Below are 88,252 nucleotides of genomic sequence, written 5' to 3'. Positions count from 1 at the left end.
ATTTTAAAACAATTAGTAAAGCATGATTTGTACTAGTTATCTAGGACAGCCCCATAATTTAAATTACTTTTTAAAATAAAATGCCTGTCTGAAAATAATTAAATGGGCATTTATCTACCATTTCTTCATTCAAGAATCAGTAATAAATAGCTATGAACATCAAAAATAATCCTCTTTCCAATACCCAACCTTTTACTCTTTTCGGTGGTATCAATGTGCTGGAAGATTTGGGCTCGACATTGAAAGCTTGTGAAAAATATGTAGAGGTAGCCCGCAAACTGGGCATTCCTTATGTTTTTAAAGCTTCTTTCGATAAAGCCAACCGCTCTTCCATTCATTCTTTTCGAGGAGTGGGATTGGATGAGGGATTGAAAATTTTTGCGGCGATCAAGCGGGAGTTTGATGTACCCGTCATTACGGATGTGCATGAGCCGTGGCAATGCAAACCTGTGGCAGAAGTAGTCGATATTTTGCAATTGCCGGCTTTTTTAGCACGACAAACTGATTTAGTTGTGGCGATGGCCGAAACAGGAAAAGTGATTAATATTAAAAAGCCGCAATTTTTAAGCCCCTCTCAAATGAAAAATATTGTGGAAAAATTCAAAGAAGCCGGAAACGATCAATTAATTTTGTGTGAGCGCGGTTCGAATTTTGGCTATGACAATCTGGTAGTCGACATGCTGGGCTTTGGAGTCATGAAGAAGACGTGCCCAGATGTGCCCATTATTTTTGACGTAACCCATGCGTTGCAAACGCGCGAAGCAGGAGCTTCGGCTTCAGGCGGACGGCGCACTCAAGTACTCGATTTGGCACTAGCAGGGATGGCTACCGGCTTGGCAGGGTTGTTTTTAGAAAGCCATGCCAATCCTGATGCTGCGAAATGCGACGGCCCCAGCGCACTGCCTTTGGATAAGTTAGAAGATTTCCTATTACGGGTTAAAGCAGTGGATGATTTGATTAAATCTTTCCCATCTTTGGAAATTCAATAAATGATTGATGCCTGTCTGAAAACAGTGAAGTATGGCGTGTTTTCAGACAGGCATTTAATTTATCGCGGTATAATTTATATTTTTGTTATTCTTCTAATTTTCAAAAAACGTGAAAAAAGCTGCTATTTTTTCTCGGGGCATTCTCAAAATCCCCGATTTAAAAAACTTTTTCCCCGGCACTCAATTAAGCAAACCGAATTCTTCAGCAGATTGCGTATTCGGTTGGGGCCTACGGCCTACGGCCGACAAGGCACGTGCTTACGCTAAAAAGCGAAACATACCTTATATCGCATTAGAAGACGGCTTCTTACGGTCTGTCGGTTTGGGAGTTGATGGCTATCCACCATTCGCCATTGTGTGGGACGATAAAGGAATTTACTACGACACCACCCGCCCTTCTCGCTTGGAGCAACTCGTTTTATCCTCGAACCAACTTGAAGCCGCCTTTTTAAAGCAGTCAGAAGAAGCTATCGCTTCGATTACAGCTAACGAATTATCAAAATACAACCATGCTCCTTCGTTTTCAGACAGGCATTCGCAACCAGCACTGCTTGAAAAAGAAATCATCTTAGTTATCGACCAAACTTTTGGCGACATGGCCGTGCAATACGGCGGAGCAGATGAGCAAATATTTCAACAAATGTTTAAAGCCGCGTTACACGAGCATCCAAAAGCCGAAATATGGGTTAAAACACATCCCGACGTTTTAACCGGCAAGAAAAAAGGTTATCTAACCGATCTGGCTCGGCAAACACGCGTAAATCTCATTGCGGAAGACATCAATCCAATTTCACTGATCCAACGATCTGATAAAGTTTATTGCGTTACCTCACACATGGGCTTTGAGGCGCTTTTGTGCGGCAAACCGGTAAGTGTTTTTGGTAAACCGTGGTATGCCGGTTGGGGGCTGACCGACGATCGGCATGCCGACATGGCAACGCTGCACCAAGCGGGCCGCCGCGCGCCGCGCAGTTTGGCTCAACTATTCTCGTCTGCTTATCTGCAATACACGAGCTATATCAATCCGAATACCGGAGAATCAGGTAATATTTTCGACGTCATTGCCTATCTGAAACAGGCACGCCTGTTAAACCAAAGGCTTCATGGTCATCTTTATTGTGTCGGAATGTCTCTATGGAAGCGTTCGGTTATCAAACCTTTCTTCAACCTACCTTCCTGCACCTTACATTTTGTTTCTTCAACCAACAAAATCCCGCAGAACTTACCTGACAAATCACGTCTCTTAATTTGGGGAAATGGCAAAGATGATTTATTAAGCCTAGCTCACGCCCGAAAAATCCCGCTGTTGCGTATGGAAGATGGCTTTATCCGATCAGTTGGCCTAGGCTCAAATTTAGTACCGCCCTTATCATTGGTGGCCGACGATCTGGGCATTTACTTCAATGCCCAAACCCCTTCGCGACTGGAACACATCCTACAAAACCACGCTTTTTCTGAGCAAGATAAAATCACGGCCCTCGCCTTACAACAAAAACTGATTACCTCGAATATCAGTAAATATAATGTCGGCATACGTGCTTTCGAGCGACCGGATACGCCGAAAAAAATCATTCTGGTTCCCGGTCAGGTAGAAGACGATGCGTCCATTCGCTACGGCTCGCCTGAAATTCATCGAAATGCCGCCTTGTTAAGCAAAGTACGAGAACTCAATCCTAATTCATTCATCATCTACAAACCGCATCCCGATGTTGTAAGCGGCAACCGCATCGGACATGTCAATCAAGAGGATACTGACCGGCTTGCTGATATGGTTGCAATAGAAGCCGACATACTTTCCTGTCTGAAGATAGCCGACGAAGTTCACACCATGACCTCCCTTACCGGCTTTGAAGCCTTGTTGCGCGGAAAAACCGTTCATTGCTACGGATTACCTTTTTATGCCGGTTGGGGTCTAACCCATGACTACATCCCACTACCAAGGCGCACAAAAAAATTAAATTTAGCCGAACTCATCAGTGGAACTTTAGTCTATTACCCGCTCTATGCCGACTATCGAAGGCATACTATTATTGATGCCGACACCGCTATCCGCATCCTTTCCGCCCAGAAAGCAACACAAGCAGGACAAACCGGCTTACGCCGCAGTTGGTTTGCAAAACAAAGAGGTAAGCTGGCACAGCTTTATCTCTCCCTAAAGAAATAAGAAGCCATAAACACAATGCAAAACCCTACTCTTCAATCGAATTTAGAAAAACTCAGCCAAAACAAACGCATCCTCTTGCTCCAAAGCCCCATTGGCCCATTTTTCCGCAACTTGGCACAATGGCTGGAGAATAAAGAAGTTGAAGTATATAAATTCAACTTCAACTATGGAGATCAGGTATTCTATTCTGCTCATATTAAAAACACGTATTGCTATAAAGATCATTACGAGCATTTTGAATCCTATCTCACAACATTTTTACAAGATAAAAAAATTGAAGCCGTAGTCTGTTTCGGAGACACCCGCCCTTACCATGTCGCCGCTAAACGTATATGCGATCGTTTGCACCTCAGTTTTTGGGCTTTTGAAGAAGGCTACTTCCGCCCGCATTTCATTACATTAGAAGAACACGGCGTCAACGCTTATTCTCGCCTACCACGCCGGGGAAACTTCTACCTGAATGCCTATGCTTGTCTGAAACAGCAAAAATACACCGCTCCCGCAGCAGTACCCGATGGCTTCTGGCCCAGAGCCAAGCTTGCTATACGTTATTACTTATCTTCCAGCCTAAAGCACAGTCAATATCCGAATTATCAACACCACCGCATTAATCAGCTGAGCCACTATATCCAGCTTTGGGTACTCTCAGGCATTAAGCGTGCCAACTACATTCTCAACGATCATAGTTTCGCCAAACAAATCGAAAGCGGTAAGTTTGGTCGCTTTTTCGTCTTGCCACTGCAAGTATTCAACGACAGTCAGATTCACGTTCACAGCGATTTTGCCAGCGTACGCGACTTCCTCTTGCATGTGCTCGATTCATTTGCACACCATGCCCCACACGATACCACCCTACTCATCAAACACCATCCAATGGATCGAGGTTTTATCGACTACAGAAAAGACATTGATGCTTTTCTTGAAAAACATCCCCAGTTTCATCGTCGTATTTATTACGTCCATGACGTACCATTGCCCGTATTCTTACGCCACGGTATCGGTATGGTTACCCTAAACAGCACCAGCGGCCTATCGGCACTTATCCACCACATGCCGGTCAAAGTACTCGGTCGTGCTCATTACGACATCCCCGGCATGACCTCCCAACAACCACTGGCCCAATTCTGGCAAAACCCCGACCAACCAGATCAAGCCCTTTTTCATGCCTATCGCATGTATCATTTAAACATCACCCAAATCAACGGCAGCTTCTATAGTCGCGTCAATTTGCCTGAAATAAACTAAAATAGCAGCATCAAAAACAAAAATAGATACTCACTTACCGATATGCAAGCAACCGACGATTTGGTTTTCAGGCAGGCATTGGCCTGTCTGCATAAAACCCCGCCTGCTTACGAGCAGGCTTTACCGCTACTCGAACAATCCGCACTTTCCGGCAACGGTGAAGCCGCCGACCGTCTTGGAAATTGCTACCTCTACGGCTTCGGCACCTCGGCCAACCGCATACAAGCAACCTATTGGTTTAAACAAGCGGCCGATTTAGGGCACCACAACGGCAGCTTTCACCTATCCATGCTCCGCGAGCAAAACGGCATCCCTTTCTGCGAAATTCTGCCCGTATACACTCAGCTGGCTCAAGAAGGCTTCCTCCCCGCCCAAACACGCCTGATGGATTACTATGCGGAGCACAACCCTGCTCAAGCACTCTATTGGGCCAAACAATCCGCCGAGCAGCACAGTAGCCCCAAGGCACTGTTTTTTCTTGCACAACATCATCAAAACAGCAGCCATCCCGACAAAGCTGCTGCTTATCAATATTACCGCCAGGCAGCAGCACAAGGCTACGCTCCCGCCCACTGGCAAATCGGCCTGCAATATCTACGCGGCGAAGGCGTTCAGCCAAACTCCGAACAAGCTCTGCACCATCTGAAAATTGCTGCTCATTCCGGCATTCCGGCGGCTCAAACCGAATACGCCCGCCAACTTTTGGCAAACAGCCATAACTCGGCACATACTCAAGAAGCCTTGCAATGGTATCGCACCGCCGCTGCCAAAGATGACAGCGAAGCGCACATGGCTTTGGCCCAGCTCTATCTAATCGGCCAATATCTGCCGCACGATTTACAGGCAGTACGCCGCCACGCAGACGCTGCGGCTGGAGCCAACCATCCCCGTGCCCTACGTCTTTTGGGAGATATTTACCAATACGGATTAGGCATCAATGCTTCCGAAAAAACAGCGGCAGACTATTATCTTCGCGCCGCCCAAGCAGGCGACATTGCAGCCTATCTGAAGCTGGCCGACACACCGTTTGCCGCAACAGATTTAACATTGCAAACCCGATTCCAACAAACCGAACACACTTACCAAACCGCCTTCGCCCGACAATACGGCCTAGAATGCCGCCAAAATTATTCCGAAGCGCTAACGCTTTACCTACGTGCGGCAGAGCAAGGCCATCCCAAAGCACAAGCCTGTCTCGGCATGATGTACCAAAACGGCCACGGCACCCCCATCGATTCCAAGCAAGCCGCACATTGGCTGACCCAAGCTGCCCTCCAAGGCGATCCTGATGCCGCCTACAATCTTGCCAACCTTCTTTATCACGGCCATGGCGTGCCACAAGATACCAAAACCGCCTGCTTATGGCTTTCCATTGCAATTACCACCGGTCATACGGCAGCAAAAGCATTACGCTGCCTATTATACGAATGGAGAAATAATCCGCAGGCGAACCAATAAACCCGAACCGTCTTTGCCTGTCATCCCTATAAAATAGATGCTAAAACACAATGCCTGTCTGAAAAATCACAACAGCAGCGGAGGGGCTCTTTTTGCAATAAAATGGCATCAGCCTCTTTAAATCTGCCAAAACGCCCATATTTTTCGTCCGACTTCAAATAAACCACCTTACTGACAAACCATTATGAGCCAAGATTTTTATGAAACATTAGGCGTAGCCAAAAGCGCCAGCGACGAAGAAATTAAAAAGGCCTACCGCAAGCTGGCCATGAAATACCACCCCGACCGCAATCCGGGCAACAAAGAAGCCGAAGAAAAATTCAAAGAAATCCAAAAAGCCTACGACGTACTCTCCGACGCACAAAAACGCAGCGCCTACGACCAATTCGGCCATGCCGGCGTCGATCCCAACATGGGCGGCGGATTCGGAGGTTTCGGCGGATTTGGCGGCGGCGCACAAGGCTTTGATTTCAGCGATATCTTCAGTCAGATGTTTGGCGGCGGCGCGGGCGGCGCACGCCAGCAGAATTATCAAGGAGCCGACTTGCAATATGCTGTTGAAATCTCCTTGGAAGAAGCAGCGTCAGGCATTAAAAAACGCATCAGCATCCCTACGTTTGAAGACTGCGATGTCTGCCACGGCAGCGGTGCCAAGCCCGGCACTTCCGCCACCACATGTTCAACCTGCCACGGCAGCGGCACCGTACACGTACGCCAAGCCATTTTCCAATTGCAACAAACCTGCCCCACTTGCCACGGCAGCGGAAAAGAAATCAAAGAACCCTGTGCAAAATGCCGCGGCGAAGGCCGCATCAAAACCACCAAAACGGTGGAAGTCAACATTCCGGCCGGCATTGATGACGGCCAGCGCATACGCTTAAGCGGCGAAGGCGAGCCTGGTCGCAACGGCGCGCCGAGCGGAGATTTGTATGTTATCGTGCATGTCAAAGCACACAAAACCTTCGAGCGGAACGGTTTGGATTTGCATTGCGAACTGCCGATCAGCTTTACTATCGCTGCCCTCGGAGGTGAAGTAGAAGTGCCCACACTTGATGGAAAAGTGAAGCTCAACATCCCGAAAGAAACGCAAACCGGCCGTCGTATGCGTATTAAAGGCAAAGGTATCAAATCGCTGCGTTCCAATGCGCAAGGCGACTTATATTGCCATATTCTGGTGGAAACACCGGTTAACCTGACTGACCGCCAGAAAGAATTGCTGGAAGAATTTGAAAAAATTTCCACAGGCCTGACCCGATCGCAAACACCACGTCAAAAATCGTTCAAAGACAAACTGCGCGACTTGTTTGAGTAAACAGGAAACTAAAAAGCGAAATGCTTGTCATTGTAAAAAATGGCAAGCATTTTTTATGATAGTCAAACTTAAGATAAAGCCAGGTCATTATTTTCATTCCCAATCTTTTCTTAGGATATAATCGCCAGCCGTTTTAAGAATTATAGCCATTTGATTCTTTCAACATAGTCCCAAAAAACAACTATACCTATGATTATTAAATCAAATCAAAAAAACAATTTAGAGAACGCAATATGTCCCTTCCCGTATTGTTTATTGGGCACGGCAGCCCGATAAACGCTATCGAAGACACCCCGTACAGCACTTCCTGGCAAGGGCTAGGGGAAGAGTTGCGTGACATTTATGACGAAGAAATTAAAAGCATCTTGTGCATCTCGTCTAACTGGGTGACCGATGGCACTTCCGTAACCGCCATGGACAATCCACGTACCATTCATGATTTCAGCGACTTCCCACCCGAATTAAGTAAAATTACTTATCCTGCTCCCGGCAATCCGGAACTGGCGGCCGAAATTCAACAGCTGTTGGCTCCCGACCCGGTAACAGCAGACCATTCATGGGGGCTGGATCATGCAACTTGGATGGTATTGCACCGAATGTTCCCTACTGCCGATATTCCGGTCGTGCAACTGAGCCTTAATCGGCATTTCAATGCTCAAGAACACTACAAAACGGCGCAGAAACTTGCCGGCCTGCGTAAAAAAGGCGTTTTGATTATCGGCAGCGGCAATATCATCCACAATCTCAGCTTACTTGATCTGCGCCATTTCAACCAACCCGGCCCCGGATACACATGGGCGGAGCTGGCGCATGAAGTAATCCTGAAATGGTTGAAAAACCATAACCTTACCTCTCTGCTTGACGACAGTCATTATCCGCAGCCCATCCGTACCGGCCAGCCTTCGCCAGAACATTTCTGGCCGCTTCTTTATGTATTGGCGGTCAGCAAACGCAAAGAATATATGGAAATTTTCAATGATGAAATCGTCGGCAAATCGGTTAGTATGACTTCTTTAATCATAGGAATGGACTAAACCGGAAACGCCCAATCTAAAAAAAAGCCTGTCTGAAATATTTCAGACAGGCTTTTGTTGTTAAAACACGGTTTTATCTTGCTGCTAATAAAACTCGAACACTACGATCCGTTATCAAGCATCCGGCAAGCGGCTCATCCAAATGCCGGTTGCTAAGCAGATAACGCTGGCAATAGCCCCCATCCACCATCGCTGCGGAAACCGCCAGAACAACATCAAGCAAGAAACCGCCATCATGCTCCAAGCAAGGTATTTCGCACGGCGAGGAATGGCTCGTTTGGCTTCCCAATTCTGAATCATCGAGCCGAAATAACGGTGCCCGTGCAAATAACCATGCAAACGCGGCGAAGCGCGCGCCCAGCATACTGCTGCCAACAACACAAAAGGCGTGGTAGGCAGCACGGGCAAAAAAATGCCGATGACGCCGAGCGCCAATGAAATGGCGCCGGCCAGCCAGAAAATCGAGCGAACAATCATAATTCTTACCGTATATGTGTTTCTACACTGCCAACCGGCAGCTTATTTATGTTTAACAGGGCATTCAGCGGCAATGCCCAGCTTTTCCCAGCCTTCATGCCCCATTTTTTCCAATAATGCGATATTGCGCCCGAAAATCGCTTCTGCATCAGGAAAGCTTTCGGTTGCTTTAGCGATACTTTGCTCGCGAATCAGATGCAGCGTCGGATAAGGCGAACGGTTGGTATAGTTGCTGATGTCGTCTTGCTCCGTATTCTCAAACATAAAACCCGGATGAAAGGGAGCAATCTGCAGCACGCCTTCCAAACCGTTATCCAGCACCGCCTGATCGGCAAAATCAAGCATGTCGTTAAAGGTTTCAAAATCAGGAAATAGCGCAGGATGAACCAGCAGACTCGTTTCGGTTTCTTCCGGCGGCGTTTGCGCCAGCAGCAGCAATTCGCGATCAAGGTCTTCTAAAAAGCCGTCTAAATGCTTGGCATGGCTTACGGCAATTCGCACTCGCTGCTTCACATAAGGCGCTTTGGCAAACGGGCACAAATTCAATCCGATAACGGCTTTTTCCAGCCAGCTTCGGGTATGCTCAATCACGGTTTGGTCGGATAAGGTCATCATGTTTACCGCAAAATAGTTCGCATAATCATAATGCCTGTCTAAAAAAACATAAAGCGCTTTTGTTTTTCAGACAGGCATTATAACGGGAGCCGCATTACAATCTGACGCGCTCAATGCCGCCGTTTTTGGCTTTTTCGACAAACTCGTTCTGCCAATTCTCACCGAGGATGTGTTTGGCCATTTCCACAACGATATAATCGGCAGGCATATTATTATCTTCGCTGTAACGGCTCAGGCCTTGTAGACAGGCTGGGCAAGACGTCAGCATTTTAACTTGCCCGCCCTCTTCCTGCGGCAATTGTTTGAGGTTTTTCTCGATTTCTTCCTGTTTGCGGAATTTGACTTGCGTGGCAATATCGGGCCGTTTAACCGCAAACATACCGCTCTCACCGCAGCAACGATCACTCAGCACCACCTCTTTACCCATCAGCTCACCGGCCATTTTGGTGGCATTCATGGTTTTTATCGGGCTGTGGCAAGGATCGTGGTAGAGATATTGCGTGCCTTTCACGCCGTCCAACTTCACTCCTTTTTCCAGCAAAAATTCATGAATGTCTATGATACGGCAATCCGGGAAAATTTCTTCGAAGCGGTATTTATCGAGCTGGTCGTAACACGTTCCGCAGCTGACCACCACAGTTTTGATATCCAGATAATTCAGCGTATTGGCCATACGGTGGAACAACACGCGGTTTTCAGTGGCCATCTGCTCGGCTTTGTCTTTGTCGCCGCCCGCGTCTTGCGGATAACCGCAGCAAAGATAGCCCGGCGGCAATACCGTCTGCACACCGGCATGCCACAACATGGCTTGAGTCGCCAAACCAACTTGGCTGAACAAACGCTCGGAACCGCAGCCAGGGAAATAAAACACGGCCTCGCTGTCTTCAGACGTTTGCGGGTTGCGGATAACCGGCACTGTTTTGCTGTCTTCGATGTTCAGCAAGGCACGGGCGGTGCGGATAGGCACATTGCGCGGCAGCGGGCGGTTGATAAAGTGAATGACCTGCTCTTTAACCGGTGCTTTACGGGTGGTGGCTTTCGGAGCGGCTTTCTGCTTTTTCGCACCCAAATGCAGCTTTTTACCCAAGTCGTAACCCAGATTCTGCAATTTGAAACCGGCCTGTACCACGCCTTTACGCAAGAAATTGATGGTGCGCGGATCGGTGGCATTCAGCATCGCCATGCCCGCCGCGGCCGCAGGATTAAACTTCCGTTTACCCGTTTTGCGCAGATAATTGCGGATGGCAACCGTAACGTCGCCGAAATCGATGTTGACCGGGCAAGGACGAACGCAGCGATGGCACACCGTACAATGGTCGCCCACATTATTCAATTCGTCGAAATGCTTCAGCGAAACGCCGCGGCGGGTCTGCTCTTCGTATAAAAACGCTTCGGTCAAAAGGCCGACGCCGAGTATTTTGTTGCGCGGGCTATAAAGCAGATTCGCCCGCGGCACATGGGTGCTGCACACGGGTTTGCATTTGCCGCAACGCAGGCAGTCTTTAACCGAATCGGCGATGGTACCCAAATCCGATTGCTCCATAATCAACGATTCGGCACCCAGCAATTCAAACGAAGGGGTATAGGCACGGCGAAGGTCGGAACCTTTCATCAGCTTGTGCCGGTTGAAACGCCCCTGTGAGTCGACCCGGGCTTTGTAATCCCAGAAAGGCTGCATTTCTTCGTCGGACAAAAATTCCAGCTTGGTAATGCCGATGCCATGTTCGCCGGAAATAACTCCATTCAGACTGCGGGCAATGTGCATAATCCGATCAACGGCTTTGTGGGCCGTTTGAAGCATCTCGTAATCATCGGAATTAACGGGAATATTGGTATGCACGTTGCCATCGCCCGCGTGCATATGCAAAGCAACAAAGACCCGTCCGCGCACGGTTTTGGCGTGAACGGCGGCCAAACCCTGCATGATTTTGGTATCCGCCTTACCGCTGAAAATTTCAGACAGGGGTTTCATCACGTCGGCTTTTACCGACACGCGCAAGCGGAAATCGCGGAACGCAGTAAAACAGCTTTCTTCATCTTCCGCTTCAGGCTCGGTATATACGGCTTTGCCGTAACGCTGCCGATATCCGGCCAACGGTGAATCCAGATTGGCCAGCAGCCACTGCCACCGCTCCTGCACCGCTTGAACATGGGCCAGCGCATGGTCGGCACGGGCGCCTAACAGCTCGCTTTTGGGCAAATCGGTACCCAATTGCTCCACCGGCAGATTGCCTTGCAAATACCGAATCAACGCATCGCACAGAGCCAGTTTGTTTTTAATCGATAATTCGATATTGATGCGCTCGATGCCATCGGAGTATTCACCCAGCCGCTCCAGCGGAATAACCACATCTTCGTTGATTTTAAAGGCGTTAGTATGCTTGGCAATCGCCGCCGTACGGCTTCGGTCAAGCCAAAATGTTTTACGCGCCTCGGGCGTTACCGCGATAAAGCCCTCGCCGTCGCGCGCCTGCGCCAGTTTTACAATATGCTCGGCCGTTTCGATAACGTCTTGTTCATCATCGCCAACAATATCCGCCAGCAATACCATTTTCGGGCGGCCTTTTCCCGCCGCTTTGGTGGCATAGCCGACGGCTCGAACATAGCGCCAGTCCAAATGCTCCAAACCCGCCAGCTTCACGCTATTGTGGCCGAGCAAATAATCGCGTATTTCCACAATAGATGGCGTGGCATTGGCAACTGTACCGAAAAACTCAAGGCAAATGGTGCGGATGTATTTCGGCATTCTGTGTAAAACGAAGGCCACGCTGGTGATGATGCCGTCGGTACCCTCTTTTTGCACGCCGGGCAAACCGCTTAAGAATTTATCGGTAACGTCTTTTCCCAACCCAACCTTACGAAAATTACGGCCGGGAATTTCCAGACGTTCGGTTTTTACAATGTTGACACCTTCCGCATCCAAAGTGTGCACATCGAAAACCGCTGTTTCTTCGTCATGAATTTTGCCGAAGTTGTGCCGAATACGCTCGATTTTCAACCATTCGCCCTGCGGATTAACCATTTTCCAATAGGCCAGATTATCCAGTGCCGTACCCCACAAAACGGCTTTCTTGCCGCCGGCGTTCATCGCCACATTGCCGCCAACGCAAGAGGCGTCGGCAGAAGTCGGGTCAACCGCAAAGACCACCTTGGCGGCGGAAGCGGTTTCTTCCACCCGCCGCGTAACCACGCCGGCGCCGCAATGGATAACAGGATGCGTGCCTTCCAATCCGGGCAAAGCCACATATTGCACGCCTTGATGCTTATCGAGTTTTTCGGTGTTGATAACCGCACTCATGGCATCAAGCGGCACCGCACCGCCGGTATAGCCGGTGCCACCGCCGCGCGGGATAATGGTTAAATCCAGCTCGATTAATGCACGCACTAAAGGCGCGATTTCGTCTTCCGTATCGGGGTTCAGCACCACAAACGGATATTCCACCCGCCAGTCAGTCGCATCGGTAACGTGAGTTACCCGTGCCAAACCGTCAAACATAATATTGTGTTTGTGGGTGATTTTGCTTAAACGCTTGAGAATTTCAGCGCGCTTGCGGCGGGTTGTTTCAAAACTGTCATCAAACCGCTTAACGGCGGCTTCCGCTTCTTGTAACAACAATGCCACTTGCTCGTTATCGTCGCGACGCTTCTGGATTTCATGCAGACGGTGGCGCATTTCTTTCACCAGCGCAGCTTGGCGGTTGGGATGCTCTAATAAGTCGTCCACCAGATAAGGATTACGCACCACCACCCAAATATCACCCAATACTTCGAACAACATGCGCGCCGAACGACCGGTTTTGCGCTGACTGCGCAAATCTTGCAATACGTTCCATGAATCTTCGCCCAACAGGCGGACAACGATTTCTCGATCGGAATAAGAGGTGTAGTTGTAAGGGATTTCGCGGATGCGCTGGGGAGCGGTCGTGGTCATTGTGATGTGTCCGTTGGCAAAAATGCCGTTTTATTTATGGTTAGTCATATGAAAGCCCTCTGCGAGCTATCAGGCGACAAACTGCTAATTTAATGTAATTTAAGCTCTTTTTCAATGGAAATTTATGAAATTCATCCATCTATATTTTTCATACAGGCCAAAAGTTGTCAACAATCTGCACTCAAATGGCCAACGGCTGCCCGTTATTCGGTAAAGCCTGTCTGAAAACCCTGCCTAGGGATAGCTTCGTTTGTTGCAACAATAAAAAATAAAGAAGATTTACTAAAGGCGACAAGCTGGTTTGCCTTATACCATTGAGAAGATTGAAAATCCGACTTCGCATTCACAATCTTCCGCCATAATCGCCTATAAAAAATTAGCGGGATTTCTGTTAAATTATCCGATGGCTAACTGCCGTTAACAGCCAACCGATTACCATGTCAACCGTCGCAACACACGTTGCCGTCGTTTAATTCAAAGAGAGATATTCATGAACCTGAAAAAATTAACCGCACTTGCTTCTTTAACTTTGCTGTCCGGCAGCCTGTTGGCCGCGCCGATGCCCGGCCCTGATGAAGTCCGTCATGAGCCGGTTGCTCCGGCGCCTGCTCCGGCACCGCAACACGATCATGCCGCCCCCGGCGATGCCGACCGAATCCACCGTGCCGATCCTCATCGCGCCCAACCTCAAGCACCGATGCACAAAAAACGTAAATTCCAACGTGCCGCAAAAAAACACAACGCACCGCACAAAATCCATCGCAATGATTCACCCGAACCGCACGAACCAAGAGATTAAGAGAACTTGAATTACAAATGCCTGTCTGAAACAATTTTCAGACAGGCATTTGCATTTTTAGGCTTAAAGCAGACCCTAAATAAAGTGCCGTCACAGGACAATGCGCGATAACAAAGTCTTTTGATAGCATCATTCTGCCACATCATTCAAGTGCCATGCGAAGTGAGAAACTAAGATATGGCATTATTCTGAATTGACTCGCGATCAAGCGTCATGCCATCTTTCCTCCTCTTTTTGAAGCTGCTTGCATCACGATTTTCAGTTAAAATCAACGCATCCAATGACGGCTGTTTGCTTTGATTCAGTCGCCAAATCTCTCCTCTGAAAGAAAGAATCCCCATGGCCCAATACGTTTATTCCATGCTGCGCGTGAGCAAAGTCGTGCCGCCCCAAAAAACCATTATTAAAGACATTTCCCTTTCCTTTTTTCCCGGTGCGAAAATCGGCTTGCTGGGTTTGAACGGTGCGGGAAAATCCACCGTGTTGCGCATCATGGCGGGGGAAGACAAAGAATTTGAAGGTGAAGCCGTGCCGATGGGCGGCATCAAAATCGGCTATCTGCCGCAAGAACCGCAGCTTGATCCGGAAAAAACGGTACGCGAAGAAGTAGAAGCGGGATTAGGCGAAGTGGCCGCGGCACAAAAACGTTTGGAAGAAGTGTATGCAGCCTATGCTGACCCCGACGCCGATTTTGATGCACTGGCCGAAGAGCAAGGGCGGTTGGAAGCCATTATCGCGGCTGGTTCGGGCACCGGCGGCGGCATGGAACACGAGCTGGAAATCGCCGCCGATGCCTTGCGTTTACCCGATTGGGATACCAAAATCGGTGTATTGTCCGGTGGCGAAAAACGCCGCGTGGCATTGTGCAAACTGCTGTTGAGCAAACCAGATATGTTGTTGCTTGATGAACCGACCAACCACTTGGATGCAGAGTCAGTAGAATGGTTGGAGCAATTTTTGGTGCGTTTTCCCGGCACCGTTGTCGCCGTAACCCACGATCGTTACTTCTTAGACAATGCCGCCGAGTGGATTTTAGAGCTGGATCGCGGTCACGGCATTCCTTGGAAAGGCAATTATTCTTCTTGGTTGGAGCAAAAAGAGCAACGGTTGGAAAGCGAAGCCAAGTCAGAAGCCGCCCGAATTAAAGCCATGAAGCAGGAATTGGAGTGGGTGCGCCAGAATGCCAAAGGCCGCCAAGCCAAGTCCAAGGCACGTTTGGCTCGTTTCGAAGAAATGAGCAATTACGAATATCAGAAGCGTAACGAAACGCAGGAAATTTTTATTCCGGTGGCCGAACGCTTGGGCAATGAAGTGATTGAGTTTGTAAACGTCTCCAAATCATTTGGCGACAAGCTGTTGATTGATGATTTGAGCTTTAAAGTGCCAGCCGGTGCGATTGTCGGCATCATCGGCCCGAACGGCGCCGGTAAATCCACTTTGTTCAAAATGATTGCCGGCAAAGAGCAACCCGACAGCGGCGAAGTAAAAATCGGCCAGACCGTGAGAATGTCGCTAATCGATCAAAGCCGCGACGGCCTGCAAAACGACAAAACCGTATTCGACAATATTGCGGAAGGCCGCGATATTCTTCAGGTAGGCCAATTTGAAATTCCCGCCCGCGCTTATTTGGGCCGCTTCAATTTCAAAGGCAGCGACCAAAGCAAAATTGCCGGCAATCTTTCCGGCGGCGAACGCGGTCGCTTGCATTTGGCCAAAACGCTCCTTTCCGGAGGCAACGTTTTGTTATTGGACGAACCTTCTAACGACCTCGACGTAGAAACCCTACGCGCGCTTGAAGATGCGCTGCTTGAGTTTGCCGGCAGCGTGATGGTTATTTCACACGACCGTTGGTTCCTCGACCGCATCGCTACCCACATTCTGGCTTGCGAAGGCGATTCGAAATGGGTGTTTTTCGACGGTAACTATCAAGAATACGAAGCCGATAAAAAACGCCGCTTGGGTGAGGAAGGTGCGAAACCGAAACGCATTCGCTATAAACCGGTAACGCGCTGATTAGGGCAACAAAGGCCATCTAAAATATAGATGGCCTTTTTATCGCACTTCCCGAACGCCCTCGATCCTAACAAACAAAAGATTGGCGACACGCATATCTGATTATTTCAAAGTTATGCCTGTCTGAAAATATTCAGACAGGCATTGCCTATATCTTTCCGAATCATCGTCTATAAAATCCGGCCTATTCCTCTTTTAGCTTAGTAATCCTCACCCGCTCAATTCGCTGGCCTTCTTTTTCAATCACCTCAAAATGCCAGCCGTGGAAATCGATAAAATCGCCTATATCGGGAATGCTTTGTAATTCTTCCATAATCAAACCGGCCACGGTGTGGTAATCGGAATCTTCTTCTTTGGGCGGAAGCCCAAGCTGCGGTGCGAGCTCTACATATTCGAGCGAACCTTCAACAGTCATGCTTTCACCGGCATCTTCTTGCAAAGCGGATTTTTCTTCTTGTTCAAACTCTTCCGGAAATTCGCCGGCAATGGTTTCAAGCAAATCTTTCATGGTAACCATGCCGAGCACCGCACCGAATTCGTCTACTACCAAGGCATAATCCGCACTGTTTTTGCGGAAAAGCTCAATTGCATCGAGCGCAGTGGCACTATCCGGCAACACTAGCGGCTGGCGCATGGCGGCTTGAATATTGATTTCTCCGTTTTCTAAAAATTGCCCGAGCAGGTCTTTTTTATTGATGTAACCCAAAGGTTCGTCTACCCCTGCTTTGCCGACAACCAGCAAGCGCGAGTATGGCGTGTCTTGCAGTTTAAGGCGCTGCTCTTCCTTGCTTTGCGAGATATCCAGCCGTTCGATGTCTCGGCGCGGAATCATAACGCCCATGATGGGGCGTTCCGCCAAGGTCAACACGCTCCGAATCATGGATTTTTCGTTTTCCTCAAAATGAGCACCGTCATCCGAATCTTCACCGGACTTGGCCAATACGCTTTCGCGTATACCCATCATGCCCAAAACATTTTCAGCGGTACGTTTGCGCCACGAGCTGCTGATGTAATCGTTTTTACGCATGTTTTTTAATGAAATCTGGTTAAATGCTTCAATCAGAATAGAGAAGCCGATGGCCGCGTAGAGATAGCCCTTCGGAATATGGAAATGGAAGCCTTCGGCAATCAGGCTAAAGCCAATCATCAACAGAAAACCCAGACAAAGCATTACCACTGTGGGATGTTTTTCAACAAACTCAGTCAGCGGTTTACTTGCCAGAATCATCAAAGTCATGGCGACAACAACCGCGGCCATTGCCACAACGATGTGTTCAACCATCGCAACGGCTGTAATGACCGAATCAATCGAAAATACGGCGTCTAAAATCAGAATTTGCACCACCACGCCCCAAAAAGAAGCATGGGTTTTGTGATTCTCGGCAACAGCAAAATGGTTCTGGCCTTCAAGGCGCTCATGCAATTCGGTCGTTGCCTTGTAAAGCAGAAATAGGCCGCCGGCAAACATAATAATGTCTTTACCCGATACGGCAAGGCCGGCAACGCTGAACATCGGCCGGGTCAGCGTGATGATATGCGCCATAAAACCCAGCATGATGATGCGGATAACAATCGCCAGTGTCAGGCCGGTTATGCGGGCTTTGTCACGCAGCACAGGCTTGACCTTATTCGACAAAATGGCAACGAAAACCAGATTATCGATACCAAGCACCACTTCGAGAATTAACAACGTTGCAAAGCCTATCCACGTTTGCGGTTCGGCTAGCCAACCAAGATCCATGATTTTAGAAATCCTTTTTAAAACAATGAAAGGCAGCCTGAACGAATCAGGCTGCCTGAAGCGGGCACACACCAAGGCGGGAATTCAAGCGTTTCTGCTCTCCGTCTTTCATAATGTGGTGAATGCCTTAGTGTAGATTGGGAAACGTGAGTTTAACAGTTTGCCTCAGATAAGGCAAAAAAGAAAATGCCTGTCTGAAAAGCTTTTCAGACAGGCATTTAATCTTCAGCTTCAAAGCGTTCCGTAAGAATGCAAGCCGCTCAAAAACATATTGACGCCCAAAAAAGCAAAAACAGTAATAAACAAACCGATAACCGACCACCAAGCCAACACTTTTCCACGCCAACCGGCCACCAGCCTCAAATGCAGCCATACGGCATAATTCAGCCATACGATAAACGCCCAAGTTTCTTTCGGATCCCAGCTCCAATAACGGCCCCAAGCATCTGCCGCCCATAAAGCACCAAGAATAGTTGCGATGGTAAAAAATAAAAAGCCCACGGCAACCGCTTTATACATCGCCTCTTCCAGCGTCTGCGCATCAGGCAGCCAACGCACACCGTTGCGACGCAGCACCAGCAACTCCGCCACGCCGAGCATAGCCGCCATACAAAAAGCCCCGTAGCCGATAAAATTGGCCGGCACATGGATTTTCATCCACCAAGATTGCAAAGCCGGAATCAACGGCTGAATCTGATACGCTTTGCTCGCAAAGCTGTACCAAAGGATAAAACACACAACCCCTGCCATAAACGTTAACACAAAACCGCCCACTCGCTGCAAAGAAAATTTCGCCTCATAGTAAAGATACATCAGCACGGTAACCACGAGAAACAGAATAAACACTTCATACAGATTGGAAACCGGTATATGGCCCGCATCCGGGCGCAACAAATAGCTCTCATGCCAACGCACCAACAGGCCGGTAAACCCCGCCACAGCAGAAACCCACGCAAATGCCGTGCCCATACCAAGCAATGTATTGGTATCGCGTTGCTGTTTTGCAGCCACCAACAAACCGGCCAGATAACAAAACCAAGCCAGAAAAACCATGGCGCATTGCCACATCACAGCCGACTGGCTGCTCAAAAAGTAACGCAGCAAGAAGCGGTCATGATTGGCAAAACTCCCTGCATAAAGCAACACCGATCCGTAAGCAAGCGCTACCGTAAGCGGCACAAACCAACGTATCGGCTTAAAAAACCACCCCAACAAAACGGTTGCGCCGGCGCTGCCCCACAGAATACATGTTTCATATACATCCATATGATGCGGCATCTTCAACTGCGTCAAAACAGCCACAACGGCAATAAAAAAAGCAAACAGCCAATCGGTAATATTCAAGCCGCGCCAGAGCGAACGCTCTTGCAGTAAAGGATGATGCGGCAGCTTAGCCGCTTTGGTAGCGTTATTCATGGTTCAAATCCTTAGCCAATTCTTCCAAATGGCGGATGTGTTCAGGAAATTCTTTTTCTAAATCACGCTCGTTGCGGCTGGAAGACATGGCAAAACGTATCTTGCCTTGGTCGAACAACAGCCATGCGCGTTTTTCTCTTATATAAAACATAAAAATCGTGCCCAGCACCAACAGCACCGAACCCAAATACACCAGCGATGCGCCGGGCGAACGCGTCATCTGCAAGCCGGAAGAGCGAATTTCTTTAAAGCCGTCGAGCTGCAACAACACCGGTGCCGGAAATTCTTTCAATCCCGAGTAAGCTTCCAAACTGTTCGCTATAAAAAGGGTTCGCGCATCATCAGGAGCCCAATCAGCAAGCTTGCCATCGGCGATACCCTGCTCAAGCCCAGCATTGACCGCGCCGTATACAATCTGATAAAAATATTCCTTCATTCTGGCTTGCTGATCCGCCGGAAATGTTTTCACAATAAATTCATCTATGGCAGGAAAACCGCCGCGAGCAAACAATTCCAACGTATTTTCAATTGCACGACCGAATTGCTCGCGCACATCTTGCGGCGCTGACAATGCCGCTCTCGCCACAATTTTACCACGTTCACCGCCATCGTTAATCAACTCGCGCAGCGTCATGAAAGTGTCCATTTTGCCTTGTGCGTCAGCTGGAATACGCAGCCACCGGTATTGCTGATCCAATTCTTGACGCGCACCGGTAATAAAGAAATACGAGCCGCCTTGGTCGATCGGCAACATATAATTTTTATATTCCAAGGCCTGCCCTGCACTGTCGCGCAAGCGATAAACAACGGAAGGGCCGATATTCGTAAACCGTTTTTCCTGTTGCACAGCACGCACATCATTCAATTTGCTGCGAAAATCTTTCTTTTCTGCGGGCTGGCTCATGTCTTCCACATTCATTGCGGTAAACTGGCCAAACTCAATCTGATATTTCTGCTCCGCCAGATTCAAAGGAAACGCCGCCATCGATTTGGCGCCCAACCGGACAAATTGCTTGGACGGGCTGGCCAAATCCCAAGCCTTGAATTTCAGCTCGGATCCGCCGTCGGCAAAGCTGGCCTGATAAACCGTTACGCCGTCTACCGTCAGAGGATGATTCACACGAATGGTATGCTCCGACCGCGCACCGGTTTTTTTATCCACCACCACCAGATCACTGGCAAAATCTTTAGGCATGCCCGTATTGTAAAAATCAATATGGAATTTTTTTAAGGTTACGCTAAACGGCAAATCCTGCACCAGCATGCCTTTGTCGGCATTCAGAAACACAACGTCTGCCGTTTGCCCTTCGGTAATATTGACATTACCGCGGAAAGAAAGGTTGCCCTGCCCCATCACGCTTTCCGGTTTGAAATCTTTGGCAAAGACGGATGTTTCGTCCGGCACCACCCGGCCGGTAAGCACGCCCAATTTCAAAAGCAGATTACTATCGATCAGGCCGCCCAAACAGATAACGATTAAAGCCGCATGCGCGCAAATATAACCCCATTTGTTCGCCGAACCTTTTTTAGCCGCAACAATAATCGAACCGTCATCGCGCGTCGCCATTTTATAGGCAAACCCTTGTACTTCAAGATAACGCGCCGCCACTTCAGGCGTTAGGCCGTGCGCCAATTCGACACTATGCCGCATAGCCGCCAGCGACTGCGCTTTAGCCTTCAAACGAAAGGATTTCATCTCCCGCATAAACGGCGGAATATTGCGCCACAAGCAAAGCCCCGTACTCAACACCAAAAACAGCATGATCAGCACAAACCAGCTTGAGGCATAAACGTCATACAAACCTAGAAAGCGGAAAATTTCCGACCAGAACGGCCCGAATTTCACCACATAATCGGTTGCCTGCTGATTTTGCTGCAACACCGTGCCGATAATGGAAGCAATCCCCAAAACGCTCAACAGCGCCACAGCAAAGCGCATCGAACTGAGAAAAGCAAACCACGGCCAGCGTATCAGTGGTGTTTTTTTAGAAACATTCATATCTGTTATCAAATTTCCGGCAAAACGGTTTTCAGACAGGCTTATATCCGCTATTTCATCATTTAAATTATTTTATTGTCATTGCTATCAAAACCGATAATCCGAAATGCCTGTCTGAAAGCCTGCACATACACAGATTACACCTTATAGGATTTTATGCAAAACAAGCTGCCTGCACGGAAACCGCGCAGGCAGCCAGCCTGTATTCATTTTGCCAATCAGTGCAAGCCCTGCACAAAGTTACCGACAGCATTCATTTCTTCCGCCGACAAACGTTTGGCAATTTCTTCCATCATCGCGTGCTTACGCTGCCCGCTCTGATAAGCTTTCAACTGAGTAACCACATAGTCCTTATGTTGTCCGCCAATGCGCGGGAAAGCCAAAATAGCCGTACCGCCAGCAGGCATACCCGCTCCGTTGGGCCCGTGGCACGACATACACGCCGGCACGCCTTTCTCTGCGATACCGCCGCGGAAAATTTTGGCGCCAAGCTCGGGGTTCTCATTCGGATTCACTTCACCCGCTTTCGGATACTGCGTACTGTAGAAAGCGGCCACATCGCGAATTTGCTGGTCGGTCAAAGTGGCAATGCCCGGCGCTACTTTCATCTGTTCTGCATTACCCCAAGCACGTTTGCCGTCTTTAATCTCGTGTACGTTTTTTTCAATGTATTTGGGAAACTGCGCTGCCAAGCGCGGGTAAGTGGCGATGCCGCTGTTACCGTCGGCCGCATGACAGGCCACGCATAACGTGGCGGCCACTTCTTTACCTTTGGCTATATCGGCTTGAGGCGCAGCAAAAGCCGCGCATGCCAATATTGACAAAGCCAATACAGTAATACGTTTCATGGAGTGCTCCTGATTACAGCATTGCAAATGCGCAATACCCTTTTATTCTAATATAATACCCGCCAAGCTTTAATTATGCGCCCAGCTAAACCGATAAATCTGTAAATATGGTATTCTATACCAAATTTACAGTATTTTTCCATAACTATGAATTTATTTCAAAACGCGAAATTCTTTACCACCGTAAACCACTTAAAAGATTTGCCCGATACACCCGCCGAAATCGCCTTCGTCGGGAGAAGCAACGCAGGCAAGTCGAGCGCCATCAATACTCTGTGCAATCATGTACGCCTGGCCTATGTTTCCAAAACCCCGGGCCGCACGCAACACATCAATTTTTTCGAGCTTGCCGACGGCAATTTTATGGTTGATTTGCCCGGCTACGGCTATGCCGAAGTGCCGGAAGCGGTGCGCAAACATTGGGTGCAACTTTTAGGCAACTATCTGCAAACGCGCCAAGAGTTAATCGGTTTGGTGCTGATTATGGATTGCCGCCATCCACTCAAGCCGATAGACATTCAGATGCTTGATTTTTTTGAGAAAACAAAAAAACCGGTACACATTTTATTATCGAAGGCGGATAAATTATCTAAGAATGACCAGATTAAAACCTTGTCTTCTGTCAAAAAATCGTTAAAGCCGTTTATGGCGCGTCAAGAGGTCAGCGTGCAGCTTTTCTCCAGCTTGAAAAAATACGGGATGGAAGAAGTAAACGCCACCGTCGAACACTGGTTCCGCCGACTGAGCGACGAAACCCACACCACAAAATTGTCGGATGCCGACCAACCCAATCCTTAAAGTTTTAACAAATCAATAATGCCTGTCTGAAACATTCAGACAGGCATTATTGATTTAAAAAATACATTCACATCAATCCGACTGACCGCAAACCGACCATACCGATAACTGCCGAAAATATGGCACCGAAAATCGTGATGCCCATAATATTGGCGGCCGCCACATCGTTGCCTCCCATCGATTTGGCCATAACATAGCTTGCGGCAGCAACCGGCGTGGCGGTCATCAGAAACAGCACGCCCATTGGTATGCCTTTGAATCCGAAAGCCAGGCCAATCAAAACTGCGGCAGCAGGCGCAACCACCAAGCGCCCGATGCTGGCCTGCATCGAAATGCCCGAAGCATCGAACAACGATCGGATGTCAAACGTGGCACCGGCACAAATCAGCGCCAACGGCAACGCGATGTCGGCCAAATAACCACCGGTATGCAGCAACACTTTCGGCACCGGCAAATGCAGCCATTGCAATAGCATCGCCGCGACAATCGCCCCAATCAAAGGATTGGTTATGATTTTCCAGCCGGTATCTTTCAAACGCTGCCCCGGCGTGCTGCCGGCCGAGCGGCTGAGCGTAATCACGGCCAGTATGTTATACAAAATCGTAACCACGCCGGTAAACACAGCACCGGCGGCCACGCCTTCTCTGCCGTAAGCATTCGATACAAAGGCCATACCCACAATGCCGAGATTGCTGCGAAACACACCTTGCACAAAAACGCCTTTATCTCGTTTGTCGGGCACAAATTGCCACACATACAGCTCTGCCGCCAGATAAAGCAGCAGCGTCAATATCAGCCCCGCGGCCACCAGCATTAATTGCGATTCATAATGGATTTGATTTTCCGTCAGGCTCACAAACAACACCAGCGGCAGCCCGTAGCGATACACCAAATTCGACGCCTGCGTGCAGAAATAAACGTCAATCTGCCCGCTGCGGCGCAAATACCAACCGAACACGAGCAGCAAAAAATTCGGCAGCGTTACGCCAAGCGCAAACCACAAAGCATTCAGAATATCAATCATGACATCAGATATCAGGAAACATGAAGTTATTTGATTTTCAGACAGGCATTGCTTTGACAAAGCCTGTCTGAAAACTAACTCGAACAGCTCACGCAAATGCCTGCCGCCCACTCGGGCGCAGGTTCGGCGAAGTCGGCAAACGCCTGCTGCTCCTCAAAGGGATTGGCCAAGCAGCGGCGCAAACGTTCAATCTCGCGAAAATCACCCTGCTTGGCCAATTCGATGGCCTGCTCCGCCAGATAATTACGCAGGATATACAGCGGGTTAACCGCATCCATCCGAGCCGCGCGCTCTAAAGGATGGCTGTTTTCCGAACGCAAACGGGTACGGTAACGTCCAATCCACAACATAAACGGCTGAATATCATTCGAACCGAACAAATCGACTAGTTTCGGCGGTAACGGTTCGCCGTGAACATTGCTAACGCCGCTTAAGCAACGGAAAAACAAAGTAAAATCCACTTTCCGGCTTTGCAACACGTCAAACATATCGGCCACCAGCTCCGCATCTTCCGGCCTATCCTCCAAGAAGCCCAGTTTGGCACGCATTCTTTTCAGATAGGCATTCTGATAACGTTCTGGGAATGCCTCCAACACCGCTATCAAATCCGCTTCATCGCACAAAATCTGCAAACAGGAAGCCAGCCGCGACAAGTTCCAATGAACCACATAAGGCTGCTCGTTATACGCATAACGGCCACCCGTATCCGAATGGTTGCACACATGTCGGCGGTCGTACGCATCAAGAAAACCGAACGGGCCGTAATCGATGGTCAAACCCAGTGCCGACATATTATCGGTATTGAGCACGCCATGACAAAACCCGACCGACTGCCAAGCCGCCACCAAATCCGCCGTACGCGCGGCGATTGCATCCAACAGGGCAACGTAAGGTTTATCAGCTTGTGCGCACTCCGGATAATAACGCTCAATCAGAAAATCGGCCAACGGCTTCACATATTCATGCAAGCCCTTATGGTAAAAATATTCGAAATGGCCGAACCGGATAAAGCTCTCTGCTGCGCGAGTCAGAACGGCTGCCGTTTCTTTCTCCTCGCGATATACCGCATCACTGCTGCCCGCTATGGCTAATGCGCGCGTAGTCGGAATGCCCAAACCGTGCATGGCTTCCGAGCACAAATATTCCCGAATCGTAGAGCGCAGCACCGCACGACCGTCGGCGAAGCGGGAAAACGGCGTTTTACCCGCTCCCTTCAGCTGCCACTCCCAAGCACGGCCCGCCGCATCGCGGCTTTCACCCAGCAATACCGCACGGCCATCACCCAGCTGCGGCACATAAACGCCAAACTGATGCCCGCTATACACCCCGGCCAAAGGCTCGGGGCGATAATGCCGCGCACTGCCCGACAACATGGCCAGCGTTTCCGGCGCATCAAAAAAGTCGTCTGGCAAGGCCATTTCCTTTGCCAGCGCCTGATTCTGCGCCACCCAATAAGGTTCGCTCAAAGGCTCGGTTGCCACCCGCGCATAAAACGCTTCCGGCAACGCGGCAAACGCCGCTTCGCTTAATTCAAATGTGTGCATAATGATATTGCTCTTGGTTTATTTTTCAGACAGCCTAATTGTATCGGGAAACGGTCTATTTGTCTGAAAACAGTTTTCAGACAGGCATTTAAGTCTCACGAATACGCCTTCGCCGACAAACAAACGAGGAACTTTCAAACCAACGTTTAAGTCTGATGTCATATTACAACGATAATGAGAGAGGAACCCATGAAACGTATTCTGATTTTATTCATTAGCCTGTTCGCGCTTACTGCCGCCTTTGCCAGCGAACTGCCTGAAGACAACACCACCATTTCCTTTACCGGCCCTTCCGGCCAAACCAGCAGCTACCGAATTTACGGCGACCATCTTGAAGAAGACTCTGCACCCTACGGGTTGCTGGTTTATCTGCATGGCGACGGTGCCGATGAATTTGACGACGCCCAAAGCAAAACGCTGCAAGCCTACGCCGACATCGCCCGAAAACACAATCTGCTGATGATCGCACCCAAAACGCCTGATCGAGGAAGCCTTACTTGGTGGAAAAAAGAAAGCAGCCCAACCTATCTGAGCGAGCTCTTGCAAGAAGTTTACCGCCGCTATCCCATTGACAAAAGCCGCATCTGGCTGGTCGGCTATTCCGGCGGTGCCGAAACCATCAGCTACAATCTGTTAACCGACCATAGCAATCTGTTTCAAGGCGGCGGCGCTTTGCTCATCGGCGGCGGCGGTTTCAGCAACGACACCTCTTTCGGCCTGAAGCCTTCTAGTCAACTGAAACAAAATTTCGTCCTCAAATGGCTGATCGGTGAGAAAGACACCGACGGGCAAGAAGAAGCCGATCCGGGTTTCGACGCACTTGATGCAGCGAAACAAGCCTACCGGCGCTACCGCAATGAAGGCTTTTCCGCCAGTCTGGAAATCGTCCCCAATGTCGGGCATTACAACATCAATCGGGAATACGGCCCCGCCACGCTGGATAAACTGATAACCAACCGTGGTCAGTAAAATCAATCTTCATAGCGGTGCGTGATTTCTTTGCATGGCACCCTCACTGAAAACCGAGCAAAAGCAATAGACTACTTGGCACGGCGCCAATACGCCAGCCAAGTAGTCGAAGCATACATCGCTCAGCCTAAGAAAATTGACGGCGGAAAATCAGGGATAAAACAATGACTTTCAACAAAATCTTGGGCATGAGCATACTCGTTACCAGATATAGTGTTTACATAAAACGAGGGCCCCCACATATCCTCTGTTTTAACCAACGTATTATCAAGCTACCGCACTTTCCGAAAGAGCTTGCTATCTTATGCTGCGTTTAAATGCCTATAAACAGCCAACCGATTGCCACCCAAACGGAAAATGCCTGTCTGAAAAAGTTTTCAAACAGGCATTCATCAATGAACGCTTATATAGCGTATAGCGGGCCCGAACCTTAAACGCCGCGCAGCAATTCATTCACGCTGGTTTTCGCACGGGTTTTCGCATCCACTTTCTTCACAATAACCGCGCAATAGAGGCTGTATTTACCATCGGCAGAAGGCAGATTGCCGGAAACCACCACCGAGCCGGCAGGCACGCGGCCGTAATGGATTTCTCCGGTTTCACGATCATAGATTTTAGTGGATTGGCCGATATACACGCCCATCGAAATCACGCTGCCTTCCTCTACAATCACCCCTTCCACAATTTCAGAACGCGCGCCGATGAAGCAATTGTCTTCAATGATGGTCGGGCTGGCCTGCAAAGGCTCCAACACGCCGCCGATGCCCACGCCGCCGCTCAGGTGCACGTTTTTACCGATTTGCGCACACGAACCGACCGTCGCCCAAGTATCCACCATCGCACCTTCGTCTACATACGCGCCGATGTTCACATAAGAAGGCATCAGCACCACGTTTTTAGCCACAAAACTGCCGCGGCGGGCAACCGCACCGGGCACCACACGAAAACCGGCGGTTCGGAATTCTTCTTCACTCCAATCGGAAAACTTAGTCGGCACTTTATCAAAATATTTGTTTACACCGTCGTTCAGCACGTCATTGTCCTGTATGCGGAACGACAACAATACGGCTTTTTTCGCCCATTCGTTTACTTTCCATTGGCCGACGCCCAAACGCTCCGCCACACGCAGCGCACCGGAGTCCAGCGAACGCAAGGTTTCCTCAACCGCCTCTTTGACTTCCGGCGTAACGGAAGCGGGCGTAATCTCGGCGCGGTTTTCAAATGCGGTTTCAATAATATTTTGCAATGACATGATCTATCCTGTTTGAAATCAAGAGAAAAACGAAGCGTATTGTACCTTACAACGCCGCGCGCGGGTTGCTCGGTCATCAGAAAATCGGCGATACTGCTGCCCTTTCCGAATTGTATGTTTAAAAAGGTTACGAATGAAAAAAATCCTGTTTGTCTGCCTCGGCAACATCTGCCGCTCTCCGATGGCCGAATACCTGTTCCGGCAAATCGCCGCCGAACGCGGGCTGAGCGCTAAAAGCGCGAGTGCGGGCACGTCCGGCTGGCACGACGGAGAAGGCATGCACCAAGGCACCGCAAAAGTTTTGAAGGGATTGGGCATCACAAGCAACGATTTTACCAGCCGCCGCGTACGCGATACCGATTTTGCAGAGTTCGATTATCTGATTGCCATGGATGACGATAATTTGCGGGAGTTGGAAAAACGTTTCGGCCGCCACCCGAAAAAGATTTTTCAAATTACCGAATTGTCGCCCCAAAGCGGTTACAACCATGTGCCCGATCCATGGTATACGCATAATTTTGAAGAAACCCGCCAGCTGCTGACCACGTGCTGCACGATTCTGGCCGACAAGCTGCAACGCGGCGAAATGTAAACGGCAATAACCACATCCAAAGGCGGCTTCAATCAAGCGACTCATCAATAATATTGCACGCAATCACACCCCGCTCAACCGGAGTATCCAAAGATTGCGCCGTCAGCTCAGCCAAAGCCTGTCTGAAATCGTCAAATGCCATATTCTCCGAGCCGAACCGCGCCAAATGGTGTGTATCTTGTTGGCAGTCGATTAATTGCACGCCGCATGCCGCCAAATAAGGCACGGCGCAGGCAAAGGCAATTTTAGAAGCGTCCGGCCGAGTGGCAAACATGGATTCACCGAAAAAAACGCGGCCGATTTGCACACCGTACAGCCCGCCGGCCAAACTCAGCTCGCCCGCATCATCAGGATACCAGCATTCAAACGAATGGGCGTAACCTGCTTGGTGCAATGCCGCATAGGCCTGTCTGAAAGCAGGCGCAATCCACGAACCGCTCTGCCCTCCCCGCACAACTTGCGAGCAAGCCGCGATAACCTCAGAGAAACACCGGTTTACCGTTACCACATACGGCTTGTTGCGCAAGGTTTTGGCCAACGAACGGCCGATATGGATTTTCTCAGGATAAAGAATGGTGCGCGGCGCAATGGTATACCAGAAAAAGAGGCCGTTTTCCTCAAACCACGGAAAAATCCCCAACGGATATGCCGCCAGCAGCCGCGGAACCGCCAAATCCATGCTTACGCCAATCAACCCTTCATGCTCAACCAAAGCCACGTCAGGATGCGGGAAACGATAATCTTCGGGCGGGAAAAACGGAATATCCATACACTCTATAACATTAAGCGCCATGCCGGAAAACGTTTTCAGACAGGCATTCCTTCATAAATGCCTGTCTGAAACAATAACAATTGATACCGAGCGAACGACAACCGCCGTATCAGCGGTGCTCTCTCTTTTGGCATTCGCTGCAGATGCCATACATATACAACGCATGATCTACAATACGGAAGCCGTTTTCACGGGCGATTTTATCTTGCAGATGTTCGATGTCTTCGTTATGGAATTCGGTTACTTTACCGCATTTTACGCAAACGATATGGTCATGGTGGCCGCCCACGTTCAACTCATAAACCGCTTTGCCGGTTTCAAAATGGTGGCGCAACAAAATACCCGCCTGCTCGAATTGGGTCAGCACGCGATAAATCGTCGCCACCCCGATTTCAACATCTTCCTCAAGCAAAATCCGGTAAACATCTTCAGCGCTCAAATGCTCGTCTGCATGGGTTTCAAACAAATCCAGAATCTTCAGGCGCGGCCCCGTTACTTTCAAACCACTGTCTTTTAATTGTGCGATATTGCTTTCCATAGTATCTTTCTATCCGTACCGAAATAATGTGAATGTCGTTATAATACGCATTTTTAAGCCATTTGCCCACTATCGGATGATAAAGGTTTTTAATTGGTAAACCTTTATACAACAAGGCCTATTAAACACACTTGACCCCCATCGGAAAGGTAACAACGTGAACAAACCCCTCCTTCTTGCCCTCCTCCTCGCCACCGGCCTGGTCGGTTGCAATGCCGAGCGCATCTCCAATATTCCCTCCTACAAACTGAAAGTCGTGCAAGGCAACGAGCTAGATCCGCGCACAGTCGCCTCTCTGCAACCGGGCATGAGCCGCGAGCAAGTTCAAGCCTTGCTGGGTACGCCGCTGTTGCGCCCCGCCTTCCGCTCCAACCAATGGGACTACACTTTTGAAATCAGCCGAAACGGCATCATTCAAGAGCTGCGCAACCTTACCCTCACCTTCCAAAACGACCAACTGGTCAAAGCCGAAGGCGATGCCATCGAATATGCCATCAACCAGCTCAAAGCACGCTACGGCGAGCAAGCCGTGCAACAGCAATCCGCTGCGCAAACCCAAAGCGCACCCGAGCCGATATGGGCACCCGACCGTTAACCCGCCAACAGGATTCCTGACATGACACCCTTGAAAATCGCCATTGCCGGTGCCAACGGCCGCATGGGCAAAGTCTTGGTAGAAGCCGTGTGCAACAATCCCGCCGCAACCCTGAGCGGCGCCTTGGAGCATGCCGGTTCCGACGCATTGGGTCTCGACGCAGGGCACGCTATCGGCATCAAAACCGGCATTGCCATTACCGACGATATTGATGCCGTATTGAATGCCAGTGACGTGCTGATCGACTTTACCCGCCCCGAACCCACCTTGGCGCACATCGCCAAATGCGTAGAGAAGAATGTTAACATCATCATCGGCACCACCGGCTTCGATGACGCCGGCAAGGCTGCCATTACAGCGGCAGCCCAACAGACCGGCATCGTCTTTGCCGCCAACTTCAGCGTCGGCGTCAACCTGACCTTCCATATTCTCGACACCGTAGCCCGCGTTTTAAACGAAGGCTACGATATCGAAATCATCGAAGCGCATCATCGCCATAAAGTAGACGCACCCAGCGGTACCGCCCTGCGCATGGGCGAAGTGATTGCCAGCGCCTTAGATCGCGACTTGAAGCAATGCGCCGTCTACGGCCGTGAAGGGCACACCGGCGAGCGCAACCCGCAAACCATCGGGTTTTCCACTGTTCGCGCCGGCGACATCGTCGGAGACCATACTGCTTTGTTTGCCACCGACGGTGAACGCGTTGAAATCACCCATAAAGCCTCCAGCCGTATGACTTTCGCCGCCGGCGCCGTCAGAGCCGCCGTGTGGCTGCAAGGCAAAAAAGGCTTATTCGACATGCAGGATGTGTTGGGCCTGAAAAGCTAAACTTAGGTTATTTCAAACGGACGGCAGTGCCGTCCGTTGTTTATTTTAAAACCCCAATGCTCGGCTAAAAAAATAACTCGCCCCCAATCTCTTTTTCTCTTATTTCGTCTTAAAGTTTCAATCAAGCATCGGCTGATAAAGACAGCCTGCTGCAAATTCGGATTGCCTCTACGTTCCACCGCTCTCCAGTCATCAGACTCATCCTCCTTTCTACTCATTCAGCTCTGTTTCTGTTAATCAACATACCGTTTAAACAAAATACAAGCCGCTTGGTTGTTATATTGCAACAGTAATTATTATCATAAAAAATGATCACTTCTACCTTGATTAAAGAAACTATATTTAAAACAATTAATTATCTCAACAATAAAACCAAACAAAACCATTTACACCATACCTAACCGATTTTTCAGACAGGCATCTTATGTATGAATGGGTAAAAAAAAGTTTTAGCAGCTCCCCCAGATTGATTTAGCAGATAAAATGTATCCGTCAATCTTAGTAAGAGAAACCCCACATGCCTCAAAACAACCTTCGCAACATCGCTTTATTTTTAACCGCTTCCGGCATTTTGTTGGCACCGGTGCTCTTGATGATTGCAGGTACCGCTTATTTAAACCAAATGCTGGCTGTTAATTGCATTCTGGCGGCTTTCTTATCTTCTTTGCTGATTCAATCGGCTCATATGCGCGCTATCAGCGGTTTGGTTTTATTCGGCATTGCCATGACCTTATTAATGCCCGCCATGCCGTTTATGTATATTTTCGCCGGCGCTGCCGTGGGCGGTCTGCTTACTTGGTGCGTACCGCTTTTGCCCAAAATGGCTTAATCATCAAAATTTACAGCCTTTTGATCTGCCTTTCGGCAGATTGAGCAGTGCCCAAAAATAAAACCTCGGAATCGATATACTTGAATTCCGAGGTTTTATTTTCGTCATACATAGTTCGATAGGAAGCGTATTTTTACGCGCCACCCCGCTCATGGCTTTTTAACTTGAACGCGCACAGTGCCACCAACGCGGCCATAATCAATCCTGCGCCGAATGCCCAATGCACACCGTGCATCAAAGCGGTTTGCGGCGCGCCTTTCTGCATCAGCATAATCTGCTCGCCAACCTGCGTCGTACCCACAAAAAAGGCGGCGCCCAATGCCCCCGCAATCGGGTTGACCGTGCTGATAATGGCCGTTCCGTGCGGATACATCGGTTTCGGCAAGGCGTTCAAACCATGCGTTTCCGTTACCATAATCATGGCGGCCGAGGCCGGCACCAGTGTGAATACCACAGCCAGCAACCATGTCGGGCTGTCGGCTCGAAACAGCAACAGCATCAATACAAACGCGATCAATAGCAAACAAACGCCGGGTATCACAATCCGGCGCGCACCCTTTTTATCCAACAGACGGCCCATCAGAGGCGACAAAACCGCTTCAGCCACGCTACCCGGCAGCAACACCAAGCCGGTGGCCGTGGCCGACAGCATGATTACCTGCTGCATATACATCGGCATGACCAATTCCATACCGATGAAAACAAACATCACTCCGGCCAGAATCAGAATTGCCAAGCGGTATTGCGTGTAGCCCAATACTTTCAAATCAATCAAGGGCACGGCCAACATCCGTTGGCGACGAACAAAAGCAAACAAAACCACCAACGACCCTGCAAAAATCATGCCGGCCTTAAGCATCCCTAGGGTAGCGAAATTACTGCTCGAATAAACCAAGCCGCCAAAACCGATAATGGATAATATCGCCGAAACAAGATCGATTTTCGGTTTGTTCAAAGGTTGCAGATTGACGGTCAGATATTTCAGAGCCAACAGAATGGACAAAACGGTAAACGGCACCGTAAACAGAAACAAATAACGCCAGCCGAGGTGGTCGACGATGATGCCGGACAGCGTCGGGCCGATGGCAGGTGCAATGATGAACATCATGGTGACGATGCCCATCACGGTTCCGCGACGGTTGGGCGGATAAATCAGCAAAACAGTATTGAAAAGCAGAGGAACGGTAAACGCGGCCGAAACGGCTTGCAATATTCTGCCGGCCAATAAAACATCGAAACTTTGCGCAAAAGCGGCAATCAGCGATCCGATGAGGAATGTGCCCATCGTAATCATCAGCATGTTGCGCGTGGTAAACCATTGAATCACATTGGCGGTAATCGGCGTGCATGCCCCCATTACCAGCAGAAAACCGGTGCTGATCCACTGCACCGTGGTTCTTTCAACATGGAATTCTTGCATCAGCGTCGTCAAGGCCACATTGAGCAACGTTTCGTTCAGATAGCCGAAAAACGCCCCGATAAAAACAGTAAACATAATCAGCTTGCGCGGAAAGTTCGGATTATCGGCAAAAAATTCGTAAGAAGATGATGTTGGCTCAGACATAATGACACCTGGTTTCCATTTAAAAAACACCCACTGTTTTACCAAGCACAAAACAGCGGGCGTTTTTTAAAGTTTTTCCGTTGCGTGCCGTTTCAGACAGGCATTGGCCGTCACGGCTCTTGTTGTGCCGCCTGTGCTTTTTTCAATTTCTCCAAACGGTAGTAAAGCTGACGGGTCGACAAACCCAGCATTTGTGCCGCTTGGGTTTTATTACCGCGGCAGTAAGTCAGCGTTTCCTCGATTTTTTCCAACGAATGGGAATCGGCCTGCAGATAAGGGCGGGCCTGGTTTCCCTGCAAAGCAAAGCCTTTCGGTTTGGCGCCGCCCGCTTCTTTAGCAGGATCAGGCTTTGGAAAAGCCGCTTTGATCGGCATATCGGTCAGACCCGACAATAACTGCCACACTTGCGGCCCGTCGGCCGTATTGCCAGCCGAAGTGCGCACCAGTTGCTCGATGAAATGTTCAAGCTGGCTGACGTTACCCGGCCAATTATAATGCTGCAGCTGCTGCATGGCTTCGCCTGTGAGGTTGACATTCCGATGATGCACGCTATTGAAGCGGTGCAGAAAGAATGCGGCCAGCTCGGGAATATCGCTGCGGCGCTCCCGCAGGCTGGGAATTTTGATGGATACGACAAACAAACGGTAGTACAAATCGGCATTGAAACGCCCTGCTTCCACCTCTGCCGACAAATTAAAACGTGTTGCCGTCAGAATGCGCGCGTTAACCGGTATGGCTTCGGCATGGTCTTCCCGCCGCACCGCATTCTCCTGCAAAACGTGCAACAAACGCTGCTGTTGCTGTTCGTTCAAATCGGTGATTTCATCGAAAAACACGGTGCCGCCGTCGGCCTGTTCCAACAATCCGGGCTGCGCCCCTTGGCCGAAGATTTCCCGGTCGAAATCCGCCCCGTCAATATCCTGACGGCTGATTTTAATAAAGGGAAAACCGGCTCGGCGGCCTGCGGTGTGCAACGTACGGGCAAACATTTCCTTACCGCTGCCGTTTTCACCCAATAACAATACGTTGGCATTACTATGGGTAACGCGCTCCAGTTCGCCCACGGCTTTGAGCAAAGCGGCCGACGAGCCGACGATGCCGTAACGCTGGCTGTGCGACTGCAAGGTTTGCTTGAGCTTCTGATTCTGGTTTTGCAGAACTTGAGTGCGCGCCTGATGGTTTTCGTGGATATACAGCAGCTGGCCGACCAGCGTGGCGAGTATGCGCAGCAGGGAAACGTCATCGTGCAGCGCCCGCGTGCTGAAGCGTGCCCGATGGCAGGCCAGCACGCCGAACGTTCGATTATGCGCGGCAATCGGCAAGGCGATAAACATGGTTTTTTCTTGCGGCAACTCTTCACGTTTGACCGTACGGCCGAGAAACAACGGGTCTTGATTGATGTCGTCAACCACAATCATATACGAATGCGCCAGCACGGTGCCGGTAATGCCTTCATTCGGCGCGTAAACCCCGCGCGCAACCTGCTCGGGCGACATACCGTAAGAATAGGCGATGGCGGCGTTTTCATCTTCGGTATGCTGCAACACAATCCGCCCTTGGTTCAGGCCGAATAATTCCGACATCAGCTGAAGCATGGTTTTGAGCGCGGTGGCATGGGCGCCGTTGTCTTTGCCGAGGTTCTGGATGACCTGCTGCAACAGCAGCATTTCTTTGGCGCGCCAGTCGCTCCGTTCGGCTTGGGTATTCTTGGGCATAAGCGTATTGTTGGTTGATTGTGGCATGACAGCAGCCATGCCTGTCTGAAAACTTTTCAGACAGGCATAGTTTATGCTTGAACCACAGCGTTAACGTAATTCAGACCCAGAATCTGTTTTTCCGGATCCACTTCGGTAACAGCCAGTTTGACTGTGGTTTTCGGCGGAATTTCCAACGGAATGCCGGTGGCGCGCGTGGTTAGCGGCAGGCCGACAAGGCGCACGACCTCTTCTTTCAACAACAGGCCGTTGATTTCACGAATACCTTGCTGTTGCAAGTAAACCATCGACCAATAGGCTTCCATCTCGCGCTGAAAATCATTGTAAGCGGCATAAGTGGTTTCAAAATCGCGCAATGCGGCAAACAGCATGCTATCGCCGGTTTGGAAACGCGGCTCGGCATGCTCGGCAATCAGGCTGATCAGTTGCTTTTGGTTGATATAGTCGGCGGCACGGCGCAACGGCGACGTAAACCAGCCGTAATGCGGCACGCCCATGCCGATGTGCGGCTCTGAGCGCGTACTCATGCGTACTTTGCCCGTAGGCTGCACGCGAAACAAACCGGCCGTTTCTTGTTCATGCAGCATCTGCGCCCAAGTGCTGTTGGCCAGAATCATCATTTCCGACACCAGCGTATCAATGGGCGAGCCGCGCTCGCGCACCGTGATTTCGACTTGGCCGCCTTCCGCAAATCCGATGCCGTAATCATATTGCGGTGCGGCATCGGGATCGTATTTACCTCGTTTTTGTTGCAAAGCCAAGGCCAAGCGGTATAACCATATTAGCGATTTATGATGCGCAAACATGGCTTCGCCTTCCGCATCCAGCCCGGTTTGCCGGTTGAAATGCGGCTCGATGGCGCCGATGCGCAGATTCTCGCTGATGCGCACGCGCTCCAGCCGGGTTTGCGGATTGCTCACGTTCAACGCTTCATCCACATCGAAATAAATGCTGACCGCAGGGCGAGCCTCGCCCGTATCCAAGCTAAACGCGGCAATCCAATTATCCGGCAGCATGGTAATTTTGCCGCCGGGGAAATATGCCGTGCTCTGGCGCTGGAAAATGACTTTCTCAATCGCGCTACCCGCTCCTACCGCCAGCGCAGGCGCGGCGATATGGATGCCGATGCGTTTGCCGCCGCCATCAAGCTCCTGAACCGATAGCGCATCGTCCACTTCCGTGGTGCTTTCATCGTCAATCGAAAAAGCCTCCACGCCTTGCGCTTCCGGCAAATCGGCCAACGCGGGCACTTCAATGTGCGCAAAACCCGTGCCTTGAGGATAGTTTTTCAACTCAAACCCTTCAAGCATAAACTGCGCCAGCGAGCTGACGCCGCCGGTTTGCTTGGCCAATTCGTAAGGCGAGAGCTTCATTGCCGCGGCGGCTTTGGTGAAGGCTTTGTAGGTTAGCGCCTGCTTATCGGGCGCATGCAATATGGTTTTCAAATCGGCGGCCACTTCCGCCGGCAAGCAGCCTTGCTGCAATGCCTGCGACCAGTTTTCCATCTGTTCGTCTTGTTGCTTTTTCCGCTCGATTGCCGCCAGCGCCTGGCGCAATGTTTCTTCAGGTGCCGCTTTGAAAATGCCTTTGGCTTTTTTATAGAAATAAGCCGGCGCGGCATATAACGCGATTAGCGTGGCCGCCAGCTCAGTCGGTGCAGGTGCGTGGCCGTAATATTCTTGCGCCAGCGTTGCGGCATCGAATTCTTCCTCGCCACACGCTTCCCATAATAAATCGGTATCCATCTGCGCCGCTTCGTTTTGCGCGTTTTCCAGAAAGCGCTCGGGCTCGTCGTTGAATTCTACAGATACGTTTCCCGCCTTGATTTTGGCGCGTTTGCCATGCGGTGTTTCGGCTTGGTAATGGTTGTCGTTTTTCTGAATAACCGAAGCGACCTTAAATTGGCCGCTTTCTTCATAAAAAATATTCATGTCTATGTCATTTAATCTTTAAGAACGTGATTTTAACATAATGCCTGTCTGAACAGGACTTTCAGACAGGCATTGGTTTCAGCGTATCACATTCGCCCAATCTTTCTCAAAATAATTAACCAGCGCCTGCGTGTTCAGAAAATTCGGCTCGACTGGGCGCCGCGCCATATCAGGCGGAAACCGGAACATTTCGGCGGCGGTCTGCGCGTTTAGAAAACGGGTCGGAACGTCGAATTTCTGCAATGCGGGAAAATGGTTTTCCTTGGCCGCCAACACGAAGCCCCATTCGCCGAAAGAGGGAACGTAAACATGATAAGGCGCGGTATGCAAGCCGGCCGCTTCCAGCGTAACAACAACCGACCAATAGGCATTGGGGGCGAAATAAGGCGAAGTGGATTGCACGGTTATCAACCCGCCCGGGGCGAGGTGCCGTGCAAGCAAGCGATACATCGGCACGGAATAAAGTTTGCCGAGCGAGAAATTAGAGGGATCGGGAAAATCCACGATGATGACATCGAATTGCCCGCCCGTTTCTTCCAGCCACTTGCCCGCATCCGCGTTAATAATGTTCATCTTGGGGTTGCTGAGAGCGCGGTTATTGAGTTTGCTTAATTCGGCGGAATGTTTGAACGTGTCGGTCATCGTCGGGTCTAAATCGACCAGCGTTACCTTTTCCACCTGCGGGTATTTGAGCACCTCCCGCGCGGCCAAACCATCGCCGCCGCCGAGAATCAGAATATGGCGCGCTGCAGCCGCCATTTGCATGGCCGGCAACACTAGCGCTTCATGATAACGCGCTTCGTCGCGCGATGAAAATTGCAGATTGCCGTTGATATACAGCCGCGTATCGTCTTTCCAACGCGTTACCACCAGCCGCTGATAGGGCGAGTGGCTTTCATACACGATAGGGTCGTCGAAATAGCGTTGTTCGGCGCTGAAGGTAATTCGGTTCGCATAAACAAAGGCCACACTCAAAACCAGCAACACAATCATGCCGCGCAAACGTATGGCGCGGTAACGCGGTAGTTGCGCTCGGAAAGATTTGGCAGTCAGCATCGCAACAGCAGCATTCAAGAGGCCAAACAGCAATGCCGAACGCGCCATGCCCAATTTCGGCGCCAATACCAGCGGAAACAACAGCGACACCGCCAGCGCACCGAGATAATCAAACGTCAGCACGCGCGCAACCAACTCTTTAAAATCGGCCTGTTGCTGGTTCAGCACCCGCATCACCAGTGGAATCTCCATGCCGACCACGGTGCCGACAACCAATACCAGCGCATAAAGCAAACTGCGGAAAGGCGCAACGGAAAAACCGAAAACCACAAACAAAACCAGCGCGCAAAGGCCGCCCACCACGCCGACCAATAATTCGATTTCGATAAACCGCGACAGCGCGTCTTCGTCTTTAATGTATTTGGTCAGATGCGCGCCGATGCCCATTGCAAAAAGATAAAGGCCGATGATGGAAGAAAACTGCAAAATGCTGTCGCCCAGCAAATAGCTGGCCAACGCCGCCATAATCAGCTCGTAAGCCAGCCCGCAACTGGCCACGATAAAAACAGAAATAATCAGAGTGCGGTTGAGTTTCATGATTTTCAGACAGGCACCAGGGCTTGAAAAGCCCGATTATAACAGCTCGGCACCGAATGCCTGCCTGAAAAACGGCCTTCAGACAGGTATTTATCGTTTTTGCGGCAGGTGCCTGTTTTTGTGGCATAATCATAGCAACATACCTGAATAAAACATGGGAGCAACCGTGAGTATTTCTCTCGAGCAATATTTGATTTATCTGCAATACATGCTGGTCGGCATCGCCATGACCGCAGCATTCGCCGCCGTTTACCTGCACATCACGCCCGCCGAAGAAATCCGCCTAATCCGCAACGGCAATCTGGCCTGCGCCTTATCGTTCGGCGGCGCCATCGTCGGTTTTTGCTTGGCGTTGGCTTCCAGCATTTCACATAGCGTCAGCCTGCCCGATTTCGTGTTATGGGGCATAGGCGCCGCTCTGATTCAAATTCTGGTTTATTTCGCCGCCACCAAAATCGTGCGCGGTGCCAATGAAGAGCTGATTAACAACAATGTCGCGGTAGGCACCTTGTTCGGCGCGTTTTCCATCAGCATCGGCCTGTTAAACGCCGCATGTTTAAGCTGATAAAAATTGATACAGCTTTGCAAATGGCTCATTTGAAAGTTGCGACCACCGCCACAAACTAACTACTGGCAGCAAAATCCAAGGGCAGAAAACGGCTGTATGAATAAAGATTTACGGCAGAGAAAAATGCAACGCAAACCGCCGTTTGACGATCAGTAAAATGCCGCTCGCCAGAGTACCTGCCGGTTTATTTTGAGTTATTCAATCACAAGGAAAATCATATGCTTGGGAACTTTATCAAGAAGCAATTCATCGATGTCATCCAATGGCCCGATCCCGACGAATCCGTGCTGGTATGGCGTTTTCCGGTTGCCGATCAGGAAATCCAAAACGGCGCCAGCCTGACCGTGCGCGAAGCGCAAATGGCCATGTTTGTCGACGAAGGCAAAACCGCCGACGTTTTCTCGCCCGGCCGCTACACGCTCAACACCAACACGCTGCCCTTGCTAACCAACTTGAAAAACTGGGACAAGCTGTTTCAATCCCCTTTCAAGTCAGACGTTTATTTCTTCAACACCAAACAGCAGCTCGCCCGCAAATGGGGCACCGCCCAGCCGGTAACCGTGCGTGACGCCGAATTCGGCGTGGTGCAGCTGCGCTCGTTCGGCATGTATTCCTACCGCATCAGCGAACCAGCCGCGTTTTTCAAAGAAGTTTCCGGCGTAGGTGCCAGCTACACCGGCGAGCAGCTGGAGCAACAACTGCGCAACATCGCGATGACCCAGCTGGCCGCGGCTTTCGGCACTTCCGGCATCCCTTTTCTGGATATGGCAGCCAATCAAGTATTGCTGTCGCAAAAAATGAGCGAGCTGCTGGCGCCCGAGTTTACCAAACTCGGCCTGACACTGGAAAACTTCACGGTTGAAAGCATCACCTTGCCGGAAGCCGTACAAAAAGCACTCGACAGCAAAATGTCGATGGACATCATCGGCGATATGGGCAAATACACTCAATATCAAACCGCTCAATCGATTCCTCTGGCCGCACAAAACGAAGGCGGCCTGGCCGGAATAGGCGCCGGCATCGGCGTGGGTGCCCGCATCGGGCAGGCGATGGCAGGCGCGATGGCGGGCATGGCACAGCCGCAAGCCGCCGAATCGGCTACGCCGGCTGCCGCCGCAGAAGATGCTCAAGCCAAACTGGCGAAACTGAAATCCTTGTTGGATAATGGTCTGATTTCAGCCGAAGATTATGCAAAAGCCAAAGAAGAAGTATTGAAGCAACTGATTGGCTAAAGGATACAATGCCTGTCTGAAAATCGTTTTCAGACAGGCATTGCAGGAACAAGCGATTTTCTATGAGCGAACCCTTATTTAAAACCGATTGCCCCAGCTGCGGCGCACCCGTACACGCCCATTCGGCCACCGCGGTAACGCTGGTGTGCGGCTATTGCCACAGCATGCTGGTGCGGCACGACGGCGGTATTACCGACACCGGTCGCGATTCCGCCCTGCTGGAAGACTTCAGCCCCTTGCAGATAGGCACCACGGGCAAATTAAACACGTCCGGCTTCACGCTAATCGGCCGCCTGCAAGTGCGTTACGACGAGGGCATGTGGAACGAATGGTATGCCCTGTTTGACGACGGAAGCACCGGCTGGCTCTCCGAAGCGGGAGACCTTTACGTATTCACCCGCTCGGTCGGCGACTTGCCCGCCGACACCCCTGCCTTTGAAGATACGCGTGCCGGCTTCAGCACCATTACCTACCAAAGCAAAAGATTCATCGCTTCCGATGTGCGCAAAATCACCCTGCAACGCGCAGCAGCGGAAGGCGAGCTGCCGTTTCCCTTGCAACCGCAAAGCATCAACCGCGTATCCGACTGGCGCTGGGAAAACGTTTTTCTAACGCTCGATTATGCCAACAACCAACCGGAAGGCTTTCTCGGTCGCGGCGTAAACTTGGCCGAACTGCAACTCACCCACACGCGCAGCGACGAACAAATTACCGAAAGCGCCGGCAAGCTCAAAGGCAGCCGACAATCGGAAAACTGCCCCAATTGCGGCTCTCCCGTACACTGGATTAACGGCATAACCGGCACGGTGGTCTGCCCTGCCTGCGGCAGCGAATTGGACACTTCCGCCGGGAAAGCGGAGCTGATTCAGGCCAATCACATGCGGCAGGCGCAGGAAGAAGCGCTACGGCTGCCACTCGGTTCGCAAGGCCGCATCAACAATACGGTTTACACCGTAATCGGTGCAGTGCGCAAAGACGAGCTGCCCGCGCAGGATACATTCGACGCGCTTTATGGAAAACCCCCAAGCGGCATGGTGCCGGAAGGCTCATGGATTGAATATCTGCTGTATAACCCGCAAGCCGGTTTCCTATGGGTTGTCGAAACCTCCGAAGGAGAATGGAGCCTGTCTGAAACGCTTAACGACTGGCCGCGCCTCGATATCAACGGCCAGCCGCAAGGTTGCCCCAAACTTTACGATTACGGCGGTCGGGTCAGTTATGCTGCCGGCGCCTTTTACTGGCATGTTAGGCAAGGCGATCTGAACTATTATTCCGACTATAAAACCGGCCAAAACAAGCTGTCGGCCGAATATTCAGCCGAAGAATTGGCTTGGAGCAAAAGCACGCCGGTCGCCTATGCGCAGATTGCCGAATGGTTCCAGCTCAAGCAGACAGACATCCCCAAATATACGGCTCAAATGTCTGCCGCCACAGTATCGTGGACACTGGTTGCTCTGATGTCGGGCATCTTCGTCATCCTTAATCTGCCAACCTTAGTCTCGTCAACAGACATCATCTGGTCGCTCATTATTTTGGCCATCGGCCTATTTTTCCTGTTTAAAAAATCCCGCGGCGACAACGGCGAGCAACCAACCGTATCCGCCTATCTCATCTCATCGCTTATCATCATTGCCTTCTTTACCTTTTTCAACTATTTGTCTACGGCTGAAGACAATACCAACAGCAATAGCTATTTCGGTACCGGAACAGGTTTCGGCGGGCATAGCGGCGGTTTTTCCGGAGGGCACAAATGAGCTATCATCCAAGCAGCCACGGCCTATTGGATTTGTATGGCTGCGAAGCCGCGCTGCTGCGCGATGATGCCTGTCTGAAAAACCTATTGCAACAAGCCGCAGCCGCAGGCGGCGCAACCATTCTGGGCGGCCATTTCCACCGTTTCGGCGGGGAAGGCGGCGTTACCGGCGTTTTGCTGCTGGCCGAATCGCATATCAGCATCCACACCTGGCCGGAACACCGCTTCGCCGCCATCGATATTTTCCTATGTGGCCAGATGCAGCTGGAGCAAGTCCGTCGTTTCTTGTGCGACGCTTTCAAACCAGAGCAAACCGAATGGTCGGTTCGGCTTCGCGGGCAAAATTTAAGCTGACGCATGATCACCTTCATGCCTGTCTGAAAACATTTTCAGACAGGCATCGTTTATGCGATAATCACGCCAAACAATTTGCAACGGAATCATCATGCAACCCATAACCCATACCGCATCACTCAGCCGAGCAGCCGCAACAACGCTGCCGTAAACAGCCCGTTTTATTTGGTAAAACGGGTTTTTTTACGGCCACGCCGCCCTGCCCGTGCCAATCCGTTTCCCGCTTTATGAAAAGGAATGCCAATGGCCAATCTTTTATACCGGAAAAACCTGATTTCCATTTCCGATCTCTCCACCGAACAGCTCGAATTGCTGCTGCACACTTCGCTCAAGCTGAAAGCCGAGCCGTGCGACCATTTATTGGAAGGCAAGCTTATCGGCTCCTGCTTTTTCGAGCCGTCCACCCGCACCCGCCTTTCCTTTGAAACGGCCGTACAGCGCCTCGGCGGTAAAGTCATCGGCTTTGCCGACGGCGCCAACACCAGCGCCAAAAAAGGCGAAACGCTGGCCGATACCGCCCGCATCATTTCCAGCTACACCGATGCCATTATCCAGCGCCACCCTAAAGACGGCGCTGCCCGCGTGTTGGCCGAATTTTCCCAGGTTCCGGTCATCAATGCCGGCGACGGAACCAACCAACACCCAAGCCAAACCCTCTTGGATTTGGTTACGATTTACGAAACACAAGGCACTTTAAGCAACTTAAAAATCGCCATGGCAGGCGATCTGAAATACGGCCGCACCGTACACTCCCTTGCACAAGCGCTCAAACGCTGGAAATGTAGCTTCGCATTCGTCTCCCCGCCAAGCCTCGCCATGCCGGCTTACATCACCGAAGAATTAGACGAAGCAGGCTGCACCTATGAAATTCTGCCCGATTTGGAAAGCGCCATCGAATGGGCAGACATCCTCTACATGACCCGCGTACAGCGCGAACGCTTCGACGAGCAAGAATTTGCCAAAATCCAAGGTAAATTCAACTTAAGCGCCGATATGCTTGCGCATGCCAAGCCCAACCTGCGCATCCTGCATCCACTGCCGCGCGTAGACGAAATCCACCCCGATGTTGACCCGACGCCTTACGCCTATTATTTCCAACAGGCAACCAACGGGGTCTATGCCCGCCAGGCCATTTTGTCATTGATTCTGAACGAAGAAATATAAGGAGCGCCAATATGGGTCAAAAACAACTCAGCGTCGAAGCCATCGAAAACGGCACCGTTATCGACCACATTCCCGCCGGACTGGGTTTAACCATCCTGCGTCAATTCAAATTACTTGATTACGGTAGCGCCGTAACCGTAGGCTTCAACCTGCCGAGCAAAAGCTACAGCCATAAAGACATTATCAAAATCAAAGATGTATGGTTTGATGAAAAGGCCGCCAACCGCTTGGCCTTATTCGCCCCGGAAGCAACGGTCAACGTTATCGAACGCTTCAAAGTGGTTAGAAAATTGCAACTTCAACTGCCGGAAACCATCAGCGAAGTGTTCCAATGCCCCAATGCCAATTGCGCCAGCCACGGCGAGCCGGTAACCAGCCGTTTTTACGTGCGGCAACACCAAGGCAGCACGCGATTGAAATGCCATTACTGCGAAAAAACCTTCGCACGAGAATCCGTTACCGAAGCTTAAAAAACCGGTTCGCAAAGTAAAAGCCTGTCTGAAAGCCACTCCATAGCAGCTTTCAGACAGGCTTTTTTAAAAAACAGGCGATAACTACGTAATATTTCTCAAAGTCGCAACCGTCATCATCCCCAGTATCGTCCAGCATAAAGAGCCGAACAAATGCAATCCGGCCGTCAGCAAGGCAGCACCCCATCGCTGCGCCTGCAGCATATTGACCACTTCCAAAGAAAAGCCTGAAAAAGTCGTTAAACTGCCGAGAAAACCGGTAATCAGAAAAAGCTGCACGTTCGGGCTCATTTCTGGCCAACGGGCAAACAAAGCAGCAAACACACCAATTAAGTACGCACCGATCCAATTCGCCGCCAAAGTGCCAAACGACAGCCAACTAACCGTCTGGGCAAGCCAAATGCCCAAACACCAGCGCAATAAAGAACCTATCGCCGCGCCGGCAACAATAAAAGCAATACTGAACAACATAAATTATGAAAAATGCCCGAATAATTCGGGCAGAAAAATCAGGTTACGCATTGTGCAAAAAATGAACACCAGCCAACTTAGATTGAAAAATCGCCTGGCGAATGGTGGCAAGCGCTTTAGGGCGTACAAAATTACGGCGGTAAGCCAGAATAATGCGCCGGCTGGGCGCCTCTCCCTCAAACGGAATAATACTGAACAACATATGGTCGTTTTCAGTTAAGGCCGTAGCAGGCAAAACGCTGATACCCAAACCACTGGCCACCATATGGCGGATGGTATTGATAGAACTGCCTTGCAGCGTATTGGTCAAGCCGAGAATTTTCTGTCGGGAAGCCAAATCAGAACAACTATCCAACACCTGATCACGCATACAGTTGCCTTCGGTTAGCAAAAGCACTCGCTCCTCCGACAACTGGTGAGTACTCACTGCATCCAGTTCTTCAAAAGGATGTCCTTTAGGCACAATCACAAAAAACGGCTCGTCATACAACGGCAGATTGACCACGCCCGGCTCATGGAAAGGCTCCGCCACAATAATGGCATCCAAATCACCGCGTTTGAGCGACTCGGTAAGCGGGTTGGTATAGTTTTCATCCAGCATTAACGGCATTTTAGGCGCGGTGCTGCGCAAGGCCACAATCAATTTTGGCAAAAGATAAGGCGCCACGGTAAAAATCAGCCCGAGCTTGAGTGGACCTTCCAACTCATTTTGTTCTTCGGTAGCAAGATGTTTGATAACATCCGCCGCCTCCAACACTTTTCTGGCCTGCGCGATAATCCGTTCGCCCGCGTCAGTAGTGATAATCTCGCTGCTGCTGCGGTCGAACAAAGATACAGCCAGCTCTTCTTCCAGCTTTTTAATCGCGATAGAAAGTGTCGGCTGACTAACAAAACAACGCTGGGCAGCGCGACCGAAGTGTCGCTCTTGCGCCACGGCAACAATGTAACGTAATTCGGTCAAGGTCATGTGTATTAACTTTCTTTTTTCGGGTCTTTTTGATCGGGCAGCGTGATGTTTAATTCGAGCACATCAAGGCCGTTCTGCTTTTCTTGAGAAATGCGAATATCGTCTAATGATACATTAACGTATTTCGACAAAACCTCCATCAATTCTTTCTGCAAAGTCGGCAGGTAATCCGGCGCCTGATCTTTCACACGCTCCTGCGCGATAATGATTTGCAGACGATCCCGTGCGATTTGGGCGGTTTTGGGTTTCCGGCCGAACAAAATATCAATTAGAGCCATGAATTAACCTCCAAACAGGCGTTTGAAGAAGCCTTTTCTTTCGGCATCCAGAAAGCGCATCTCACGGTTTTCGCCCAATAAGCGGGAAATCACGTCTTTGTAAGCTTCGGCGGCAATAGCGTCTTGTTGGTGGATAACAGGCGCACCGGCATTAGAAGCCTGCAACACATTTTGCGATTCGGGAATCACACCGATTAAAGGAATGCGCAGAATATCCTGAATATCCTGAACGGAAAGCATTTCGCCTTTTTCTACACGCTCGGGCGAATAACGGGTAATCAACAGATGCTCTTTAACGCTTTCCCCCTGCTCCGCCTTACGGCTTTTGCTACCCAAAATGCCGAGAATCCGGTCGGAGTCGCGCACGCTGGAAACTTCCGGGTTGGTGGTAATAATGGCTTCATCGGCAAAATAAAGCGCCATCAGCGCTCCGGTCTCAATACCGGCCGGTGAATCGCAAATTACATATTCAAAACCCATCTTCTCAGTTAATTCGGTCAAAACTTTTTCTACACCTTCTCTGGTCAGAGCGTCTTTGTCGCGTGTTTGAGAAGCAGGCAAAATAAACAGGTTGTCGCAGTGTTTATCTTTAATCAATGCTTGAGTCAGATTGGCTTCGCCTTGAATCACATTAATCAAATCATATACTACACGGCGCTCACAGCCCATGATAAGGTCAAGGTTACGCAAACCGACGTCGAAATCAATTACGGCGGTTTTATGACCGCGCAGAGCCAAACCGGTTGCGATGCTGGCGCTGGTAGTGGTTTTTCCTACGCCGCCTTTACCTGAAGTTACTACAATAATTTTTGCCACGGGAATTCCTTCTGTTTCGATTTATTTAAAATGTTGATTGCATAATCATAGCACCGCTCAATCCGCTTCAATGGCGCTAATGATTAAACGGTCGTCTTGTAAGTATACTTGTACGGGCTTATGGTTGAGATGCTCAGGCAGATCCTGCTCGAAAGTCCGATATATACCGGCAACCGAAACCAGCTCGGCTTGCATCGAATGGATAAATATACGGGCATCCCGGTTGCCACCCGCCCCTGCCAACGCACGCCCTCGCATCGGGCCGTAAATATGGATATTGCCATCGGCAATCAGTTCCGCACCTTTACTGACTAAGCCGGTAACAATCAAATCGCCGTTTTCAGCATAAACCTGCTGCCCCGAGCGAATGGGCGAGGAAACAAATACAGTCGGATTGCTGATGACGGTAGCCTGAGGTGGAGCCGATGCCGGCGACTCCGTCGGTTCTATGGTAGGTTCTGAAGGTGCCCGCATAACAACGGAAGTACCCGCATGAGCATTACCTTCGGCCTGACAAAACGGCAAGCCGTGTTTCTTCGCAACCTGACTCCAATGATCATTTTCATGGCGCAATCCCGCCAAAACCAAACCATGACTGCGAATTAACGAAGCGATTCCGTCAATATTCAGATCATTCGGCGTATCAAAGTCTTGCATATCCAACAATAACGGCATATTCAATTCTTTATACTGGACGGCACGCTGCTTGAGCGCCTGATCCAGCTCACCGAGATCACCCGTATGGATTTGCAAGGCAAGCGCATCAAGCCGCGCAGATTTGGCATCGAAAGCGACATTCATTTTGAATGATTACCATAAAAAAATTTAATAGTGGAAGTTTACCGTGTAAAACAAATCTATTCAATCAGCGTAAGGAAAATGACAAGAACTTTTCAAGGAAGGCCCAGCAAATTACCCGGAAATCTGACAGCTTTTATTTCAGAAAATCTTTTGATATATTCAACAATAAGCTCATAATCAAATTAGCCCTGAATTAAGATACTCCATCATCCTTGTGCAAAATATTTACCAACAGATCAATCCTATGTTCTCGTATTTTTCCGCACTATGACAACTTCTCGTTACGAGTAAACAGTTTCAAGTTCAATCCTCTTTTACATACGGATAAAACGGTTTTCCCCAAATCTGATGGTCTGGATATTGCAACATCACTTCTACAATCAACATGACACATTCTCCCAAAAATGCGCAAGCATCCTGTAATTGCCGACGATTCGAAGAGCTCGCATAAGTAGCCCCACCATGCACAATCTGATTGCGCAGAGTATAGAGCCGGTCAAACACCACAGACAACACAGATTCTGTATCCTGTTCCACCAAAGCACGATGTGCTTTTTTCTTGGCTTTAGAAAACTGATCTAACCAAACAGTTTCGCTAATTTTACCGTTGTGAAAATCCCAAAACGGCTGGAACACATAACGGTTATCCAACAATAGGCGGATACTGCTTGAAAACTTGCCCCATACTAAACTGTAAAGCCGCTTCTCATTATCCAAACGGCAAATTGTATTAAGGAAATCACGAAAACTGCCACGATCACCAATCGACAATAATTCAGTATCTTTAGCATACACGGCATTGAATGCTATCCATAATATGATAAAGCCTGTATCCAAATCTTTTTCAGACAGCCCCATATCCTCCGAAAGTTCAACCTGCGCTTTTCCTAGCCAACTCAGAGCACGATGAATACGCAAGCGGAATGGTTCGGGATAAGTATGTCGATGCGCACGATAATTGCGCTGTAAATTATTCAAGCTTTGCATTTTCCCCTTCTTAAACTTAATTCAGATCTTTCAAACAATTAGTGTGCAACTAATCAAAGAATTTGTAATTCCTTTTAAAAAATCATCCCATCATTATGCGATAGAAATAACGCCCATTTCATTGATTTTTACAGATTAATAAAACAGCGATTAATGTATATGTTTTAAGCTCTCTATTCTGAAAAATGTCGTGTGTCTATGCTAAAATTCAGGCATTTATGTCGTATTCTTTAATAGCATATTTAAAATTTTACTAAAATTGCAAAACAAGGTAAATGTTTTAATATTCATAAGCTATGCCTGTCTGAATATTCTTCAGACAGGCATAGCTTAATCATTCCTACTTACTGAAACATCATATTCAATAAAAATTTATGTTATTACCCGCAATCAGTTAGAGCATTCTTACTTTAGCACCTTGTTCTATTTTTACCTCTAACCCGTGTCATTTTACCGCCATCATATAATTAATCCTCACTCCGGCAATTCGGCGGATCCCATTCGGCGCAAGACAATATTGGCTTTTCCGCGCAAGCGCTTGCTTTTCGGGTTATCAGCATAAAAAAGCGGGGCAGGCACGCGTGCTGTTAACAAGGCGGCTTGCTGCTTGGTTAGGTTGGCGGCGCTTTTTTTAAAGAAATACTGCGATGCCGCTTCCGCACCAAAAATGCCGTGCCCCCATTCAATTATGTTCAAATAAAGTTCAAAAATGCGGTCTTTATCCGTCGTCGCCTCCATCATGGCGGTAATGGCTGCCTCTTCGCCTTTGCGAACATAACTCTGCCAATCGCTGAGAAACAGGTTTTTCGATAATTGTTGGCTGATAGTGGAACCGCCGGCTTTTACTGCCCCACTTTGCTGATTGCGTTTCATAGCATAGCGGATGCCATTCCAATCAAAACCTTCATGCGCAGCAAAATTGGCATCCTCCGAAGCAATCAGTGCCTTTTTCAAATTAACTGAAATCCGATCATAAGGAACCCAACGGTAATCCAACGAGACGGCTCTGCCTGCCGCATGGTATTCATCCATTCGCATACTCATAAAAGCAGTTTGCGACGGCGCGACAGCACGGTAAGTCAGAATATTGCCGTACACATATGCGTTGAACAAAATAAACGCGGCAACCGGCAGAGCCAGCAGCCATTTAACGATACCCATTCTGCATCCATTCGATAACGGGGCGGATATCGGGAGTAAACCCGCGCCAGAGTTGATAAGAAAAAGCAGCCTGCGCCACCAACATGCCAAGACCGTCGGCGGTTTGCCGCGCTCCGTTTTGCCGGGCAAACTGCATGAAAGCAGTAGGCTCACTACCGTAAACCATATCGTATGCCAATGCACAGGCACCAAAAACAGCAGCTTTAATATCGGGCACCTGCCCATTCAAACTACCGGAGGTGCCGTTTATAATGATGTCGTAGTGATTTTCAGGCAACCGGTTTAATTCTACCGCTTCAATATCGGTTTCGGCAGCAAGCATTGCTGCTTTGGCAAAAGTGCGGTTGGCAATGCTAAGACTAAGCGGCCTTTGCTCAAGCAAAGGCTGAATCACGCCGCGTACGGCGCCGCCCGCACCCAATAAGAGAACCCGTTTTCCAGTCAATTCAACGCCGTGATTTTGCACGATATCGTTAACCAAACCTACACCGTCGGTATTGTCTCCTCGGATACGGCCGTCAGACAGGAGAATCAAAGTATTGACCGCACCGGCAACGGCTGCTCGAGGGGAGCGCTCGTCAACCCAATGGTACGCATCGGTTTTAAAAGGCACGGTTACATTGGCCCCTGCCCCGCCTTGTTTAAAAAACTCAGCGACCGCTTGCCCGAAGCTCCCGGGCTCAGCAAAAATCCGCCGATATTCGATATCAGCCCCTTCCTGCTCTGCAAATTTTCGATGGATTTCAGGAGATTTGCTATGGGCAATCGGGTTGCCGAACACGGCATAATGTGCGGTTGTCATGATATTTCTGCGTTGAGCCAAATTTTATTATTATGGAGCAAACATCTTATAAGATGAAGCCTGTCTGAAAGGGTTTACTCGTTCTTTCAGACAGGCTTCTGCAAATCAGCTTGGATTAAGATTGCTAATCCCTTTGAATTCCGATTACTTAAATTGCACCAATCCAAAGTCGGCAAACGTATCCTCAGCAAATAAGTATTTATTTTTCAGCTTATTAATTAACTCAGATAGTCTAAATATTCTAATTGTTGACAATTTTACAAAATCTATTTATATTGACACCGAAAACCCGCTCTGGAACAATCTGCGGAGCACCCCACTCCCGCCGCGCAGGCCGGATTAATTTCATTCAGATTATAAATGTATATGGAGAGCAGCATGTCTGTTAAAGATGTTGTACAACTAATTGAAGCCAATGAAGTGCGCTTCGTGGATTTGCGTTTTACCGATACCAAAGGTAAACAACAGCACGTTTCCGTGCCGGCCCGCATTGTATTGGAAGATCCGGAAGACTGGTTTGAAAACGGTCAAGCGTTTGACGGTTCATCCATCGGCGGCTGGAAAGGCATTCAGGCATCAGATATGCAGCTTCGCCCCGACCCCAGCACTGCCTACCTCGACCCTTTTTATGACGACGCTACCGTCGTTATCACATGCGATGTAATCGACCCGGCCAACGGCCAGGGCTATGACCGCGACCCGCGCTCCATCGCCAAACGCGCCGAAGCCTATCTGAAATCATCAGGCATCGGCGATACCGCTTTCTTCGGCCCCGAACCTGAATTTTTCGTATTCGACGGTGTTGAATTTGAAACCGACATGAGCGGCACTCGCTACAAAATCCACAGTGAAGAAGCCGCATGGAGCAGCGGCAAACATTACGACGGTCAAAATACCGGCCACCGTCCTTTCGTAAAAGGCGGCTATTTCCCGGTTGCACCGGTGGATTCCGGCCAAGATTTGCGTTCGGCCATGGTTAATCTGTTGGAAGAAATCGGCATTCCGGTTGAAGTACACCACCATGAAGTTGCTACGGCAGGCCAAATGGAAATCGGTACCAAATTCAGCACTTTGGTACGCCGCGCCGACTGGACTCAGGATATGAAATACATCATCCATAACGTTGCCCACAACTTCGGCAAAACCGCCACCTTCATGCCCAAACCGATTATGGGCGACAACGGCAGCGGCATGCACGTACACCAATCCATCTGGAAAGACGGCCAAAACCTGTTTGCCGGCGACGGTTATGCCGGTTTGTCTGAATTGGCGCTTTATTACATCGGCGGCATCATCAAACACGCCAAAGCGCTGAACGCACTGACCAATCCGTCAACCAACTCTTACAAACGTTTGGTACCGCACTTCGAAGCACCAACCAAATTGGCTTATTCTGCTAAAAACCGCTCAGCATCCATCCGTATTCCGGCCGTAAACAGCAGTAAAGCTCGCCGCATCGAAGCCCGCTTCCCCGATCCGATGGCAAACCCCTATTTGGCATTCTCCGCGCTATTGATGGCCGGTCTTGACGGCATCCAAAACAAAATCCACCCGGGCGATCCGGCAGACAAAAACCTGTACGACCTGCCGCCGGAAGAAGATGCTTTGGTGCCGACCGTATGCGCCTCTTTAGAAGAAGCACTCGAAGCACTGAAAGCCGATCACGAATTCCTGACCCGCGGCGGCGTATTCAGCAAAGACTGGATCGACAGCTACATCGCCTTCAAAGAAGAAGACGTCAAACGCATCCGCATGGCGCCTCATCCTTTGGAATTCGAAATGTACTATTCTCTATAAGGTTGAAAATCAAGCCTTTATCCAATCAGGCCCGGAACACATCCGGGCTTTTTTCAAACAACGGTTGCATACAAAACGCGCTTATTATGTATAATGCCTGTCTGAAAATGTTTTCAGACAGGCATTCATTAGTAGAAAATATCTCAAAAATCAAAATGCAATTTTAAATTAAAATATCATCAATTTGCATGCCGCTTCTCAGAGAGCCGTTTTTTAATAACATTATTCAGTTAAGAAAGAAGAAACTTATGGAATGGGTATTCAACAGTTATTACACTCTGATTGCCGCGACCATCGTTTTGCTGTTTGGCAAATTGTTGGTTAGTAAAGTTAAATTTCTACAAGATTTCAACATCCCCGAACCGGTTGCTGGAGGCTTGGTCGCGGCGGTTATCTTGTATGCCTTGCATTCGTTTTACGGTGTCAGTTTCAAGTTTGAAAAACCGCTACAAGATGCATTCATGCTGATTTTCTTCACATCTATCGGTCTGACTGCCGATTTCTCCCGCTTAAAAGCAGGCGGAGGCCCACTGATTATATTTACAGCCATTGTCGGTTTTTTCATTCTGATTCAAAACTTAGTCGGTGTAAGCTTGGCCAGTATGCTGGGGCTTGATCCCCTAATCGGTCTGATTACCGGCTCCATCACCCTCACCGGCGGCCACGGCACGGCAGGCGGCTGGGGCCCTGATTTCGAAAAACACTACGGCATCGTCGGTGCCACCGCGCTCGGTATGGCATCCGCAACTTACGGCTTGGTCAGCGGCGGCCTAATCGGCGGCCCCGTAGCGCGCCGCCTGATTAACAAGCTCGGACGCAAACCCTTGGATAAGGAGGCCTTAGAGGCAACCAATCTCAACTTGAGCGACGATGATCCGGATAAAACTACAGACAACATTTTCGAGCATGCCGACCAAACCCGCCTGATTACCGCCAATTCAGCCATAGAAACACTCGCAATGTTCGCACTATGCCTGTCCGTAGCGGAAATCATGGATGGCCTAGATAAAGAATATCTAAAAGCCTATTATCTTGACCTTCCCAAATTCGTCTGGGCTTTATTTTCCGGTGTCGTATTGCGCAACATCCTTACCTCGGTATTCAAATTCAATATGTTTGACCGGGCAATCGACGTATTTGGCAACGCCTCCCTTTCCCTCTTCCTCGCTATGGCATTATTAAACCTCAAGCTATGGGAATTGGCCGGCTTAGCAGGCCCCGTAACCATTATTCTATTGGTTCAAACTTTGGTTATGATTATATATGCAACCTTCGTTACCTATGTATTCATGGGCCGCAACTACGACGCCGCCGTATTAGCAGCAGGACATTGCGGCTTCGGCTTAGGCGCCACGCCAACCGCAGTAGCCAATATGCAATCGATTACCGAACGTTTCGGCCCATCACACAAAGCATTTTTGATTGTACCGATGGTAGGTGCCTTCTTCGTTGACATCATCAACACGTTTATCCTGACGGGTTTTGTAAACTTCCTCAAATAATCCGCAAGCAAACCGAAAAGCACCGGCAAACGACTTAACCGTTACCGGTGCTTTTGCTATGATATACCCCGCTTTCCTTCGCATTCCTCATTAACGAAAGACACTCATGTACAAAAAACTGCTGACCTTTTCCCTGATTGCCGCCTCGCTGGCTGCCTGCGGCGATGACAAACCCAAGCAGAACACCCAACTTACATGTAACGACCCTGCCGTAACGCAAAATGTACGTAATCTGATTCAAGAATCCATCAAACAAAAAGCGCGTAATTTCGCCCAAAACGACAACCGCCAATACACCGATGCCGACAAAATCATTGCAGCGGGTAGCGAGCTGAATATCACGCTCGACAACGCCGCTCTCACGGATGATGCCAACCCCGTTTGTTCCGGCCAACTCAGCGTAACCGTACCTTATGAAGTCTTACAAGCCGCACACGCCAACGCTCCGCTGATTTACGGCAAGCAAGACATCAACAGCCTCTTGCAGAGCCATACCGGTGAAGGCAAACTCGCCTACAACGGCAATGGCGTATTCAGCCAAACCCTGCGTTACAAAGCAGAACCCGGAGAAAAAGGCATCAACGTCAACCTGATTGACGACATCAACAATACCGCAGACGCACTGGCTGTATTGCTCTTGCCCTACGGCGTGAAAAACTACGTATTGATTGACGGCAAACCGGTTGCCCGAGAAGACGCACTACGCCAGCTAAACGGCGAAGCCCAAACTGAAGAACCCGCCTCTCCTCCGCTTGACGATCCTCAAAGCATTTTAGAAAACAACAGTGCTTCATCCGTCTTCACACCGCCGCAATCTGCCGAGCCGGCAACCGAAATCATTACTCCGGAAGGAAGCCAGTCTCAACAAGGCCCTTCTTCCATCGATTTGGATCAAGCACGCAGCAACAACAACGCAGCCGATCGAGACATCAACCAATTATGGAACGGCATGGATCAGACCATACGCAAAGAGCTGCAAAACGAACAACGCGACTGGATTAACCAGAAAAACAACAGCTGCCGCCAAGCCGCTGCCCGCGCCAACGACATGCAGCAGGCAGAATACCTGCAACTGCAATGCAGCACCCGCATGACCCGTGAACGCATCCAATATCTGAAAGGCTATAGTATTCAATAAGCCGAACGGAAGAAAAACCGCAAAACTAAAAAGCCTGTCTGAAAACATTTTCAGACAGGCTTTTTTAATATTAAGGCGATAAGTTAACCAATTTCTTCTGCGTATTGCTCCGCAGTCAGCAAGCTGTCGAGGTCGGCGGCGTTGGCCGGTTTGATTCGGAAAAACCAACCCTCACCGTAAGGCTCGCTGTTGGCCATTTCCGGAGCGTCGGCCAATGCTTGGTTCACTGCCACCACCTCGCCGGCAATCGGCGCGTATACATCGGAAGCCGCTTTCACCGATTCCACCACGCCGGCCTGCTCCTCGGCCACCAAGCTGGCACCCACTTCGGGCAGCTCGACAAAAACGATGTCTCCCAACAATTCTTGCGCGTGTTCAGTAATGCCGACGGTTACGGTACCGTCATCTTCAAGGCGAAGCCATTCGTGGCTGGATACATATTTTAATTCGGCTGGAATATTGCTCATGGTTTGGTCTCCATTGGGTTGGGGAATGGGGCGGCGGCCCTCAATATTGAAACAGGTTAATCATCCCGAAACAGATGCCGAATCGGAATGCCTGTCTGAACCAATCGGGCCTCTTTCGGGTAAACTCAGTTTGAGAAATACGAAGCAAGTGCTTATACCGTAAACATTTTGATATTCTCACATTGCTTTGGTTTCTGCAAAATTTTATCAAATCGGAATCAGTTTCAGGCAGGCATCGATGCCTGGGAGAATGCCTGTCTGAAAAATAAAAACCGCGTTAATCAATCGAATTGCTTTTTACCGTTCCGCACAAACGGCAGCTTCAACACGCGCACATCAACTTCTTTGCCACGTATCACCACTTTTGCCGCAGCGCCTTCAAAAGCTTTAGGCACGCGGGCAATGGCGATGGATTGTTTCAAACTTGGCGAAAATACGCCGCTGGTCGTCACGCCTTTGCCAGCGTCCGTAATCACTTCCATATGGTCGCGCAAAACCCCGCCTTTCTCAAGCAGCAAACCGACTTGTTTGACGGCCACACCCTTCGCTTTCAACGCCAATAAAGCGGCTTTGCCGACAAAATCACGGGCTTCGTCTTTCAAATCCACCGTCCAAGCCATACCGGCTTCAAGCGGGCTGACGTTATCGTCCATATCATTACCATAAAGGTTCATGCCGGCTTCCATACGCAAGGTATCTCGCGCACCAAGGCCGCAAGGCTGCACGCCGGCTTCGCGTAAAGCAGTAAAAAACGCATTGGCCTCCGCGCCCGGCAGAATCACTTCCACGCCTTCTTCGCCGGTATAACCGGTGCGTGCGACAAACCAGTCGTTCCCCAAGTCTGCGCCTTGAAATACCGCCAAATTATTAACCGTTTCCGCCCATTCAGGCTTCACTTTCAACAGCTTCTCAACAGCCTTGGGGCCTTGAACGGCCAACATGGCCAAATCGTAACGCGGAGTCAGTTTGATGCCGAATTCAGCGCCGATTTTGGCAAATTGGGCAGAATCTTTCTCTCGGGTCGCGCCGTTGGAAACAATACGGTAATTGGTTTCAGCTTCGTTCGTGCGGTAAACGATCAAATCGTCAATCACGCCGCCGTTATCGTTGAGCATGGCAGAATACAAGGCTTTACCGGTAAAACCGAGTTTGTTGACATCATTGGCGATCAGTTTGCGGAAAAATGCTTTGGCTTGCGCTCCGGTAACATCGGTTACCAGCATATGAGATACGTCGAACATGCCGGCATCGGTGCGTACGGCTTCATGTTCCTGAATTTGCGAACCGTAGTGGATGGGAAGCTCCCAGCCGGCAAAATCAATCAGTTTGCCGTTGGCTGCTTTATGGGCTTGGTTGAACGGGGTGGTCTTCAAGGCAGTCATTCTCGATTCTCCATAGATTAAGGATGGCGTTGCACGTGCATACGCGACCCTATCTGTCCTTGAACCTGAGATTTTCGACGAAACCGTCTTTTCCCCTTCGGTGGGCGCAGCCGCGCCGCTCTCCAGATATTTTAAACGTGTACAGTCCTTTTGCCTGAGCGATTTAAGGGTTTCTGCGCCTTCGGCGGTTACATGTAATCAGCGGTAACACTCTCCTGCACACCTTTAGATTATGGCGGGAATCCCACCAGCAGGCAAGGTTTTCCTGCAAAAAGCGCTTGAATACGCCATACCGTTTTCTCCTTAACACCCGACAAGCAGTTTGTATCCGATTCATCAAAGGGAAACCATATAATTTTAAAAAAAAATTTTTTTTAAACTATTGTGCGTTAAAAAAAATTATCATATAGTCAACCTTACACTCTCTACCAAAAGAAAAAAGGATGAAACTATGGCACAAACCATCACGCTTGATAAAACCGATCTTAAAATATTACAAGTTTTGCAGGAAAACGGGCGCTTGACCAACGTAGAGCTTTCAGAGCGCGTTGCCCTTTCTCCCTCACCTTGTCTACGCCGCCTCAAACAACTTGAAGATGCCGGCATCATCCGTCAATACGCAGCGCTGTTGTCGCCCGTAGCGGTGCAGCTCGGGTTGCAAGCTTTCATCCGTGTCTCGATTAACAAAGCCAGCGAAGCACGCGATAACTTCGCCGCTTCAGTGCAAAGCTGGCCGGAAGTGTTGAGTTGCTTTGCGCTAACCGGCGAAACCGATTACTTGCTGCATACCTTTTTCACCGATATGAACGCATTCTCGCATTTTGTGCTCGACACCTTGCTTTCTCATCCCGGAGTGCAAGACGCACAATCGAGTTTCGTTTTGAAAGAAATTAAAAAAACCACAGCGCTGCCATTAAGCCACTTGCAAAAAGACTAAAGCGTTTTACTTTTGATACACTGTTTTGATCGAAACAACTGCCGCAGTGATTGCTACTAGCACAGTGTAAACCCTGAATCAGCGCTAAATGCCTGTCTGAAAAAATTTTTTCAGACAGGCATTTTCATTAACGAAGTAATAATTATTCTCAAAAAAATACCATTTCAAATAAAAATAGACTATTGACCCTCAAATGAATTAAACTATTCCATTCTGTAATCACATGTAATAAGTTCTGAACAACCAGAGCCGAAAAGGCCGGAGCGGTAACAAACCATACCGCACAAAACCAATAATAAAAATACCGCTGAATAAGCTTAAGGAACACAACCATGAAAGTCACAAGACGGCAGTTTTTCAAAGTAACTGCGGCTGGCGCAGGTGCGTCCGGCCTCGCCGTAATGGGCATGCTGCCCGCCAGCGCCTTTGCCGAAGTACGCCAATACAAGCTGCTCCGCGCTACCGAAACACGCAACAATTGCACCTACTGCTCGGTCGGCTGCGGCACGCTGCTTTATAGCTTAGGCGACGGTGCCAAAAACGCGAAAAAGAAAATTTTCCATATCGAAGGTGACCCCGACCATCCAGTCAGCCGCGGTTCCCTATGCCCCAAAGGCGCTTCATTGGTCGACTTCGTCAATAGCCCCAACCGCCTCCAGTATCCCGAAGTACGCGAACCCGGTACCAACGAATGGAAGCGCATCTCGTGGCACGAAGCCTTAACCCGTATCGCCAGACACATCAAAACCGACCGTGATGCAAACTTGATCGTACACAACGAACAAGGCGTTCCCGTGCACCGCCTGCCCTCTCTGGGCATGCTGACCGCCTCAGCCTCTTCCAATGAAACCGGCATTCTGACTCAAAAATGGATGCGCTCGCTGGGCATCGTCGCCACCGACGCCCAAGCCCGCGTCTGTCACGGCCCAACCGTATCCGCGCTCGCCTCTACTTTCGGCCGAGGCGCCATGACCAATACTTTCGTCGACATCCAACACGCCGATTTCATCATGGTTATGGGCGGAAACGCCGCCGAAGCCCATCCGGTCGGTTTCAAATGGGTTATCGAAGCCAAAAAGAAAAAAGGCACCAAATTATTCGTCGTCGACCCGCGTTTCAACCGCACGGCTTCCGTCGCTGACTTTTATGCGCCCATCCGCTCGGGTAGCGACATCGCCTTCCTCGGCGCATTGATCAACTGGCTCATCGAAAACGATAAAATCCAATGGGAATACGTTAAAGCCTATACCAACGCAAGCTTTATCGTGTCGGAGGGCTTCGACTTCGACGAAGGCATGTTCTCCGGTTATAACGAAGACAAGAAAAAATACGATAACGAAACTTGGTTTTACGAACTGGATGCCAACGGCTACGCCAAAACCGATCCGACGCTGCAACACCCGCGCAGCGTGTGGCAAATGCTGAAAAAACATTATTCGCGCTACACGCTCGACATGATGAACACCCTTTGCGGCACGCCGAAAGAAGATTTTCTGAAAGTAGCCCGCGCATGAGGAGAAATGGCCGCACCCAATAAAGCCGGCACCATTCTGTATGCTCTGGGCTGGACGCAACACACCACTGGCAGCCAAGTGATCCGTACCATGGCGATGGTACAACTCTTACTGGGCAATATTGGCATGTCCGGCGGCGGCGTTAATGCATTGCGGGGCCATTCCAACATCCAAGGCCTGTCTGATTTGGGCCTGCTTTCAACCATGTTGCCGGGTTATTTGGTCTTACCAAACGAAGAGCGCCATCCTACATTTTCCGACTATCTGGCCAAACAAACGCCCAAAGCCCTGCAGCCCGGCCAGCTTAACTATTGGAGCAACACGCCGGCATTCTTAGTGAGTTTCCTCAAATGGATGTACGGAGACAATGCCACTAAGGAAAACAATTGGGGCTACGACTGGCTGCCCAAATGGGACAAAATGTACGACATTTTGCAATTGGTCGAATTAATGTACCAAGGCAAAGTCAACGGCCTGTTGGTACAAGGCTTCAATGCACAAGGCTCTTTTCCCGACGCCCACCGCGTAACCGAAGCCTTCTCCAAATTGAAATTCATGGTGGTGATGGATCCGTTGAGCACCGAAACGGCCACCTTCTGGCAAAACCACGGCGATGCTCATGATGTCGATCCATCCAAAATCCAAACCGAAGTATTCCGCTTGCCGACACCCTGCTTTGCAGAAGAATCCGGCTCGATTGTGAATTCTTCCCGTTGGTTGCAATGGCACCATCCCGGCGCCGAGCCACCCGGCGAGGCCATGCCCGATTTGGATATCTTGGGCGAACTGCATCTGCTGCTTAAAGAAATGTACGAGAAAGAAGGCGGCACCGCACCCGAGCCGATTACAAAATTGTCATGGAAGTATGCCAAACCCAATGCGCCTACACCGGAAGAGATGGCGAAAGAATCGAACGGCTACGCACTTGCAGACATCAAAGACCAAGACGGCAACGTTATCCGTAAAAAAGGAGAATTGCTCGATGGTTTCGCCCAATTGCGCGATGACGGCTCCACCGCATGCGCCACGTGGATTTTCTCAGGTTCGTGGACGCAACAAGGCAATCAGATGGATCGCCGCGATAACACCGATTCAGGCCTCGGTAACACCCCGAAATGGGCATGGGCATGGCCGGCCAACCGCCGCATCCTCTACAACCGTGCATCATGCGATCCCACCGGCAAACCTTGGGATCCGCATCGGGAATTAATCAAATGGGACGGCGCAAAATGGGTTGGCGCAGACGTACCCGACTTCAAAGCCGATGCCGCACCCGATTCCGGCATGAATCCTTTTATCATGAACGAAGAAGGCGTAGGCCGCTTATTCTGTCAGAGAAAATTGGTCGACGGCCCGTTCCCCGAACACTACGAGCCCTTGGAATCACCAATCGGCACCAATCCGCTGCATCCTAAAGTGATACAAGCTCCTGCCATGCGTTTGTTCGACAGTGTCAAAGACCGCATCGGTACACACGAGGATTTCCCTTATGTCGGCACCACTTACCGCCTGACAGAACATTTCCAATTCTGGACCAAATCGGTAAAACTTTTGATGATTGCCCAACCCGAGCAATTCGTCGAAATCAGCGAAGAGTTGGCTAAAGAGAAAGGCATCCAAAAAGGCGACTGGGTTAAAGTCACCTCGAAACGCGCATGGATTAAGGCAAAAGCAGTGGTTACCAAACGCGTCGTTCCCTTAACCATCAACAATCGTACCGTGCATCAGGTAGGCATTCCGCTGCATGGCGGATGGGTCAACGTGGCCGAACGGCAACAGTTTCTGGTGAACTCGCTCACTCCGTTTGTCGGCGACTGCAATACGCAAACGCCCGAATATAAAACCTTCTTGGTCAACATCGAAAAAGCATAAGGAACGGAAACCATGGCACTGCAATCTCTAGACATCAAACGCCGTTCTGCCACCTCCGAAGTAACGCCGCCTCCCGGAGTGCGCCGGCCGACGGAAATAGCCAAATTAATCGACGTGACCACCTGCATAGGCTGTAAAGCCTGCCAAGTCGCCTGCTCTGAATGGAACGACATACGCGATGAAATCGGCACCAATCACGGCGTATATGACAACCCTATCGACCTGTCTGCCAAAAGTTGGACGGTTATGCGCTTTAGCGAAGTGGAGGAAAACGGCAAGCTAGAGTGGCTGATTCGCAAAGACGGCTGCATGCACTGCTCCGACCCCGGCTGCTTGAAAGCCTGTCCTTCCCCCGGCGCAATCATTCAATATCACAACGGCATTGTTGATTTTCACGAAGAAAACTGCATCGGTTGCGGCTATTGCATTTCCGGTTGCCCATTCAACATTCCGCGTCTAAACAAAGAAGACAACCGCGCCTATAAATGCACGCTCTGCTCCGATCGGGTTTCCGTAGGACAAGAGCCTGCCTGCGTTAAAACCTGCCCTACCGGCGCCATCCAATTCGGGGCAAAAGCCGAGATGAAACAAGTGGCACAGGAACGCATCAAAGACCTGAACAATCGCGGTTTCAAAAACGCCGGCCTATACGACCCGGAAGGCGTTGGCGGCACTCATGTGATGTATGTGCTTCACCATGCAGACAAGCCGGAGCTATATCACGGCTTGCCAAGCAATCCTTCCATCAGCACCGCAGTGAAACTATGGAAAGGCTTTTTGAAACCGCTGGCTACCATCGGCATCGCCGCCGCTACCTTAACCGGTTTCTTCCACTACATCACCGTCGGCCCGAGCAAAGCGGAAGAAGATGCGCCGGAAGTCATCGGTAAAGACGGCAAAACCCTGCACGGCGAGGAGGATGCATAATGAAAGAAAAACTGATTCAGCGCTACACGCGCAGCGAACGCATAAACCACTGGATTGTTGCTGTCTGCTTCACTCTGTTGGCCATTTCAGGATTGGCATTTTTCTACCCCGCTTTTTTCTGGTTAACCGGCGTATTCGGCACGCCTCAATTAGCAAGGATTATTCATCCTTTTGTGGGCGTTGTTATGTTTCTCGGCTTTTTTGTACAGTTTTTCCGCTATTGGAAATACAACTTTGTCGATAAAGAAGATATCAAATGGATGAAATCAGTGGGTTCGGTGCTGAAAGGTCACGAAGTCGGCGATATCGGAAAATATAACGGCGGCCAGAAAGGTATGTTTTGGCTCATGACAGGTTGTATGATGGTTTTATTGTGCACAGGCTTCATCGCTTGGCGCCCTTATATCGCCGCGCTGTTTCCCATCCCGATCATCCGCTTGGCCTTATTGTTCCACGCTTGGGCTGCGCTGATTTTGATTGCCGGCATTATCGTGCATGTTTATGCGGCTTTCTGGGTAAAAGGCACCATTCGTGCCATGGTGGAAGGCGTTGTCACTCAAACATGGGCCAAAAAACACCATCCTCGCTGGTATCGGGAAATCATAGAAAAAAATCGTTCGATGGAAAAAGAAAACAGCAAATAATCAGCCTCCTTTCTTCGGAAGCATCATAATAAATGCCTGTCTGAAAAATTCAGACAGGCATTTATTATGATGTAATTTGAATAAGCGGTTTACTTTTTAACAATCCGCGTATAAATAATGAGAATAACAACCGCAGCAATCGTCGAAGCAATCCAACCTGCCGGTTGTCCCATTTGATACAAGCCTGCGGCCTGCCCAATCCAACCGGCCAAGATAGAACCTGCAATGCCAAGTAGCGTCGTCATAATCAAACCCAGATTGTCTTTTCCCGGGTGGAATAACTTAGCCAATACACCAACAATGAAACCAACTAAAATGGTAGAAAGCATATCTTTCCTTTCTTGATAAAAACGTGTGTTGCAAAGATGATTTCTCAAAATAGAAACCGAAAATGATACGATTTAATATTATTATCTGAAAAATTATAAAGATTAAATCATGCACAATGTTTCAGACAGGTATATTCGGTTGCAAAATCGGCCTAAGCGTACTATTTGATTTAGTCTGATTCATATATTCCGTCAATAAGAAAACCCGCTGATAACAGCGGGTTTCTGAATCAATGCTTTGTAAAACCAAACAATTAACGTTTGGAGAATTGTTTGGCGCGGCGGGCTTTGCGCAAACCGGCTTTTTTACGTTCCACTTCACGGGCATCGCGAGTTACGAAGCCAGCTTGAGATAAAGCGGGTTTCAAAGCAGCATCATAATCAATCAAAGCACGGGTAATACCGTGACGGATCGCACCAGATTGGCCGGTTTCGCCACCACCGATAACGTTCACTTTGATATCGAAAGCTTCTGCATTTTCGGTTAGAACCAATGGCTGACGAACCACCATGCGGCTGGTTTCGCGAGCAAAGAATTCATCAACCGGACGGCCGTTTACGATAATCTGGCCGGTACCTTTTTGCAGGAATACACGAGCCACTGAACTTTTCCGGCGGCCTGTGCCATAGTAATATTTACCGTTCATGTCGTGTCCTTAAATTTCCAAAACTTTAGGTTGTTGTGCTGCGTGCTGATGTTCTGCACCGGCATACACTTTCAATTTTTTGATCATGGCGTAACCCAAAGGGCCTTTCGGCAACATGCCTTTAACGGCTTTTTCCAAAGCGCGACCCGGAAACTGCTCTTGCATTTCGCGGAAAGTACGCTCGTAAATACCACCGGGGAAGCCAGAATGGCGATAGTATTTTTTGTCTTCAAATTTCGCACCGGTAACCCGCAGTTTGTCGGCATTGATAACGATAATGTAATCGCCTGTATCAACATGAGGGGTATATTCCGGCTTATGTTTGCCACGCAAACGGCTAGCGACTTCGGCTGCAACACGACCCAGAACTTTGTCTTCTGCATCGATAACAAACCATTCGCGCTTAACCTCATGCGGTTTCGCTGAAAAGGTTTTCATGAGGAGTAATCCAAATAAATATATTGAAAGTTACCGATTTTAAAGAGAAATCGGATTCCTGTCAATTTTATTGATGCGCACGGAAAGATTTGCCGCAAAGAGGGAAAAAGCTGTTGCTTTTACATGGCGAAGATAAGGAAAACACCGCAAAAGCGGCGTTAATTATGGGTTCCCCGCCGGTGCCGTTTCGGCTCAATCCGCTTGAACCTTGTCAGACAAGGCGGTCGCCTCGGACAGCTTCGGGTGCATTCAGTAAAGAAGCTCACGCCCACTGCAAACTCCCGGCAACCTTAAGCGAACTTATTGGTTCAAAGGAATGTATGCCTTCGCGAACACCGCAGGGAAAAAAGGGAACAGGCTTACGATTGCGCTGAAGGCAGCTTTGCCAATGCGCGCTCGGAAACTTGTAACATGTCATTTATTTTACGCTCAAACTCACCGATTGCCAAACCATTCTGCATAGACATTTTAAGAAGGTCATGCACAACGTTTAATGCGGCCATAATCAGGATTTTGTCGCTTTCTACGATTTTGCCGGTGCTTTTAACGGTTGCAATCTTTTGATTAAGTAAATCAATAGCTTGAATCAAAGTATCTTTTTCTTCGGCTGGTGCGCCGATTTTAAACTGGCGTGACATGATGTCGACGTCAACTTGTACGATTTGGCTCATTTACGCACTTTCTTTCAGGATTCTACGGGCAAGCGCGCTAAGATGGCGCGGATTTGGTCGGCATTTTTAGCCAACATATCACGGTATTGCTGGTTTTCTAAAATCAACTGGTCAATTTTGGTTTGCAAATCTTCTTTTAGTTTGTTGACTTGCACCAACAAGGCTTCGCTTAGTTCGTCTATCGCTGCTTCATGCTGCTGCTCGGCTCTGGTGTTTTCTTCTTTTAAACGTTGAATTTCTTCTTCCAAGCGTTTTTTGTCAGAAACCAGCGTTTCGAATTTCTGAGCAAGTTGGTAAATACTGATTTCCAGTTTGTCTAAAGGTTGTTCCATGGTTACTAGCTACCGTTTCAAATTTTGTGGCTAAGGATAGTGTGCTGCTTTATCCGTGTCAATAATGCCTGTCTGAAAAATGGTTTTTCAGACAGGCATTAATTTCTGTTTATAGCGTTTTATACACTGAAGAACTTATTCGGATTTTGTTTCACGCAACATCAGGCGAGCAACCACCTCTTCTACCGGCAATTCTTTGCGCACCAGTTGATAGAGCGTTTGGGTAATCGGCATATCAATTTGATATTTGCAAGCCGCTTCGAACACTTCGTCAATGGTTGGCACGCCCTCTGCGACATGACCGATTTCCGTTAGCACTTCGTGCAATTCTTTTCCTTCGGCCAAGCCCAATCCAACTTTGCGGTTGCGCGAAAGCGCGCCGGTACAGGTTAAAATCAGGTCGCCCATGCCGGCCAAGCCCATCATGGTTTTTTGTCGGGCGCCCATGGCAATCGCCAGGCGGGTAATTTCAGCCAACCCCCTGGTAACCAAAGCGGCTCTGGCATTAAGGCCGTAGTCCAAACCATCTGAAAGGCCCGTCGCAATGGCCATGACATTCTTCACGGCACCGCCGACGGCAACGCCGATAACATCAGTATTGGCGTAAAGACGCATTACATTGGTATTGAGCTGGGCAACCAATTCGTTAATCCACGCTTCATTTTCGGAGGCCAGCACAATGGCACAAGGCAACTGCTTGGCCAATTCTTGAGCAAAGCTGGGGCCGGACAATACGCCGATTTGTTTATTGTCAGGCAACACTTGCTGTACGACTTGGAAAGTCAGCAGACCGGTATCCAGCTCGAAGCCTTTACATGCCGTCAGAATAGGAAGATGCCCTGCATTGTGTTGTTTCAGCAATTCGGCGCTATCGCGCAGCCCTGCTACAGAAGTAACAATCAATACCAATTCGCTGTCTTGCAACGCTTCGCCCAACTCCGTATGAACGGTCAAATTGTCGGGGAGCGCAAAACCGGGGAGATAGCGTTTGTTTTCACGGTCTTGTTGCATGGCTTCCTGATGGGCACGGTTACGCGACCATACGGCAACCGCGTTGCCATGCGATGCAAAGTGGATGGCTAATGCAGTGCCCCATGCACCGGCGCCGATTATGGTAATTTTCATCTTTTTTCTCTTTGGTAGAAATTGTTCAAACTTTAAAACATGCTTGCTGATGGTGCAAGAAGATTAGCCCTTAAAGTGCAGTAAAACTTTCAGACAGGCATCCGGAGGCTCTTATTTCTTAAGGCCGGTGCCGTATAAAGAAAAAACCGCACATGCTCTACTGAATAGCGGGTGCGGCTCTTGACATCATTTATCATCATCCAGAATCAAGCTTCGAATTTCTTGAATACCAGTGTTCCGTTAGTACCGCCGAAACCGAACGAATTGGAAATGGCGGCACGAATAGTGATTTCGCGGGCTTGATTGGCGCAATAATCCAAATCGCAACCGGCTTCGAAATCTTGTTCAAACAGGTTGATGGTTGGCGGAGACACTTGGTTCTTCACTGCCAATACGCTGTAAACCGCTTCAACCCCGCCGGCGGCACCCAACAAATGGCCGGTCATGGACTTGGTGGAGTTGACGACCAAATTTTTGGCATGCTCGCCAAACGCCAGTTTTAGCGCTGTGGTTTCGTTGGCATCGCCCAACGGCGTAGACGTACCGTGGGCATTGACATAGTCGATATCGGCAGCATTCAAACCGGCATCCGCCAAAGCACGCTTAACCGAAAGCGCAGGGCCTTCTGCATTAGGCGCGGTAATATGGTGGGCGTCGGAACTCATACCGAAACCGGCCAATTCCGCATAAATGCGCGCGCCGCGTTTTTTGGCATGTTCCAATTCTTCCAGCACCAAAACACCAGCACCTTCGCCCATAACAAAGCCGTCACGGCCTTTATCCCACGGACGAGAAGCGGTTGCGGGATCATCATTGCGGGTCGACAAGGCTTTCATGGCGGCGAAACCACCCATGCCAAGCATACATATCGCACCTTCGGCACCGCCTGCAATCATCACATCCGCATCGCCGTATTGGATGATGCGGGCAGAATCGCCAATCGCATGCGCGCCGGTCGTGCAGGCCGATACCATGCCGTAGCTCGGGCCTTGATAGCCGGTCAGAATGGTTACATGGCCGGAAATCATGTTGATGAGTGAACCGGGGATGAAAAACGGGTTGATTTTACGAGGACCGTCTGCCGCTACGACTCTGCCGGTCGCCTCGATACTGGGCAGCCCGCCGATGCCTGCGCCTACGTTAACGCCGACGCGTTCTTTGTTCAGATCAGGCGTGTCGTTCAGGCCCGCATCCGCAATGGCTTGAAGCGATGCGGCAATGCCGTAATGGATAAAGACATCCATGCGGCGCGCTTCCTTGGCGCTAATATATTGGCCGATGTCGAAATTCCGTACTTCGCCGGCAATCTGGCTGCTGAGTTCGGATGTATCGAAGCGGCTGATGGAACCGATGCCGCTCTTGCCGGCCAACAGGTTTTCCCACGCGGTTGCGACATCGTTGCCGACCGGAGACACTTGGCCCAAGCCTGTAATGACCACTCTTCTCTGACTCATAAAATCTTCTCGTTTCTCTAGTAAGGTTTTCCCGAGCTTTGGGGCGCATATTATGAAAGGTTAAAAGCCCCTTTGTGCAGACTTTCCGCGCAACAGGGGCTCTCAGGGCTTCAGGCGGCAAACGTTAACGCTTTGCCTGAACATTCCCGGTATTTTCATCCACGCGCTTAGGCGTTGTGGGCGTTAATGTAGTCAATTGCCAGTTGCACGGTAGTGATTTTTTCTGCTTCTTCGTCGGGAATTTCGCAACCAAACGCTTCTTCCAGCGCCATAACCAGCTCTACAGTGTCCAGTGAGTCTGCACCCAAGTCGTCTTGAAAGGAAGATTCGTTTTTAACTTCGCTTTCGCTTACACCAAGTTGTTCAGCAACAATTTTTTTAACTTGTTGTTCAATGTTTGACATTTTTGTTAGTCCTTAATATGCCTTACGGCGGGGTTTATAAAAAATTTGAACGGTATTTTACCGAATTGGGCCAAAGTTTTCCATCACTAATGCAGGTTTGAAGCGGCCCTCTGAGGGAATTAGGCGGCATACTAGCATAGGGCTATTTTAACTGACAAGGGGATTTTTGAATCCTTACATTCGCTATTTTCGTTTCCATATCGAGGCTATTTGCCGAAGATAACGGCGTTTACCCGCCATGGCACCATGCCGACGAGCCATTGACAATGCCTGTCTGAAAATTCAGACAGGCATTGTTTCAATATCAAGACAAATAAAGGACTGTATCTTGCAGATTTTGCTTAGAAAGGGCCACCGTGATGATGATGGTGATGAGGGCGTCCCCAGCCGCGAGGGCCATCGTCATCGAAATCTCTGTCGAAACGGCGTTCGGGATAAGGTCTTCTGCGGCGGCGGTCGTCGTCATAATAACGATCCCGCACGTGGTAACGGTTGTTGTTTTCAGCGGCAGTCAGTTTTTTGTTGTGGTAAGCGTAGGCATTACCCAACAAGCCGCCGACAGCAGCGCCCGCCAAGGCGCTTTGGGTGTTCTTTCCGGCAACGGCGCCGACTGCGGCACCGGCGGCGGCACCGGCAATGGTGGCTTTGGTTTGGTTGGTGGTGCCGCGCGCTTGGGCGGCACTCACTGAGAAAATCAGTGCGACGGATGTAATGACGGTAAAAAATGTTTGCTTGAGATTCATAAACAAGCTCCTTCTGTTTTATTGAGGAACAAACATACACATCTGCATATTTGTTGTGCTGTAGACTGTGCCGGTGCGAGGAAGTTCAAAATCAGAATTTATATCTTTGTTCTCAATTGGAATATGATTTTTATATAATCAAACAGCATTAATGCCCGTCTGAACGTTTCAGACAGGCATTTTGTATCCAAAACAAGGGCTATTTAAGGACGATATTGCGGCTGCATGCCGTTGGGCAGCAGCTCCCACACATAGCCGGTGTTTTTCATTTTTCCGGCAACTTTGCCGGCCTCATCGCCGTAACCCCAGAAATAATCGACACGCACGGCTCCTCGGATGGCGGAACCGGTATCTTGCGCCATAATCAAGCGGTTAAGTGCGCTGCGGGATTCCGGATGGGTTGTCGCCACAAACAACGGAGCACCCAGCGTGATATAGCGGCGGTCGACCGCTCCGGCAAATTCGCTGTGCAACGGCGTACCGAGTGCGCCGACAGGGCCCTCTTCGGCCGTACCTTCCAGTTTGCGGAAAAACACATAGCTGGGGTTTTGCCCCAACACTTCAGCCAGATGCGTTGGATTCTGACGCATCCATTCTTTAATGCCCTGCATAGTCGTTTGATTCAATGGCAAATAGCCCTTGGAAGCCATGTATTTTCCTATGGAAACATAGGGATACTCGTTTTTATCGGCATAGCCCAAACGGATAAAGCCGCCGCTAGGCGTCTGCAGGCGCCCCGATCCTTGGATTTGCAGGAAGAAAAGTTCGACCGGATCATCGGCATAACCCAGAATCGGCGCCTTACCGTCAAGCGCGCCGCCGTTAATCTGGGCACGGGTGTAATAGGGAACGAAACGGTTGTCGGTGGTAAAGCGGCCTTTAATGGCTTTGCTGCGCTCGGTTATCGGAAATTCACTGAGATTGGCCGTGTATTGACCGTCCGGCGCGATAGTGCCGCGGTTAGTGCCGGCCGGCTTGATGCGTACGGTGCCTTTGGCCGCACGCTGGCCGGCAGATAATTCGACCGAAACGAAATCGCTCGGAATGCCGTAAATCGGGAAACGGGCCTTGCGGGTCGCTTTATTGTCGCCTTGCAGCACCGGTTCGTAATAGCCGGTTACCGTGCCGGCAAGCTGGCCGTTTTCGCTCACTTCCCACACGGTAAAGTATTGTTCAAAGAAATGCTTGGCGGAAAAGTAGTTGCGCGAAGTGCGCTCGGCCTGCGCGCAAACGTTCTGCCACTCGGCGCGGGCTTTCAGCTTGGTACAACCGGTTTTAAACGATTCCAGGCTGCGCACGAAATGTTGAAACGCCCAATGCGGCAGGGCGTGATGCGACACGGCACGATAGCTGACACCGCTGCCGGCCGGGCTGACGACCGTACCCGGAGCGGCGGGCACTCCCGCAGGCAGCGCTGGGCCCGTACCGGCAATGGGCACATAACCGCCGCCGCTTTTTTTCGTACCGGTACAGGCGGCCAGCAAGGCGGCTAAGCCGATAAGGGAAAGACGGAGAAAAGTTTTGCTGTTCATATCGTTTTGCGGTTACTTGAATGAAAAGTGTATGGGCATTCGATTTACATGATGAATCGGACGCGAAATTAGTAAAAAACCGGCAAAGTTTGGCTAATGCGTATTGCCGGAAGCATGGCAGACAAGGTTTTCAGGCAGGCTTATTCGATGACTGCAAAGGGCAAACTATAACAGCTTCGAGGCCTGTCTGAAAACCAGCCATTCAGAAAGGCAGCCAGTCGGTTTCGCCGCAGCGAACCGTTTTATCGTTGTGATGGCTCATGATGCCGCTTTCGGTAAAGTAAACCGGCTCTCCCTCGGGGCGCACGGTTTTGGTAAAGCGGATTTGGTTTTTACCTAGGTTTTCATAACGCGCCTCAAAACGCACCGAAGGGCAGGCGGCTCGGAAAGAAGCCGTTTGCCCGTTGCTCCGGTAATCTTCGATTGAGCAACCGTCTTGCTCCAGTGTTTTTGTCATAGCTTTTGGATAGTCGGCGCTATCGGTAGGGCGTATGCAGAGGTTTCGGGTATGTTTTTGAGGCGCATCGGCCAGCTCCGGCCCGCTTTGGCGGAAAACGGTTTCATAAGCAAAAAGCCATTGCCCTGTTTGTGCGGGAAACGCGATGGTTTCAGCAGAAACGGGCAATGCGGCGACCAATAAGCTGGCCAAACCGGCCGGTAAGGCAAATTTTCGGATGTTCATTGATAGGGGTTTCCTTCATGAGGCAATCGGCTGGTTAAAACCGAAGCACGCCGTTTTCATCATTGCAGCCCGCCCTACCGCCATGCGCATATACATGAAAGCCTACGGCAAGCCGGGCAATGTTAAGATGAAATGCGGGCATGATTGTTTTTCAGACAGGCATTATTCGACGCAGGCGGCCGTATTGCTGTTCTTATGGTGCATGACGCCGCTGGCTGTGTAGCTTTTGCCTTTGCGGCTGTGAATGGTTTGGGTGAACTTGATTTCGTTGTCGCTTAATTTTTCATATTGCGCATCAAAACTCATGGTTTCGCAGCTGGCTTTAAACGATGCTTTATTCTCGTTACTTTGAAAATCGCTGATGTTGCAGTTTTCCGCTTTCAAACTATCGGCCTGCGATTGCGGATAATCGGCGCTGCTTTTTTGGCTGATACAGATGTTTTCTTTACCTTTGACACTGTCGGTGCTGTTGCTGGTTTTGTCATGCCATGAAATGGTGTGCGGCCATTCCCATTCGCCGGCCGGCGCGGGAAACGCTTGCACGGCAACAGACGCAATAGAAAATAAAATAAAAATAAGCGGTTTGTGCATAAATCTTCTTTCAAAAAGATGCTGTGTGGGCAGCCTGTTCCGATAAGGATAAGAGGTGATTTTTTGATGTCGTAACAAAGTAAGAGAATGCCTGTCTGAAAAAGTTTCAGACAGGCATTTAAAAATTAACCGCGGATGCGTTTCAACACTTCTTCTTTACCGATTAAAGCCAGCACGGCATCAACGCTCGGCGTTTTCGCCGTACCGCACACAGCCAGCCGCAACGGCATGCCGAGCTTGCCCATTTTAATGCCCTCTTCGTCGCAAAAAGGCTTGAACAATTCATGAATGGCCTCGGCATGCCATTCAGACAGGCTCTCCAGCTTGGCGGCAAACCGCAACATGCGGCCGGCAGCATCTTCATCCCAATGTTTCTGTACATCAGCTTCGGCGGGCACTGCTTTGCGGTAAAAATAGGTGCACTCTTCGGCCAACGCGTTCAAATCCTGCGCACGATCTTTAACCAACGCCAATACACCTTCCAAGGCCGGTTGGTCGGTTTCGGCGATGCCGAGAGCTGCCAGACGCGGCTTAACCAGCGCCGCCAATTCGGCATTAGGCGTGATTTTGATGTGCTCGCCGTTAATCCAGTACAGTTTTTTCAAATCCATGCGACTGGGCGACGGTGAAACATCGCTTAAGTCGAACCATTCCACAAATTGCGACATCGTGAAAAATTCATCGTTGCCATGCGCCCAACCCAACCGCGCCAGATAATTGAGCATGGCTTCGGGCAGAATACCCATCTGGCCGAAATCGGTAATCGCCACCGTATCGCCGCTGCGTTTGGAAATTTTCTTGCCCTGCTCGTTGAGAATCATCGGCAAATGGGCATACTCGGGTAAGGTAGCGCCGATGGCTTTCAAAATGTTGATTTGCTTGGGCGTGTTGTTGACATGATCGTCGCCGCGAATAACATGAGTAATGCCCATATCCCAATCGTCGACTACCACACAAAAATTGTAGGTCGGCGTACCGTCGGCTCGGGCGATAATCAAGTCGTCCAATGCTTCGTTGGGAATGCTGATTTCGCCTTTTACCAAATCATGCCATCGGGTCACACCGCTCAACGGCGTTTTAAAGCGCACCACGGGCTCTCTGTCTGCCGGCACCGGCGGCAAGGTTTTGCCCTCTTCCGGGCGCCAGCGGCGATCGTAAGTGGCAGTGCCTTCGCGCTCGGCCTGTTCGCGCATGGCTTCCAGCTCTTCTTTGCTGCAATAGCAATAATAAGCATGACCTTGCGCCAGAAGCTGGGCAATCACTTCTTTATAACGCTCAAAACGGCGCGTTTGATAAACCACGTCTCCCGCGTTGTCGTAATCCAAACCAACCCACTTCATGCCCTCCAGAATAATGTCGACCGATTCGGCAGTGGAGCGTTCCAAGTCGGTGTCTTCGATGCGCAGCAGAAACTCACCTTGCTGTTTTCTGGCGAAAGCCCATGAAAATAAAGCGGTGCGTACGCCGCCGATATGCAGGTAGCCGGTGGGGCTGGGAGCGAAACGGGTTTTAACGGTCATGATTTCTGCTTTCGATAATATTTGAAGGTGCTATTTTATAATTTTTGCGGAATTTGCAAAAGTTCGGCAAATGCTATAAATATGGTTTCAAGCTGCCCGCAGCACTTACCAACATATGCTTTATGCCTAAAACATACCGAATTTCGCAACATGTTCCCTTCCGCACCCATATACCTGTATGATTTATTAATAGATTAAAAAGCAGACAAATTTGTTTTAAATGCTGTAATCAAGCATAAAGCGCAGTGTCTACCTAGGCTGGGCAGCTGGCATCGAATCTTTCAGACAGGCATTGGCACGCCACAGCCCTCTTGCCAAAACCAACGCCGCTCATCTTCCACAATGCCTGTCTAAAAAAGATACAGCCCAACCCCAGCGTATTCATCCGTGGAATATGAATACTCATCAATAATTTGTTTCACCCGCACCGCATTTATGAATCCGATTCTCCAAACGCTGCTAGAGCGCAAAACCGATTTATTAAACGCAACCGCAGAGCACCTTATCATTTCGCTCTCGGCGCTGCTTTGCGCCGTTGCCATTGCCATACCGCTCGCCATTTGGTTTGCCGAACGTAAAAAGCAAGCCGAAATCATCTTGCAAATCACCAACATTCTGCAAACCATCCCCTCCCTTGCCATGCTCGGGCTGCTCATTCCCTTTGTCGGCATAGGCACACCGCCGGTTTTGATTGCACTCACGCTTTACGCCTTATTACCCATCTTTCAGAATACCTTGCTCGGCCTTTCCGAAATCGACCCGGCCATAAAAGAAGCTGCCGATGCGTTCGGATTATCACGCTGGCAACGGTTAATACGCATCGAATTGCCGATGGCATTACCGGCCATGATTTCAGGCATCCGCACAGCCGCCGTACTCATCATCGGCACGGCCACCTTGGCCGCGTTGGTCGGCGCAGGTGGATTGGGCAACCTTATTCTACTGGGCATCGACCGCCACAACGCAGCGCTTACCCTCATCGGCGCAACCGCATCGGCCCTGCTGGCCGTTGGCGTCAGCGGCTTCCTCTACGGCCTGCAACACCGCAAAGCCTATCGAATATTGATGCTGGTCATAGCATTAGCCGCCATCTGGTCCGGCGCGCATTGGTGGCAAACGCAAAGCAACAACCGCCCCATCGTGATTGCCGGCAAACTGGGCAGCGAGCCCGACATTCTCATCAATATGTATAAATTGCTAATTGAAGAAGAAAACCCGGCAAACCATGTGGAATTAAAACCCAACTTCGGTAAAACCAGTTTCCTGTTCAATGCTTTAGACAGCGGCGAAGTAGATATCTATCCCGAATTTACCGGCACGGTTTTAGAAAGTCTGGTCGAGCTGCCCGAAGCGCAAAAGAGTCAGATATTCAGCCCTGCCGAAACATACCGTCTGGCCGCACAACTATTGGCGCGGCAACATAAAATGCGGCTGCTTCAACCGATGCAATATCAAAACACCTATGTACTCGCCCTACCCGAAGCATACGCAAAAACACACCAACTCTCCGCCCTTTCCGATTTAAAAGCGGTAAGCAACCAAATACGCGCAGGCTTTACATTGGAATTCATCGATCGGGAAGACGGCTACAAAGGCCTGTCTGAAATCCACCATATCCCGCTGAAACACGTTGCCAGCATCGAACCCGCCTTGCGCTACACAGCCCTGAAAGACGGGCGGATTGATATGGTCGACGCCTATTCTACCGACGCTGAAATCCGTCAATACCGCTTAACCATGCTGAAAGACGACTTACGGCTGTTCCGCCCCTATCAAGGCGCCCCGCTCATGAAAGCAGACTTTGCCGACCGACATCCCGAAATCGTCAGCGCACTGGGCAAACTGGCCGGGAAAATCACCGAAGCAGAAATGTCGGAAATGAACTACCGCGTCAAAAACAGCGGAGAGACGCCCGCCCGCGTAGCGGCCGATTATCTGCACGCCCACCACTTACTCAAGAAAAACGCGCCATGAAACCGATTATCGAATTTTGCAACGTTACCAAAAGCTATAACGGCAAAAACGTTATTTGCGACTTAAACCTCAGCATCGAAGCAGGCGAATTTTTCGTTATCGTCGGCCCGTCCGGTTGCGGCAAAACCACTACGCTCAAAATGATTAATGCCCTAACCGAACCCACCGAAGGCTACGTTTACTTCGACGGCAAACCCATCAAAAATTACGACATCCGCAGCCTGCGCCACCGAATCGGTTATGTATTGCAGCAAATCGCCCTCTTCCCCACCATGACGGTCAAACAAAATATCGAATTGATTCCCGATATTCTCGGTTGGAAAAAAGCCGAACGCCATCAGCGCAGCACCGAGCTGCTCGAAATGGTCGGCCTCCCGCCCGAAAAATATGCCGCCCGCTATCCGCACGAGCTCTCAGGCGGCGAGCAGCAGCGCATAGGCATCCTACGCGCCATCGCAGCCAAACCCGACGTATTGCTGATGGATGAACCCTTCAGCGCACTCGACCCGATTTCCCGCAACGCTTTGCAGGAAATGGTGGCGACCATACACGCCAAGCTCGGCACCACCATCGTTTTCGTAACCCACAATATGAACGAAGCCTTGCGTTTAGCCAGCCGCATCGCCGTCATGCGCCACGGCTTGCTGCAACAAACAGGCCGCCCTGAAACCCTGCAAAACGAGCCGGCCAACGAATTCGTACGCTCGTTTTTCCAAAGCGAAACCATAGGCTACGGCAAAATCAACCAGCTACTCGCCTACAACCTGCTGCCCTTAAGCGGCGCCGACATGCCCGAATGTTCGCCGGACGACAACATTACCGATTTATTTACCTTGCTCAGCAATTACAACCGCGTGCGTATTGCACAATCAGGCGAAATCGATGCCCGCATAATATTTGAATATTTAAACAACCGGCGGAAATAGCCATAGTTAAGCCAAACAAACTGACCGCCCCCTCTCCAAACCGACATAAGCAACAAGCCATCAATGCCTCGGGCGCATAACCTGAATCCGCTCCTGCCTCAAAGATAAGCGCCTATTCATCTCCACCAAAATGAAATGCTACAATCACACCTTCAGCCAATCCAACGATGAACAACATGAAAAAACACGTCGCCCCTAAATCTTTCGAAGACGCCCTCAAACGATTAGAAACCCTTACCCAAGCGATGCAAAGCAGCGAAATGCCGCTGGAAGAGGCACTTGCCGCCTACCAAGAAGGCAACGAACTGGTGAAATACTGCCAAGAAAAACTGGCCGAAGTAGAACAAAAACTACAAGTATTGGACGCAGACGGCCTGAAGGAGCTGAATCTTGACACAAACGAATAATTGGAACGCTTTGAAATCCTGGCAGCAGAAAGCGCAAGCACAAACCGAACTGGCACTAGAGCGCGTGTTACCGCTCGCTTCCGCACTGCCTCATACCCTGCACGATGCCATGCGCTACGCAGCGCTCGACGGCGGAAAACGGCTACGCCCCCTACTCGTGTTGGCCGCATCCGAATTAGGCGAAGCGGAGCATGCTGCCGTTGAGAAAGCAATGGCCGCCATCGAAATGATGCACGTCTATTCCCTAGTGCACGATGACATGCCCGCCATGGACAACGACAGCCTGCGCCGCGGCAAACCGACCTGCCATATCCAATATAACGAAGCCACCGCACTCTTAACCGGCGATGCCCTGCAAACACAGGCGTTCGACGTTTTAAGCCGCCCCACCGCCTTGCCGCCGGAGCGCCAGCTCAAAATGATTGCCGTATTGGCACGCGCTTCCGGCAGCCTCGGCATGGCGGGCGGGCAAGCAATCGACTTGGCCAATGTCGGCCAGAATCTGACCCAAGCCGAACTGGAGCACATGCACAGCCTCAAAACCGGCGCCCTCATCCGAGCCGCCGTAGCACTCGGCGCCCTGTGCTGCCCCGATTTAAGCGAAACCGATTTGCAGCATCTCGACCAATATGCCGCCAAACTGGGGCTGGCCTTTCAAGTGATCGACGACGTGCTCGACTGCGAAGCCGACACCGCTACACTAGGCAAAACCGCCGGTAAAGATGCCGATAACGACAAACCCACGTATGTGAAACTCATGGGCCTAGCTACCGCCCGCAATTATGCCGAAACGCTGATTGCCGAAGCACTTGAACAATTATCCTCATTCGATAATAAAGCCGACCATTTACGCATGCTGGCCGAGTTTGTCATTCAGCGGAAAAATTAATGCCTGTCTGCAAAAGATTTTCAGATAGGCATGATATCCGACAGCAATCACGTGACAATTTTCAATACGATAAAAAAATCAATGACAAGCTTTTAGAGATTTAAATAGCTTGGCAAGATACCGAGCTATTTAAACGCCATTATTGATTTCAAATTTCAACCAAACAATGGTTTAGAAAACCCTACCTTAAACATAAACGATAACAAAGCTGCTGCTTTATTTTTCTGTTGCCAATCTTTCCAAATCTCACTGATGCCACCCTTCTCAATATTTACCAATCGTCGGAATCCAAACGTATCATCAATTGATTTTTTCAATCAAATTTAAAACTAGGATATTGACTATCAAATTTTTTGCGAGTAGGCTATTTGAGAGTTATTCTTATCAACTGTTAAATAGAGGGAAGAAAATGACAAAAGTAGCGATTGTAACAGGCGCAGCACAAGGTATTGGTTTTGCCATTGCACAACGCTTGCACCAAGACGGTTTCAAAATCGGCATGTTGGATTATCAAGAAGAGGCTGTGAAAGCAGCGGCTGAGAAAATCTCCGCTGCCGATACTTTAGCCGTTGCCGTAGACGTATCGAAACAAGCAGACGTATTTGACGCATTCGAACAAGTGGTTGCCAAGTTTGGCGATTTAAATGTTGTGGTCAACAACGCCGGTGTCGGCCCGACAACGCCGATCGATACCATTACCGAAGAACAATTCAACCGTGTTTACGGCATCAATGTAGCTGGTGTTATTTGGGGCATCCAAGCCGCTCGTAAGCATTTCAACGAATTAGGGCACGGCGGAAAAATCATCAATGCCGCCTCACAAGCGGGCGTAGTGGGCAATCCTAATTTGGCGTTATATTGCGGTACGAAATTCGCTGTGCGCGGCATTACCCAGACAACCGCCCAAGATTTGGCCGGCGAAGGCATTACCGTTAACGCTTATGCACCCGGTATTGTCAAAACGCCGATGATGTTTGATATTGCACACAAAGTAGGACAAAATGCAGGCAAAGACGATGAATGGGGCATGCAACAATTCGCGCAAAACATCACCCTCAAACGCCTGTCTGAACCTGAAGAAGTTGCCGCTGTTGTGTCATTCTTATCAAGCAACGACTCGAACTACATCACAGGCCAAACCATTATTGTTGATGGTGGTATGCAATTCCACTAAATCGTTATCCATCAAAAAAAACAGCCTAAGAAATATTTAGGCTGTTTTTTTACGCGGATGATAAAGATTTATTTAACCAATATAACGACGCCGCATATATTCCCTTTTTGATAAGCTTTTCATCTGAGAAAATGTATATTTTTAATAGCTGAATCGCCAGGATAAGATTTTATTTTGATTATGCAGAGTTTGGTCATAATAGATTGCAGAAATTTCCTAAAATAATAAAGGCCGCATTAAAAAATGCGGCCTTACAGAAACCTTGTCTACTACCAAAGTAGTATCGCTTAGGGAATTTATTTCAACTTAGTTTCTTTGTAAATAACGTGTTTGCGGGCAACCGGATCAAATTTTTTGATTTCCAATTTACCGGGCATAGTACGTTTGTTTTTAGTGGTCGTGTAGAAATGACCTGTACCGGCTGAAGATTCCAGTTTGATTTTATCGCGCATGGCTTTATTCCTTGATTAAGATTGAAATTAAGCTTCGCCGCGAGCGCGCATTTCGGCCAATACCACATCAATGCCTAATTTGTCGATGGTGCGCAAAGCAGCATTGGATACGCGCAGACGAACCCAGCGGTTTTCACTTTCAACCCAAAAACGGCGTGTTTGCAAGTTAGGCAAAAAACGACGTTTGGTTTTATTATTGGCGTGTGACACGTTGTTGCCACTCATCGGGCGTTTACCGGTCACTTCACAAACTCGTGCCATGATTGGACTCCAAACTTCTTGAATTAAAAATAGTAAACGCGGTTTATACCATAAAATCCCGTTTCAATTCAAGCATGTTTTTAAAAATCAGGATTTTTATGGCGGCAAACCGCCGAACATTGTTGTTTTCCGGGCTTTCAATTTCAACTCGCCCAGATGAAAGATGCGAATTATAACAAATTTCTCCGCTTGCCGCACTCCAAAAATTACCATGCCTGCCTGAAAATGATTCAGACAGGCCTTGACCCACCTCTAGTCGCCTTCAAGGCTAAGATAGCTGCTCTGCTTCAGAGCGCGGAAAAATTCGGCGGTATAAAGGTTGCGCTCTCCGGAAGAAAGCTTGGCCCAACGCGTTTTTTCTTCAAATTTGTTGATGGCCTCTTGCGGTTGCAGATGCACGTAACGCAACATGTCTTCGATGGTGTCGTGCTCTTCCATGCCGGCCAATTCTACTTCTCCGTTGTCGCGCACGTAAACGTTTACCGAATCGGTATCGCCGAAAAGATTGTGCATGTCGCCCAAAATTTCCTGATAAGCGCCCACCATAAATACGCCCAGAAGATAAGGCTCTCCCGCTTTCCATTCGTGAACGGGCATGCTGGTTTCAATACTCTGCCGGTCGACATACTGGCTGACCTTGCCGTCGGAATCGCAGGTCAAATCTTGCAAAACGGCACGGCGCACCGGTTTTTCGTTTAAGCGGTGTACGGGCATGATCGGCAGTATCTGCCCGATGGCCCAAGTATCTGGCAAACTTTGAAACACGCTGAAATTACAGAAATATTTATCGGCCAGCTTATCGGTCAAATCATCGTACACTTGCCGCTGACTACGCCCGCCGCCCGGCAATTGCTGCTTGAGGCGACGGCACAAAACGGCGTGCAGTTGCTCGGCCAAGGCTTTTTCAGACAGGCTTATGCGCCCGTCTACGTAGTTTTCGTTCACTTCCGACAGATAATGACCGATGCGGTAATAGGTTTCGGTAATCATCTCTCTGTCGATGCCTTTTTCGAGCAGCGTAACCAGCTTCTGAGTAGCAAAAGAGAGTTTGGCAACATCATCGATTTGCGGTGCATCCTCCGGCAAACGCTCCGCATCGGTTACATTCATAACCAACACGGCATGTTGCGCAGTCATCGCACGGCCGGATTCGCTAAACACATTCGGGTGCGGAATACCGTGCTCGTTGCAATATTCTTGAAGCATGGAAACAATTACGTGGGAATATTCGCCGATATCATAGTTTACCGAGCTGGCGTTACGCGAGTGCGTGCCGTCATAGTCGACGCCCAAGCCCCCTCCCACATCAACATATTCCACCGGCAAACCCAGTGCCCGCAATTCGGCAAAATAACGTACGGCCTCTTTGAAACTCAAGCGGTAATCGCCGATATTGGCGATTTGCGAACCCATGTGAAAATGCATCAACCGAACACAGTCGCCCAACCCGGCCACTTTCAGCTTTTCCGCCGCTGAAATCAACTGTGCGGCAGAAAGGCCGAATTTGCCTTTCTCACCGCCGGTATCCGCCCATTTGCTGGAAGACAGCGAAGAAAGGCGCACGCGCAAGCCGATATTGGCACGGATGCCGAGCTTAGCCGATTCTTCAATCACCAAGTCCACTTCCGTTTCTTTCTCAATTACGATGAAAACTTCGTGCCCCAGCCGTTGAGCGATGAGCGCCAAACGGATGAAATCGCGGTCTTTATAACCATTGCACACGATAACACCGTTTTTAGGTGCATAAGCCAGCACAATCATCAGTTCGGGCTTCGACCCCGCCTCAAGCCCGATAGAAACCTCATCGTTTTTCGGAGCAATAATGTTTTTAACCACACTTTCTTGCTGATTGACCTTAACCGGATAAATCGCCGTATACCGCCCCTGATAATCCAGCTTGCGGATAGAGCGGTTAAACGCGTTGCACAACAGGGATACCCTGTCTTGCAAGATATCGGGGAAACGCAACAACATAGGCAAATCCTGCCCCCGCTCGGTCAGTTCGCGCACAAGATCGTGCAGACTGACCTCCACATTCAATTCAGGCTTCGGCCTGACAACCACCTCACCCGCGTCAGACACTGAAAAATAACCATCACCCCAATGCCGGATACCATATAAGCCAGCGCTATCAGCCGCACTCCATGTCATGGATACGTTCCTTAGTAAATAAAACCTTGATTAAAAACACAGCAAATTCATAACGGAAGAAGATGCCTGTCTGAACCAGTTTTCAGACAGGCATCTTAAAATAGCATTATTATATATGCAACGAAACCACTTAATTTTGATGCATTGCACGGTTTTATCATCTTCATGCCCACATCAATAAAAAATTAGCCGACTTAAAGGTCAACAAACAACATAATTGAAACCGATTCAATTTTCTAGTGCTAACCAATCCCTAATCTGTTTCTCCAAAGCCGTTTCGCTCAGGCCCAGTTCGTCGAGCAGACGGGTGGGGTCGCCGTGGCCGGTAACGGTATCTTCAATCGCGGCGAGCAGAACGGGTTTGCATATTTTATGCTTGGCCAGTAATTCCAGCACTGCGCTGCCTGCTCCGCCCTGTTCTGCATTTTCTTCGACACAAACCAAATAATCGTATTCTTGAGCCAATTGCAGGATAAGCGCTTCGTCCAAAGGTTTGACAAAACGCATATCGGCTACGGCGGCATCCAGCTTTTCAGCAACAGCCAGAGCCGGTTGCACCATACTGCCGAAGGCGATGATGGCGGTTTTCTTACCTGTTCTGCGCAGCACGCCTTTGCCAACAGGAACGGTTTCCAAACCGGATGGAATGGATGTACCGTTGCCCGAACCGCGCGGATAGCGCACGACGGTAGGCATGTCTAAAGCGTAGCAGGTGGAAAGCAGTAAACGGCATTCGGCTTCGTCGCTAGGTGCTGCGATAACCATATTGGGAATGCAGCGCAGAAAGCTTAAATCATAAACACCGGCATGGGTCGGGCCGTCGGCGCCGACAATGCCGGCCCGATCGACGGCAAACATCACGGGCAATTTTTGCAGGGCAACATCGTGCACAAGCTGGTCATAGGCGCGTTGCAGAAAGGTGGAATAAATGGCGACTACGGGTTTGGCGCCTTGGCAGGCCAGACCGGCGGCAAACGTGACGGCATGTTGTTCGGCGATGCCGACATCAAAATAACGTTCGGGGAAACGTTGTTCGAATTCGACTAAACCGCTGCCTTCGCGCATGGCGGGCGTAATCGCAACCAATCGTTTATCGGCTTCCCCTTGATCAATCAGCCATTGGCCGAAGATTTGGGTATAGGTGGGTTTCTGGGGTGCCGAGGGCGTGCCTGCATCGGGCGTGGAGGGTGTTTTGCCGATGGCGTGGTATTTTACGGGATCGCTCTCGGCAAGTTTGTAGCCGTTGCCTTTTTTGGTAATCACATGCAATAACTGTGGGCCTTTTTTGCCGCGCATCTCGCGTAATACGTCAACCAGCTGCTCGACGTTATGGCCGTCAACCGGGCCGGTATAGCCGAAACCGAAGTTTTCGAAGAGCGAGAGCGATTGCTTGATATGTTCGCCTTCGCTGGCCATGGCTTTGATTTTATGCTCTACCTTCTGCGCCATGCCCAAGGCGCCGGGCAGTTTGTTGAGCATTTTGCCGGTTTGGTTTTTGATGGTGCTCAATACGCCGTGCATATCCCGCACTACGTTGCTGGCCAGATATTTGGGGAATGCGCCGACATTCGGTGAAATCGACATTTCGTTGTCGTTCAATACCACCAATAGGTCGATATCCATATCGCCTGCATTGTTGAGCGCTTCAAACGCCTGCCCTGCCGTCATCGCGCCATCGCCTATCACGGCCACGCTGCGGTTGGTTTTGCCGGCCAATTTGTCTGCCACGGCCATACCCAGCGCTGCGCCGATGGAAGTGGAAGAATGGCCGACGCCGAAGTCGTCGTATTCACTTTCGCTGCGCTTGGGGAAACCGGCCAGTCCGCCGTATTGGCGCATCGTGTGCATGCGGTGACGGCGGCCGGTCAGAATTTTATGCGGATAGCTTTGGTGGCCTACGTCCCAAACCAGATGGTCTTCGGGTGTGTCATACACATAGTGCAGTGCAATGGATAATTCAACGGCGCCTAAATTGCTGGCGAAATGCCCGCCGGTTTTACTCACGCTCTCCAATAAGAATTCGCGCAGCTCTTTCGCCAGTTGCGGCAACTGCGCTTTTTCCAGACCGCGCAAATCGCTCGGCAGGTTGACGGTATCTAGCAGGGGCGTGGTGGTTGTGCTCATAGGGCGGCTTTTTGGATGTAGGTTGTTTTAGGCTCCGATTATATCAAGTTTTCCATTCCGCGCGGATGCCTGTCTGAAACGTTTTCAGACAGGCATAGGCAACAGCAGCCCGTTTTTATTGCTGCGCCCTTTAAATTCTATGTAAAACGGAGTACATTTCACTTTAATACTTTAACCAATTCCGGAACTGCCAAAATGGAACGTTTTCCCAAATCCCACAAACTCGACCATGTTTGCTACGACATCCGCGGCCCGGTTCACAAAGAAGCGCTGCGGTTGGAAGAAGAAGGCAACAAAATTTTAAAGCTTAACATCGGCAATCCCGCCCCCTTCGGTTTTGAAGCGCCCGACGAGATTTTGGTCGACGTTATCCGCAATTTGCCTTCTTCCCAAGGTTATTGCGACTCGAAAGGATTGTATTCCGCCCGGAAAGCCATCGTTCACTATTACCAAACCAAAAACCTGCGCGACATTACGGTAAACGACGTCTATATCGGCAACGGCGTATCCGAGCTGATTACTATGTCGTTGCAAGCGCTTTTGAACGACGGCGATGAAATTCTGATTCCCGCGCCCGATTATCCTTTATGGACGGCAGCCGCAACGCTGGCCGGCGGTACACCGCGCCATTACTTGTGCGACGAGGAAAACCAATGGTTCCCGGATATTGACGACATCAAATCCAAGGTTACGCCCAATACCAAAGCGATTGTAATCATCAACCCCAACAATCCGACCGGTGCGGTTTACAGCAAAGAAACCCTGCTCGAAATCGTCGAAATCGCGCGCGTAAACAATCTGATTATTTTTGCCGACGAGATTTACGACAAAATTCTTTACGACGGTGCCGTGCACCATCATATTGCCGCACTCGCTCCGGATTTACTGACCATCACGTTCAACGGCCTTTCCAAAGCTTATCGCGTGGCCGGATTCCGCATGGGCTGGATGGTGCTTAACGGCCCCAAACATCAAGCCAAAGGCTATATCGAAGGGCTGGACATGCTTTCGTCGATGCGTTTGTGTGCCAACACCCCCATGCAACATGCCATCCAAACCGCATTGGGCGGCTATCAAAGCATTAACGATTTGGTGCTTCCCGGCGGCAGATTGCTGGAGCAACGCAACAAAGCCCACGAAATGCTGACCCAAATTCCCGGCATCAGCTGCGTCAAACCTCAAGGCGCCATGTATCTTTTCCCGAAAATCGACACGGAAATGTATCGCATCCACGATGATATGCGCTTCATATTCGATTTACTCCAGCAAGAGAAGGTTTTATTGGTGCAAGGCTCCGGCTTCAACTGGCCCAAACCAGACCACTTCCGCGTCGTTACACTACCTTATGTGCATCAAATTGAAGAAGCTATGACCAAATTGGCACGCTTCTTGAAGCGTTACCACCAATAACAGTTAAAGCCGGAAATAATAAAAAGCCTGTCTGAAATTTTTCAGACAGGCTTTTTATTATCGGGGCGGTGGTTTAGCCGAGCGCACCGGTTGAGGTTGCCAGCAAATCCTCCAGCTTCAAATCAGCCGGTGCGTTTTGAATGGTGATACTGTTTTCATAAGTTTGCCCGTCTTGCACGCCGGAGAAACTCAGCGTGCGGGTATCGGTATCCCACACCAGCTTGGTCGAATCGACCAGATCGCTGAACAACAGCTTGTCTTGCCCTACGGTGAAATCGGTAATCACATCATGGCCGCTATTGCTGTTGACCGTGAATACGAAAGTATCGCTGCCTGCATGGCCGGTTAAAGTGTCGTTGCCGGCGTTACCGATAATGATGTCGTCGTTATGGCTGCCGAACAAAGTATCGTTACCGCCTTGCGGATTGGTATCGAGCAACTCGGCGTAATTTTCCCGCACATAAGCCAATACATCGGCATCGCTGCCATCGCTTTGCACATCCGTTGCTTTCAGATAATCGCGCAAACCTTCCACCGCATTATCATAACTGCTGCCTTTAACGGTAGTGCCGCCGGCCTGCCATTCGAGCGTATCGATATTCAGCCGGTCGCCCACTAAAACATCATGCCCCGAACCGAACAAATCGGAACCGGCATCCAGCTGGTTATCAACAGCCGTACCTTTATGGCTATCGCCGACCAACAAATTGTCTTCCTGAGCGCTTCCTGTCAGATTGGTTGTTTGCCCGGCCTGATTGTCGCCCGTCAGCACGCGAGTGCTCGATTCGTGGCCGACATTGGCGGCAGAGCCTTCCAAGTGTGCCCAGTCATAATGGAATTGGAGCTCGGAAGTATCGGTTTCGGTGCCGTTGCTGACGGTATAGCTGATTTTCGGCGATTCGAAAAACGCTGCCGACATGTTTGTATCCAATTGATAGCTGCCGTCGGCATTGAGCGTAAACGTACCGGCATCGAATTGCGCGCTCTCGCCGGCTGCATAATGGTTGCCGTTGATTTCATAAGCGGTAACGCTCAACGCAGCGGCTCCGCCTTCGCCGTTGGTGGCGTTGTCCAGCACATTGCCGGCCACATTGGAAGTGAAGGTTTCATTTTCGTTGTCATCGGTTAAGCCGGTTTTAGCCGTATTATTCGCTTCGCCGGCCGCGGCAGCTTCAGACGAATCCTTGAGCGTAGCGGCATCGGTTGCAGCGGGGCGGACCTCGGCAGCATCATTAATCGCCGGCGTGTTGACATCTGCACCGGCTGCCGAATCAGCCGCGTGGGTATCGGCGGTTTTCTCAGCGGTGACGACCTTGTCTCCATTGGCTGCCGTATTTTTATCAAGCTCGAAATGCAGTGTCGAAGAAGAAGCCTTATAGCCGTTGGTTACGGTATAAGATACATCCGGCACCGCTGCCTTGGCATCGACGGCGTTGATTTTATACGAGCCGTCGCGATTCATTGTAAATTCGCCCACGCCGTCCACTTTTACGGTCTGCCCGGCGGCATAATAAGCGTTTCCAATGTTGAAGCCTGCAATATAAGGCTTATCACTGCCTTCATATTTATCCAGCACATTGCCTTCGCCCGCATACCCTGCCAACATTTTGGTCGCACTCAAGTCGACCAACGGATTGGCTTTGACATTGGCTTCAGGATAAGGAGCAACAGTGATTTTGCCTTTATCCAATGTAATATACAGAGACGAGGTTTCTTTGGCGCTGCCGTTATTCACGATATAAGACACATCGGGCATGTTCGCTTCCGTAACCTTCTGACCTTCCGCCGAAAGAGCATAAGTACCGTCGGCATTCAATTTGAACGTGCCGATGCCAAAAATGCCGGCGGTTTCACCTGCATGATATTTCATACCGTTAATCACATAACCGTCGATTTTGACTTCTGGTCCGGATTTGTTAATCGTATTGTCCAGCACGTTGCCGCTGATTTTTTCGCTCTCACCGTTAACCCACTCGGCCGCATCCGTAAACGAGCTTTTATCATTGGCCCGAATATCGGCCGCATCCAAAGGATCCAACCCAAGCCCCCAGCCTTCAACGTTGACATCCAAAGCGGATTTAACGGTTTCGCTGCCGTTGCTGACGGTATAGCCGACTTTAAACGCGGTAGTATTGGCATACGGATCTTTGATATCCACCAGATAGCGCCCGTCGGGAAGTACGGTAAACGAATTCAGATAGGCATTGTCGCCTTTGGCTATTTCTCCCGCTTGATAGGTTTTGCCGTCGAGAGTGAAATCCTGCACGCTGATTTTGCCCACGCTTTCACCGTTTAATGTGTTGGAAGCGTTCTCCAGCACATTGCCTGAAAACACATTTTTCGCCATATCATAATGCGGGAAAACCGCATTCAGATTTTCCCCTTGATCCGACAACACGGCTTTTGCCGCTGTTATCTGCGCCGTAGCGCTTTTCAAGGTTTCTGTATTACTCATCAAAATTCTCCTAAATCAAATAAAAGACAACAAAATCTATGGCTTGTGTGTTTTCATATTGCTTGTGGCAAGGTTGTTGAAACGCTTGCAGCCAATGAGTGCAGACTCTTTTCTAAGCATGAAAGCAGCCAAACTGCCTTTATGCTTACTTTAGCCAACTATAACTTAGGATACATAATAATGACTTTAGTTCATCTTTATTTCGTTTTTTTAATTTTAAACTTTTATCGTCGCATCCATACTCAAGCGAAAACGAATCAAAAAAAGCCTGTCTGAAAATATTTTCAGACAGGCTTTTGAGGAGATTAAACAATGAATCAGCCCAGCATTTCACAATATGCCGCAACAGTCGCCCGTCAAAACATAAAACCGTCTGCAAAAGGCAGGTTGGTTGTTTCCCGAATGAGTTTATAATTAAGCCGTTTGAATGTTGTTCAGACGGCTTAATTATCCATTCATAAAGAAAAGGTGCTTTATGAAACGCATTGTTTCCCTATTAACTTTAGCTTTATTATCCGCCGCAAATTTGAGTGCTTGCAGCGGGTCGGATAGCGTTCAAGAACAGACTGAAAAGCGTTTTCAGCTGAATCCCCATCCCAAACAAGCCTACCGGATTAAAGTCAAAATTAATGATGCGCCCGGGCCGTTGAAGTTAATGGATGATATTTATATCCGATATATGGCAAGAAATTGTTCGTATGTTATTAGTAAAATTGCAGGTGCTTCTACAGAGCCTAGGAAATATATCAAGTACAAAGCTCATAAAACCGGGCAGGATGAATATGAAGCTATTGTTTATTTTGATGCAATGCAAGACGAAGATTATTTTGGACAAGGTGTTTGCCGATGGAAGCCGGATGGTTTTGGCGGGTCATTTAAGGCAACGGGTAAACCGGAAGAGACAAGATTTAGTATTAGTGATGTTATGGAAGATTTGATAGAGAAAAAGACACTGACTAAATATTATTGGAA

The 88,252-nt window shown here is 49.7% G+C and carries 81 protein-coding genes, 1 other RNA gene, 1 pseudogene and 1 riboswitch; of the genes and pseudogenes, 38 read left to right on the top strand and 45 right to left on the bottom strand.

The features are described 5' to 3' along the window. Nucleotides 1–152 precede the first annotated feature (152 nt). The 6 genes from kdsA to ygiD all read left to right on the top strand — a co-directional run bounded on the left by kdsA (nt 153) and on the right by ygiD (nt 8,202). A complete protein-coding gene (gene kdsA / locus Q4A84_RS06550; protein WP_303088128.1) occupies nt 153–989 on the top strand; it encodes a 3-deoxy-8-phosphooctulonate synthase in 837 nt (278 codons plus the stop codon). A 109-nt stretch (nt 990–1,098) separates the two neighbouring features. Next, nucleotides 1,099–3,153: a capsular polysaccharide biosynthesis protein gene (locus tag Q4A84_RS06545; protein ID WP_303088127.1), complete on the top strand. Its 2,055-nt coding sequence runs from the start codon at nt 1,099–1,101 to the stop codon at nt 3,151–3,153. A gap of 15 nt (nt 3,154–3,168) precedes the next feature. Continuing rightward, nucleotides 3,169–4,398 (top strand): capsule biosynthesis protein, encoded by a 1,230-nt coding sequence (locus tag Q4A84_RS06540; RefSeq protein ID WP_303088126.1) that lies wholly within the window; start codon nt 3,169–3,171, stop codon nt 4,396–4,398. Between the two features lie 42 nt (nt 4,399–4,440). Then, nucleotides 4,441–5,856, top strand: coding sequence for a tetratricopeptide repeat protein (locus tag Q4A84_RS06535; protein ID WP_303088125.1), 1,416 nt, complete (start codon nt 4,441–4,443; stop codon nt 5,854–5,856). Between the two features lie 181 nt (nt 5,857–6,037). Beyond that, nucleotides 6,038–7,168 (top strand): molecular chaperone DnaJ, encoded by a 1,131-nt coding sequence (dnaJ, locus tag Q4A84_RS06530; protein ID WP_303088132.1) that lies wholly within the window; start codon nt 6,038–6,040, stop codon nt 7,166–7,168. Nucleotides 7,169–7,401: 233 nt separating this feature from the next. After that, on the top strand, nt 7,402–8,202 hold the full coding sequence (gene ygiD / locus Q4A84_RS06525; RefSeq protein ID WP_303088124.1) for a 4,5-DOPA dioxygenase extradiol: 801 nt from the start codon (nt 7,402–7,404) through the stop codon (nt 8,200–8,202). 114 nt (nt 8,203–8,316) lie between these two features. On the opposite strand, the gene Q4A84_RS06520 is transcribed toward ygiD, so the two are convergent. The 3 genes from Q4A84_RS06520 to Q4A84_RS06510 form a co-directional block, all read right to left on the bottom strand. Next, the gene (locus Q4A84_RS06520) at nt 8,317–8,676 is read right to left on the bottom strand and encodes a YbaN family protein (RefSeq protein ID WP_303088131.1); all 360 of its coding nucleotides are present in this window, start codon (nt 8,674–8,676) and stop codon (nt 8,317–8,319) included. 45 nt (nt 8,677–8,721) lie between these two features. Beyond that, nucleotides 8,722–9,291, bottom strand: coding sequence for a DUF1415 domain-containing protein (locus Q4A84_RS06515; protein ID WP_303088130.1), 570 nt, complete (start codon nt 9,289–9,291; stop codon nt 8,722–8,724). A 97-nt stretch (nt 9,292–9,388) separates the two neighbouring features. Continuing rightward, entirely contained in the window at nt 9,389–13,225 is a 3,837-nt protein-coding gene (locus Q4A84_RS06510) for a DUF3683 domain-containing protein (RefSeq protein ID WP_303088123.1), read from the bottom strand. A gap of 490 nt (nt 13,226–13,715) precedes the next feature. On the opposite strand from Q4A84_RS06510, the gene Q4A84_RS06505 reads away from it, so the two are divergent. Both Q4A84_RS06505 and ettA read left to right on the top strand, forming a co-directional pair. After that, nucleotides 13,716–14,024, top strand: a complete 309-nt coding sequence (locus tag Q4A84_RS06505) for a hypothetical protein (protein WP_303088122.1) — start codon at nt 13,716–13,718, stop codon at nt 14,022–14,024. A 339-nt stretch (nt 14,025–14,363) separates the two neighbouring features. Next, complete coding sequence (gene ettA / locus Q4A84_RS06500; protein ID WP_303088121.1) at nt 14,364–16,037, top strand: energy-dependent translational throttle protein EttA; 1,674 nt, start codon at nt 14,364–14,366, stop codon at nt 16,035–16,037. Nucleotides 16,038–16,221: 184 nt separating this feature from the next. Here ettA and Q4A84_RS06495 read toward each other — a convergent pair whose 3' ends face one another. After that, nucleotides 16,222–17,778 carry a TerC family protein gene (locus Q4A84_RS06495; protein ID WP_303088120.1) on the bottom strand — a complete coding sequence of 519 codons (1,557 nt, stop codon included), beginning with the start codon at nt 17,776–17,778 and terminating at the stop codon, nt 16,222–16,224. Between Q4A84_RS06495 and Q4A84_RS06490 the strand changes: the two genes are divergently transcribed. Next, a complete protein-coding gene (locus Q4A84_RS06490) occupies nt 17,777–17,914 on the top strand; it encodes a hypothetical protein (RefSeq protein ID WP_303088119.1) in 138 nt (45 codons plus the stop codon). The genes Q4A84_RS06495 and Q4A84_RS06490 overlap by 2 nt on opposite strands. 95 nt (nt 17,915–18,009) lie before the next feature. Here the strand turns inward: Q4A84_RS06490 and ccsB are convergent, their stop codons facing one another. The 3 genes from ccsB to Q4A84_RS06475 form a co-directional block, all read right to left on the bottom strand. Then, nucleotides 18,010–19,194: a c-type cytochrome biogenesis protein CcsB gene (gene ccsB, locus Q4A84_RS06485; RefSeq protein ID WP_303088118.1), complete on the bottom strand. Its 1,185-nt coding sequence runs from the start codon at nt 19,192–19,194 to the stop codon at nt 18,010–18,012. Further along, nucleotides 19,187–21,193: a cytochrome c biogenesis protein ResB gene (locus Q4A84_RS06480; protein ID WP_303088117.1), complete on the bottom strand. Its 2,007-nt coding sequence runs from the start codon at nt 21,191–21,193 to the stop codon at nt 19,187–19,189. Before Q4A84_RS06480 ends, ccsB begins: the two co-directional genes overlap by 8 nt. Before the next feature lie 218 nt (nt 21,194–21,411). Beyond that, a complete protein-coding gene (locus Q4A84_RS06475; RefSeq protein WP_303088116.1) occupies nt 21,412–22,041 on the bottom strand; it encodes a cytochrome c in 630 nt (209 codons plus the stop codon). A 147-nt stretch (nt 22,042–22,188) separates the two neighbouring features. Here Q4A84_RS06475 and yihA point away from each other — a divergent pair, with 147 nt between their 5' ends. After that, complete coding sequence (yihA, locus tag Q4A84_RS06470) at nt 22,189–22,839, top strand: ribosome biogenesis GTP-binding protein YihA/YsxC (RefSeq protein ID WP_303088115.1); 651 nt, start codon at nt 22,189–22,191, stop codon at nt 22,837–22,839. Nucleotides 22,840–22,906: 67 nt separating this feature from the next. Here yihA and Q4A84_RS06465 read toward each other — a convergent pair whose 3' ends face one another. Together Q4A84_RS06465 and Q4A84_RS06460 are read right to left on the bottom strand one after the other, a co-directional pair. Continuing rightward, entirely contained in the window at nt 22,907–23,863 is a 957-nt protein-coding gene (locus Q4A84_RS06465) for an AEC family transporter (RefSeq protein ID WP_303088114.1), read from the bottom strand. A 74-nt stretch (nt 23,864–23,937) separates the two neighbouring features. Next, nucleotides 23,938–25,407: a YdiU family protein gene (locus Q4A84_RS06460; protein ID WP_303088113.1), complete on the bottom strand. Its 1,470-nt coding sequence runs from the start codon at nt 25,405–25,407 to the stop codon at nt 23,938–23,940. Nucleotides 25,408–25,596: 189 nt separating this feature from the next. On the opposite strand from Q4A84_RS06460, the gene Q4A84_RS06455 reads away from it, so the two are divergent. Beyond that, the gene (locus Q4A84_RS06455; protein ID WP_303088112.1) at nt 25,597–26,376 is read left to right on the top strand and encodes a hypothetical protein; all 780 of its coding nucleotides are present in this window, start codon (nt 25,597–25,599) and stop codon (nt 26,374–26,376) included. Nucleotides 26,377–26,397: 21 nt separating this feature from the next. Next, nucleotides 26,398–26,544: a hypothetical protein gene (locus Q4A84_RS06450; RefSeq protein ID WP_303088111.1), complete on the top strand. Its 147-nt coding sequence runs from the start codon at nt 26,398–26,400 to the stop codon at nt 26,542–26,544. Nucleotides 26,545–26,806: 262 nt separating this feature from the next. Here Q4A84_RS06450 and dapD read toward each other — a convergent pair whose 3' ends face one another. Continuing rightward, nucleotides 26,807–27,628, bottom strand: coding sequence for a 2,3,4,5-tetrahydropyridine-2,6-dicarboxylate N-succinyltransferase (gene dapD / locus Q4A84_RS06445; RefSeq protein WP_368389565.1), 822 nt, complete (start codon nt 27,626–27,628; stop codon nt 26,807–26,809). A gap of 133 nt (nt 27,629–27,761) precedes the next feature. Here dapD and Q4A84_RS06440 point away from each other — a divergent pair, with 133 nt between their 5' ends. Further along, nucleotides 27,762–28,220 (top strand): low molecular weight protein-tyrosine-phosphatase, encoded by a 459-nt coding sequence (locus Q4A84_RS06440; RefSeq protein ID WP_303088110.1) that lies wholly within the window; start codon nt 27,762–27,764, stop codon nt 28,218–28,220. Nucleotides 28,221–28,248: 28 nt separating this feature from the next. Here Q4A84_RS06440 and aat read toward each other — a convergent pair whose 3' ends face one another. Beyond that, complete coding sequence (gene aat / locus Q4A84_RS06435; protein WP_303088109.1) at nt 28,249–29,013, bottom strand: leucyl/phenylalanyl-tRNA--protein transferase; 765 nt, start codon at nt 29,011–29,013, stop codon at nt 28,249–28,251. 88 nt (nt 29,014–29,101) lie between these two features. Beyond that, nucleotides 29,102–29,530: a ferric iron uptake transcriptional regulator gene (gene fur / locus Q4A84_RS06430; RefSeq protein WP_303088108.1), complete on the bottom strand. Its 429-nt coding sequence runs from the start codon at nt 29,528–29,530 to the stop codon at nt 29,102–29,104. Between the two features lie 157 nt (nt 29,531–29,687). On the opposite strand from fur, the gene Q4A84_RS06425 reads away from it, so the two are divergent. The 3 genes from Q4A84_RS06425 to Q4A84_RS06415 all read left to right on the top strand — a co-directional run bounded on the left by Q4A84_RS06425 (nt 29,688) and on the right by Q4A84_RS06415 (nt 31,782). Beyond that, nucleotides 29,688–30,125, top strand: coding sequence for an outer membrane protein assembly factor BamE (locus Q4A84_RS06425; protein WP_303088107.1), 438 nt, complete (start codon nt 29,688–29,690; stop codon nt 30,123–30,125). A 21-nt stretch (nt 30,126–30,146) separates the two neighbouring features. Beyond that, a complete protein-coding gene (dapB, locus tag Q4A84_RS06420) occupies nt 30,147–30,953 on the top strand; it encodes a 4-hydroxy-tetrahydrodipicolinate reductase (protein WP_303088106.1) in 807 nt (268 codons plus the stop codon). A gap of 517 nt (nt 30,954–31,470) precedes the next feature. Further along, nucleotides 31,471–31,782: a hypothetical protein gene (locus Q4A84_RS06415; RefSeq protein WP_303088105.1), complete on the top strand. Its 312-nt coding sequence runs from the start codon at nt 31,471–31,473 to the stop codon at nt 31,780–31,782. A 133-nt stretch (nt 31,783–31,915) separates the two neighbouring features. On the opposite strand, the gene Q4A84_RS06410 is transcribed toward Q4A84_RS06415, so the two are convergent. The 4 genes from Q4A84_RS06410 to Q4A84_RS06395 all read right to left on the bottom strand — a co-directional run bounded on the left by Q4A84_RS06410 (nt 31,916) and on the right by Q4A84_RS06395 (nt 38,585). After that, entirely contained in the window at nt 31,916–33,346 is a 1,431-nt protein-coding gene (locus Q4A84_RS06410; protein ID WP_303088104.1) for a DHA2 family efflux MFS transporter permease subunit, read from the bottom strand. A gap of 110 nt (nt 33,347–33,456) precedes the next feature. After that, the gene (locus tag Q4A84_RS06405; RefSeq protein ID WP_303088103.1) at nt 33,457–35,088 is read right to left on the bottom strand and encodes a sigma 54-interacting transcriptional regulator; all 1,632 of its coding nucleotides are present in this window, start codon (nt 35,086–35,088) and stop codon (nt 33,457–33,459) included. 44 nt (nt 35,089–35,132) lie between these two features. Next, nucleotides 35,133–36,992 carry a ribonuclease catalytic domain-containing protein gene (locus Q4A84_RS06400; RefSeq protein ID WP_303088102.1) on the bottom strand — a complete coding sequence of 620 codons (1,860 nt, stop codon included), beginning with the start codon at nt 36,990–36,992 and terminating at the stop codon, nt 35,133–35,135. Between the two features lie 78 nt (nt 36,993–37,070). After that, complete coding sequence (locus Q4A84_RS06395) at nt 37,071–38,585, bottom strand: polyamine aminopropyltransferase (RefSeq protein WP_303088101.1); 1,515 nt, start codon at nt 38,583–38,585, stop codon at nt 37,071–37,073. A 166-nt stretch (nt 38,586–38,751) separates the two neighbouring features. On the opposite strand from Q4A84_RS06395, the gene Q4A84_RS06390 reads away from it, so the two are divergent. The 7 genes from Q4A84_RS06390 (at nt 38,752) to pyrI (ending at nt 44,126) form a co-directional block, all read left to right on the top strand. Next, a complete protein-coding gene (locus Q4A84_RS06390; RefSeq protein WP_303088100.1) occupies nt 38,752–39,150 on the top strand; it encodes a DUF350 domain-containing protein in 399 nt (132 codons plus the stop codon). A 221-nt stretch (nt 39,151–39,371) separates the two neighbouring features. Next, entirely contained in the window at nt 39,372–40,385 is a 1,014-nt protein-coding gene (locus Q4A84_RS06385) for an SPFH domain-containing protein (RefSeq protein ID WP_303088099.1), read from the top strand. Nucleotides 40,386–40,447: 62 nt separating this feature from the next. Further along, the gene (locus tag Q4A84_RS06380) at nt 40,448–42,139 is read left to right on the top strand and encodes a DUF4178 domain-containing protein (protein WP_303088098.1); all 1,692 of its coding nucleotides are present in this window, start codon (nt 40,448–40,450) and stop codon (nt 42,137–42,139) included. Continuing rightward, the gene (gene speD, locus Q4A84_RS06375; RefSeq protein ID WP_303088097.1) at nt 42,136–42,492 is read left to right on the top strand and encodes an adenosylmethionine decarboxylase; all 357 of its coding nucleotides are present in this window, start codon (nt 42,136–42,138) and stop codon (nt 42,490–42,492) included. The genes Q4A84_RS06380 and speD overlap by 4 nt, the downstream gene beginning before the upstream one ends. Nucleotides 42,493–42,567: 75 nt before the next feature. Continuing rightward, nucleotides 42,568–42,723: a hypothetical protein gene (locus Q4A84_RS06370; protein WP_303088096.1), complete on the top strand. Its 156-nt coding sequence runs from the start codon at nt 42,568–42,570 to the stop codon at nt 42,721–42,723. Nucleotides 42,724–42,735: 12 nt separating this feature from the next. After that, entirely contained in the window at nt 42,736–43,656 is a 921-nt protein-coding gene (gene pyrB, locus Q4A84_RS06365; RefSeq protein WP_303088095.1) for an aspartate carbamoyltransferase, read from the top strand. An 11-nt stretch (nt 43,657–43,667) separates the two neighbouring features. After that, on the top strand, nt 43,668–44,126 hold the full coding sequence (gene pyrI, locus Q4A84_RS06360; protein ID WP_303088094.1) for an aspartate carbamoyltransferase regulatory subunit: 459 nt from the start codon (nt 43,668–43,670) through the stop codon (nt 44,124–44,126). 84 nt (nt 44,127–44,210) lie between these two features. On the opposite strand, the gene crcB is transcribed toward pyrI, so the two are convergent. From crcB to aroE, 8 genes are all read right to left on the bottom strand, one after another. Continuing rightward, on the bottom strand, nt 44,211–44,597 hold the full coding sequence (gene crcB, locus Q4A84_RS06355) for a fluoride efflux transporter CrcB (RefSeq protein WP_303088093.1): 387 nt from the start codon (nt 44,595–44,597) through the stop codon (nt 44,211–44,213). A 43-nt stretch (nt 44,598–44,640) separates the two neighbouring features. Continuing rightward, on the bottom strand, nt 44,641–45,564 hold the full coding sequence (locus Q4A84_RS06350; RefSeq protein WP_303088092.1) for a hydrogen peroxide-inducible genes activator: 924 nt from the start codon (nt 45,562–45,564) through the stop codon (nt 44,641–44,643). 5 nt (nt 45,565–45,569) lie between these two features. Beyond that, a complete protein-coding gene (gene minE / locus Q4A84_RS06345; protein WP_303088091.1) occupies nt 45,570–45,842 on the bottom strand; it encodes a cell division topological specificity factor MinE in 273 nt (90 codons plus the stop codon). A 3-nt stretch (nt 45,843–45,845) separates the two neighbouring features. Then, nucleotides 45,846–46,658, bottom strand: a complete 813-nt coding sequence (gene minD / locus Q4A84_RS06340) for a septum site-determining protein MinD (RefSeq protein WP_303088090.1) — start codon at nt 46,656–46,658, stop codon at nt 45,846–45,848. 57 nt (nt 46,659–46,715) lie between these two features. Further along, nucleotides 46,716–47,459 (bottom strand): septum site-determining protein MinC, encoded by a 744-nt coding sequence (minC, locus tag Q4A84_RS06335; protein ID WP_303088089.1) that lies wholly within the window; start codon nt 47,457–47,459, stop codon nt 46,716–46,718. 303 nt (nt 47,460–47,762) lie between these two features. Next, entirely contained in the window at nt 47,763–48,446 is a 684-nt protein-coding gene (locus Q4A84_RS06330; RefSeq protein WP_303088088.1) for a HEPN domain-containing protein, read from the bottom strand. Between the two features lie 474 nt (nt 48,447–48,920). Next, on the bottom strand, nt 48,921–49,607 hold the full coding sequence (mtgA, locus tag Q4A84_RS06325) for a monofunctional biosynthetic peptidoglycan transglycosylase (RefSeq protein WP_303088087.1): 687 nt from the start codon (nt 49,605–49,607) through the stop codon (nt 48,921–48,923). Continuing rightward, entirely contained in the window at nt 49,594–50,409 is an 816-nt protein-coding gene (gene aroE / locus Q4A84_RS06320; protein ID WP_303088086.1) for a shikimate dehydrogenase, read from the bottom strand. Before aroE ends, mtgA begins: the two co-directional genes overlap by 14 nt. 378 nt (nt 50,410–50,787) lie before the next feature. On the opposite strand from aroE, the gene glnA reads away from it, so the two are divergent. The 3 genes from glnA to Q4A84_RS06305 all read left to right on the top strand — a co-directional run bounded on the left by glnA (nt 50,788) and on the right by Q4A84_RS06305 (nt 54,846). Next, complete coding sequence (gene glnA, locus Q4A84_RS06315) at nt 50,788–52,206, top strand: type I glutamate--ammonia ligase (RefSeq protein ID WP_303088085.1); 1,419 nt, start codon at nt 50,788–50,790, stop codon at nt 52,204–52,206. A gap of 248 nt (nt 52,207–52,454) precedes the next feature. Continuing rightward, nucleotides 52,455–53,708, top strand: a complete 1,254-nt coding sequence (gltS, locus tag Q4A84_RS06310) for a sodium/glutamate symporter (protein ID WP_303088084.1) — start codon at nt 52,455–52,457, stop codon at nt 53,706–53,708. A gap of 106 nt (nt 53,709–53,814) precedes the next feature. Further along, entirely contained in the window at nt 53,815–54,846 is a 1,032-nt protein-coding gene (locus Q4A84_RS06305) for a lysozyme inhibitor LprI family protein (protein WP_303088083.1), read from the top strand. Nucleotides 54,847–54,929: 83 nt separating this feature from the next. On the opposite strand, the gene gcvH is transcribed toward Q4A84_RS06305, so the two are convergent. Beyond that, on the bottom strand, nt 54,930–55,313 hold the full coding sequence (gcvH, locus tag Q4A84_RS06300) for a glycine cleavage system protein GcvH (protein ID WP_303088082.1): 384 nt from the start codon (nt 55,311–55,313) through the stop codon (nt 54,930–54,932). Between gcvH and Q4A84_RS06295 the strand changes: the two genes are divergently transcribed. Next, nucleotides 55,312–55,476 carry a hypothetical protein gene (locus tag Q4A84_RS06295; protein ID WP_303088081.1) on the top strand — a complete coding sequence of 55 codons (165 nt, stop codon included), beginning with the start codon at nt 55,312–55,314 and terminating at the stop codon, nt 55,474–55,476. The genes gcvH and Q4A84_RS06295 overlap by 2 nt on opposite strands. Nucleotides 55,477–55,594: 118 nt before the next feature. Here Q4A84_RS06295 and gcvT read toward each other — a convergent pair whose 3' ends face one another. Next, nucleotides 55,595–56,695 (bottom strand): glycine cleavage system aminomethyltransferase GcvT, encoded by a 1,101-nt coding sequence (gene gcvT / locus Q4A84_RS06290; protein WP_303088080.1) that lies wholly within the window; start codon nt 56,693–56,695, stop codon nt 55,595–55,597. Nucleotides 56,696–56,827: 132 nt separating this feature from the next. Continuing rightward, a riboswitch (glycine riboswitch) is annotated at nt 56,828–56,923 on the bottom strand. Between the two features lie 223 nt (nt 56,924–57,146). Here gcvT and Q4A84_RS06285 point away from each other — a divergent pair. The 4 genes and pseudogenes from Q4A84_RS06285 to Q4A84_RS06270 all read left to right on the top strand — a co-directional run bounded on the left by Q4A84_RS06285 (nt 57,147) and on the right by Q4A84_RS06270 (nt 62,589). Then, nucleotides 57,147–57,632, top strand: coding sequence for an Lrp/AsnC family transcriptional regulator (locus tag Q4A84_RS06285; protein WP_303088079.1), 486 nt, complete (start codon nt 57,147–57,149; stop codon nt 57,630–57,632). A 332-nt stretch (nt 57,633–57,964) separates the two neighbouring features. Then, nucleotides 57,965–61,018: pseudogene (fdnG, locus tag Q4A84_RS06280) on the top strand (formate dehydrogenase-N subunit alpha). 12 nt (nt 61,019–61,030) lie between these two features. Next, nucleotides 61,031–61,945, top strand: coding sequence for a formate dehydrogenase subunit beta (fdxH, locus tag Q4A84_RS06275; RefSeq protein ID WP_303088078.1), 915 nt, complete (start codon nt 61,031–61,033; stop codon nt 61,943–61,945). After that, nucleotides 61,945–62,589 carry a formate dehydrogenase subunit gamma gene (locus Q4A84_RS06270; protein ID WP_303088077.1) on the top strand — a complete coding sequence of 215 codons (645 nt, stop codon included), beginning with the start codon at nt 61,945–61,947 and terminating at the stop codon, nt 62,587–62,589. Before fdxH ends, Q4A84_RS06270 begins: the two co-directional genes overlap by 1 nt. 89 nt (nt 62,590–62,678) lie before the next feature. On the opposite strand, the gene Q4A84_RS06265 is transcribed toward Q4A84_RS06270, so the two are convergent. The 14 genes from Q4A84_RS06265 to gltX all read right to left on the bottom strand — a co-directional run bounded on the left by Q4A84_RS06265 (nt 62,679) and on the right by gltX (nt 73,057). Beyond that, entirely contained in the window at nt 62,679–62,918 is a 240-nt protein-coding gene (locus tag Q4A84_RS06265; RefSeq protein WP_303088076.1) for a GlsB/YeaQ/YmgE family stress response membrane protein, read from the bottom strand. A gap of 254 nt (nt 62,919–63,172) precedes the next feature. After that, nucleotides 63,173–63,565 carry a 30S ribosomal protein S9 gene (gene rpsI, locus Q4A84_RS06260; protein ID WP_303088075.1) on the bottom strand — a complete coding sequence of 131 codons (393 nt, stop codon included), beginning with the start codon at nt 63,563–63,565 and terminating at the stop codon, nt 63,173–63,175. 9 nt (nt 63,566–63,574) lie between these two features. Then, the gene (gene rplM, locus Q4A84_RS06255; protein ID WP_303088074.1) at nt 63,575–64,003 is read right to left on the bottom strand and encodes a 50S ribosomal protein L13; all 429 of its coding nucleotides are present in this window, start codon (nt 64,001–64,003) and stop codon (nt 63,575–63,577) included. 166 nt (nt 64,004–64,169) lie between these two features. Beyond that, nucleotides 64,170–64,350: non-coding RNA, 6S RNA (gene ssrS / locus Q4A84_RS06250), on the bottom strand. A 12-nt stretch (nt 64,351–64,362) separates the two neighbouring features. Next, nucleotides 64,363–64,674 carry a cell division protein ZapA gene (locus Q4A84_RS06245; RefSeq protein WP_303088073.1) on the bottom strand — a complete coding sequence of 104 codons (312 nt, stop codon included), beginning with the start codon at nt 64,672–64,674 and terminating at the stop codon, nt 64,363–64,365. Nucleotides 64,675–64,688: 14 nt separating this feature from the next. Beyond that, nucleotides 64,689–65,006: a hypothetical protein gene (locus Q4A84_RS06240; RefSeq protein ID WP_303088072.1), complete on the bottom strand. Its 318-nt coding sequence runs from the start codon at nt 65,004–65,006 to the stop codon at nt 64,689–64,691. A gap of 135 nt (nt 65,007–65,141) precedes the next feature. Beyond that, the gene (locus tag Q4A84_RS06235; protein WP_303088071.1) at nt 65,142–66,131 is read right to left on the bottom strand and encodes an NAD(P)H-dependent glycerol-3-phosphate dehydrogenase; all 990 of its coding nucleotides are present in this window, start codon (nt 66,129–66,131) and stop codon (nt 65,142–65,144) included. A gap of 206 nt (nt 66,132–66,337) precedes the next feature. Beyond that, the gene (fabF, locus tag Q4A84_RS06230; RefSeq protein ID WP_303088070.1) at nt 66,338–67,585 is read right to left on the bottom strand and encodes a beta-ketoacyl-ACP synthase II; all 1,248 of its coding nucleotides are present in this window, start codon (nt 67,583–67,585) and stop codon (nt 66,338–66,340) included. A 167-nt stretch (nt 67,586–67,752) separates the two neighbouring features. Next, on the bottom strand, nt 67,753–67,989 hold the full coding sequence (gene acpP, locus Q4A84_RS06225) for an acyl carrier protein (protein ID WP_303088069.1): 237 nt from the start codon (nt 67,987–67,989) through the stop codon (nt 67,753–67,755). 341 nt (nt 67,990–68,330) lie between these two features. Next, nucleotides 68,331–68,732, bottom strand: a complete 402-nt coding sequence (locus Q4A84_RS06220) for a glycine zipper domain-containing protein (RefSeq protein ID WP_303088068.1) — start codon at nt 68,730–68,732, stop codon at nt 68,331–68,333. A gap of 203 nt (nt 68,733–68,935) precedes the next feature. Beyond that, on the bottom strand, nt 68,936–70,264 hold the full coding sequence (locus Q4A84_RS06215) for a murein transglycosylase A (RefSeq protein WP_303088067.1): 1,329 nt from the start codon (nt 70,262–70,264) through the stop codon (nt 68,936–68,938). A 202-nt stretch (nt 70,265–70,466) separates the two neighbouring features. After that, a complete protein-coding gene (locus tag Q4A84_RS06210) occupies nt 70,467–70,946 on the bottom strand; it encodes a DUF3617 family protein (protein WP_303088066.1) in 480 nt (159 codons plus the stop codon). A 162-nt stretch (nt 70,947–71,108) separates the two neighbouring features. Continuing rightward, complete coding sequence (locus Q4A84_RS06205) at nt 71,109–71,537, bottom strand: DUF3617 family protein (RefSeq protein WP_303088065.1); 429 nt, start codon at nt 71,535–71,537, stop codon at nt 71,109–71,111. Nucleotides 71,538–71,662: 125 nt separating this feature from the next. Next, complete coding sequence (gene gltX, locus Q4A84_RS06200; RefSeq protein ID WP_303088064.1) at nt 71,663–73,057, bottom strand: glutamate--tRNA ligase; 1,395 nt, start codon at nt 73,055–73,057, stop codon at nt 71,663–71,665. Between the two features lie 435 nt (nt 73,058–73,492). Here gltX and Q4A84_RS06195 point away from each other — a divergent pair, with 435 nt between their 5' ends. The 5 genes from Q4A84_RS06195 (at nt 73,493) to Q4A84_RS06175 (ending at nt 78,427) form a co-directional block, all read left to right on the top strand. Then, nucleotides 73,493–75,031, top strand: coding sequence for an ABC transporter permease/substrate-binding protein (locus tag Q4A84_RS06195; RefSeq protein ID WP_303088063.1), 1,539 nt, complete (start codon nt 73,493–73,495; stop codon nt 75,029–75,031). Then, a complete protein-coding gene (locus tag Q4A84_RS06190; RefSeq protein WP_303088062.1) occupies nt 75,028–75,957 on the top strand; it encodes an ABC transporter ATP-binding protein in 930 nt (309 codons plus the stop codon). Before Q4A84_RS06195 ends, Q4A84_RS06190 begins: the two co-directional genes overlap by 4 nt. A 176-nt stretch (nt 75,958–76,133) precedes the next feature. After that, nucleotides 76,134–76,364, top strand: a complete 231-nt coding sequence (locus Q4A84_RS06185) for an exodeoxyribonuclease VII small subunit (protein WP_303088061.1) — start codon at nt 76,134–76,136, stop codon at nt 76,362–76,364. Beyond that, the gene (locus Q4A84_RS06180; protein ID WP_303088060.1) at nt 76,348–77,253 is read left to right on the top strand and encodes a polyprenyl synthetase family protein; all 906 of its coding nucleotides are present in this window, start codon (nt 76,348–76,350) and stop codon (nt 77,251–77,253) included. The genes Q4A84_RS06185 and Q4A84_RS06180 overlap by 17 nt, the downstream gene beginning before the upstream one ends. Before the next feature lie 409 nt (nt 77,254–77,662). Further along, the gene (locus Q4A84_RS06175) at nt 77,663–78,427 is read left to right on the top strand and encodes a (S)-acetoin forming diacetyl reductase (protein WP_303088059.1); all 765 of its coding nucleotides are present in this window, start codon (nt 77,663–77,665) and stop codon (nt 78,425–78,427) included. Between the two features lie 296 nt (nt 78,428–78,723). Here the strand turns inward: Q4A84_RS06175 and rpmG are convergent, their stop codons facing one another. The 4 genes from rpmG to dxs form a co-directional block, all read right to left on the bottom strand. Then, nucleotides 78,724–78,879, bottom strand: a complete 156-nt coding sequence (gene rpmG / locus Q4A84_RS06170) for a 50S ribosomal protein L33 (protein WP_003684373.1) — start codon at nt 78,877–78,879, stop codon at nt 78,724–78,726. A gap of 27 nt (nt 78,880–78,906) precedes the next feature. After that, nucleotides 78,907–79,140 (bottom strand): 50S ribosomal protein L28, encoded by a 234-nt coding sequence (gene rpmB / locus Q4A84_RS06165; protein WP_303088058.1) that lies wholly within the window; start codon nt 79,138–79,140, stop codon nt 78,907–78,909. Nucleotides 79,141–79,392: 252 nt separating this feature from the next. Beyond that, nucleotides 79,393–81,291 (bottom strand): arginine decarboxylase, encoded by a 1,899-nt coding sequence (speA, locus tag Q4A84_RS06160; protein WP_303088057.1) that lies wholly within the window; start codon nt 81,289–81,291, stop codon nt 79,393–79,395. 228 nt (nt 81,292–81,519) lie between these two features. Further along, entirely contained in the window at nt 81,520–83,415 is a 1,896-nt protein-coding gene (gene dxs, locus Q4A84_RS06155; protein ID WP_303088056.1) for a 1-deoxy-D-xylulose-5-phosphate synthase, read from the bottom strand. Between the two features lie 195 nt (nt 83,416–83,610). On the opposite strand from dxs, the gene Q4A84_RS06150 reads away from it, so the two are divergent. Further along, complete coding sequence (locus Q4A84_RS06150) at nt 83,611–84,825, top strand: pyridoxal phosphate-dependent aminotransferase (RefSeq protein ID WP_303088055.1); 1,215 nt, start codon at nt 83,611–83,613, stop codon at nt 84,823–84,825. 73 nt (nt 84,826–84,898) lie between these two features. Here Q4A84_RS06150 and Q4A84_RS06145 read toward each other — a convergent pair whose 3' ends face one another. Then, nucleotides 84,899–87,280, bottom strand: coding sequence for a hypothetical protein (locus Q4A84_RS06145; RefSeq protein ID WP_303088054.1), 2,382 nt, complete (start codon nt 87,278–87,280; stop codon nt 84,899–84,901). A 475-nt stretch (nt 87,281–87,755) separates the two neighbouring features. On the opposite strand from Q4A84_RS06145, the gene Q4A84_RS06140 reads away from it, so the two are divergent. Then, on the top strand, nt 87,756–88,252 hold a 497-nt coding region (locus tag Q4A84_RS06140; RefSeq protein ID WP_303088053.1), incomplete at its 3' end, for a hypothetical protein.

The sequence above is a fragment of the Neisseria sp. genome (assembly GCF_030527965.1).
Taxonomy (GTDB): domain Bacteria; phylum Pseudomonadota; class Gammaproteobacteria; order Burkholderiales; family Neisseriaceae; genus Neisseria.
Note: the sequence above shows the minus strand (reverse complement) of the source record. Positions and strands in the feature narration are given on the sequence as shown.

Excerpts from the sequence above, each read along its gene's own strand:
- kdsA (WP_303088128.1), top strand. The coding sequence starts at position 153 with ATGAACATCAAAAATAATCCTCTTTCCAATACCCAACCTTTTACTCTT.
- Q4A84_RS06540 (WP_303088126.1), top strand. The coding sequence starts at position 3,169 with ATGCAAAACCCTACTCTTCAATCGAATTTAGAAAAACTCAGCCAAAAC.
- Q4A84_RS06535 (WP_303088125.1), top strand. The coding sequence starts at position 4,441 with ATGCAAGCAACCGACGATTTGGTTTTCAGGCAGGCATTGGCCTGTCTG.
- ygiD (WP_303088124.1), top strand. The coding sequence starts at position 7,402 with ATGTCCCTTCCCGTATTGTTTATTGGGCACGGCAGCCCGATAAACGCT.
- Q4A84_RS06515 (WP_303088130.1), bottom strand. The coding sequence starts at position 9,291 with ATGACCTTATCCGACCAAACCGTGATTGAGCATACCCGAAGCTGGCTG.
- Q4A84_RS06510 (WP_303088123.1), bottom strand. The coding sequence starts at position 13,225 with ATGACCACGACCGCTCCCCAGCGCATCCGCGAAATCCCTTACAACTAC.
- Q4A84_RS06505 (WP_303088122.1), top strand. The coding sequence starts at position 13,716 with ATGAACCTGAAAAAATTAACCGCACTTGCTTCTTTAACTTTGCTGTCC.
- ettA (WP_303088121.1), top strand. The coding sequence starts at position 14,364 with ATGGCCCAATACGTTTATTCCATGCTGCGCGTGAGCAAAGTCGTGCCG.
- Q4A84_RS06490 (WP_303088119.1), top strand. The coding sequence starts at position 17,777 with ATGATTTTAGAAATCCTTTTTAAAACAATGAAAGGCAGCCTGAACGAA.
- Q4A84_RS06495 (WP_303088120.1), bottom strand. The coding sequence starts at position 17,778 with ATGGATCTTGGTTGGCTAGCCGAACCGCAAACGTGGATAGGCTTTGCA.
- ccsB (WP_303088118.1), bottom strand. The coding sequence starts at position 19,194 with ATGAATAACGCTACCAAAGCGGCTAAGCTGCCGCATCATCCTTTACTG.
- Q4A84_RS06480 (WP_303088117.1), bottom strand. The coding sequence starts at position 21,193 with ATGAATGTTTCTAAAAAAACACCACTGATACGCTGGCCGTGGTTTGCT.
- Q4A84_RS06475 (WP_303088116.1), bottom strand. The coding sequence starts at position 22,041 with ATGAAACGTATTACTGTATTGGCTTTGTCAATATTGGCATGCGCGGCT.
- yihA (WP_303088115.1), top strand. The coding sequence starts at position 22,189 with ATGAATTTATTTCAAAACGCGAAATTCTTTACCACCGTAAACCACTTA.
- Q4A84_RS06465 (WP_303088114.1), bottom strand. The coding sequence starts at position 23,863 with ATGATTGATATTCTGAATGCTTTGTGGTTTGCGCTTGGCGTAACGCTG.
- Q4A84_RS06460 (WP_303088113.1), bottom strand. The coding sequence starts at position 25,407 with ATGCACACATTTGAATTAAGCGAAGCGGCGTTTGCCGCGTTGCCGGAA.
- Q4A84_RS06455 (WP_303088112.1), top strand. The coding sequence starts at position 25,597 with ATGAAACGTATTCTGATTTTATTCATTAGCCTGTTCGCGCTTACTGCC.
- dapD (WP_368389565.1), bottom strand. The coding sequence starts at position 27,628 with ATGTCATTGCAAAATATTATTGAAACCGCATTTGAAAACCGCGCCGAG.
- Q4A84_RS06440 (WP_303088110.1), top strand. The coding sequence starts at position 27,762 with ATGAAAAAAATCCTGTTTGTCTGCCTCGGCAACATCTGCCGCTCTCCG.
- aat (WP_303088109.1), bottom strand. The coding sequence starts at position 29,013 with ATGGCGCTTAATGTTATAGAGTGTATGGATATTCCGTTTTTCCCGCCC.
- fur (WP_303088108.1), bottom strand. The coding sequence starts at position 29,530 with ATGGAAAGCAATATCGCACAATTAAAAGACAGTGGTTTGAAAGTAACG.
- dapB (WP_303088106.1), top strand. The coding sequence starts at position 30,147 with ATGACACCCTTGAAAATCGCCATTGCCGGTGCCAACGGCCGCATGGGC.
- Q4A84_RS06415 (WP_303088105.1), top strand. The coding sequence starts at position 31,471 with ATGCCTCAAAACAACCTTCGCAACATCGCTTTATTTTTAACCGCTTCC.
- Q4A84_RS06410 (WP_303088104.1), bottom strand. The coding sequence starts at position 33,346 with ATGTCTGAGCCAACATCATCTTCTTACGAATTTTTTGCCGATAATCCG.
- Q4A84_RS06405 (WP_303088103.1), bottom strand. The coding sequence starts at position 35,088 with ATGCCACAATCAACCAACAATACGCTTATGCCCAAGAATACCCAAGCC.
- Q4A84_RS06400 (WP_303088102.1), bottom strand. The coding sequence starts at position 36,992 with ATGAATATTTTTTATGAAGAAAGCGGCCAATTTAAGGTCGCTTCGGTT.
- Q4A84_RS06395 (WP_303088101.1), bottom strand. The coding sequence starts at position 38,585 with ATGAAACTCAACCGCACTCTGATTATTTCTGTTTTTATCGTGGCCAGT.
- Q4A84_RS06385 (WP_303088099.1), top strand. The coding sequence starts at position 39,372 with ATGCTTGGGAACTTTATCAAGAAGCAATTCATCGATGTCATCCAATGG.
- Q4A84_RS06380 (WP_303088098.1), top strand. The coding sequence starts at position 40,448 with ATGAGCGAACCCTTATTTAAAACCGATTGCCCCAGCTGCGGCGCACCC.
- speD (WP_303088097.1), top strand. The coding sequence starts at position 42,136 with ATGAGCTATCATCCAAGCAGCCACGGCCTATTGGATTTGTATGGCTGC.
- pyrB (WP_303088095.1), top strand. The coding sequence starts at position 42,736 with ATGGCCAATCTTTTATACCGGAAAAACCTGATTTCCATTTCCGATCTC.
- pyrI (WP_303088094.1), top strand. The coding sequence starts at position 43,668 with ATGGGTCAAAAACAACTCAGCGTCGAAGCCATCGAAAACGGCACCGTT.
- crcB (WP_303088093.1), bottom strand. The coding sequence starts at position 44,597 with ATGTTGTTCAGTATTGCTTTTATTGTTGCCGGCGCGGCGATAGGTTCT.
- Q4A84_RS06350 (WP_303088092.1), bottom strand. The coding sequence starts at position 45,564 with ATGACCTTGACCGAATTACGTTACATTGTTGCCGTGGCGCAAGAGCGA.
- minE (WP_303088091.1), bottom strand. The coding sequence starts at position 45,842 with ATGGCTCTAATTGATATTTTGTTCGGCCGGAAACCCAAAACCGCCCAA.
- minC (WP_303088089.1), bottom strand. The coding sequence starts at position 47,459 with ATGAATGTCGCTTTCGATGCCAAATCTGCGCGGCTTGATGCGCTTGCC.
- Q4A84_RS06330 (WP_303088088.1), bottom strand. The coding sequence starts at position 48,446 with ATGCAAAGCTTGAATAATTTACAGCGCAATTATCGTGCGCATCGACAT.
- mtgA (WP_303088087.1), bottom strand. The coding sequence starts at position 49,607 with ATGGGTATCGTTAAATGGCTGCTGGCTCTGCCGGTTGCCGCGTTTATT.
- aroE (WP_303088086.1), bottom strand. The coding sequence starts at position 50,409 with ATGACAACCGCACATTATGCCGTGTTCGGCAACCCGATTGCCCATAGC.
- glnA (WP_303088085.1), top strand. The coding sequence starts at position 50,788 with ATGTCTGTTAAAGATGTTGTACAACTAATTGAAGCCAATGAAGTGCGC.
- gltS (WP_303088084.1), top strand. The coding sequence starts at position 52,455 with ATGGAATGGGTATTCAACAGTTATTACACTCTGATTGCCGCGACCATC.
- Q4A84_RS06305 (WP_303088083.1), top strand. The coding sequence starts at position 53,815 with ATGTACAAAAAACTGCTGACCTTTTCCCTGATTGCCGCCTCGCTGGCT.
- Q4A84_RS06295 (WP_303088081.1), top strand. The coding sequence starts at position 55,312 with ATGGTTTGGTCTCCATTGGGTTGGGGAATGGGGCGGCGGCCCTCAATA.
- gcvH (WP_303088082.1), bottom strand. The coding sequence starts at position 55,313 with ATGAGCAATATTCCAGCCGAATTAAAATATGTATCCAGCCACGAATGG.
- gcvT (WP_303088080.1), bottom strand. The coding sequence starts at position 56,695 with ATGACTGCCTTGAAGACCACCCCGTTCAACCAAGCCCATAAAGCAGCC.
- Q4A84_RS06285 (WP_303088079.1), top strand. The coding sequence starts at position 57,147 with ATGGCACAAACCATCACGCTTGATAAAACCGATCTTAAAATATTACAA.
- fdxH (WP_303088078.1), top strand. The coding sequence starts at position 61,031 with ATGGCACTGCAATCTCTAGACATCAAACGCCGTTCTGCCACCTCCGAA.
- Q4A84_RS06270 (WP_303088077.1), top strand. The coding sequence starts at position 61,945 with ATGAAAGAAAAACTGATTCAGCGCTACACGCGCAGCGAACGCATAAAC.
- Q4A84_RS06265 (WP_303088076.1), bottom strand. The coding sequence starts at position 62,918 with ATGCTTTCTACCATTTTAGTTGGTTTCATTGTTGGTGTATTGGCTAAG.
- rpsI (WP_303088075.1), bottom strand. The coding sequence starts at position 63,565 with ATGAACGGTAAATATTACTATGGCACAGGCCGCCGGAAAAGTTCAGTG.
- rplM (WP_303088074.1), bottom strand. The coding sequence starts at position 64,003 with ATGAAAACCTTTTCAGCGAAACCGCATGAGGTTAAGCGCGAATGGTTT.
- Q4A84_RS06245 (WP_303088073.1), bottom strand. The coding sequence starts at position 64,674 with ATGAGCCAAATCGTACAAGTTGACGTCGACATCATGTCACGCCAGTTT.
- Q4A84_RS06240 (WP_303088072.1), bottom strand. The coding sequence starts at position 65,006 with ATGGAACAACCTTTAGACAAACTGGAAATCAGTATTTACCAACTTGCT.
- Q4A84_RS06235 (WP_303088071.1), bottom strand. The coding sequence starts at position 66,131 with ATGAAAATTACCATAATCGGCGCCGGTGCATGGGGCACTGCATTAGCC.
- fabF (WP_303088070.1), bottom strand. The coding sequence starts at position 67,585 with ATGAGTCAGAGAAGAGTGGTCATTACAGGCTTGGGCCAAGTGTCTCCG.
- acpP (WP_303088069.1), bottom strand. The coding sequence starts at position 67,989 with ATGTCAAACATTGAACAACAAGTTAAAAAAATTGTTGCTGAACAACTT.
- Q4A84_RS06220 (WP_303088068.1), bottom strand. The coding sequence starts at position 68,732 with ATGAATCTCAAGCAAACATTTTTTACCGTCATTACATCCGTCGCACTG.
- Q4A84_RS06215 (WP_303088067.1), bottom strand. The coding sequence starts at position 70,264 with ATGAACAGCAAAACTTTTCTCCGTCTTTCCCTTATCGGCTTAGCCGCC.
- Q4A84_RS06210 (WP_303088066.1), bottom strand. The coding sequence starts at position 70,946 with ATGAACATCCGAAAATTTGCCTTACCGGCCGGTTTGGCCAGCTTATTG.
- Q4A84_RS06205 (WP_303088065.1), bottom strand. The coding sequence starts at position 71,537 with ATGCACAAACCGCTTATTTTTATTTTATTTTCTATTGCGTCTGTTGCC.
- gltX (WP_303088064.1), bottom strand. The coding sequence starts at position 73,057 with ATGACCGTTAAAACCCGTTTCGCTCCCAGCCCCACCGGCTACCTGCAT.
- Q4A84_RS06195 (WP_303088063.1), top strand. The coding sequence starts at position 73,493 with ATGAATCCGATTCTCCAAACGCTGCTAGAGCGCAAAACCGATTTATTA.
- Q4A84_RS06190 (WP_303088062.1), top strand. The coding sequence starts at position 75,028 with ATGAAACCGATTATCGAATTTTGCAACGTTACCAAAAGCTATAACGGC.
- Q4A84_RS06185 (WP_303088061.1), top strand. The coding sequence starts at position 76,134 with ATGAAAAAACACGTCGCCCCTAAATCTTTCGAAGACGCCCTCAAACGA.
- Q4A84_RS06175 (WP_303088059.1), top strand. The coding sequence starts at position 77,663 with ATGACAAAAGTAGCGATTGTAACAGGCGCAGCACAAGGTATTGGTTTT.
- rpmG (WP_003684373.1), bottom strand. The coding sequence starts at position 78,879 with ATGCGCGATAAAATCAAACTGGAATCTTCAGCCGGTACAGGTCATTTC.
- rpmB (WP_303088058.1), bottom strand. The coding sequence starts at position 79,140 with ATGGCACGAGTTTGTGAAGTGACCGGTAAACGCCCGATGAGTGGCAAC.
- speA (WP_303088057.1), bottom strand. The coding sequence starts at position 81,291 with ATGACATGGAGTGCGGCTGATAGCGCTGGCTTATATGGTATCCGGCAT.
- dxs (WP_303088056.1), bottom strand. The coding sequence starts at position 83,415 with ATGAGCACAACCACCACGCCCCTGCTAGATACCGTCAACCTGCCGAGC.
- Q4A84_RS06150 (WP_303088055.1), top strand. The coding sequence starts at position 83,611 with ATGGAACGTTTTCCCAAATCCCACAAACTCGACCATGTTTGCTACGAC.
- Q4A84_RS06145 (WP_303088054.1), bottom strand. The coding sequence starts at position 87,280 with ATGAGTAATACAGAAACCTTGAAAAGCGCTACGGCGCAGATAACAGCG.